The 82,497-nt window shown below is 73.7% G+C and carries 67 protein-coding genes and 1 pseudogene; 39 read left to right on the top strand and 29 right to left on the bottom strand.

All coding sequences use genetic code 11. The annotated features are described in order from the left end of the window. The first annotated feature begins 86 nt into the window (after positions 1–86). The 4 genes from K330_RS0117735 (at position 87) to pruA (ending at position 4,507) form a co-directional block, all read left to right on the top strand. The gene (locus K330_RS0117735) at positions 87–788 is read left to right on the top strand and encodes a CpaB family protein (RefSeq protein ID WP_022923157.1); all 702 of its coding nucleotides are present in this window, start codon (positions 87–89) and stop codon (positions 786–788) included. Continuing rightward, positions 785–2,254: a CpaE/TadZ family protein gene (locus tag K330_RS0117740; RefSeq protein WP_022923158.1), complete on the top strand. Its 1,470-nt coding sequence runs from the start codon at positions 785–787 to the stop codon at positions 2,252–2,254. Before K330_RS0117735 ends, K330_RS0117740 begins: the two co-directional genes overlap by 4 nt. Before the next feature lie 97 nt (positions 2,255–2,351). Then, positions 2,352–2,807: a DUF6912 family protein gene (locus tag K330_RS22220; RefSeq protein WP_156875872.1), complete on the top strand. Its 456-nt coding sequence runs from the start codon at positions 2,352–2,354 to the stop codon at positions 2,805–2,807. A 71-nt stretch (positions 2,808–2,878) separates the two neighbouring features. After that, entirely contained in the window at positions 2,879–4,507 is a 1,629-nt protein-coding gene (gene pruA, locus K330_RS0117750) for an L-glutamate gamma-semialdehyde dehydrogenase (RefSeq protein WP_029202843.1), read from the top strand. Positions 4,508–4,649: 142 nt separating this feature from the next. On the opposite strand, the gene K330_RS0117755 is transcribed toward pruA, so the two are convergent. Both K330_RS0117755 and K330_RS0117760 read right to left on the bottom strand, forming a co-directional pair. Continuing rightward, entirely contained in the window at positions 4,650–5,150 is a 501-nt protein-coding gene (locus K330_RS0117755) for a DUF2505 domain-containing protein (protein ID WP_022923161.1), read from the bottom strand. A gap of 5 nt (positions 5,151–5,155) precedes the next feature. Beyond that, positions 5,156–5,635 carry a hypothetical protein gene (locus K330_RS0117760; protein WP_022923162.1) on the bottom strand — a complete coding sequence of 160 codons (480 nt, stop codon included), beginning with the start codon at positions 5,633–5,635 and terminating at the stop codon, positions 5,156–5,158. 141 nt (positions 5,636–5,776) lie between these two features. Here K330_RS0117760 and K330_RS22225 point away from each other — a divergent pair, with 141 nt between their 5' ends. Next, a complete protein-coding gene (locus tag K330_RS22225) occupies positions 5,777–10,558 on the top strand; it encodes an NAD-glutamate dehydrogenase (protein WP_022923163.1) in 4,782 nt (1,593 codons plus the stop codon). Positions 10,559–10,659: 101 nt separating this feature from the next. Beyond that, positions 10,660–12,180, top strand: coding sequence for a sensor histidine kinase (locus K330_RS0117770; RefSeq protein WP_022923164.1), 1,521 nt, complete (start codon positions 10,660–10,662; stop codon positions 12,178–12,180). 15 nt (positions 12,181–12,195) lie between these two features. Here the strand turns inward: K330_RS0117770 and K330_RS0117775 are convergent, their stop codons facing one another. Then, positions 12,196–12,444: a WhiB family transcriptional regulator gene (locus K330_RS0117775; RefSeq protein ID WP_022923165.1), complete on the bottom strand. Its 249-nt coding sequence runs from the start codon at positions 12,442–12,444 to the stop codon at positions 12,196–12,198. Between the two features lie 336 nt (positions 12,445–12,780). Between K330_RS0117775 and K330_RS0117780 the strand changes: the two genes are divergently transcribed. From K330_RS0117780 to K330_RS0117795, 4 genes are all read left to right on the top strand, one after another. Then, complete coding sequence (locus K330_RS0117780; RefSeq protein ID WP_022923166.1) at positions 12,781–13,992, top strand: amidohydrolase; 1,212 nt, start codon at positions 12,781–12,783, stop codon at positions 13,990–13,992. A 79-nt stretch (positions 13,993–14,071) separates the two neighbouring features. Then, positions 14,072–16,021: a polysaccharide pyruvyl transferase family protein gene (locus K330_RS0117785; RefSeq protein ID WP_229665780.1), complete on the top strand. Its 1,950-nt coding sequence runs from the start codon at positions 14,072–14,074 to the stop codon at positions 16,019–16,021. A gap of 11 nt (positions 16,022–16,032) precedes the next feature. After that, positions 16,033–16,812 (top strand): hypothetical protein, encoded by a 780-nt coding sequence (locus tag K330_RS0117790; protein ID WP_022923168.1) that lies wholly within the window; start codon positions 16,033–16,035, stop codon positions 16,810–16,812. Further along, positions 16,809–17,645: a glycosyltransferase gene (locus K330_RS0117795; protein WP_022923169.1), complete on the top strand. Its 837-nt coding sequence runs from the start codon at positions 16,809–16,811 to the stop codon at positions 17,643–17,645. Before K330_RS0117790 ends, K330_RS0117795 begins: the two co-directional genes overlap by 4 nt. Positions 17,646–17,668: 23 nt before the next feature. Here the strand turns inward: K330_RS0117795 and K330_RS0117800 are convergent, their stop codons facing one another. The 5 genes from K330_RS0117800 to K330_RS0117820 all read right to left on the bottom strand — a co-directional run bounded on the left by K330_RS0117800 (position 17,669) and on the right by K330_RS0117820 (position 22,782). Continuing rightward, a complete protein-coding gene (locus K330_RS0117800; RefSeq protein ID WP_022923170.1) occupies positions 17,669–18,478 on the bottom strand; it encodes a (2Fe-2S)-binding protein in 810 nt (269 codons plus the stop codon). Beyond that, complete coding sequence (gene ppdK, locus K330_RS0117805) at positions 18,475–21,126, bottom strand: pyruvate, phosphate dikinase (protein WP_022923171.1); 2,652 nt, start codon at positions 21,124–21,126, stop codon at positions 18,475–18,477. Before ppdK ends, K330_RS0117800 begins: the two co-directional genes overlap by 4 nt. Positions 21,127–21,192: 66 nt before the next feature. Next, positions 21,193–22,032 (bottom strand): pyruvate, water dikinase regulatory protein, encoded by an 840-nt coding sequence (locus K330_RS0117810; protein WP_022923172.1) that lies wholly within the window; start codon positions 22,030–22,032, stop codon positions 21,193–21,195. Positions 22,033–22,075: 43 nt separating this feature from the next. After that, the gene (locus tag K330_RS0117815) at positions 22,076–22,372 is read right to left on the bottom strand and encodes a hypothetical protein (RefSeq protein ID WP_022923173.1); all 297 of its coding nucleotides are present in this window, start codon (positions 22,370–22,372) and stop codon (positions 22,076–22,078) included. Positions 22,373–22,419: 47 nt separating this feature from the next. After that, positions 22,420–22,782, bottom strand: a complete 363-nt coding sequence (locus K330_RS0117820; protein WP_022923174.1) for a DUF4282 domain-containing protein — start codon at positions 22,780–22,782, stop codon at positions 22,420–22,422. Between the two features lie 90 nt (positions 22,783–22,872). Between K330_RS0117820 and miaA the strand changes: the two genes are divergently transcribed. Further along, entirely contained in the window at positions 22,873–23,844 is a 972-nt protein-coding gene (gene miaA, locus K330_RS0117825) for a tRNA (adenosine(37)-N6)-dimethylallyltransferase MiaA (RefSeq protein ID WP_229665781.1), read from the top strand. A 173-nt stretch (positions 23,845–24,017) separates the two neighbouring features. Here the strand turns inward: miaA and K330_RS0117830 are convergent, their stop codons facing one another. Further along, positions 24,018–24,641: a class I SAM-dependent methyltransferase gene (locus K330_RS0117830; protein WP_022923176.1), complete on the bottom strand. Its 624-nt coding sequence runs from the start codon at positions 24,639–24,641 to the stop codon at positions 24,018–24,020. A gap of 130 nt (positions 24,642–24,771) precedes the next feature. Between K330_RS0117830 and hflX the strand changes: the two genes are divergently transcribed. The 4 genes and pseudogenes from hflX to K330_RS0117850 all read left to right on the top strand — a co-directional run bounded on the left by hflX (position 24,772) and on the right by K330_RS0117850 (position 30,945). Further along, entirely contained in the window at positions 24,772–26,304 is a 1,533-nt protein-coding gene (hflX, locus tag K330_RS0117835) for a GTPase HflX (protein WP_022923177.1), read from the top strand. Positions 26,305–26,354: 50 nt separating this feature from the next. After that, complete coding sequence (locus tag K330_RS0117840) at positions 26,355–29,003, top strand: MGH1-like glycoside hydrolase domain-containing protein (protein ID WP_022923178.1); 2,649 nt, start codon at positions 26,355–26,357, stop codon at positions 29,001–29,003. 84 nt (positions 29,004–29,087) lie between these two features. Then, positions 29,088–29,636, top strand: a pseudogene (locus K330_RS23455) (response regulator transcription factor); the annotation flags it as partial. 181 nt (positions 29,637–29,817) lie between these two features. Beyond that, positions 29,818–30,945, top strand: coding sequence for a sensor histidine kinase (locus K330_RS0117850; protein WP_022923180.1), 1,128 nt, complete (start codon positions 29,818–29,820; stop codon positions 30,943–30,945). 64 nt (positions 30,946–31,009) lie between these two features. Here K330_RS0117850 and K330_RS22230 read toward each other — a convergent pair whose 3' ends face one another. Next, positions 31,010–31,786: a ferritin-like domain-containing protein gene (locus tag K330_RS22230; protein ID WP_022923181.1), complete on the bottom strand. Its 777-nt coding sequence runs from the start codon at positions 31,784–31,786 to the stop codon at positions 31,010–31,012. Between the two features lie 117 nt (positions 31,787–31,903). Between K330_RS22230 and fdhD the strand changes: the two genes are divergently transcribed. The 6 genes from fdhD to K330_RS22240 all read left to right on the top strand — a co-directional run bounded on the left by fdhD (position 31,904) and on the right by K330_RS22240 (position 38,246). After that, positions 31,904–32,737: a formate dehydrogenase accessory sulfurtransferase FdhD gene (gene fdhD, locus K330_RS0117860; RefSeq protein ID WP_022923182.1), complete on the top strand. Its 834-nt coding sequence runs from the start codon at positions 31,904–31,906 to the stop codon at positions 32,735–32,737. Between the two features lie 83 nt (positions 32,738–32,820). Continuing rightward, on the top strand, positions 32,821–34,440 hold the full coding sequence (locus K330_RS0117865) for a molybdopterin-dependent oxidoreductase (RefSeq protein WP_022923183.1): 1,620 nt from the start codon (positions 32,821–32,823) through the stop codon (positions 34,438–34,440). Positions 34,441–34,484: 44 nt separating this feature from the next. Next, entirely contained in the window at positions 34,485–35,096 is a 612-nt protein-coding gene (locus tag K330_RS0117870) for a GNAT family N-acetyltransferase (protein ID WP_022923184.1), read from the top strand. Positions 35,097–35,124: 28 nt separating this feature from the next. Next, the gene (locus K330_RS22235) at positions 35,125–35,556 is read left to right on the top strand and encodes a DUF1801 domain-containing protein (RefSeq protein WP_022923185.1); all 432 of its coding nucleotides are present in this window, start codon (positions 35,125–35,127) and stop codon (positions 35,554–35,556) included. A gap of 51 nt (positions 35,557–35,607) precedes the next feature. Continuing rightward, positions 35,608–37,821, top strand: coding sequence for an ATP-dependent DNA helicase (locus K330_RS0117880; protein ID WP_022923186.1), 2,214 nt, complete (start codon positions 35,608–35,610; stop codon positions 37,819–37,821). Beyond that, positions 37,818–38,246, top strand: a complete 429-nt coding sequence (locus K330_RS22240) for a DUF952 domain-containing protein (RefSeq protein ID WP_022923187.1) — start codon at positions 37,818–37,820, stop codon at positions 38,244–38,246. Before K330_RS0117880 ends, K330_RS22240 begins: the two co-directional genes overlap by 4 nt. 15 nt (positions 38,247–38,261) lie before the next feature. Here K330_RS22240 and K330_RS0117890 read toward each other — a convergent pair whose 3' ends face one another. Next, the gene (locus K330_RS0117890; protein WP_156875873.1) at positions 38,262–38,621 is read right to left on the bottom strand and encodes a hypothetical protein; all 360 of its coding nucleotides are present in this window, start codon (positions 38,619–38,621) and stop codon (positions 38,262–38,264) included. A 159-nt stretch (positions 38,622–38,780) separates the two neighbouring features. Between K330_RS0117890 and holA the strand changes: the two genes are divergently transcribed. The 6 genes from holA to K330_RS22245 all read left to right on the top strand — a co-directional run bounded on the left by holA (position 38,781) and on the right by K330_RS22245 (position 48,098). Then, positions 38,781–39,755, top strand: coding sequence for a DNA polymerase III subunit delta (holA, locus tag K330_RS0117895; RefSeq protein ID WP_022923189.1), 975 nt, complete (start codon positions 38,781–38,783; stop codon positions 39,753–39,755). 219 nt (positions 39,756–39,974) lie between these two features. Then, complete coding sequence (rpsT, locus tag K330_RS0117900) at positions 39,975–40,241, top strand: 30S ribosomal protein S20 (protein ID WP_022923190.1); 267 nt, start codon at positions 39,975–39,977, stop codon at positions 40,239–40,241. 230 nt (positions 40,242–40,471) lie between these two features. Beyond that, entirely contained in the window at positions 40,472–43,414 is a 2,943-nt protein-coding gene (leuS, locus tag K330_RS0117905) for a leucine--tRNA ligase (protein WP_022923191.1), read from the top strand. 13 nt (positions 43,415–43,427) lie between these two features. Next, on the top strand, positions 43,428–44,297 hold the full coding sequence (locus K330_RS0117910; RefSeq protein ID WP_022923192.1) for a DegV family protein: 870 nt from the start codon (positions 43,428–43,430) through the stop codon (positions 44,295–44,297). A gap of 377 nt (positions 44,298–44,674) precedes the next feature. After that, the gene (locus K330_RS23460; protein WP_022923193.1) at positions 44,675–45,670 is read left to right on the top strand and encodes a helix-hairpin-helix domain-containing protein; all 996 of its coding nucleotides are present in this window, start codon (positions 44,675–44,677) and stop codon (positions 45,668–45,670) included. 1 nt (position 45,671) lies between these two features. Further along, positions 45,672–48,098 (top strand): ComEC/Rec2 family competence protein, encoded by a 2,427-nt coding sequence (locus K330_RS22245; RefSeq protein WP_022923194.1) that lies wholly within the window; start codon positions 45,672–45,674, stop codon positions 48,096–48,098. Between the two features lie 70 nt (positions 48,099–48,168). Here the strand turns inward: K330_RS22245 and K330_RS22250 are convergent, their stop codons facing one another. Continuing rightward, complete coding sequence (locus K330_RS22250; protein WP_040658362.1) at positions 48,169–49,104, bottom strand: LysR family transcriptional regulator; 936 nt, start codon at positions 49,102–49,104, stop codon at positions 48,169–48,171. A 166-nt stretch (positions 49,105–49,270) separates the two neighbouring features. Here K330_RS22250 and K330_RS22255 point away from each other — a divergent pair, with 166 nt between their 5' ends. From K330_RS22255 to K330_RS0117950, 5 genes are all read left to right on the top strand, one after another. Further along, positions 49,271–49,813, top strand: coding sequence for a hypothetical protein (locus K330_RS22255; protein ID WP_084617686.1), 543 nt, complete (start codon positions 49,271–49,273; stop codon positions 49,811–49,813). Positions 49,814–49,819: 6 nt separating this feature from the next. After that, positions 49,820–50,680 (top strand): universal stress protein, encoded by an 861-nt coding sequence (locus tag K330_RS0117935; RefSeq protein ID WP_022923197.1) that lies wholly within the window; start codon positions 49,820–49,822, stop codon positions 50,678–50,680. A 119-nt stretch (positions 50,681–50,799) separates the two neighbouring features. Further along, positions 50,800–51,750, top strand: a complete 951-nt coding sequence (locus K330_RS0117940; RefSeq protein ID WP_022923198.1) for a Sir2 family NAD-dependent protein deacetylase — start codon at positions 50,800–50,802, stop codon at positions 51,748–51,750. Positions 51,751–51,868: 118 nt separating this feature from the next. Next, positions 51,869–52,288, top strand: coding sequence for a PRC-barrel domain-containing protein (locus K330_RS22260; protein WP_022923199.1), 420 nt, complete (start codon positions 51,869–51,871; stop codon positions 52,286–52,288). 120 nt (positions 52,289–52,408) lie between these two features. Next, entirely contained in the window at positions 52,409–52,741 is a 333-nt protein-coding gene (locus K330_RS0117950; protein WP_022923200.1) for a PRC-barrel domain-containing protein, read from the top strand. Between the two features lie 136 nt (positions 52,742–52,877). Here K330_RS0117950 and lexA read toward each other — a convergent pair whose 3' ends face one another. Continuing rightward, positions 52,878–53,606, bottom strand: coding sequence for a transcriptional repressor LexA (gene lexA / locus K330_RS0117955; RefSeq protein WP_022923201.1), 729 nt, complete (start codon positions 53,604–53,606; stop codon positions 52,878–52,880). A 226-nt stretch (positions 53,607–53,832) separates the two neighbouring features. On the opposite strand from lexA, the gene K330_RS23975 reads away from it, so the two are divergent. After that, complete coding sequence (locus K330_RS23975) at positions 53,833–54,237, top strand: LysM peptidoglycan-binding domain-containing protein (RefSeq protein WP_022923202.1); 405 nt, start codon at positions 53,833–53,835, stop codon at positions 54,235–54,237. A 32-nt stretch (positions 54,238–54,269) separates the two neighbouring features. Here the strand turns inward: K330_RS23975 and K330_RS23030 are convergent, their stop codons facing one another. The 3 genes from K330_RS23030 to K330_RS0117975 are packed head-to-tail and all read right to left on the bottom strand — an operon-like array spanning position 54,270 to position 58,335. Beyond that, a complete protein-coding gene (locus K330_RS23030; RefSeq protein ID WP_156875876.1) occupies positions 54,270–54,845 on the bottom strand; it encodes a hypothetical protein in 576 nt (191 codons plus the stop codon). 57 nt (positions 54,846–54,902) lie between these two features. Beyond that, complete coding sequence (locus K330_RS22270) at positions 54,903–57,500, bottom strand: glycoside hydrolase family 65 protein (RefSeq protein ID WP_022923204.1); 2,598 nt, start codon at positions 57,498–57,500, stop codon at positions 54,903–54,905. Between the two features lie 55 nt (positions 57,501–57,555). Further along, positions 57,556–58,335, bottom strand: coding sequence for an HAD family hydrolase (locus K330_RS0117975; protein WP_022923205.1), 780 nt, complete (start codon positions 58,333–58,335; stop codon positions 57,556–57,558). Between the two features lie 95 nt (positions 58,336–58,430). Between K330_RS0117975 and K330_RS0117980 the strand changes: the two genes are divergently transcribed. After that, complete coding sequence (locus K330_RS0117980; protein WP_022923206.1) at positions 58,431–60,656, top strand: RecQ family ATP-dependent DNA helicase; 2,226 nt, start codon at positions 58,431–58,433, stop codon at positions 60,654–60,656. Positions 60,657–60,663: 7 nt separating this feature from the next. On the opposite strand, the gene K330_RS22275 is transcribed toward K330_RS0117980, so the two are convergent. Together K330_RS22275 and K330_RS0117990 are read right to left on the bottom strand one after the other, a co-directional pair. Next, positions 60,664–60,990, bottom strand: a complete 327-nt coding sequence (locus K330_RS22275; RefSeq protein WP_022923207.1) for a hypothetical protein — start codon at positions 60,988–60,990, stop codon at positions 60,664–60,666. Further along, a complete protein-coding gene (locus K330_RS0117990) occupies positions 60,987–61,523 on the bottom strand; it encodes a PadR family transcriptional regulator (RefSeq protein ID WP_022923208.1) in 537 nt (178 codons plus the stop codon). Before K330_RS0117990 ends, K330_RS22275 begins: the two co-directional genes overlap by 4 nt. Positions 61,524–61,588: 65 nt before the next feature. Here K330_RS0117990 and K330_RS0117995 point away from each other — a divergent pair, with 65 nt between their 5' ends. Then, positions 61,589–62,932 carry a glycosyltransferase gene (locus tag K330_RS0117995; RefSeq protein ID WP_022923209.1) on the top strand — a complete coding sequence of 448 codons (1,344 nt, stop codon included), beginning with the start codon at positions 61,589–61,591 and terminating at the stop codon, positions 62,930–62,932. On the opposite strand, the gene K330_RS0118000 is transcribed toward K330_RS0117995, so the two are convergent. Together K330_RS0118000 and K330_RS23035 are read right to left on the bottom strand one after the other, a co-directional pair. Next, entirely contained in the window at positions 62,895–64,346 is a 1,452-nt protein-coding gene (locus tag K330_RS0118000; RefSeq protein WP_029202852.1) for a glycosyltransferase, read from the bottom strand. The two genes, K330_RS0117995 and K330_RS0118000, sit on opposite strands and share 38 nt — an antisense overlap. After that, entirely contained in the window at positions 64,343–66,199 is a 1,857-nt protein-coding gene (locus tag K330_RS23035) for a glycosyltransferase family 4 protein (protein ID WP_022923211.1), read from the bottom strand. The genes K330_RS0118000 and K330_RS23035 overlap by 4 nt, the downstream gene beginning before the upstream one ends. Positions 66,200–66,303: 104 nt before the next feature. Here K330_RS23035 and K330_RS22285 point away from each other — a divergent pair, with 104 nt between their 5' ends. Continuing rightward, positions 66,304–67,677, top strand: a complete 1,374-nt coding sequence (locus K330_RS22285) for a glycosyltransferase (protein WP_022923212.1) — start codon at positions 66,304–66,306, stop codon at positions 67,675–67,677. Beyond that, positions 67,674–68,615 (top strand): hypothetical protein, encoded by a 942-nt coding sequence (locus tag K330_RS0118015; RefSeq protein ID WP_022923213.1) that lies wholly within the window; start codon positions 67,674–67,676, stop codon positions 68,613–68,615. The genes K330_RS22285 and K330_RS0118015 overlap by 4 nt, the downstream gene beginning before the upstream one ends. Here K330_RS0118015 and K330_RS0118020 read toward each other — a convergent pair. The 9 genes from K330_RS0118020 to K330_RS0118060 are packed head-to-tail and all read right to left on the bottom strand — an operon-like array spanning position 68,612 to position 79,958. After that, complete coding sequence (locus K330_RS0118020; RefSeq protein WP_022923214.1) at positions 68,612–71,215, bottom strand: glycosyltransferase family 4 protein; 2,604 nt, start codon at positions 71,213–71,215, stop codon at positions 68,612–68,614. The two genes, K330_RS0118015 and K330_RS0118020, sit on opposite strands and share 4 nt — an antisense overlap. 49 nt (positions 71,216–71,264) lie before the next feature. Next, positions 71,265–72,521, bottom strand: a complete 1,257-nt coding sequence (locus K330_RS22290; RefSeq protein WP_022923215.1) for a glycosyltransferase — start codon at positions 72,519–72,521, stop codon at positions 71,265–71,267. 6 nt (positions 72,522–72,527) lie between these two features. After that, positions 72,528–73,631: a glycosyltransferase gene (locus K330_RS0118030; RefSeq protein ID WP_229665782.1), complete on the bottom strand. Its 1,104-nt coding sequence runs from the start codon at positions 73,629–73,631 to the stop codon at positions 72,528–72,530. Positions 73,632–73,663: 32 nt separating this feature from the next. Then, entirely contained in the window at positions 73,664–74,575 is a 912-nt protein-coding gene (locus K330_RS0118035; RefSeq protein ID WP_029202855.1) for an ABC transporter ATP-binding protein, read from the bottom strand. Next, the gene (locus K330_RS0118040; RefSeq protein ID WP_022923218.1) at positions 74,553–75,476 is read right to left on the bottom strand and encodes an ABC transporter permease; all 924 of its coding nucleotides are present in this window, start codon (positions 75,474–75,476) and stop codon (positions 74,553–74,555) included. The genes K330_RS0118035 and K330_RS0118040 overlap by 23 nt, the downstream gene beginning before the upstream one ends. Beyond that, on the bottom strand, positions 75,473–76,705 hold the full coding sequence (locus K330_RS0118045; protein WP_229665783.1) for a glycosyltransferase: 1,233 nt from the start codon (positions 76,703–76,705) through the stop codon (positions 75,473–75,475). The genes K330_RS0118040 and K330_RS0118045 overlap by 4 nt, the downstream gene beginning before the upstream one ends. Beyond that, positions 76,705–77,538, bottom strand: a complete 834-nt coding sequence (locus K330_RS0118050; RefSeq protein ID WP_029202857.1) for a CPBP family intramembrane glutamic endopeptidase — start codon at positions 77,536–77,538, stop codon at positions 76,705–76,707. The genes K330_RS0118045 and K330_RS0118050 overlap by 1 nt, the downstream gene beginning before the upstream one ends. 26 nt (positions 77,539–77,564) lie before the next feature. After that, positions 77,565–78,872, bottom strand: a complete 1,308-nt coding sequence (locus K330_RS0118055) for a VOC family protein (RefSeq protein ID WP_040658363.1) — start codon at positions 78,870–78,872, stop codon at positions 77,565–77,567. A 60-nt stretch (positions 78,873–78,932) separates the two neighbouring features. Further along, the gene (locus K330_RS0118060) at positions 78,933–79,958 is read right to left on the bottom strand and encodes an LLM class flavin-dependent oxidoreductase (RefSeq protein WP_022923221.1); all 1,026 of its coding nucleotides are present in this window, start codon (positions 79,956–79,958) and stop codon (positions 78,933–78,935) included. Between the two features lie 72 nt (positions 79,959–80,030). Here K330_RS0118060 and K330_RS0118065 point away from each other — a divergent pair, with 72 nt between their 5' ends. Both K330_RS0118065 and K330_RS0118070 read left to right on the top strand, forming a co-directional pair. Beyond that, the gene (locus K330_RS0118065; protein ID WP_169448615.1) at positions 80,031–81,794 is read left to right on the top strand and encodes a hypothetical protein; all 1,764 of its coding nucleotides are present in this window, start codon (positions 80,031–80,033) and stop codon (positions 81,792–81,794) included. Positions 81,795–81,851: 57 nt separating this feature from the next. Further along, the gene (locus K330_RS0118070; protein WP_156875878.1) at positions 81,852–82,379 is read left to right on the top strand and encodes a hypothetical protein; all 528 of its coding nucleotides are present in this window, start codon (positions 81,852–81,854) and stop codon (positions 82,377–82,379) included. The last annotated feature ends 118 nt before the right edge of the window (positions 82,380–82,497 follow it).

Genomic DNA, 82,497 nt, shown 5'->3' on the forward strand with positions numbered 1-82,497 from the left:
GCCTGTGGACAAGATGGGGGCGCCGTGCGCTTTCTCGTTAGCGTTGCGGGCCAGACAGGGGTAGCACACCACACGAGGAGGGGTCCATGCCCGTCGCCACGTCGACCGTCCCCGGGACGTCGCCACCCTCGGTCGCGCCCCGGACGGCCCGCCGCCTGCAACGTCCGGGCTGGCGCGACCTGCGGCTCGTCGTCGGCGTCCTCCTCGTGCTCCTCTCGGTCGCCGGCGGCACCCGCCTGGTCTCCTCCCTCGACGACACCACCCCGGTCTACGCCGCCGCCCGCGACCTGCTGCCCGGGCAGCCCGTCGGCGAGGACGACCTGGTGACGGTGCCCGTGCGGATGGGGCAGCAGCTGGGTCACTACGTCGACGGCTCGGCGCCCATCCAGCCCGGGACCTACCTCGTGCGCCCGGTCGGCGAGGGCGAGCTCGTCCCGGCGACCGCGCTGGGCACCGCCCGCGAGGCGCTGGACAAGACGGTCGGGGTGCCGGTCGACTCCGTGGCCGCCCGGTCGCTGGCCACCGGGACGGTCGTCGACGTCTGGGTGAGCCGCCGTGACGGGGAGGCGGTGGGCGAGGCCTACCTCGAGCCCGAGCTGCTGCTGGCCGGGGCGGTCGTGGACACCGTGCCCGCAGAGACCACCGGGCTCGGCGCCGGGCTGGGGCGCACGGCGGTCCAGGTCGTGGTGCCGGCCGACGAGGTCGGCACGGTCATCGCGGCCGTCGACCAGGAGGCGCGGATCACCCTGGTGCCCTCGCCCCGCGACACCTCGGGGAGCGGCCGGTGACCCTGCCCCTGGTCACGGCCGTCGCCCCGCGCTGGGAGGGGGCGCTCGCGGGAGCGCTGTCGACCTCCCGCCGGGTGCATGTCGCCCGTCGGTGCGCCGACGTGGCCGAGCTCCTCGGTGTCGTCGCCGCCGGCGTCGGACGGCTGGCGGTGCTCTCCGCCGACCTGCGGGGTGTGGAGCGTTCGGTCATCGACGCCCTGCACGAGCAGGACGTCCTCGTGCTCGGGGTCCATCCGCCGGGTGACGAGGCCGCCGAGCGGACCCTGCGTCGGTGGGGGCTGGGGGTCGTGGTGCCCGCAGACACCGGGGCCGAAGGCCTCGACGAGGCCCTCGCGCGCCTGCTCGGGGAGGACCAGCCCGCGACGCGGCACCCCGACGCGACGCACGAGGAAGGACGGGCAGAGGTCCGGTCGACGCCTCGCCGCAGCACCGGTGAGGGAGCCGCCACCGACACCGCCGGCCACGGCGAGGACCACGCCGCCCCGCACCCGTCGGGGCCTGCTGGGGACGACGAGACCGCATACCGCGAAGGATCTGGTGCGCGCGACCCCGAGGGGTCGGGCGAGCACGACATCTCGAGCCTCGCCGAGGACGACCAGGGGCCGGGCTCGGTCGTCGTCGTGTGGGGACCGACCGGCAGCCCGGGACGCACGACCGTCGCGGTCAACCTGGCGGCCGAGCTCGCCGACCCGCTGCACCCCGTCGTTCTCGTCGACGCCGACACCTACGGCGCGAGCGCGGCGCAGACCCTCGCCGTGCTGGACGAGGTGCCCGGCGTCGCGGCGGCGGCGCGGGCGGCCGACCAGGGCTCGCTGGACCGCGAGACCCTCGCCGGGCTCGCCCCCGAGGTGCGGCCCGGACTGCGGATCCTCACGGGCCTCCCGCGGGCCGACCGGTGGCCAGAGCTGCGCGACGTCGCCCTCGCGGACGTGCTGGAGCGCTGCCGCGGCCTGGCCCGCACGACCGTGGTCGACGTGGCGGCCCCGCTCGAGCAGGACGAGGAGCTCTCTTTCGACACCCTGGCGCCGCGACGCAACGGGGCGGCGCTGACGGCGTTGGACGCCGCCGACAGGGTCGTCGTGGTCGGCACGGGTGACCCGGTCGGGCTGCAGCGCCTCGTGCGCGGGCTCGACCTGCTGTCGGCGTGCACCCGTGCCGAGCGCACCGTCGTGGTCACGCGCGTGCGCCCCGGGCCGGTGGGGCCGGACCCGGGCCGTCGGATCCAGGAGGCCCTGGACCGTTTCGCCTCGGTCGGCAGGGTGCATCTCGTGCCCGAGGACCAGGAGGCCCTGGACGCCGCCCTGCTGCACGGCCGGGCGCTGCTGGAGGTGCGTCCGCGCAGCGCCGCCCGCCTCGCTCTGGCCGGCCTCGCGGACGTCGTCGCCGACCGCGTCCCCGCGAGCCGGCGCGCCCGGGCCGCGGCCGGGCGCAGGTGGCTGCCCGGACGGCGCGTCGCGACGGCCTAGGGACGACCCGGGTCGCGGCGGGCACAGGTTCGTCCGTGTCCTGCATGTCTGACACCATGGGTGGACGCGTCGCCCGTGCGGCGAGGAAGGCAGAGCGATGACGACAGTGCGGTGCTACGTCCCGGTCACCCTGGAGCAGCTGACCCGGCTCCGCGACGAGCGCACCCTCCCGGGTCCGCTGGCTGCGTATGCCGTGACCGCGGCCGTGGAGGAGGACCACCCCTCGGGCGACACCGAGGAGTGGGAGTACGCCGCCCTGCAGGAGGCCGCCCGCGGTCTGGCCGGGCAGGGCAGCGCCGTGATCGTGGCCGCCGTGGACATCGAGCGCGACCGGGTCCACCCCGGTGAGGTCGCGGACGCCCGCGTGTCGGTCGGCGACGTCGACCTGCCCAGGGTCGCCGCCCTGCACCTGGGCGACGACGTCGTCACCGGTCGACCCGGAGCGCTGGCGGGCACGGCGGGCGAGGTGGAGCTGTCCTGGTACGACACCACCGAGCTGGCCCACGTGATCGAGCTGGCGCAGACGCTGGCCGCCACGCCGCAGGCCGACTGACCCTCCCGGCTTCGCAGGCCGACCAGAACACCATCCCCCGACGAAGAGGACGAGGAAGTGAGCCGATGACCATGGATGCCTTCGTGGACGTGCCGACACCGCAGAACGAGCCGGTCCTGACCTACGCGCCGGGGACACCCGAGCGCGCCGAGCTGGAGAAGACGCTGGCGCAGATGGCCGGCGAGGCGGTCGACCTGCCGCACGTGATCGGGGGCGAGGAGGTCGTCGGCTCGGGCGAGGAGATTCAGGTCGTCCAGCCGCACGCGCACGCCGAGGTGCTCGGCACCCTGCGCGACGGCACGACGCAGGATGCCGAGCGTGCTGTGCAGGCCTCCCTCGACGCCGGCGAGGCCTGGCGTCGCATGTCGTTCGAGGACCGTGCGTCGGTCTTCCTCAAGGCGGCCGACCTGCTCGCCGGTCCCTGGCGGGCACGGCTGAACGCCGCCACCATGCTCGGCCAGAGCAAGACCGCCCAGCAGGCCGAGATCGACTCCGCCTGCGAGCTGGCCGACTTCTGGCGGTTCAACGTGCACTACGCCCAGGAGGTGCTCGCCGAGCAGCCCGTCCGCAACGCGCCCGGCACCTGGAACCGCGCCGACCACCGGCCGCTGGAGGGCTTCGTCTACGCCGTCACGCCGTTCAACTTCACAGCCATCTCCGGCAACCTCCCGACCGCTCCGGCGCTGATGGGCAACACCGTGGTGTGGAAGCCCGCACCGACCCAGCAGCGGGCCGCGACAGAGGTCATGCGCCTGCTGCAGGCCGCCGGGCTGCCGGACGGTGTCATCAACATGGTCACCGGCACCGGCCCGGCGATCTCCGACGTCGTGATGACCCATCCCGACTTCGCCGGCCTGCACTTCACCGGCTCGACCGCCGTCTTCAACTCGTTGTGGGCGCAGACCGGTCAGAACCTGTCGACCTACCGCTCCTACCCGCGCATCGTGGGGGAGACCGGCGGCAAGGACTTCATCGTCGCCCACCCCAGCGCCGACGTCGACGTGCTGCGCACGGCGATGGTGCGCGGCGCGTTCGAGTACCAGGGTCAGAAGTGCTCGGCCGCCTCGCGCGCCTACGTGCCGGCCTCCCTGTGGGGGCGCCTGCGTGACGAGCTCGTCGCGGAGGTCGACGCCCTGACGATGGGGGACGTGCGTGACCTGTCCAACTTCATGGGGGCGGTCATCGACGCCAAGGCCTTCGCCAAGCACAAGAAGGTGCTCGACGACGCACGCTCCGACGACGGAGTGGAGATCGTCGCCGGCGGGACCTACGACGACTCCGAGGGCTGGTTCGTCCGCCCGACCGTCGCCGTCGTGGAGGACCCCTTCCACGAGATGGTCCGCACCGAGTACTTCGGGCCCATCCTCACCGTGCACGTCTACGAGGACGCGCAGTGGTCGGCCATGCTGGCGCAGATGGAGTCGGTGGCGCCCTACGCGCTCACCGGGGCCGTCGTCGCCCAGGACCGGGCAGCGGTCGCGGAGGCCGCCCAGACCCTGCGGTTCGCCGCCGGCAACTTCTACGTCAACGACAAGCCGACCGGGGCCGTCGTCGGTCAGCAGCCCTTCGGCGGCGCCCGGGGCTCGGGCACCAACGACAAGGCCGGCAGCCGGGCCAACCTGCAGCGGTGGACCAGCACGCGCATCATCAAGGAGACGTTCGTGCCGGCGACCGACTACCGCTACCCGCACATGGGCTGAGGTCACCCTCACGCGCCGACGCCCCCGACCGTCCCAGGTCGGGGGCGTCGCGCGTTGGTGCAGGTATGGCGTGCACGCCGCGTCGTCGGTGGGGGGTGTGGCGTGCGCGCCGCGTCGTCGGTGGGGGTGTGGCGTCGCGGGCTCAGTGCGAGGCGAGCCACTCCTGGGCCACCTGCTCCTCGACGCGCACGATCTCGCTGATGCGCGGGGCGACGGCCTCCTCGATGCGCCGGCCCAGGAAGGGGACGTTGGCCTCGAGGTCCCCGTCGACGACGTGGTCGGTCGTGCCCGGCTCGCCGCCGACCCGCAGGTGCACCCCGCCGGTGAAGCTCACCGGCAGCCCCGGCAGGTCGATCGACATCGCCCCCTCGCGCTCGCCGTCGGGGTCGGCGCCGCCCCACCGCACGGTCTCCACGAGCAGGATCTGCGGGCCCACGAAGGCCCGGGCGACGTCCGGGACCCCGTCGCTGGGGATGTGCCGCCGGGTGGTCACCACCGTCGCCTCGCCGTCCGCCTCCACCGTGACCGTCTGGTCCGTGGCGCCGGAGCGCTCGCAGCGCAGCTCCTGGTAGGCGGGGTCGCACAGCATCTCGAAGGTGCGACCCGGGGCTGCGGGGTGCACGACGGTCTCGGTGATCCTCATACGGCTCAACCTAGTGCCTGCAGGCGCCGCTGCAGGCCGTGCAGACGCCGCAGCACGACGCCCTTGTGACCGGGAGGCACCCGGCCGCTGCGCCCGTCGTCGGCCACCCTGTCGAACAGGTCCGCCAGCTCCAGGGCCACCCGGGCCGCCTCCGCCCCCCACGGCGGGCCGGCGTCGAGGACGGGCGCGACCCTGCGCAGCGCTGCGGCCGCAGCCCGGCACGAGGCGTGGTCCACCGGTCGGGCCGGCCCGCCGATCGCACCGACCACGAGGGGCTGCGGGGTCGGGGAGGACGACCCGTCGGCCAGGTCGACGAGAAGGTGGGAGAGGGCGTCGACCAGGCCGTCGGCCAGTCCCGTGGCCTCCGCCCAGCCCAGGTCGGCAGCGGCCCCCTGGAGGTCGTCGACCGCCCGCAGCACCTCGCCCCGGGGCGGGGCGGGGCGGGCCGGCGAGCGGGCGCCGGGCCCGGGGGCGGACCGGTCCATGCCACCACTCTAGGGAGGTCCCGGGCCGCCCGTTGCGGTCATCCCCAGGCGGGTAGTGTGTCCAGCAGCGCACGCCGAGGTGCGCCAGGCTGAGCGAGCACACGAGCACACGAGCAGACGAGCAAGGAGCGCTTGAGAGCGATGGCGGACACGCTGGTCGACAGGTTCTACCACCACGCCCCCGTCGAGGTGGGCCACGACCCGGACCAGCGAGAGGCGATGGCGCGCTCGATGGCCGAGCTCTCCTCCTCCCGCCCCGCCGACGAGGCCGCGGTGCGCGTGTTCAACCCGACGATGGCCCGGGACGGCTGGACCAGCCGGCACACCTTCGTGCAGGTCGTCACCGACGACATGCCCTTCCTCGTGGACTCGGTGACCCACGAGGTCCTGCGCCAGGGGTTGACCGTGCACCAGCTGCTGCACCCCCAGCTCGTGGTGGACGCCGGGTCCGGGGACATCGTCGACACCGACCCGCGCAAGGTCGGCGCCGGGCAGCGTGCCGAGTCGTGGATCGTGGTGGAGACCGACCGGCTCAGCGACGCCGACGACCTGGAGGTGCTGCGGGCGGACCTGGAGGGCGTGCTGGCCGACGTGCGCCGCGCGGTCGACGACTGGGGCGCGATGCGCCAGCGCGCGCGGGCGATCATCGCCGACCTCGAGCTCTCCCCGCCCTCCACCGTCGACCCGGCCACGGTGCGCCCGACCGTCGACTTCCTCAGCTGGGCCGACGACCACCACTTCACCTACCTGGGCTACCGCGCCTACGACCTCGTCGAGGAGGGGGAGGAGGCCTACCTGCGGTCGGTCCCCGGCAGCGGGCTGGGCATCCTGCGCGACTCCCAGGACTCGCCCAGCACCCTGTCGCCGCTGCGCCCCGAGGCCGCCGCCACCGCGCGGGAGCCACGCCTGCTGACGGTCACCAAGGCCAACACGCGCGCGACGGTCCACCGCTCGGTCCCCCTGGACTACATCGGCATCCGCCGCTTCGACAGCCAGGGCCAGGTCGTCGGCGAGCAGCGCTTCCTCGGCCTGTTCACCCAGAGCGCCTACAACGAGGCGGCCGTCCGGCTGCCGATCGTCGGGGCGAAGGTCAAGCAGGTGCTGGCCAGCAGCGGCTACGCGCCCGACAGCCACTCGGGCAAGGACCTCGTGAGCGTCCTGGAGGGCTACCCCCGCGACGAGCTCTTCCAGGCGCCCGTGGACTACCTGCAGCAGACGGCCCAGGAGGTGCTGCGCCTGCTCGAGCGTCCCGAGGCCCGGGTGTTCGTGCGCAAGGACGAGTTCGGCCGGTTCGTCAGCGCCCTGGTCTTCCTGCCGCGCGACCGCTACAACACGGCCAACCGGCTGCGCGTCCAGCGCCTGCTGGAGGACACCTACGGCGGGACGCTGTCCGACTACGCCACCCGGGTCGGGGACGAGCCGCTGGCCCAGCTGCACTTCATGATCCGGCTGCCCCGCGAGGGCGGGCCGGAGCACGTCGATACCGACGAGCTGCAGGAGCGGCTGCGCGCCGTCACCCGGACGTGGACCGAGGACCTCACCGACGCCGTCACCGAGCACGTCCAGGACGACGCCGAGGCGGGCGACCTGCTGCGGAAGTTCGGTGACGCCTTCCCCGAGGCCTACAAGGAGGACTTCGACGGGGCCGCTGCATACCTCGACATCCGTCGCCTGGTCGAGCTGCACGGCTGGGCCGCCTCCACCCGCCCGAGGCTCTACCGCGACGCCGAGGACGACCCCGGTGAGCGGCGGATGAAGGTCTACCGCGCCGAGGAGATCTCGCTGACCGACGTGCTGCCCGTCTTCGCCCACCTGGGGCTGGAGGTCACGGTGCAGCGCCCCTACGAGGTGGACCTGCCCGACGGCACCACCAGCTACGTCTACGACTTCGGCCTGCGCGCCGCGTCGGAGTCGGTGTGGACCGGTGACGAGGGGCGCTCCGAGGAGGACGTCGCCCAGGCCTTCGAGGACGCCTTCACCGCCGTCTGGGGCGGGGCCGCCGAGTCCGACCTGCTCAACGCCCTCGTGCTGACCGCCGGACTGGACTGGCGCGACGTCGTGATCCTGCGCACGCTGGCCCGCTACGTGCGGCAGGTCGGGGTGTTCAGCCTGGAGTACATCGAGGAGGCCCTGGTCGCCAACCCCGCGATCGCCCGGACGCTGGTGGAGCTGTTCACCACCCGCTTCGACCCCGAGCTCGACCTCGACGACGACGGGCGGGCCGAGCGTGCCGCCCGGCAGGAGGCCGACATCGAGGCCGCCCTGGACCAGGTGGCCAGCCTCGACCAGGACCGGATCCTGCGGACCCTCGTCGCGGTGGTGCGGGCGAGCCTGCGCACCAACTTCTTCCAGCGCGACAAGGACGGCGCCCCCAAGGCGCACGTCTCCGTCAAGCTGCTCCCGCGCGAGCTGCCGATGCTGCCCGAGCCGCGGCCCGCCTTCGAGATCTGGGTCTACGCGCCCCGGGTCGAGGGCTCCCACCTGCGCTTCGGGACCGTCGCCCGCGGCGGCCTGCGCTGGAGCGACCGGCGCGAGGACTTCCGCACCGAGGTGCTCGGGCTGGTCAAGGCCCAGATGGTCAAGAACGCCGTCATCGTGCCCACAGGGTCGAAGGGCGCCTTCGTGGCCAAGCAGCTGCCCGACCCTGCCGTCGACCGTGACGCGTGGCTCAAGGAGGGCAAGGCGGCCTACACCACCTTCATCAGCGGGATGCTCGACATCACCGACAACCGCGTCGAGGGCGAGGTCGTGCCGCCCCCGCAGGTGCTGCGGCGCGACGGTGACGACCCCTACCTGGTCGTCGCGGCCGACAAGGGCACCGCCACCTTCTCCGACCTCGCCAACGGCATCGCCCAGTCCTACGGCTTCTGGCTCGACGACGCCTTCGCCTCCGGCGGTTCGGCCGGCTACGACCACAAGGAGATGGGCATCACCGCCCGTGGCGCCTGGGAGTCGGTGAAGCGGCACTTCCGGGAGCTGGGGCTGGACACCCAGGAGGAGGACTTCACCGTCGTCGGCGTCGGCGACATGAGCGGTGACGTCTTCGGCAACGGGATGCTGCTCTCGGAGCACATCCGGCTCGTGGCCGCCTTCGACCACCGGCACATCTTCCTCGACCCCGACCCCGACGCCGCACGCTCCTACGCCGAGCGCAAGCGCCTCTTCGAGCTCGCGCGCTCGAGCTGGGAGGACTACGACACGAGCCTGCTGAGCGAGGGCGGCGGGGTCTTCCCCCGCAGCGCCAAGTCGGTGCCGGTCAGCCCGCAGGTCCGTGAGCGGCTCGGCATCGACGGGGACGCGTCCTCGATGGCGCCCAGCGAGCTGCTCAGGGCCATCCTCGGCGCGCCCGCGGACCTGCTGTGGAACGGTGGCATCGGCACCTACGTCAAGTCCTCCACCGAGACCCACGCCCAGATCGGTGACCGCGGCAACGACGCGATCCGCGTCGACGGCCGCGACCTGCGCGTGCGGGTCGTCGGCGAGGGCGGCAACCTCGGCCTGAGCCAGCTGGGCCGGATCGAGGCGGCGCTGCACGGGGTGCACGTCAACACCGACGCGATCGACAACTCCGCCGGCGTCGACAGCTCCGACCACGAGGTCAACATCAAGATCGCCCTGACGCCGCTGGTCCAGGACGGCACCATGACGCTGGAGCAGCGCAACGAGCTGCTCGAGTCCATGACCGACGAGGTGGCCGCCAAGGTGCTGCGCCACAACTACGACCAGAACGTCCTGCTCGGCAACGCCCGGCACCAGAAGGACGTGATGGCGGCGGTGCACCAGCGCCTGGTCCGCTACCTGGGCGAGACCGCCGGACTGGACCCGGAGCTGGAGTTCCTGCCGGACCGCGAGGAGTGGGAGCGGCGCGACCGTGAGGGCCTGGGTCTGACCAGCCCGGAGTTCTCGGTCCTGGTCGCCTACTCCAAGCTCGGCCTCAAGGACGCGCTGGCCGACAGCGAGCTGCCCGACGACCCGGCCATGGTCGACACGCTGCTGGGCTACTTCCCGGAGCCGCTGCAGGAGGTCGCCGGCCAGGCCCTGCGCGAGCACCCGCTGCGGCGTCAGATCGTCGTCAACGAGATCGCCAACGCCATGGTCAACCGCGGCGGGGTGAGCTTCGCCTACCGCGCCCAGGACGAGACCGGCGCCACGCTCGTGCAGATCGCGCGCGCCTTCCACGTGGTCCGGGCGGTGTTCGACCTGCGGTCCTTCACGGACGCGGTCGAGGCGCTGGACAACACCGTCGACACCGCGACACAGTCCGAGCTCTACCTGGAGTTCCGTCGCCTCGTCGACCGGGCGGTGCGCTGGTTCTTGTCCAACCGTTCGCTGAGCAGCGGCATGGAGGGCGAGATCGAGCGCTTCGCCGGTCCGGTGCAGTCCCTCTCCGGCCGCTTCCGCGACCTCCTGCAGGGCTCGGAGCTGGAGCGTTTCGAGGCCAACGCGCAGTGGGCCCGTGAGCGCGGGGTGCCCGACGACCTCGCCGACGCCTACGCCGGCGCGCTCGACCGGTTCTCGCTGCTGGACATCACCGAGCTGGCCATGGAGATGGGCCGCGACGTCGAGGAGGTCGCCGCCATCTACTTCGGCGTGTCCGAGGCGTTCAAGCTCGACGTCATGCTCACCCACGTCTCGCACCTGCCGCGCACCGACCGGTGGTCCTCGCTTGCCCGCGGGGCCATGCGCGACGACATCTACGGCGTCATGCGCGGGCTGACGCGCACGGTCGCCGAGCGCACGTCGCCAGGGTCGGCCTCGGTGGAGCGGGTGCGCGACTGGATGACCGAGCACCGCGAGGCGCTGACCCGGACCAGCCAGGTGCTGCGCACGGTGGGCCAGATGGACGAGCCGGGCCTGGCGCCGCTGTCCGTCGCGCTGCGCACCCTGCGCGGGCTCGTCCGCCAGGGAGCGGCCGGCGACTGACCCTCGCCCCGACAGACCGGTATGCCGTCGCGCCTTCGTCCCGGGGCGCGGCGGCATACCTGCGTCCGGGCGCGCCCCGTGCGTGCGGATAGAGTGCCGGGGTGCCGACCCTGCGTGACACCCTCTCGCGGACGACGCTGTCGCCCGCCGACGTCGACTGGCTGCACCGGCTCGTCGGCGACTGGCAGATGGTGGCCGACCTCTCCTTCGCCGACCTGACGCTGTGGATCCCCGTCGCGCTCGACGACGAGCAGGACCGGCACCTGTCGCCGTGGCTGCTGGCCGCGCACGCCCGCCCGACCACGGGTCCGAACTTCTACCACGACGACGTCATCGGGTCCCCGCCCACGCCCGACCGGGAGAAGTGGCTCATCGACGTCCTGCAGTCCGGCAGGCCCGTGACGCCCGAGGAGATGGGCTACGTCCGCGAGCAGTACGTGCCCGTGGTGCGGCGCGGCCGGACCATCGCGGTGCTCATCCGCCACACCGACCTGCAGAACATGCGGCAGCAGGGCGGGCTGGAGGTCAACTACCTGCAGATCAGCCAGCAGCTGTTCAGCATGATCGCCGAGGGGGGCTTCCCGATCGACGCGGCGGCCACCGGCGTCGGGCGGGGGACCCCCCGCGTCGGCGACGGGGTCGTGCGGCTCACCGCGGACGGGCTCATCGACTACGCCAGCCCCAACGCGGTCTCCGCGCTGCGCCGGCTGGGGCACACCGACCAGGTCAACGGCGCCGACCTCTCCGAGATCGTCACGACCCGCCTGCCGCAGGGCACGATGATCGACGAGACCGTCCCGCTGGTGCTGACCGGCCGGGCGCCGTGGGGCACCGAGATCGAGACCGGCACGATCAACCTGACCCTGCGCGCCGTCCCGCTCACGCGCGGGGGCCAGCGCATCGGCGCGCTGCTGCTGCTGCGCGACGTGAGCGAGATCCGCCGCCGCGAGCGTGAGCTGCTCAGCAAGGAGGCGACGATCCGGGAGATCCACCACCGGGTCAAGAACAACCTGCAGACGGTCGCGGCACTGCTGCGGCTGCAGTCGCGGCGGCTGGACGACCCGCGGGCCAAGGAGGCGCTCGCCGAGGCGGGCCGCCGGCTGTCGACCGTGGCGCTGGTGCACGACACGCTGAGCCAGGGCTTCTCGGAGCAGGTCGACTTCGACGAGGTCGCCACCCGCATCCTGCGGGCCACGGTCGAGGTCGCCTCGACCCGCACGGTCGTGGCCACCGAGCTGCGCGGCTCCTTCGGCAAGCTGCTGGCCGAGGACGCGACGCACCTGGCGATGGTCCTGGCCGAGCTCGTCCACAACGCCGTCGAGCACGGCTTCGAGGAGCACCGGGACGGTCAGGCGGTGCCCGAGGAGGTGCCGGCGCCGCGCGTGGTGGTCGAGGCGGTGCGCGGCCGGGTGGGCCGGCAGGACGTCGTCGACGTCGCGGTCTGCGACAACGGCCAGGGTCTGCCGCCGGGAGCGGAGGGACCCGACCGTTCGGGCCTGGGTATGCAGATCGTCGAGGCGCTCATCACCGACCTGCGCGGGCGGATCGCCTGGGAGACGCGAGAGCCGCACGGGACCGTCGTGCGGTTCACCGTGCGGCTGCGGTCGTCGTCGGGGGGATGAGCCGGGGTGGTGGCCTCAGCCTGCGCGCCGGGCGCGCGCCTTGCGACGCTTGAGGGCGCGGCGCTCGTCCTCGGAGAGCCCGCCCCAGACGCCGGCGTCCTGGCCGGTCTCGAGCGCCCACTTCAGGCAGGTGTCGATGACCGGACAGGTACGGCAGACGGCCTTGGCATCCTCGATCTGCTGCAGGGCGGGCCCCGTGTTGCCGATCGGGAAGAACAGCTCCGGGTCCTCGTCCAGGCAGGCTGCGCGGTCGCGCCAGTCCATCAGTCGTTGCTCCTTGGGTCTACGGTCACGCGCCGGGGTAGCGTGTGTCGTGCTCGTCGGCCCCGGTCCAGGGCGCAGGGGTCTCGCCTGGACGGAAGAGGGTCGACACGTCGGTGTATCCGTCGCAGCGAGCTCACGGTGGTAGGCAAGCCGCTCACGTCTGACCGTGCCAACGCCGGGCGCGAGCACAGTGTTCCCCATCCTCGCAGAGGGTCTGGCGCGGCACAAGGGTCATGACCTGTGGGTAGGCTGGGAACGGTGAGGCATGGGTCACACCGCCACGGAGCCTAGGGTGGGCGGAGCCACCGTCCCCGACCGCTCGAGGAGCACGCACCCATGACCCAGGCCACCACCCGCCCCACCGCTCTCGTCGGAGCCCGCGTCGTGCCCGTCGACGCCGCGCCGGTCGAGGACGGGGTCGTCATCCTGCGCGACGGCCGGATCGAGGCCGTCGGCACCCGGCAGGACGTGCCGGTGCCCGAGGACGCCGAGGTCGTCGACTGCTCCGGCGGCTGGCTCCTGCCCGGCCTCATCGACGCCCACGTCCACCTCGGCGTGTGGGAGGAGGGCGAGGGGTGGGCCGGCCAGGACACCAACGAGATGACCGACCCGGTCATGGCCGCCGCCCGCGCGATCGACGGCATCAACCCCCGGGAGCAGGGCTTCGACGACGCGCTCATGGGCGGCATCACCACCGTCAACGTCAACCCCGGCTCGGGCAACCCGATCGGCGGGCAGGCCGTGGCGCTGAAGACCTACGGCCGTGTCGTCGACGAGATGGTCCTGCGCAACCCCTCCGGCGTGAAGGCCGCCCTGGGCGAGAACCCCAAGCGCGTCTACGGCGACCAGAAGAAGACGCCCTCCACCCGGCTGGGGGTCGCCCTGGTCCTGCGCCGGGCCTTCGCCGCGGCCCGCTCCTACCAGGCGCGCGTCGCCGGGGCCGAGGGCAAGCCGGTCGACACCGACCTGGTCAGCGAGATCCTCGTCAAGGTGCTGGAGCGGGAGATCCCCTGGCGTCAGCACTGCCACCGCGCCGACGACATCGCGACCGCGCTGCGGCTGGCCGACGAGTTCGGCTACCGGCTGGTCCTGGACCACGGCACGGAGAGCTACCTGATGGCCGACCTGCTCGCCGAGAAGGGCGTCCCCGTCCTCTACGGGCCGATGATCGTCAGCCGCTCCAAGGTCGAGGTGCGCGACCGGTCGCTGCGCGCACCCGGCATCCTCGACCGCGCCGGCGTGCAGGTCTCGATCATCACCGACCACCCGGTCGTGCCGATCGAGTACCTCATCACCCAGGTCGCGCTGGCCGTGCGCGAGGGCATGGACCGCGACGCCGCGCTGCGCAGCGTGACCCTCAACCCCGCCGCCGTGCTGGGCGTGGAGGAGCGCGTGGGTTCCATCACCGTGGGCAAGGACGCCGACGTCGTGCTGTGGTCCGGCGACCCGCTCGACCTGCAGTCGCGGGTGCTGCGCACCTACCTCGACGGCGCCGAGGTCTACACCTGGGACCAGGAGGCGGGCGCCGGGCGCGTCGCGCCGCGCTGATCGGGCCGACAGACCCGGAGGCGGCACCCCCCGGACCGGGATTGGGAGGGTGCCCTGCCTGCCGCTACCCTGGTGAGGTTTGACGTGTCCCCGTCCGGCCCCCCGGGTCGGCGGGCACGTCGTCCCCGACCCCGACCCAGGACGGACCTCGATGAACCCTGTCTCGCCGGCTGACCCGACCACCGCCCCCGGAGTGGTGGTGGACGCACCCGTCGAGGCCGCGACGGTCCGCGACGACCTCGTGGTGTGCTCGTTCTACACCGACGACGACTACTACCGCGGGCACGCGGACCGCCTGCGAGCGGCGCTGGACCGGCTGGGGCTGGCGCACGAGATGGAGGAGATCCACAAGCCGGCCGGGGCCGACTGGGCCGACATGACGCGGCGCAAGATCGGCTTCCTGGCCGAGGTGTGCGAGCGCAACCCGGACAAGAAGGTCTTCTGGATCGACGTCGACTGCTCGCTGCTGTCCCTGCCCGGCTACGTCGCCGACTTCACGGCCGACATCGTCGGGTTCCAGCGCGGCTTCTCCACCCCGCTGTCGATCGGGTACGCCAACCGGACCCGGTTCTGGGAGCCGTGCTTCTTCGGCATCGGGACCACCCCGGCCGCCCGCCGCTTCGTCGAGGACGCCCGCCGGGCCGAGCGGGACATGAGCATCAAGGCGACCGACGACTACTTCTTCGAGGAGTCCTGGCGCAGCAACGCCGAGCGGTTGAGCTTCCAGGTGCTGCCCAGCGCCGCGGTGCTCAGCCGGGCCAACGTCGAGTCGGGTGTCGTGCCGTTCTTCTCCTTCGGCTCCAGCGGCAACGTCGAGGAGTTCAAGCACAAGGTGGTCCAGCACAAGAGCATCGGCGGCATGGTCGCGCCCCGGCCGCCGCGGCTCGTGCGGGGTCCGCTCCGGTCGGCGCTGAGGAGCGCCAAGCGGGTGGAGCGGGCACTGCCCGACAAGGTCCGTCGCCCGGCGCGCCGGATCGCCGACCAGGTCGGTGTGACCCACCTGCTCACCCGTTCGGGCGCCGTCGGTCAGACCCGCCCGAGCGCGTCGGCGCACCGTGGCCGTCTGGTCCGACAGATGATCGCCGCCTCGCAGCGCGGCGAGGTGGAGACGGTCGGTTCGACCTTCGCGCGGCTGGAGGCCAGCGGGGTGCTGACCACGGGGGAGAGGGTGGCCAAGGCTGCCGCCGACTCCTTCGCGCACTTCGCCGGGCTCGCGCCGGAGCTCGACCCCGTCGCACTGTCGTGGTGGGCCCGCCCGTTCCCGGGCAACTTCGGTGACTGGCTCAGCCCGCTGGTGGTCAGCGAGGTCAGCGGCCGGGGCGTGCGCTACGTCCCGCCGACCGCGCCCACGCAGACCCCCCACCTGGTCTCGATCGGCTCCATCGGCCGCTTCATCATGCCGCGGTCCATCGTCGTGGGCACCGGCATCAGCAGCGAGGACGTCGAGCTGGCGGCGAGGGCGACCTACCTGTCCGTCCGTGGCCCGGTCACCGCCCAGGTGCTGCGCGACAGCGGCGGTCCGGACGTCGAGTCCTTCGGCGACCCCGGTGCCCTGCTGTCGCGCATCCTGCCGGTCGAGCGCGGCGAGACCAACGGACGCATGCTGCTCGTGCGCCACTTCAAGCACGCCAACGTGCCGCTCGTGCTGCCGGAGGGCATGGACGAGCTCGCGGTGCAGATGTCCCACCCGGAGCACATCCGCACCTTCGTCGAGCAGCTCAACGCCTACGACGCCGTCGTCACCAGCGCGATGCACGTCATGATCGCCTGCCACAGCTACGGCATCCCGTGCGCGCTCGTCAGCTTCGAGGGGCTGGAGGCAGCGGTGCACGGCAGCGGCGTCAAGTACGGCGACTACAGCCGCGGCGCGGGCCTGTCGACCGTGCACGAGCCCACCGTGCTCGGCCTGGACCTGCGGCGCTACACCTTCGACGACCTGCTGTCCGTGGAGCGGATCGGCGAGGAGAAGCTGGACGAGATCGAGCAGGCCGTGCGCCTCGGCGTCACCGCCTTCCTCGAGGACGCCTGAGGGACCGGCCGGTGCTCGGGCACCTCATGACGGCGCTGCGGCGCCTCTTCCCCTCCCGCTGGGCGCGGCTCGAGGTCGTCGGGCTCGTCCTGGTGATGGCTGCCGTGCCGATCGTGGAGATGCTGGTCATCCGGCTCTTCTCCGACCTGGTCATCCACGGGCCGCAGCAGCTGCGCGACGGCGCCGACGTGACCACCGCGGTGGCGCTCTTCCTCGCCGCCCTCGCGGTGGCGCGGCTGATGCACCATCTGGTCCGGATCGCGCGTGTCGGCGTCTTCCGGCGCCGGTTCGAGCAGCTGGAGGCCACACGGACCGCCAGTCGGCAGAGCTGGGACTGGGCCTTGGCGCTCGAGCTGTCCGGAGTGCTGGTCAGCATCGTCCAGGTGGTCGCCTTCTGCGTGCTGTTCCTGGTGCTCGACCCCCTCGTGGCGCTGGCCAACGTGGTCGTGGTCGTGGTCGTCCTCGCGGTGGTCGGCCGGTTCTACTCCGGGGAGCTGCACCGGCAGCAGGACTACGTGACGATGGGCAGCCGCCCGGGGAGCACCCCGATCAACGACCGGGTCGGGGGGCGGATCAAGATCGCCGAGCTGGGAGCGCTCCTCGGCAGCGCCGGGATGGCGCTCGTCCTCGTCCTGGTGCTGGTGCGCACGCTGGGCGGCGAGATCGCCAGCAGCGACGCCGTGGTCTTCTTCCTCGGGCTGCGTCTGCTCTACGGGCAGGTCGGCACCTACTCCGCCGGCATCATGCGCTTTGCCCGCGCAGCGGCCCGCACCGACCTGGTGAGCGCGTGAGCACCTACGACCGCGACCTGACCATCGCCTACTCCAGCCTGGCCCACCGGGTCCCCGGCATCGTGGCGCCCACCGTCGACGGGGTGGAGATCCTGGTCTGCGTCCAGGGTCTGGGGGAGGCGGGCATGCCGGGGCTCCCGGTCGAGGTGGACCGGGTGGTGACCGTGGACGGCCGGGGCGTCGCGCGTAGCCGCAACGCCGCGATCGACGCGGCGAGCTGCCGCTACCTGCTCTTCTGCGACGACGACGTCGAGGTGCAGATCGACGACGTCCTCGCCGCGGTGGCCTACCTGCGCCGGACCGGGGGCGCGATCGCGCTGGGTCGAGGGATGGACCCGGAGGGGCGGTTGCGCAAGAACTACCCCTCCGACAGGCCCGTCCCGCTGACCCTGCTCAACTCCGCCAAGGCGGCGACCTACGAGATGCTTGTCGACGTGCACCAGGTGCGTGCTGCGGGGGTGCGCTTCGACGAGCGGTTCGGTGCAGGCGTCGACACCTACCTGGGCGACGAGTACCTCTTCATCGCCGACCTCCTGCGTGCCGGGCTGCGCGGCGACTCGCTGCCCTTCGTGTACGGCGTGCACCCCGAGACGAGCTCGGGGTCACGCTGGGGCGGCGAGGACCTGCACGTGCGTGCCGTCGTGCTCAACCACGTCTTCGGCAGGTTGGCTCCAGCGGCGCGGTTCGTCTTCGCCCTGCGCCGGCGCGAGGAGATCGGCGGGGTGACGTCGCTGGCCCGCTTCGTCGCCGACTCCACGACGCTGGCCCCGGACCGTGCGCGGCCGGGGTCGGTGCGCCAGGACGGCCCGGTCCGCCGCGACAGCGTCGCCTGACGCTGCCGGTCGTGCGCCCGCACCTAGTGGGCAGGGGTGACCTGCTCCGGGCGGCCGGGCGCCAGCACGCAGTCGGGGCACAGCCCGTGTCCGGGCAGCCGGTAGAAGACGCAGCAGCCGCTGCGCACGAACGCCTCGCCGGCATGCTCCATGGCGCCGCCGACACCCCTCGGCAGACCTGCGCTGTCGACCGCTCCGCCTCCGGCGGCGACCTCCGGCCGGGTGAGCAGCAGGCGGGCGAGCTCCCAGGCGGCGGCCGCGCGCTCCGGCCGGTGGGTCGACAGCACCCGCGCCGCACCGACCAGCGCCGAGGTGCTGTTGCTCACCAGGACCCGCTCAGGTGTCCTCCCGACGTCGGCGCACGCAGCGTCCAGCACCGCCAGGCTGCCCGCGGCCACGGTGCGCACGATGACGTCTGCGGCCTCGGCGGGGGAGGAGACGGCATACCCGCGTGCCGGGTCGACCACCCCGAGCGGCACCTCCCCGCGGTGCACCGGGCTCGCCACCAGCGCGTCAGCCCCGAGGTCGGGCACCCAGCCCTCGAGCACCGCCGACCCCAGCGCGACCGACCACAGCCGGGAGGCGAGGCCGACCTGGGTCGCCGAGACGGCGACCTTGGGGTCGACCTCCTCGACGGCCGTCCCCGTGCTCGAAGCCAGGGCCGCACGCACCGTGGCGAAGCGGGCGCTCAGCGCCTCCCGGTCCAGGACCTGCGACCAGGGGACCGCGTCCGACCCGGTGCGCGGGGGCGTGGCCAGGGCGAAGAACCCGCCGAGCCCGGCCAGCGTGGTGCCGGCGCGGGCACCGGCCGCGGCGTCCGTCCCGGCCGTCACCGGGACCCGTCGAGCACCGCCCGCGCCGCGGCGAACCGGGCGATCGGCACCCGGAAGGGCGAGCACGAGACGTAGGTGAGGCCGAGCTCCTCGAAGAGGGCGATGGAGGAGGGGTCGCCGCCGTGCTCGCCGCAGACCCCGAGCTTGAGGTCGGACTTGGCCGACCGCCCGCGCTCGGCGCCGATCTGGACCAGCCCGCCGACGCCGTCCTTGTCGATCGTCTCGAAGGGGTTGCTCGGGATGACGTCCTCGGCGACGTAGGCGGACAGGAACCCGCCCTCGGCGTCGTCGCGGCTGATGCCGATCCCGGTCTGGGTCAGGTCGTTGGTGCCGAAGGAGAAGAAGTCGGCGTGCTGGGCGATCTGGTCGGCCACGATCGCCGCGCGCGGCAGCTCGATCATGGTGCCGACGGTGACGTCGAGCTGCTCACCGGCCGCCTCCAGCTCGTCGGCGACCACCCGCTCGACGATCTCGCGCTGCACCTTCAGCTCGGAGGCGTAGGCGACCAGCGGGATCATGATCTCCACCCCGACCGTCTCGCCCTCGCGCTCGCGCACCGCCAGCGCGGCGCGGATGATCGCCCGGGTCTGCATCTCGGGGATCTCCGGGTAGAGCATCGCCAGCCGGCAGCCGCGGGTGCCCAGCATCGGGTTCTGCTCGTGCAGGCGCTTGACCTGGCCGAGCAGGGCACGGGCCGACGACAGCTCGTCGGGGTCGCCCCCGGTCAGCTCGAGGCGCTGGACGAGCAGCGACTGCTCGACCAGGTCCGGGAGGAACTCGTGCAGCGGCGGGTCGAGCAGCCGGACGGTCACCGGCAGGCCCTTCATCGCGGTGAAGATGCCCTCGAAGTCCTCCTGCTGCATCGGCAGGATCCGCTCCAGGGCCTCGGCCCGCTCCTCCTGCGACTCCGCCAGGATCATGTCGCGCACCGCGGGCAGCCGGTCGGCCGCCATGAACATGTGCTCCGTGCGGCACAGGCCGATGCCCTCGGCGCCCAGCTCGCGAGCCTTGGCGGCGTCCTCGGCGGTGTCGGCGTTGGCGCGCACCCCGAGCCGGCGGATCTCGTCGGACCAGCCCACGATCGCGCTGAAGTCCTCGTTGATCTGCGGGGGCACCAGCTCCAGGGCCTCTCCGTAGACGTCACCGGTCGAGCCGTCCAGGGTGATGACCTCACCCTCGGCGAAGGTCCGGTCGCCCACGGTCAGCGTCCGGTCCGCGGTGTTGATGCGGATGCCCTGGGCGCCGGCGACGCAGGGCTTGCCCATGCCGCGCGCGACCACGGCCGCGTGCGACGTCATACCCCCGTGCGCCGTGAGGACGCCCTGGGCGCCGATGACGCCGTGGATGTCGTCGGGCGTGGTCTCGTAGCGCACCAGCACGACCGCCTCCCCGGCGTGCCCCTTGGCCGCCGCGGTGTCGGCGTCGAAGACGAGCGCGCCGACGGCGGCGCCGGGGGAGGCGGGCAGGCCCTTGGTGATCGGCGAGCGCCCGTGGTCGGGGTCGATGGCCGGGTGGAGCAGCTGGTCGAGCTGGCCGGGCGCGACCCGGTGCAGCGCCTCCTCGCGGGTGAGCACGCCCTCGTCGACCATGTCGCGGGCCACGCGCAGGGCCGCGGCGGCGGTGCGCTTGCCGCTGCGGGTCTGCAGCAGGTAGAGCGTGCCCTCCTCGACGGTGAACTCGATGTCCTGCATGTCCTTGTAGTGCGACTCCAGGTCGCGCATGGTCTGCAGCAGCTGGGTGTAGGCCTCGGGCAGCACCTGCTCCATCTCCGCCAGCGGGCGCGGGGTGCGGATGCCGGCGACGACGTCCTCGCCCTGGGCGTTGACGAGGAACTCGCCGTAGAGCTCGTGGACGCCGGTGGAGGGGTTGCGGGTGAAGCAGACGCCGGTGGCGGAGGTGTCGCCGCGGTTGCCGAAGACCATCTGCATGACGTTGACCGCGGTGCCGAGGTCGTCGGGTATGTCGTTGGCGCGGCGGTAGACGCGGGCGCGGGGGGTGTCCCAGGAGCGGAAGACGGCGTCGATGGCGCCCCGCAGCTGCTCGCGCGGGTCGGCGGGCAGGTCACGGCCGAGCTCGCGGCGCGAGACGTCCTTGAAGGTGGCGACGAGCTCCTTGAGGTCGTCGGTGGACAGGTCGGTGTCCTGCTCGACGCCGCGCCGGGCCTTGAGCGAGGTCAGCTCGTCCTCGAACAGGTGCGGGGGCACGCCCTCGACGACCTCGCCGTACATCTGCAGGAAGCGGCGGTAGGAGTCCCAGGCGAAGCGGGGGTTGTCGGACTCGGCGCCCAGCGCCTCGACGGTCTCGTCGCCGATGCCCAGGTTGAGGATGGTGTCCATCATGCCGGGCATGGAGTGCACGGCTCCGGAGCGCACCGAGAGCAGCAACGGTGCCTGGGCGCCGCCGAGCGTGCGGCCGGTGCGCTCCTCGAGCCGCTCGAGGGAGGCCAGCACGTCGTCCCACAGGCGCTCGGGCCACTGCCCCTGCGCCTCCATGGTCGCGACGCAGGCGGCGGTGCTCACGGTGAAGCCGTCCGGGACGGGGATCCCCAGGCGCTTCATCTCGGCGAGGTTGGCGCCCTTGCCACCGAGGATGGTGCGCATCGACGCGTTCCCCTCGGACATGTCGTAGAGGTACTGGGTGTCGCTCATGTCGGCTCCGCTCTCCGTTGAAACGTCCGGGCCCCGCGGCCCGCTGCCGACTTTATCGCCAGGTGGTCAGCGGCCCTGCGCCGCCTCCCTCCTTCGCTGGACCATCTCGATGACCCGTCCGGCGGCCTCCTCCAGGGCCAGCGTGGTGGTGTCGATGACGGGGCAGCCCAGGCTGCGCTGGACCGCCGCCACCTCGTCGAGCTCGTCGAAGATCTTGACCAGCTCGGTGTAGCCGTCGCGCTGGACCGCGTGCGAGCCCATGGCCCGCACGCGCCGGGTCCGGATCTCGGCGAGGCGCTCGGGGTCGATGGTCAGCCCGACGATCTTCCAGCGCTGCACCTGGTGCAGCTCGGCGGGTGCCGGGATGCCCGGGACGAGCGGGATGTTGGCGGTCTTGTAGCCCAGGTAGCCCAGGTACATCGACAGCGGCGTCTTGCCCGAGCGGCTGACGCCGATGAGCACGATGTCGGCCTCGCGCAGGTGGTTCTGCAGGTGGCCGTCGTCGTTGGCGATGGAGAACTCCATGGCCTGCACCCGCTTGAAGTAGTCCTCGCTCACCCCGACCGGGCGGACCACCCGCTCGGGGTCCTGGCCGGTCGCGTCCCGCAGCGCGCCGACGGCCTGCTCGAGCAGGTCGGCGTGCGGCAGGCTGCGCTCGGCGCACAGCGAGCGCACCAGCTGGCGCAGGCCCTCGTCGACGACGGTGGAGAAGACCACGGTGCGGGCGCGCGCGGGGTGCATGCGCGCGAAGGCGTCGTGCAGCCCCTCGGCCGTGGACTGCCGGGGGTGGCGGATGATCCGCACGTCGTAGCCGACGTACTGCGCCGCCGCGGCCCGGGCGACGCGCGCGGCGGTGTCGCCGGTCGAGTCGGCGATGATGTGGACCTCGATCGGGGTGTCCACCATGGCGCTCAGGGTATGGGGTCGGCGCACCGACGGGGCGCGGCGCTCAGACCGGCTCGTTGCGCGAGCCGGGCGCCGGCTCGGTGCCGGTGCCCTCGACGTCGCTCGGCTCGGCCTGGTCCTGCGCGCGGCTGACGTCGTCCTGCACGGTCTCGGGGACGCTGTCGGCGCCGGCCAGGATGTCGGGCCCGGTGTCCTCGGCGTCCTCGACCGCCGCGAAGGCCGCCTCGGGGTCCTGCTCCGCGTCGCTCTCGAGCTCGCGGCTGGTCACGCCGAAGGAGCCGCCCACGAAGGAGGGCGTCCCGGAGGCGTCGGGCTGGCGGGGCAGGTCGCTGTCAGACATGCCGACAGCCTGCCGCCCGTGCGCGCGGGCGGCAACCGCGAGGAGACCTACAGCCGCCCCGAGCGGTTGTGGTGCACGTCCTCGCTCAGGCGGATCACGGCGTAGTAGAGCTCGAGGCTCATGCGGAAGAACGCCAGGTAGAAGATGCCGAGCAGGGGAGCGGCGAGCAGCTGGACGACCCCCAGCAGCGGGCTGGCGCCGAACCCGTCACCGAAGTGACGGAAGGCGCTGAAGAACACGACCAGGGTCAGCAGCCCGATGAGGACGAGGCCGACGACATAGACGACCTTGACGATCTTCGGGGTGACGAAGTGGTTGAAGCTCAGGTCGAACAGGGCCCTGAAGAAACCGACGTCACCGCGGTCGGTGGTGCGGGTGGGCTGCCCGGGGTCGGGCACGGATGCGGACACGGAGGACCTCCTGGGTCGGTCTGGTCGAGAGGGACGACCGACCGGGATCCCTGGACCCCGGTCGCAGCGCCCGGTGACAGGATGGCAAGCGTGACCAGCACAGACCCGCAGGCAGGAGGCGTGTCGCCGACCTCGACGACGGTCCGGTCACCGGTCGTCGCGGTCGTCGGCGCCACGGCGACCGGCAAGTCCGACCTCGGTGTCGCGCTGGCCGAGGCCCTCGGCGGCGAGGTCGTCAACGCCGACGCCTCCCAGCTCTACCGCGGGATGGACGTGGGCACGGCCAAGCTGCCCGAGGCGCAGCGGCACGGCATACCCCACCACCAGCTGGACGTGCTCGAGGTGACGCAGGAGGCCAGCGTCGCGACCTACCAGCAGGCGGCGCGCGACGACCTCGCGAGGGTGCGCTCCCGCGGGGCCGTGCCGGTGGTCGTCGGCGGGTCGGGTCTCTACGTGCGCGCCCTGCTGGACCGGCTCGAGATCCCACCGACCGACCCGACCGTCCGCGGCCGCTGGGAGCAGGAGCTGGAGCGCGTGGGGGTCGCGCGGCTGCACGAGCTGCTGGGCGAGCGCGACCCCGCCGCCGCTGCGGCCATCGAACCGCGCAACGGGCGCCGGGTCGTGCGGGCGCTGGAGGTCATCGAGCTCACCGGCCGGCCGTTCAGCGCCACCATGCCGACCCGCGAGCTCGTCGAGCCCACGGTGCTCCTGGGACTGCGCGCCGACCGGGAGGTCCTCGACGAGCGGATCGCCCACCGGGCCGGGCGGATGTGGCGCGAGGGGCTCGTCGAGGAGGTGCGCGGGCTGGTCGACCGGGGCCTGCGGGAGGGGCGCACGGCCTCCCGGGCCGTCGGCTACGCCCAGGCGCTGCGCCAGCTGGACGGGGAGCTGACCGAGGACGAGGCGGTCGCGGACACCGTGGTCGCGACCCGGCGGCTGGCGCGCCGCCAGGAGCGGTGGTTCGGCCCTGACCCCCGGGTCGTCTGGCTCGAGCACGACGCGCCGGACCTGCTCGAGCAGGCGCTCGCGGCGGTGGGGTCGGGGGAGCCGGCCGGCTCGTGACCAGCCTGCGTTCCGCGCGCTCCTGACCACTCGCGACGTCGAGCTGTCAGGGCCCGCGATGCTGACGGGGCGTTCCGCGGGTCACGACAGGCCCGGTCGCGACGACCTCAGGGGTTCACGTGCGCGCTGCAGGTCGGCAGGGTCGGGCGTGTCCCGGCACGGGGCGCGGCAGCTCAGTCCCGTCGCACGCGCAGGACGCGGAAGCCCTTGCTGCTCGCCTGACGGGTGACCTCGACCGGCCCCATGAGCCCGGGAAGGGTCTGCTGCAGCCAGGTCTGGAGGGAGTCGGCGCCCAGGTTCTTCTGCACCACGAGGTATGCCGCGCTGCCGCCGCCCGGCGCCAGGCGCGGCAGCCAGGTCCCGAGCATGTCGTGCAGCACGGCCTTGCCCACGCGGATCGGCGGGTTGGACCAGATGAGGTCGAACCGCGCGTCGGAAGGGACCGCGTCCGGAGTGCCGGCGACGACGCCGGTGCAGCCCAGCGCCACGGCGTTGCGGCGGCACAGGTCCAGCGCGCGCTCGTTGACGTCGACCGCGTGCACCGTCGCGGATGGGGAGGTCAGGGCCATCGTCAGCGCCAGGGGACCCCAGCCGCAGCCGAGGTCGAGGAAGGTGCCCTCCGACGGGGGCGGGGGCGCCTCCGCGAGCAGGACACGGGTGCCCTTGTCGACCCCGTCTGGGGAGAAGATGCCGCCCGCCGTCACGACCTCGACCTCCCGGCCCGCCAGGCGGACGGGGACGCGCCGCAGCTCGCCGTCGGAGGCGGGACGTGCGGTGAAGTAGTGGTCGGCGGTCACGCCCGCAGTCTAGGAGCGCTGCGGGCGGGCAGAAATCGGTGGCCCCGGGCGTTGACCGGTGAGACAGTGGAGGGACGGGCGAAGGACAGCCCGCCGAGAGCCTTCCGGCACATCCTTGGACAAGGAGACCATGACCCAACCGCACGAGCCCACCGAGATCCGTCGTTCGACCCTGCTGGAGCGCCGCGCCGAGGCCCTGGCCGACGACCGGTCCGGGTCGGGGAGCACGACCGAGGAGTGGGGCACCTGGGACGGCGAGGCTGCCGGATCCCACGACAGCGTCGACGGGGACCAGCTCGAGCGCGAGGAGCGCGCTGCGCTCCGTCGCGTCGCGGGGCTGTCCACCGAGCTCGAGGACATCACCGAGGTCGAGTACCGCCAGCTCCGGCTGGAGCGGGTCGTCCTCGCCTCGGTCTGGACCGACGACGGCCAGACCACCGTGGAGGACGCGGAGAACTCGCTGCGCGAGCTCGCCGCGCTCGCCGAGACCGCCGGGTCGGAGGTGCTCGACGGTGTCATCCAGCGCCGGCTCAAGCCCGACCCCGCGACCTACCTCGGCTCGGGCAAGGCCAAGGAGCTGCGCGACATCGTCGCCGCCGAGGGCGCGGACACCGTCATCTGCGACGGCGAGCTGAGCCCGTCCCAGCGGCGCGCGCTGGAGGACGTCGTCAAGGTCAAGGTCATCGACCGGACCGCGCTCATCCTCGACATCTTCGCCCAGCACGCGCAGAGCCGGGAGGGCCGGGCCCAGGTCGAGCTCGCCCAGCTGCAGTACCTGCTGCCGCGCCTGCGCGGCTGGGGTGACTCGATGTCCCGGCAGGCCGGTGGCCGGGTCGCCGGCGGTGAGGGCATCGGCTCCCGCGGTCCCGGTGAGACCAAGATCGAGCTGGACCGGCGCCGGATCAACACCCGCATCTCCAAGCTGCGCCGCGACATCGCCGCCATGAAGACGGTGCGTGACACCAAGCGCGGCTCCCGCCGCGCCAACAAGGTGCCCAGCGTGGCGATCGTCGGCTACACCAACGCCGGCAAGTCCTCGCTGCTCAACCGGCTGACCGGCGCCGGCGTGCTGGTGGAGAACCAGCTCTTCGCCACGCTGGACCCCACGGTGCGCCGGACCGAGTCCGAGGACGGTCGCGTCTACACCCTGGCCGACACCGTCGGCTTCGTGCGGCACCTGCCGCACCAGCTCGTCGAGGCGTTCCGCTCGACGCTGGAGGAGGCCGCCCTGGCCGACGTGCTCCTGCACGTCGTCGACGGGTCCCACCCCGACCCCGAGGGCCAGATCCAGGCGGTGCACACGGTCCTGGGCGAGGTGGAGGACGGCGCCGCGCTGCGGCTGCCCGAGATCATCGCGGTCAACAAGGCCGACGTGGCCGACCCGGAGGTGCTCGACCGCCTGCGCAGGATGTACGACCGTGTCGTGGTCGTCTCCGCCAGGACCGGGCAGGGCGTCGACGAGCTCGTCGAGGTGATCGAGTCCGTCCTGCCCCGCCCGCAGATCCAGGTCGACGTGCTCGTGCCCTACTCCCGCGGTGACCTGGTCGCCCGGGTCCACGACGAGGGCGAGATCCTCGAGGAGGAGCACACGGCCGACGGCACCCGGATGAGCGCCAAGGTGGACGAGGACCTGCACGGCCACCTCAGCGACTACGCGGTCTGACCCGCCGCGCCCGCGCGCCCACCCTCCCCGGTGTGTGGAAGGGTGGGCGCGTGACCGCCGAGCACCAGCGCCTGACCGGCTCCGACGATCCCCACGCCCCCTGGCGCCGCTGGGGGCCCTACGTCTCGGCACGGCAGTGGGGCACCGTGCGCGAGGACTACTCCGCCGACGGGGACGCCTGGTCCTACCTGCCCTTCGACCACGCCCACCTGCGGGCCTACCGCTGGGGCGAGGACGGGCTGGCGGGGCTGTGCGACGTCGACGGCCACCTCAACCTCGGCCTGGCCCTGTGGAACGGCCGCGACGACCGGCTCAAGGAGCGGCTCTTCGGGCTGACCAACCCGCAGGGCAACCACGGCGAGGACGTCAAGGAGTACTGGTGGGCGCTGGAGGGGACGCCGACCCACAGCTACGCCAGCTGGCTCTACCGCTACCCGCAGGCCGCCTACCCCTACGAGGAGCTGGTCCGGGTCAACGGCGAGCGGGGCATCGCCGACGACGAGTACGAGCTGACCGACACCGGCGTGCTGGACGGCGACCGCTTCTTCGACGTCACCGTCGTCCACGCCAAGGGTGCCCCCGGTGACGTCTGCGTCGAGATCACCGCGACCAACCACGGGCCGGAGGCGGCGCCGCTGCACCTGCTGCCGCAGGTGTGGTTCCGCAACACCTGGAGCTGGGGGCTGGACGACCGCCGTCCGCTGCTGTGGCGGGACGAGGAGCCCGGGACCGACGACGGGGTGACCGTCCTCGGCCGCCACGCCGAGCTCGGCCGGGTGCGGGTCAGGGCCGAGGGTTCGCCGCGGGTCCTGTTCTGCGAGAACGAGACCAACCTCGCGGCGCTCTACGGAGCCGAGGCCGTGCCCGAGGGCTGGACGGCATACCCGAAGGACTCGGTCGACCGGGCCGTCGTGCACGGCCAGGCGGACGCGTGCAACCCCGCGCAGCGCGGCACCAAGGTGGCCTTCTGGTGGCGGTTCGAGCAGGTCGCGCCGGGGGAGAGCGTCACCGTGAGGCTGCGGCTGAGCGAGCTGGACGGGCAGGCCGAGCCCGAGGCGCCCTTCGAGGAGGTGGTGCGCCGGCGTCGCGCCGAGTGCGACGAGTTCTACCTCTCGGTGCTGTCCGAGGGCACGGGCGACGAGGACGCGCTCGTCGCGCGCCGCGCCTTCGCCGGTCTGCAGTGGGGCAAGCAGCTCTACCTGTATGACGTGCCACGCTGGCTCGAGGGGGACCCGGGTCAGCCCCCGCCGCCCCCGGAGCGGCTGACCGGCCGCAACGCCCACTGGCAGCACGTCAACCTCGCCGAGGTCATCTCGATGCCCGACGAGTGGGAGTACCCCTGGTTCGCCACCTGGGACCTCGCCTTCCACTGCGTCGCGCTCGCGCACGTCGACCCGTGGTTCGCCAAGTGGCAGCTGCTGCTGATGTGCCGGGAGTGGGCCATGCACCCCAACGGCCAGCTGGCGGCCTACGAGTGGAACTTCTCCGACGTCAACCCGCCGGTCCACCCCTGGGCGGCGTGGCAGGTCTACGCGATCGACGGCAACCGCGACCGCGACTTCCTGCAGCGGGTCGTGCTCAAGCTGCTCCTCAACTTCCCCTGGTGGGTCAACCGCAAGGACGCCGAGGGCTCCAACATCTTCGAGGGCGGCTTCCTGGGGATGGACAACGTGGGCCTGTTCGACCGGTCCAAGCCGCTGCCGGACGGCCAGCGCCTGGAGCAGGCGGACGCCACGGCGTGGATGGGCATGTTCTGCCTGCGGATGCTGCGGATGGCCATGGAGCTGGCCCGCGAGGACCCCGCCTGGGACGAGGTGGCGACCAAGTTCCTCGTGCACTTCCTCTCGATCGCCCAGGCGATGGACGACATCGGCACCCACCACACCTCGCTGTGGGACGACGGGGACGAGTTCTTCCACGACGTGCTCGTCGACGAGGACGGCACCGCCTTCCGGATGCCGGTGCGCTCGATGGTCGGTCTGCTGCCGCTGGCGGGCGTGGCGCTGGTGCCCAACTGGGTGGCGCACGAGCTGCCCGACCTGACCGACTTCTTCGACGGGTGGACCCGTCGGCGGCCCGAGCTCGCGGACGAGCTGCTGCACACCAACCACCGTGGCTTCAGCCTGCGGACCTTGTCGATGGTGGACAGGCGGCAGTGGCGGGCGGTGGTGCGGAGGCTGCTCGACGAGGAGGAGTTCCTCGCCCCGCACGGCATCCGGTCGCTGTCGGCGGCGCACCGGGACGGGCTGCAGGTGCACCTGCACGGGGAGGACCTGTCGCTGCGCTACGTGCCCGGTGAGTCCGACTCCTCGATGTTCGGCGGCAACTCCAACTGGCGCGGTCCGATCTGGCTGCCGGTCAACGCGCTGCTCGTGGACGCCCTGCGCAGCTACGGCCGCGCCGCCGGGGCGGGGGAGACGGTCGAGATGCCCACGGGCTCGGGCCGTCACATCCCGGTCACCCAGGCCGCCGACGAGATCGAGGATCGGCTCGTCTCGCTCTTCCGTCGAGGGCCCGACGGTCGCCGCCCCTCGACACCGCGCCACCACCCCTCGGGGCCGCTGTGGGACGCCCACCCCACCTTCAGCGAGTACTTCCACGGCGACGACGGGTCCGGCCTGGGGGCCAGTCACCAGACGGGCTGGACGGCGCTGGTGGCCCACTTCATCTGCGCCCCGGACGGGATCCCCAACCGCTGACCGGCCCGGCCGGCAGCGGCGTGGGGCCGCATACCCCGGAGTAGCCTGGAGGCGGAGGTGAGCGGCGTGATCCGCACCGCGCTGGTGGTCGACGACGAGCCGCAGATCCGGGCGCTGCTGGCGGCCTACCTCGCCCGCGACGGCTTCCTCGTGCGAGAGGCGGGCACCGGCGCCGAGGCGCTGCGCCAGGCGGGGCTGGACCCGCCGCCGGACGTGGTGCTGCTCGACATCGGGCTGCCCGACCTCGACGGCGTGGAGGTGCTGCGCCGGCTCCGTCGGGACCGGGACCTGCCGGTGGTCATGGTCAGCGCCCGGGCCGAGGAGGGGGACGTCCTCGTCGGGCTGGCGGCCGGGGCCGACGACTACGTCACCAAGCCGTTCCGGCCGCGGGAGGTCGCCGCCCGGGTGGCGGCGGTGCTGCGGCGTGCGGGTGGCCTGCCCAGCACGGCGGCGCCGCCCGAGCACCAGGACGTGCTGCGCTTCCCGGGGCTGCGGATCGACCGGACGCGCCGGGAGGTGTGCCGCGACGGGACCCTGCGCGGGCTGTCGGCCCTGCAGTTCGACCTGCTGTGGGCGCTGGCCGAGCAGCCGGGCCGCGTCTTCACCCGCGCCCAGCTGCTGCAGCGGGTCTGGGGCTACGACCACGTCGGTGACGAGCGGGTGGTGGACGTGCACGTGCGCAGCCTGCGCCGGGGGCGTTGGACGACGACGCCTCGGCGCCCACGGTGGTGGGCACGGTGCGGGGCGTCGGCTACAAGTTCCTGCCGGTGCCTGTCGCCGCGGACGACGCGGCCGTCGTGCCCGGGGGTGGGGCGTGAGCTGGTGGCGGTCCCTCCAGGCCCGGCTGGTCCTCTCCCACGTGCTCGTCGCGCTGGCGGCCGGCGTGGTCACCGTGGTCGTCGTGCGCCTGGTGGCGCTGCAGCGCTGGGACCGCGCCACGATGCGGGGCAACGGTCCGCGCCACCACGGCGGCGGCACCGCGCCCGGCCAGCTGACCATGGAGGGGGTGCGGGCCGACTTCGTCGCGAGCGTCGACCGGGCGGTGCTCACCGGGGTGCTCGTGGGCCTGGTCGTGGCGCTGCTGCTGGGCGCGCTCGCGGCCCGGCGCACGGCCCGGCCGCTGGAGCAGCTGCGGGCAGCGACCCGGCAGCTGTCGCTGGGCCGCTACGACGTCGACGTGCCGCACCCCGGCACCACCGAGCTGGCCGACCTGGCGGACGACGTCCGTGAGCTGGGGGACCGGCTGGAGCGCACGGAGGCCCGCCGGGCGCGCCTCATCGGCGAGGTCGCCCACGAGCTGCGCACCCCGCTGACCGTCACCCGCGGGTATGCCGAGGCGATGCTCGACGGGGTGATGCCCGCCGACGAGGCCGGGCTGCGCACCGTGGTCGACCAGACCCGGCGTCTGGAGCGGCTGGCCGAGGACCTGAGCAGCCTGTCCCGGGCGGAGGAGGGAAGGCTGGAGGTGCGCCCGGTCGAGGCCGACCTCGCGGCCACGGTCGGTGACGCGGTCGCGGTCGTGGCGACACGGGCGGCCGGCCAGGGGGTGCGGCTGCGCCTGGACGCCCCGACGAGCCTGCTGGTGCCGCACGACCCCGACCGGATCGCCCAGGTGGTCACCAACCTGCTCGTCAACGCCGTGCGCGCCAGCAGCGAGGGCGACGAGGTCGCCGTGGTGGTCGCGGCCGACGGGTCTGCGACCGTGGAGGTGGCGGACCATGGCGTGGGCCTGCGGCCGGGTGAGGAGGAGGCGGTCTTCGAGCGCTTCTACCGCGGTCAGCAGGCCGCGGCGTCCGGTGCGGACGACGACGGTGACGGCGGGTCCGGGGTGGGGCTGACCATCGCCCGGGCCCTCGCCCGGGCGCACGGCGGCGACCTGGTGGCGACCAGCGAGGGGCCGAGGCGGGGTGCGCGCTTCGTGCTGAGGCTGCCGCTGCCCTGACCGCGGCCGGGGCGTGGACGACCACGACGGGCGGCACGTGTCCGCGCCGCCCGCCGGTGGGAGCTCAGGCGTCGTCGGTCGTCCTCATCGGGCAGCCGCCCGTGCCGTCACCGTGCCGGTGCCCGCCCTGGCCCTGGTGCAGCCCGGGACCACGCTGGCCCTCGGTGCCCTGCTGCATGCCCTGACCCGGTCCCACGCCGTGGCCCGGTCCCATGCCCTGACCCGGTCCCGTGCCCCGACCCGGTCCGCCACGGGGGCCGACGCCCGGGCCGGGCCCGTCCGGCAGCTCGCCGGCGGCTGCGGCCTCGAAGGCCGCGAGGTGGTGCTCGGAGGAGCGGAGCAGGTGGCCCAGCACGCGGTCGACGTCGGCGTCGTCGATCTCGTCGATGTCGGTCCGCAGGCCCTCGATGTCCGCGGTCTCCAGCTCGATGCCGACCTCGTAGGCCGCCTCCGGGCTGACGAGGCCGCGCTCGAGCCAGTCGTCGTACATCGCCTGGATGTCCTCGTGCGCGAACTCCCCGGGTGCCCCCTCCTCAGGCAGCGTGCCGCCCCTGCGGGTGAGGAGGTCGGCGACGGCGTCGTGGTGGCGCTGCTCGGAGACCTCGATGTGCGTGAACGGCACGAGGCCGTCGTGGGCCTCGCCGAGCGCGTCGTAGAGGTCGCGGGCCATCCGCTCCTCCTCGAGGGTGTAGCCGAGCGTGTCCAGCACGTCGGTCGTGGGAGCGTCGTCGTCCGTCTGCGCGATCGCCACGCCGGTCCCGACGGCGAGGGCGGCGCCGACCCCGGCCGCCAGCAGCGCGCTCGTGACCCGGGTCCTCGCGGTCCTGGTGGTCGTCCTCATGGTTCCTCGTCCCTTCTCCTCGGTCTGGTCCTACTCCTCCCAATCAAGGGGCCGCCGGTGAAGGAGCCGGGTGCGCGCGCGTGAAGATCGTGTGAAGCCGCCGCATACCCTGACCCCATGACCCGCGTCACCCAGCGTCGTCGCGTCACCCGGCTGTCCGCCGACGGGGCGGTGCGCGAGCGCGCCGACACCCTCGCGGGGGAGGAGCCGCTGGAGATCCGGGTCGGCGGACGCCCCCTGTCGGTGACGATGCGCACGCCGGGGCACGACTTCGACCTCGTCGTCGGCTTCCTGCACGGCGAGGGCCTGCTGCGGGGCTGGGACGACGTCGCGCAGATCGACTACCGCTCGGGCATCGGCGCCGACGGGCAGCGGGACTACAACGTCGTGGACCTCACGCTCGCCGACGGCGTGACCCCGCCGGACCCGTCGCTGGAGCGGCACGTCTACACCTCGAGCTCGTGCGGGGTGTGTGGCACCGCCTCGATCGAGGCCGTCCGCAGGGTGGGCGCCCACGACCTCGCGACGGACGTGACGGCATACCCTGTGGGGCTGCTGCTGGAGCTGCCGGACCGGCTGCGCGCGGAGCAGGCCGTGTTCGACCGCACCGGCGGGGTGCACGCGGCCGGGCTGTTCCTGCCCGACGGTGCCGGCCTGCGGCTGGCGTGCCTGCGCGAGGACGTCGGGCGGCACAACGCCGTCGACAAGGTGCTCGGCCTCGCGCTGCGCGAGCACGGTATGCCGTTGCGCGGGGCGGTCCTGCAGGTGTCCGGGCGGGCCTCCTTCGAGCTGGTGCAGAAGGCCGGGATGGCCGGCATCCCGGTGCTCTCGGCGGTCTCGGCGCCCTCCTCGCTGGCGGCCGAGCTGGCCGAGGACCTGGGGATGACGCTCGTCGGCTTCAACCGCGGCAGCTCGCTCAACGTCTACACCGGCCGGCACCGGGTGGTCTGAGACGACGGCAGCCCCGCCCGCGGGGGTGCCGGCCTGTCCGGATTTTCCGGCGTCCTCCCAGGCCGGGGGAGCATCATGGGCAGATGTCCGCCCTCAGCGCACCGCCCCGCCCGTCGACCGCGGCACGGACCGCTCCGGGTGCCGGGCCGGCCGCGGCACTCGTCGGCGTCGTGGCGACCGCGGTGACGCTCGGCGTCGCCGAGCTGCTGGCCGGGTTGCTCGCTCGTCTGAGCGGCGGGTCGGGGACGCCGTCACCCCTGCTGGCGGTCGGCGGCGCGTTCGTCGACCGGACCCCGGCGTGGCTCAAGGACTGGGCGGTCGCGACCTTCGGCACGGCGGACAAGGTCGTCCTGGGTGTGGGCATGGGGCTGACGCTGGTGGGTCTGGGCGCCCTGATCGGATGGCTGGGAGCCCGCAGGCGCACGGCCGGGCTCGTGGTCTTCGTGCTGGTCGGGGTCGTCGGCCTCGTCGCCGTCGCGTCCCGGCCCTCGTCCGGCCCGGTGGACCTGCTCCCCACCCTGCTCGGCCTGCTCGCCGGGCTGTGGGTGCTGCGGTCGCTGCTGGACCGGCTGACCGCGACCGCGTCGACGCCCCCGCCGACCGACCCGCGGGAGGGCGTCCCGGTGCCGGTGCCGGTCGCCACCCGGCGCGGCCTGCTGCTCGGGGCGACCGGTCTCGGGGTGCTCGGGGCGCTGGGCGTCGTCGCCGGGCAGGCGATCGCCCGCACCGGTCGCGCGGCCCAGGACCTGGTCGCCGCCCTGGGGCTGCCCACGCCGACGCGGACGGTCACCGTGCCGCCCGGGGCCGTCTCCGACATCGCCGGGCACACGCCGTTCGTCACCCCCAACCCCGACTTCTACCGCATCGACACCGCGCTGTTCGTGCCGCGCGTGGACGCGGTGGACTGGCGTCTGCGCGTCACCGGGCTCGTCGAGCAGGAGGTGGAGATCGACCTCGAGGAGCTCTTCGCCCAGGACCACGTCGAGGCCATGGTCACGCTCACCTGCGTCTCCAACACCGTCGGAGGTGGGCTCGTGGGCAACGCGGTCTGGACCGGCTGGCCGGTCCGCGAGCTCCTGGCTCGGGCGGGGGTGCTGCCCGAGGCCGACATGGTGCTCTCCCGCAGCGCCGACGGCTGGACCGCGGGGACACCGCTGGAGGTGCTCACCGACGACCGTGACGCGCTGGTCGCGGTGGCCATGAACGGGGAGCCGTTGCCGCCGGAGCACGGCTACCCGGTGCGGCTGGTCGTGCCCGGGCTGTACGGCTACGTCTCCGCCACCAAGTGGGTCACGGAGCTGAAGGTGACCCGCTTCGACGCGGACGAGGGCTACTGGACGCCGCGAGGCTGGGCCGAGCGCGGCCCGATCAAGACCGCCTCCCGCATCGACGTGCCGCGCGGTGACGCCCAGCTCGAGGGCGGGACGGTCACGGTCGCCGGCGTGGCGTGGGCGCAGCACCGCGGCGTCTCCCGGGTGGAGGTGCGCGTCGACGACGGGGAGTGGGCCGAGGCCGAGCTGCTGGCCGAGCCCACCGTGGACGCCTGGCGGCTGTGGCGGTGGGAGTGGCCCGCGCAGCCGGGGAGCCACACCCTCACGGTGCGCGCCACCGACGGGGACGGCGAGCTGCAGACCGACGAGGTCGCGGCCCCGGCGCCGGACGGCGCCAGCGGCTGGCACTCGGTGCGCGTCGACGTGGGGTGACGTTGCGGACCCGTCCTGTCCGGGTCGGGCGCTAGCGTCGGTCCATGGGCAGGACCCGGCGGGAGCGGCTCACCCGCGAGCAGGTGCTGGTGGTGCCGGCGACCGGCCGCTTCGACGACGTGGCCGCCATGGTCGGGCCGGCGCAGCCTGGCGGGCCCGCCTGCTGGTGCCTGTCGCACCGGTTGCTGACCGCCGAGCTGCGGGACGCCGACGGGCACGAGCGGCGCGAGGAGGTCATGCGCGAGCTGTGCGCCGGTCCGGTGCCGCCGGGCTACCTGGCCTACGTCGACGGCGAGGTGGCCGGGTGGGTCGGGGCGGCGCCGAGGTCGTCCATGAGCTACGTCGAGCGGTCGTCCCGGCTGGTGCGCGCCCACGACGACGACGCCTGGGTCGTCATCTGCCTGCGCGTCCGGCCACCCTTCCGGCGACGCGGCCTGACCACCTGGCTGGTGGAGGCGGTCGTCGAGGCGGCGGCCGAGGCGGGTGCCGACGCTGTCGAGGCCTACCCGGTGGACCCGGAGGGCGGCCGCGTCGACCAGTCGCTGGCCTACGTCGGGCTGGTCGGCTGGTTCGAGGACGCCGGCTTCGAGCGGGTGCTGCGGACCGGTGCGACCAGCGCCCGGCTGCCGCGGTGGCTGGTGCGCCGCGAGCTCTGACGTCGGCGGGTGGTGCCACGATGAGCTCATGGCTGGCAGAGCACCGAAGACCGCGCCCACCGGCGTCCGGCCCGGGGCGTTCCTGGAGACCGTGGACGGGCGACGGGCCGAGGAGGGGCGCGTCCTGCTCGACCTGATGACGGAGGCCACGGGCACGGAGGGGGTGATGTGGGGCCCGTCGATGGTCGGCTACGGGTCGTTGCACTATCGCTCCCCGGGGGGTGGCGCCGAGGGCACGTGGTTCCGGGTGGGCTTCTCCCCGCGCAAGGCCAAGCTGACCTTCTACGGGCTGCAGGGCCACCCGCGCAGCGAGGAGCTGCTGGCCAGGCTGGGGCCGCACACCCTCGGCGCGGGGTGCGTCTACGCCAACCGGCTGGAGCGCCTCGACCTCGACGTGCTGCGCGAGCTGGTCGCCCACGCCTTCCAGGACGTCACCGGCGTGGAGGTCGTCGACGGCTGAGGCCTGTGGACGACACCCGGGACCGGGGGTGGCACCGCTTAGGCTGAACCCATGCCGAGCACCCCTGACCTCGACGCGCTGCTCCACGCCGCGGTGACCGCGGTCGGCGGCACCGAGCGCCCGGGGCAGGTGCAGATGGCGCACGCCGTGGAGCGCGCGGTCGAGCGCGAGGAGCACCTGCTCGTGCAGGCCGGCACCGGCACCGGCAAGTCGTTGGCCTACCTGGTCCCGGCGATCGCCCACGCCGTGCGCACCGGCAAGCCGGCCGTGGTGGCGACTGCGACCCTGGCCCTGCAGGCCCAGATCGTCGACCGCGACCTGCCGCGCATCGCCGACGCGCTGGCGCCGCTGCTCGGTCGCCGCCCGACCTTCGCGCTGGTCAAGGGCCGGTCCAACTACCTGTGCGAGCACAAGCTCGTCGGCGGCTTCCCGGACGAGGACGAGGACGCGCTGCTGAGCGTGGGGACCTTCGACCGCGACCGCTCCCGGCTGGGGGAGGAGGTCGTGCGGCTGCGCGAGTGGGCCGAGATCACCGAGTCCGGCGACCGCGACGAGCTCGTCCCCGGGGTGAGCAACCGCGCCTGGCGGCAGGTGTCGGTCACCGCGCACGAGTGTCTGGGCAGCCGCTGCCCGGTCGTCGCCGAGTGCTTCGTCGAGCGCTCCCGCGAGGCGGCCAAGGAGGTCGACGTCATCGTCACCAACCACTCCTTCATGGCCATCGACGCCTTCGAGGGCAGGTTCATGCTGCCCGAGCACGACCTGCTGGTGGTCGACGAGGCGCACGAGCTCACCGACCGGATCACCTCCACGGTCACCGACGAGCTCACCTCGGGGTCGGTGTCGGTGGCGGCGCGGCGTGCGGGCAGGGGAGACGCAGCGGGGCGGCTGGCCGACACCGTCGACCTGCTCGCCGACGCGCTGGCCGACCTGCCCGAGGGCAAGCTCGCGCACCTGCCCGAGCGCCTGGTCACCACCCTCCAGCTCGTGCGTGACGCGGCCCGCGACACCCTCTCCGACCTCACGCCGGAGAAGGGCGCCGAGGTCGACGGGTCCACGCAGCTGGCGCTCGCGGCCGTCGAGGAGGTCCACGACACCGCGGGCCGGGTGCTCGAGGAGCGCGAGCTCGACGTCGCGTGGGTCACCCAGGACCAGCGCCGCGGCGCCGTGCTGCGGGTGGCGCCGATGAGCGTGGCGATGGCGGTGCGCGAGAAGATCTTCAGCGAGCGGACGGTGGTGCTCACCTCCGCCACGCTCGAGCTCGGAGGCACCTTCGACGCCGTGGCCGGCACCATCGGCCTGCGGGGCGCCGGTTCGCCGCCGTGGGAGGGGCTCGACGTGGGGTCGCCGTTCGACTACCCCCAGCAGGCCATCGCGTATGTCGCCGCGCACCTGCCCCCGCCCGGTCGCGACGGCGCGGCCCCGGTCGTCTTCGACGAGATCGAGGCGCTCGTGCGGGCCGCCGGGGGACGCACGCTGGGGCTGTTCAGCTCGCGCCGGGCCGCCGAGGCGGCGGCGGAGGAGATGCGCTCCCGGCTGGCCGACGACGGCATCACCGTCCTGTGCCAGGGCGAGGACCAGATGCCCACGCTGGTGCGGCAGTTCGCCTCCGACGCCCGGACCTGCCTGTTCGGGACGATGTCGCTGTGGCAGGGGGTCGACGTGCCGGGGGCGGCCTGCCAGCTGGTGATCATCGACCGCATCCCGTTCCCGCGCCCGGACGACCCGCTGTCCTCCGCACGGACCGAGGCGATCTCGCGGATGGGAGGCAACGGCTTCATGGCCGTCTCGGCCACCCACGCGGCGCTGCGTCTGGCGCAGGGGGCGGGCCGGCTCGTGCGGCGTGGCGACGACCGCGGCGTGGTCGCCTTCCTCGACTCCCGGATGATGCGGGCCCGCTACGCACCCTTCCTGCAGAAGTCGCTGCCGCCCTTCTGGCCGACCAGCGACCGGGCCCTGGTGCTCCAGGCCCTGGAGCGGCTCGACGCCACCGCGCCCGAGGTGGTGCCGGTGGCCGCCCCCGCCGCGCGCGGGCTGGGCGGTGCACCGCTCACCACGGCGACGGCCGCGGCGGGCGCGGTCCCGGTGGCCCGGTCACCGCGCACGGCGGTGACCGGCGGGCACGCCTGGACCGACGAGCAGGACGAGGAGCTGCGCGACGGCCTCGAGTCGGGCGTCACGGTGGAGGAGCTCGCCACCCACCTCGAGCTGGCCCCCGACCTGGTGACCGCCCGCATCAACCAGCTGGGCCTGGAGGTGCCGGCGTGAGCGAGGGCGGTCCCACCGACGCGCAGCAGGAGGAGAACGCCGAGGGGCGTCCGCTGTGGCACCTCGCCGAGCTCACCCACTGGCAGGACGCGCTGCGCACCGGCACCTACGACCGGTCCACCCGGGGTGCGACGCTCGCCGAGGTCGGGTTCGTCCACGCCTCCTGGCCCGAGCAGCTGCCGGGGGTCGCCAAGGTGCTCTACGCCCGGGTGGCCGAGCCGCTGGTGGTGCTGGAGATCGACCCGGGAGCGCTGGAGCAGGCCGGGGTCGAGGTGCGGGTGGAGCCGGGCGACCCGCAGGACCCTGCCTCGCCGCTCTTCCCGCACCTCTACGGGCCGCTGCCTGTCAGCGCGGTGACCCGCACCAGGCCGGCCGCCGTCGAGAAGGGCTGGCTGGACCTCGGGCCCTGGGAGGCCCGGGCCTGACCGGACCCGGGTCGGTCACTGACCCATCGGCACGGTGTTGAGCACCGTGAAGCCGACGGCCAGGGCGACGAGGATGCCCGCCGGTACCCAGCCGCGCCGGTCGCGGCGCCGCCGGCTCGCGCGCGCGGCGAACCACGAGGAGAGCACCGCGGGCAGCGCGAAGACCGCCAGGGCCGGGACGGTCGCGAGCACGCCTGCCCACAGCGGCGGCCGCGCGTCCCCGACCGGGTAGCCGAGCAGGCCGATGAGCCCCTCCCCGACGAGGAAGGCCCCGAAGAACACGACCGGCAGCAGCAGCATCGACAGCCAGGCGTTGCGCACGTCGTGGTCGCCCTGGTTCGTGGGGCGGCGGTGGTGGGTGGTCGTCGTCGACATCGTCCGCACCTCCTGCGGGTGGGGAGGGCGGGCGGTGCCCGTCGGCTCCTGCCCCATCTTCCTCCTACGAGACATAGTAGGCAAGTCGCGTCACCGGCGGTCCGGCCAGCCTGTGCAGAGGGCCGCGGGCCTGTCGCCCGGACGTGGCAGGCTGGAGCCGTGACGTCACCGCCGGAGCTCGCCCTCATCACCGGACCCGAGGAGATCCTCGCCGAGCGCGGGGTGGAGTCGGTGGTCCACGCGGTCCGGGCCGCCGAGCCCGAGGCCGAGGTCGTCAAGCTCTACGCCTCCTCCTACCAGCCGGGCGAGCTGCTGGTGCACGCCAGCCCGAGCCTCTTCGGCGGCTGGACGGTCATCGTCGTGCACGACCTGGACGAGGCCGACGACGCGCTGGTGGAGGACGTCCTGGGCTACCTGCAGCGACCGGCCGACGGCGTCACGCTCGTCGTGCGTCACAAGAGCGGCAACCGCGCCAAGAAGGTCCTCGACACCCTGCGCAAGGGCGGCGCCCGGGTCATCGAGGCCAAGGCCGTCAAGACCGAGGCCGACAAGCACGCCTTCGTCAAGCACGAGTTCCGCGAGGCGCGGCGACGGATCACCGAGGAGGCCGTCTCCGCCCTGGTGCTCGCGGTCGGCAAGGACCTGCGTGAGCTCGCCGGCGCCTGCGCCCAGCTGGTCCGCGACGTCGAGGGCATGGTCGAGGTCGAGGACGTCACCACCTACTACGGCGAGCGGGTCGAGACGACCGGCTTCAAGGTGGCCGAGGCGGCGCTCGCGGGCGACGAGGCCACCGCCGTCCGGCTGCTGCGGCACGCGATGCTCGGCGGGCTCGACCCGGTCCCGATCGTCGCGGTGCTGGCCATGCAGCTGCGCCAGGTGGGCAAGGTCGCGGCCGCCGGGCGGGGCAGCAGCGGGCAGATCGCTCGCGACCTGGGCATGGCCCCGTGGCAGGTCGACCAGGCGCGCCGGGTCGCGCAGGGCTGGGACGGCGTCCGCCTCGGCCGCGCCATCGAGGCGGTCGCGCGCGCGGACGTCGACGTCAAGGGCGGCCTGCGCACCGAGGCCTCGGTGCGGTCGCCGGAGTATGCCGTCGAGCGCGCGGTCCTGGAGGTGTGCCGGGCACGCACCGCGTGAGCGCGAGCGGCATACCCGTCGGTGCTGCCGTCGCCGACTTGGGTCCCGCGGCCCCGCGCTGGTAGATTGGTGGATCGCGTGCGCGCCCGGTCGTGCGCGCAGCGCATGCAGTACCCGCGCCCCCGGCCTCGCCCAGGGCACCCCCACGCCGCAACCGGCCGAGGCGCGGTCGTCGCCCTCTACGACACCCAGACCAACGACTGAGCAGGAAGACACCTCGTGGCAAACATCAAGTCCCAGATCAAGCGCGTCAAGACCAACGCCAAGCGCACCGAGCGCAACCGCGCCCACAAGTCCGAGCTGCGCACCTGGATCCGCAAGTTCCGCGAGGCCGCGGACTCCGGCGACCAGGCGAAGGCTCAGGACGCGCTGCAGCTGGCGTCCAAGAAGCTGGACAAGGCCGTCTCCAAGGGCGTCATCCACGCCAACCAGGCGGCCAACAAGAAGTCCGCGATGGCCAAGAAGCTCAACACCATCGGCGCCTGACGCGCCGGCGGCACAGCCTGGCACAGGGCGCTCACCCCGCAGGGGGTGGGCGCCCTGTGCGCTACCATCGTCAGAATCATGACGACCCGTTGCGTGCTCCTCCTTACGCAGCCGCGCTGACGACGCACACCCAGCGCGGCTGACCCCTCTGCCCGAGGGGCTTTTTTGTGCACCGAACCGGCCGGACGAAGCACGAACCACGAGCACGAGCAGACGAAGGACGAGGACTGATGAGCGAGCGGATCCCGGAGCACCGCTACACGGCCGCGCTGGCCAACGAGATCGAGGCGCGCTGGCAGGAGCGATGGGAGGCCGAGGACACCTTCGCCTCGGCCAACCCCGCCGGGCCCTGGGCGGACCCGGACGACCCGCGCCTGGGGCAGGGCCACCGCTTCATCATGGACATGTTCCCCTACCCCTCGGGGACCGGCCTGCACGTGGGGCACCCCCTGGGGTTCATCGCCACCGACGTCCACGCGCGCTTCGCCCGCACCACCGGCATGAACGTGCTGCACACCATGGGCTTCGACGCCTTCGGCCTGCCCGCCGAGCAGTACGCCGTGCAGACCGGTCAGCACCCGCGCGTCACCACCGAGCGCAACATGGAGATCTACCGGGCCCAGCTGCGTCGGCTGGGGATGGGCCACGAGCAGCGCCGCAGCTTCGCCACGATCGACCCCGGCTACTACCGGTGGACCCAGTGGATCTTCACCCAGATCTTCGAGTCCTGGTATGACGTGGACGCGCCGGCGCGCACCGGCGAGGGCACCGGCCGGGCCCGGCCGATCCGCGAGCTGGTCGCCCAGTTCGCCTCCGGCGAGCGCGACCTGGACCTGCACGACGACGAGGGGCGGCCGCGCACCTGGGCTGACCTGAGCCCGGTGGAGCAGGCCGACGTGCTCGACGGCTACCGCCTGGCCTACCTGTCCTCGGCGCCGGTCAACTGGTGCCCCGGCCTGGGCACGGTGCTGTCCAACGAGGAGGTCACCGCCGACGGACGCTCCGAGCGCGGCAACTTCCCGGTGTTCAAGCGCAACCTGAGTCAGTGGATGATGCGCATCACCGCCTACGCCGACCGGCTGACCGACGACCTGGACCGGCTGGACTGGCCGGAGAAGGTCAAGCTCATGCAGCGCAACTGGATCGGCCGCTCCGTGGGCGCGACCGTGCGCTTCGACGTGCCTTCGGCCAGCTCCGGCCACGACGGCACCCTTCCCCTGCACGTGTTCACCACCCGGCCCGACACCCTGTTCGGCGCGACCTTCATGGTGGTGGCCCCCGAGCACCCGTCGCTGGCCGAGATCGTCCCGGACGCCTGGCCCGAGGGCACCGACCCGCGGTGGACCGACGGCGCACCCGACCCGCGCACCGCGGTGACGGCATACCAGCGGATGGCCTCGACCAAGAGCGACGTGGAGCGGCAGGCCGACGCCAAGACCAAGACCGGTGTGTTCACCGGTGCCTTCGCCACCAACCCCGTCGACGGCCGCCAGGTCCCCGTGTTCGTCGCCGACTACGTGCTGATGGGCTACGGCACCGGTGCGATCATGGCCGTCCCGGGCCAGGACCAGCGCGACTGGGACTTCGCGGTCGCCTACGGGCTGCCGATCATCCGCACCGTGCAGCCGACCGAGGGGCACCCGGAGGACCAGGCCTTCACCGGCGAGGGGCCGGCCGTCAACTCCGCCAACGACGAGGTCAGCCTGGACGGGCTCGGCGTCGCCGAGGCCAAGGAGCGGATCATCGCCTGGCTGGTCGAGCGGGGCCTGGGACGCGAGACCGTCACCTACCGGCTGCGCGACTGGCTGTTCAGCCGCCAGCGCTACTGGGGCGAGCCCTTCCCGGTCGTCTGGGACGAGGACGGCGTCGCGCACACCGTGCCCGACGAGATGCTGCCGGTCGAGCTGCCGGACGTGCCGGACTACAGCCCCCGCACCTACGAGCCCGAGGACGCCGACAGCTCGCCGGAGGCGCCGCTGGCCCGCGCCACCGACTGGGTCGAGGTCGAGCTGGACCTGGGCGACGGCCGCGGCGTGCGGAGGTACCGCCGCGAGACCAACACCATGCCCAACTGGGCCGGGAGCTGCTGGTACCACCTGCGCTACCTGGACCCCGCCAACGAGGACGCGCTGGTCGACCCGACCGTCGAGCGCTACTGGATCGGCCCGCGCCCTGCCCCGGTCGCCGGTGCGCCCGCCGGGGCCACCGACCCCGGTGGCGTCGACCTCTACGTCGGCGGCGTGGAGCATGCCGTCCTGCACCTGCTCTACTCCCGGTTCTGGCACAAGGTCCTTTTCGACCTGGGCTACGTCTCCTCCGAGGAGCCGTTCCGCCGGCTGATCAACCAGGGGATGATCGAGGCCTACGTCTACCGCGACGCCCGCGGCTTCCCGGTGCCGGCCGCCGAGGTCGAGGAGGTCCCCGACCCCGAGGGCGGTGCGCCCACCTTCACCTGGCAGGGCGAGCCCGTCACCCAGGAGTACGGGAAGATGGGCAAGTCGCTGAAGAACGTCGTCACCCCCGACGAGATGTGCGAGCAGTACGGTGCCGACACCTTCCGCGTCTACGAGATGTCGATGGGCCCGCTGGAGCAGTACCGCCCGTGGGAGACCCGCGCGGTCGTCGGCTCGATGCGCTTCCTGCAGCGGCTGTGGCGCAACGTCGTCGACGAGGAGACCGGTGAGCTGACGGTCACCGACGACCCGATGGACGTCGAGACCGAGAAGGCGCTGCACCGCACGATCGCCGGCGTGCGGGCCGACTACGAGGCGCTGCGGACCAACACCGCGATCGCCAAGATGATCGAGCTCAACAACCACCTGACCAAGCTGCCGGCCGCGCCGCGTGCCGCGGTGGAGCCGCTGGTGCAGATGGTGGCGCCGGTCGCCCCGCACGTCGCGGAGGAGCTGTGGTCGCGGCTGGGGCACGAGGGGTCGCTGGCCTGGGCGCCCTTCCCCGAGGCCGACCCGCAGCTGCTGGTCGAGGACACCGTGACCTGCGTGGTGCAGGTCAGGGGCAAGGTCCGCGACCGGCTGGAGGTGGCCGCCGACGTCGACGAGGCGACGCTGCAGGAGCTGGCGCTGGCCAGCCCGAAGGTGCAGGCGATCATCGACGGCGCGCCGGTGCGCAAGGTCATCGTCCGGGCCCCCGGCCTGGTCAACATCGTCGTCTGAGGTCCGTGCCCCGATGGCTTCCCCGCAGCTGGTCACCGACACCACCGCCTGCCTGCCCGCCGGCACGGCGGAGCGGCTCGGGCTGACCGTCGTCCCGCTGCACGTCACCGTCAGCGGCCGCGGCACGGTCAAGGCGCGCGAGATCACCCCGGCGGAGGTCGCCGACATCCTGGGCAGCAGCCGGGCGCGGATGTCGACGTCGCGGCCCTCGCCGGGGGAGCTCGCCGCGGCCTACCGGGAGGTCACCGGGCGCACGGGCTGCCGCGAGATCGTCTCGGTGCACCTGTCCGGCGCGGTGAGCGGGACGGTCGAGGCCGCCGAGCTCGCCCGGGACGAGGTCGCCGGCGAGGTCGCGGTCGAGGTCGTGGACTCGCGGGTGCTCGGGCTCGCCCTCGGGTATGCCGTGTGCGCCGGCGCCGAGGCGGCCGCCCGGGGGGAGGACGCCGAGGCCGTCGCCGGGCTGGTGCGGCGGCACGCCGCGGCCAGCCGCACCTGGTTCTACGTCGACACCCTCGAGCACCTGCGCCGCGGCGGACGGATCGGCCGGGCGGCCGCCCTCCTGGGCTCGGCGCTGGCGATCAAGCCGTTGCTGACCCTCCGCGACGGCGAGGTGCACCCCGAGGAGAAGGTCCGGACCCGGGCCAAGGCGCTCGCACGGCTCGTCGACCGGGCGGCCGGTGCCGTGGAGGAGGCGCGCGAGCAGGGCCTGGAGGTGCGCCTCGCGGTGCACCAGCTGGCCGCGGCCGAGGCGGCCGCCGACCTGGCCGCGGTGCTGCGTGATCGCACCGGCGTCGACCCCGACGTCACCGAGCTCGACCCCGTCGTCGGCGTCCACACCGGTCCGGGCACCCTCGGCGTCGTCGTCGCACCCCAGCCCGGCTGACCCGCCCTCGGGCGAGCAGCCCGCACCCCCGGCCGAGGACGTCGCGCGCACGCCCCATCCGTGACCGAGGACGTCGCGCGCACGCCCCATCCGTGACCGAGGACGTCGCGCGCACGCCCCATCCGTGACCGAGGACGTCGCACGCACGCCTCATCCGTGACCGAGGACGTCGCGCGCACGCCTCATCCGTGACCGAGGACGTCGCACGCACGCCTCATCCGTGACCGAGGACGTCGCGCGCACGCTCTGGCACCAGCAGCACCCGAAAATGGCCGCGGACCGTCGCTCCATCCACATGGTCGCCCCGCACGGCGCACGGTCCACAGCCCCGCTGAGCGGTCTGTCGGACCGCGCCGGCGCTGCCTACCGTCGCCAGCATGAGGACCGCGACCACGTCGGCAGGGCGTCCGGGCGAGGACCGGCTCGAGCGGCTGCTCGCCGGCGACGACGGCGAGGACGTCGACCGTGGTCCCGCCGCGGACGACCCCGCGGCGCCCACCGCGGAGGGCCTCGACGCCTGGGACGAGCACCCGGACGATCGGCCCGGACGCGGCCGTCACCGCACGGTCGGCGTTCCTCTGCTCAGCGTGCCGCAGTCGCTGCGCAGCTCGGAGCTGACGGTCGGTGCGCGCGCGGTGCGCGGTCTCCTCGTCCTGATGGTGGCCGTGTGCCTGGTGCTCGGTGGCCGTTGGTTGTGGACCGAGCATGTCGCGGAGGCGACACCCCCGGAGCGGGTGCTGCCGGCGCCGTCCGACGAGCACGTCGCCGCGAACCAGGGTGGCGGGGCACCGGGTGCGGGGCCGGGCTCGGGTGACGGGGCCGTGGAGGGGGCTGAGGAGGGTCCGGGGGAAGCCACCGACGGTGCAGGCGGGGCAAGGGGTACAGCGCAGCCCGAGGGGACAGGCGTCCCCGAGGACCTCGTCGTCCACGTTACCGGTGCGGTGGCCGAACCGGGGGTGGTCACCGTGCCGGCGGGGTCCCGCGTGGTGGACGCCGTGCGTGCCGCGGGCGGGGTCACCGACGAGGCGGACCAGGCCGCGCTGAACCTCGCTCGCCCCCTCGTCGACGGCGAGCAGGTCTGGGTCGGACGCCCGGGTGAGACACCGCCCGTCACGCCCGGCCCGTTGCCCGGAGCGGGTGGCCCGGACGGAGGCAGGCAGGCGGAGGGGCAGGCCGCGCCTCTCGACCTCAACACCGCCACCCAGGCCGACCTGGAGGAGCTGCCGGGGGTCGGGCCGGTGACGGCCGGGCACATCCTGACGTGGCGCGACGAGCACGGCCGGTTCTCCGCGGTGGAGGAGCTGCTGGAGGTCAGCGGGATCGGGGAGCGCACCCTCGCCCAGCTGGAGCCGCTCGTCACCGTCGGCGGCTGAGGTGCCGGCCACCGGCTCGACGGCGGACGCCGTGGGCTCGCGGGACGCCGAGGACGCGCGCAAGGAGGCCCGGCTGGACCTGCGCCTGGTCCTGCCGGCCCTGGTGGCGTGGGCGGTCCTGACCGCGCTGGTCCCGGGGCCGGCGTGGGTTCTGGTGGCGGTCGGGAGCGTGGCCGCGCTGACGGCGACGGTGATGACCCGGGCGGCCGGGTGGGGTCCGCCGCACGTCGCGCGCGAGCCGCCCTCCCCGTGGCGGGTGGTGCGCGGTCAGGTGGCCCTGAGCCTCGCGGCGGTCGGCCTCGTGTGCCTGGCGGGCGCGGCTCACGTGGCCCGCGACCGTGCGGGGCCCGTGGCCGGGTGGGGCCAGGAAGGTGCGGTCGTGTCGGTGACCGGGACGGTGACGACCGAGCCCCGGGTCCTCACCCGGGGCGACGAGCGCGAACCCCTCGTGATCCTCGACCTGCGGCTGCAGCGGGCCACCGGGCGGGGGACGACCGTCGGCACCGCCGCACCGGTGGTGGTGATGACGTCAGCTGGTGAGGGGTGGGAGGAGCTGCGCTGGCGCAGCACGGTGCGGGCCGAGGGGCGGCTGCGGGTCACGGAGAGCGGTGACCGGTCGGTCGCGATGCTCGTGCCGCGCGGGCCACCGGTCACCCTCCGCCCGCCGGGAGGCGTGCTCAGCGCGACCGACCACGTGCGCGACCGCTTCCGGGAGGCCGTCGACCCCCTGCCGGCCGACGCGCGCGGGCTGGTGCCCGGCCTGGTCATCGGCGACACGTCGCTGACGCCGCCCGACCTCACCGAGGACATGCGGGCGACCGGGATGACCCACCTGTCGGCCGTCAGCGGCAGCAACGTCGCGCTGGTGACCGGCGCGCTCGCCCTGCTCGTCGCGGCGGCAGGGGTCCGGCTGCGCTGGCGCACGCCGCTCGTGCTGGTGGGACTGGTCGGCTTCGTGCTGCTCTGCCGGCCCGAGCCCTCCGTCCTGCGGGCTGCGGTCATGGGCTCGGTGGGGCTGGTCGCCCTGTCGTCGGCACGGCGCCGGGTCAGTCTCCCGGCCCTGGGGGCCGCGGTGCTCGGCCTGCTGTGCCTCGACCCCTGGCTGGCGCGGTCCTACGGCTTCGCCCTGTCCACGCTGGCCACCCTCGGGCTGGTCGTGTGGTCGCGCCCGTGGGGCGATGCCATCGCCGCCCGGCTGCCGCCGCGGGCCGCGCTGGTCGGCGACGCGCTCGCGGTGCCGCTCGCCGCCCAGGTCGCGTGCGCGCCCGTCATCGTGCTGCTGCAGGGCAGCATCACCACGGTCGCGGTCCTGGCCAACCTGCTGGCGGCCCCGCTGGTGGCACCGACGACGGTGCTCGGGGTCGTCGCGGCCGTGCTGTCCCCGCTCTCGCTGACGCTGGCCACCGTCGTGGCCTGGGGTGCCGCACTGCCGGCCTGGATGCTGGGTCGCATCGCCCGTGTCGGGGCCGACGTCCCCTACGGGACGCTCGACTGGGTCGACGGGCCGGCCGGGGCCCTGCTCCTCACCGCGCTGACCACCGGGGTCCTGCTGACCGGGCCGTGGTGGCGGGACAGGCTGCGCCGGCACCGGTGGTGGGGGTATGCCGCGCTCGGCACCGTCGCCGGTCTGCTGTGGCCGGCGCCGGGCTCGGGTGCCTGGCCACCGCCCGGTTGGGTCGTGGCCGGCTGCGACGTCGGCCAGGGGGACGCCTTCGTCGTCCGGTCCGGACCGGACTCGGTCCTCGTCGTGGACACCGGTCCCGACCCGGGCCCGGTCGCGGCGTGCCTGCGCGACCTTCGCGTGCGGCGCGTGGACGGCCTGTTCCTGTCCCACTTCCACAGCGACCACGTCGGCGGGCTCGGCGGGGTGCTGGCCGAGGCCGAGGTGGCCACCGCATACCTCAGCCCGGTCCGGGACCCGCCCGCCGTGGCCGCAGCAACGCTCGGTCTGCTGGGGGAGGCCGGGGTGCCGACCGTCGAGCTGCGTGCGGGCCGCAGCCTGGGGATCGGCGACGCGCTCGTCGAGGTCGTGTCACCGGGGCAGCGGCCGGTCGTCGGCGGGTCGGCCGCCAACAACGCCAGCCTGGTGCTGGACGTCGCGGTCGGCCCGACTCGGATGCTGATGACCGGGGACATCGAGCCGGAGGCCGCCCGCACGGTGCGCCGCGCGGTAGAGGGTCGCGACTACGACCTGCTTAAGGTGGCCCACCACGGCTCCGCCGCCCAGGACCCCGACCTCGTCACCGGGACGCGTGCCGAGGTGGCCCTCATCGGCGTGGGGGAGGACAACACCTTCGGGCACCCCGCTCCCAGCGCGCTGACCCTCCTGCGCGGCGCCGGGATGGTCGTGCTGCGCACCGACATCGACGGCGACGTCGCGGTCAGCCGCGACGGGGACGCGATCGTCGTGCACCGCCGGGAGGAGTGACCGGGGCCGGGCTGGGGCGGCCCCGGTCTGCGGCCCAGGACTCCGCCAGGCCGGTGCGCAGGCGTGGAGCTCAGGCCTGCGGCTGGAGCTGACGGGCCTCCAGGTCCGTCGCGCTCCTGCGCAGCGCCTCGACCGTGACGGCGACCGCGGGCACCCGCAGCAGGTCGGGGGTGGTCACGATCTGCACCACACGGCGCGAGGGCGGCGACACCGGCCGGACGGCCACGTCGGGGTGCGACACCGAGCGCAGGATGAGCTGCGGGGCGAGCGCCACGCCCAGGCCCGCGGCGACCAGGCCGAGGACGGCGACGTAGTCCTCGGTCTCGAAGGTCACGTCGGGGGCGAAGCCCGCGTCGTGCGCCAGGGACAGCAGGTGCCCGCGGCAGCGGGCGCACCCGGCGATCCACCGGTCGCCGGCGAGGTCGGCGATGTCGACCTCGCTGCGCTCGGCGAGCGGATGGGTGCGCGGCAGCACCAGCATGACCGGGTCGGTGAGCACGTCGATGACCTCCAGCCCGGCCAGGTCGTCCTCGCCGCGACCCGGGTCGGTCCCCTCGTAGGAGAAGGCCACCGCCAGGTCGACCGAGCCCGCCCGCAGCGCGGCCAGCGACTCCGGCGGCTCCGCCTCGGTGAACTTCACGGTGATCGCCGGGTGGCTCTCGCGGAGCTCGGCCAGGGCCCGGGGGACCAGGGTGGCCGAGGATGAGGGGAAGGCCATGAGCCGCACGTCTCCGCGGCGCAGGCCGGCGATGGCCGAGATGTCGGCCTCGGCCCGGTCGAGGGCGTCGAGGATCTCGTGGGCGTGCCGGGCCAGCACGCGACCCGCCTCGGTCAGGCGGACCGACCGGCCGGCACGCTCGACGAGCACGGTGCCGGTGCGCTCCTCCAGACGGCGCACCATCTGGCTCACGGCGGGCTGGGTGTAGCCCAGCGAGTGGGCGGCCGCCGTGAACGTCCCCTCGTCGGCGATCGCCTTCATCACCCGCAACCCTGCAGCGTCAAGCATGCGTGGATCATAACCGGCGCTAATAGCGCAGGGGAAGGATCCACGGCTCCGGCGCCGTCGGGACGAAGGTCCCCCGCACCACCGGACCTCAGGCTCTACTATGCGGCGTCGGAGATTGGGACGCTGGAGTCAGCCACAAAGATCTCAACCGAAGGAGCTGGCCGACATGACAACGCGAACCCAGTACCACGTGGACCCCCACCTCGACGTCGTGGGTGAGGGCAAGCACTTCCTGCCCACCGCCGGGGGGTACGCGCTGGCCGTCATGCGCATCGCCTTCGGCTTCTACTTCCTGTGGGCGTTCGTGGACAAGATGTTCGGCCTCGGTTTCGCCACCCCGGCGGAGCGCGCGGTCGTCAACGGCGGATCCCCGACCACCGGCTACCTGTCCGGCGTCGAGGGCCCCCTGGCCGGCTTCTACAACGGCATGGCCGGCAGCACGTTGATCGACATCCTGTTCATGGCCGGCCTGCTGGGCATCGGCGTCACCCTGATGCTGGGTGCGGGAGCCCGCGTGGGCGCCCTGGCCGGTGCGCTGATGTACCTGTTCATGTACGGCGCCGCGATCCCCACGGTGACCAACCCGTTCCTGGACGACCACCTCACCGGCGCCATCGTCATGGTCGTCATCGCGACGATCCCGGCGGCGTGGAGCTACCTGGGCCTCGGCGCCTGGTGGGCCCGGATCGCCCCGTCCTGGCTGCGCTGACCGGCGATGAGCGCCACGGTGCAGGCCCCCGGGCCGGTGCTGGTCGGCGTCGACGGATCGACACGCAACGCCTCCGCGGTCGCCTGGGCCGCCGCGGAGGCGGCGTCATCCTCAGCGCCGCTGGTCCTGGTGCATGACGACGGGGGATCGGGCGAGGCCGCCGGCCGGGCGACGCTGGAACGCGCCGCCGCAGAGGTGGCCAGGATCGAGCGGCAGCTCCGCCCGACCATCCAGGTCCTGACCGCGCACGGCGCGGCGGTGGGCCTGGTCGAGACGGCCCACGAGCTGGAACGGGCCGGACGACAACAGCACAGCGGACAGTCAGCGGCAGGCACGGCGACCGTGGTCGTCGGCCGGCGCGGCGCGGGCGGCTTCCGGGCCATGAACCTGGGCTCGACGGCCCGTCGGCTCGTCCACCAGGACGGGCCGCCCACGGTAGTCGTGCCCACCGGATGGGACCCCGCCACGGTCGAGCCCAGCGCCCCGGTCGTCGTGGACGCCCGGTGCGTGGACGGCGAGCCGGACACCCCGGCCCTGGCGGCAGCGATGGCCCGGGCGCACCGCGAGCAGCGACCCGTGGTGGCGGTCTCGGTGTGGTCGGTCCCGCCCGAGCAGGCCCGTGCAGGGCGCTCCATCGCCCAGGTCTGGGCGGAGTACGCCGACCGGGCCGAGCGTGAGCTGGACGAGCGGCTGCAGCCCTGGCGCACGGCATACCCCTCGGTGAAGGTGGTCGCGGTCGCGACCGACCGGCACCCGGTGGCGGCCCTGCTCGACCAGGCCAGCGGCGCCGAGCTGCTCGTGGTGCCGCGCGGCGTCACCGGCTGCGCGGTCGTGGAGTACGCCGACTGTCCCGTCATCGTCGTGTAGGAGGTGCGCACGACTCACAGGCACGGCGCCCGGTCCTCCCAGGACCCGGGCGCCGTGCCACGTCGCGCCCCGTGCCCCGCGCGGCGGCGACCGGCCCGGGCTGCGGGCACAATGGGCGCGTGGACCGGACCCTGCCCCTGCGCTCCCTGGGTGAGCCCGTCGCGGCCGTCGGCACCACGCCGCCGGTCCTGGACGGTCCGGTCAGCACGGCGCTGACGCTGCCGCCCGCCACGCCCCTGGACGAGCCGGGGTATGCGGTGCTGCGCGACCTCGTGGCCGCCGGGCGGGTGCTGGTGCTCACCGGGGCGGGGATGTCGACCGCGTCGGGGATCCCGGACTACCGCGGGCCGGACGGGCAGCGCCGGGTGCAGCCGATGCAGCACGCCGAGTTCGTCGGGTCGGGCCAGGCCCGGCAGCGCTACTGGGCCCGGGCCTTCAGCGGGTGGGAACGCTTCGCCGCGGCCCGCCCCAACGTCGCGCACGAGGCCGTCGCCGCCCTGCAGCGGGCCGGCCTGGTCGACGGGGTCATCACCCAGAACGTCGACGGGCTGCACCAGCGCGCCGGCGCCCGTGACGTGCTGGAGCTGCACGGCAGCCTGGGCCGGGTGGTCTGTCTGGACTGCGGCGAGCCGTACACCCGTGAGCAGGTCCACGACTGGCTCGTGGAGGCCAACCCGGGGTTCGTGGCGCGGGCCGGCGGCGGGGAGGTCAGGCCAGACGGCGACGTCGTCCTCGCCGAGGAGCTCGTGCGCCGCTTCCGCGCACCTCGCTGCCTGGTGTGCGGTGGCGACGCCCTCAAGCCGGACGTGGTGTTCTTCGGCGGCTCGGTGCCCAGGCCGGTGGTGGAGCAGGCCTTCGCGATGCTGGGCCGGTCGGGGCTGCTGCTCGTGCTCGGGTCCTCGCTGCGGGTCATGAGCGGATACCGGTTCGTGCGCCGGGCGGCGCGCGACGGCATACCCGTGGCCGTGGTCACCCGCGGGGAGACTCGGGGCGCCGGGGAGCCGACCGTGCAGCTGGACTGCCTGCTCGACGACGTGCTGCCGCGGCTGGTGGCCGACCTCGCGGCCTGACCCCCGGAGTCGGCGGCACCGCCCGGCGTGCTCGGCGCCCGCAGGGATGGTGTGATCGGGGGGTGGACGTGACCGCCGGCGGCGCCGCCGCGCGGACCAACCGGAGGAGGACGACGACGTGGACGTGACCCAGGAGCAGATCAACGCCCTCTACGACGCGGAGGTGAAGAGCGTCGACGGTGACCGGCTCGGCCCGGTGCGCCAGGTCTACCTCGACGACGAGACGGGGGCGCCGACGTGGATCACCGTGCGTACCGGGTGGTTCGCCGGGCGCGAGCACCCGGTGCCGCTGGAGGGCAGCGAGCAGACCGAGGACGGCATCCGGGTGTCCGCCTCGGGCCCGGAGATCCGGGAGGCGCCGACCGTGGAGGAGGACGAGCACCTCGGACAGGACCAGCTGGCCGAGCTCGTCCGCTACTACGGCCTGGCGGCACCCACCGCTTCGGAGGGTGCCGCCGAGCACGGGGCGAGCGCCGTCCACCAGGAGGCCGGCCCGTCGGGGCGGGTGCGCCGGCACGCCCGGGACGCCGGGCGGTAGCCGCGCGTGACGGTGCGGGCAGGGCGCCGCGCCGGGCCGGAATTGGCGTCGTGGCCCCGGGTGTGATGTGCTCGTCTGTGGCCGTCGTGCGGGTGACGGTCCGCGAACCAGGAGGACGACGTGATCTCGCAGGAGCAGCTCAACGCTCTGTATGACGCCGAGGTGGTGGACCAGGGCGGTGAGAGGGTCGGCGCGATGGGCCAGGTCTACCTGGACAACAAGACCGGCGAGCCCGCCTGGGTGACGGTCCGCACCGGCTGGATCGGCAGCCGTAAGGTCTTCGTGCCGCTGTCCACCGCCGAGATCGTGGACGAGCAGATCCGCGTCCCCTACAGCACCGCGATGATCAAGGCCGCTCCCGACATCCCCTGCGACCGGCACCTGTCCGAGGACGAGGAGCAGGACCTCTTCGAGTACTACTCCGTCGACGACGGGCCCGCGCCCTCGGCCTGAGCCGCGCGGACGCCGCGCATCTACCCGGACAGCACAACGCCGCCCCGGTCGAGGTGGGGCGGCGTTGCAGGGAGCGGGACGGCTCGCACCCGCCGGTGGCAGCCAGGCGTGCGGTGGGGCGTCCCGAGCCCTCGGGTCAGACGCGGCGCAGCACCGCGGTGACCTTGCCCAGGACGACGGCGTGGTCGCCGTCGATCGGCTCGTAGGCCGGGTTGTGCGGCATCAGCCAGACCTTGTCGTCACGCTTCTTGTAGGTCTTGACCGTCGCCTCGTTGTCGAGCATCGCGGCGACGATGTCGCCGTTGACCGCGGTGGGCTGACGGCGCACCACGACCCAGTCGCCGTCGCAGATGGCGGCGTCGACCATCGAGTCGCCCACGACCTTGAGCAGGAACAGCTCGCCGTCGCCGACGATCTGGCGCGGGAGGGGGAAGACGTCCTCGACGGCCTCCTCGGCCAGGATCGGGCCGCCCGCCGCGATGCGCCCCACGACCGGGACGTAGGACGCCTCCGGGCGGGCGTCGCCGATGCCGGTCTCGTCATAGACCCCGGACGGGGCCTCGGGGCCGGCAGTGGTGGGCGATGTGCGGCGGTAGCCGGCACCCTCCGCCGCGCCGGGCAGGACGACCTCGATCGCGCGCGGCCGGTTGGGGTCGCGGCGCAGGTAGCCCTTGCGCTCGAGCATCTTGAGCTGGTGGGCGACCGAGCTGGGTGAGGTGAGGCCGACCGCCTCGCCGATCTCCCGCAGGCTGGGCGGGTAGCCCCGTGCGTCGACCGAGTCGCGGATGACCGCGAGCACGCGGCGCTGCCGGTTGGTCAGCTCGGCGCCGCCGTCGCGGTCGGGCATCTCGTGGATGGTTGCCATGGTCCGTCCCTGTCTCCTCTGGCTGCCAGGTCCTGGCCGTCAGGCCAGGTCAGAGGGTCTGTCAGTGGTCGGTGGTTGTGTTCCTGACATGCCCACAGCGTACGAGGTCGAGGCCCGCCGGACAAACATCTGTTCGACCGGCGTGTCGACAAAGTCGTACAACCGTGCTAGGAATGGCACAGACGTGCTATCGCACACGCGTCCGAACAACCTCAGGAGGACCACCATGAGCACAGCCGTCGTCGACCTGTTCCCCGTCGCCGCGGGTGCGCGGGAGCGCGCCACGGACGTCCCGGCCGGACGCCCCGGCGGTCACCTGCGCCTCGTCGCCGCCGACGAGCGCCGGGTGCAGCCCGCGCCGCTGCACATCACCCGGCGGGGCCGGCTGACGCTGACCGCCACGGTGGCCCTGGTGCTCGTGCTGGCCCTCGCCTCGCTGGTGAGCGCGCTGAGCCCGGCGGGGGCGACGAGCGCGGTGGTGGTCGAGCCGGGCATGACCCTGTCCCAGATCGCGGCCGAGCAGCTGCCCGAGCTGCCGCTCGACCGCGCGGTGGTCGACATCCAGCGCGCCAACCGGCTCAGCACCACCGACATCGCGGTGGGCCAGGAGCTGGTGATCCCCGGGCGCTGAGCGCTGGGACGCTGAGCGGCGGGCGGGACCCCTCAGCCCTGCGGCTCGGTGTCGTCGTCGGAGGTGACGGCCTCCCAGACGACGGGCAGCTGCTCGGAGGGGATGAAGTAACCGGTCAGGTGCGGGTCGAACATCAGGCCCGCGATGGAGGAGCGGCGGTAGGCGTCTGCGGAGTCGACGACCTCGCCGGGTGGGAGGGCTATCGCGCGCAGGTCGTCGGCGGCCCCGATCATGCCGTTCTGCACGGCGAAGTGGCGCGCGCGCTCGGCGTTGGTGAACGTCAGCAGCATGAGCTGCCCGTCGATCTCGGCGGCGGCGGGCGACTCCATACCCTCCTCGCCCACGGCGATGAACCACCAGTGCGGCAGGCCCATCGTGGCCCGCCACAGGTCGGTCATGCCGGCGTGGTCGTCGGGGCCCTCGACCCGGGCGGCCAGCAGGTCGGTCTCGGTCTCGGTGGGCGGCAGGGCGTCGGCGGGGACGGCGTCCTGGGCGTCGGTGCCCCCCGCGGCGGTCTCCGGCCCCGGGGCGGGCCGACGGCCCTCGTAGAGCGAGTCGCCGTCACGGGGCTCCTGCCCCTGGAACGGCATCGACGTCGGGTCAGTCATGGACCTATCCGACCACACGCGTGCTGCCAGACCCAACCAGGACGACGACCACGCAGGTCAGCTCACCGGGTCGGACTGCGTCAACGGACCCGCCCCAGGGGCCCGGACCGGGATCGGGCTCGTGGGGTCGTCCAGCTCGTGCGACCAGCTGTGCGGCACGACGCCTCCGCCGGCCAGGTGCGGTTCGTGCTCGCGCGGACCGCGGGCGGAGGGCGTCGTGCCCACCAGCCGCAGCTCGGGCTCCCGGTCGCGCCGGGGGCCCTGGCCGTCCAGCGGCACCCGCACCTCCTGGCTGCCGACCTGCACCTCCTGCCCGCGGACCGTCAGCGTCACCGGCTCGCCGACCTCGACCACGAAGCTGATCGCCTCGGCCTCGAGCCGCACGCGCAGCCGCGACAGCTGCCAGCGCATCCGCCACGTCAGCGACGGCCAGCAGTCCGGCAGCCGAGGGTCGAGGCTCAGCTGGCCGTCGTGGTCCCGCATGCCGCCGAACCCGCCGACCAGGGCGCTCCATACCCCGCCGGTCGAGGCCACGTGGACCCCGTCCACGGTGTTGCCGTGGCGGTCGGCGAGGTCGACGAACAGGCCGGCGTAGAAGTAGCGCAGCGCCAGCTCGTGGTAGCCGACCTCCGCCGCCACGATCGACTGCACGACCGCGGAGAGGGAGGAGTCGCCGGTGGTGATGGGGTCGTAGTAGTCGAAGTCGGCGAGCTTGTCCTCGGCGGTGAAGTGGTCGCCGCACAGGTAGAGCGCCAGCACCACGTCCGCCTGCTTGATCACCTGGTAGCGGTAGATGACCAGCGGGTGGTAGTGCAGCAGCAGCGGCCGCCGGTCGGCGGGCGTCGCGTCCAGGTCCCACACCTCCCGGTCGAGGAAGTGGCTGTCCTGGGGGTGGATGCCCGTGCGCTCGTCGAAGGGGATGTGCATGTGGTCGGCGCAGCGCTGCCAGTCCTCGACCTCGCGCTCGTGCAGCCCCAGGCGCGCCCGCGCCCGGGCCATCTGCTCGGGGTCGGACTCCTCCAGCGCGCGCACCGTCTCCACCGCGGCTCGCAGGTTGTGCGCGGCCATGATGTTGGTGAAGAAGTTGTCGTTGACGACGGTGTTGTACTCGTCGGGCCCGGTCACCCCGTGGATGTGGAACGACTGGTCGCCGTTGACCTGCCAGAAGCCGAGGTCGGCCCACAGTCGCGCGGTCTCCACCAGCATGTCGACACCCTGGTTGAGCAGGAACTGCCGGTCCCCGGTGGCCCGGGCGTACTTCATCAGGGCGTAGCTGATGTCGGCGTTGATGTGGTACTGCGCGGTGCCGGCCTGGAAGTAGGCCGACGCCTCGGCGCCGTTGATCGTGCGCCACGGGTAGAGCGCCCCGAACTGTGACATCTCCGCCGCCCGGCGGCGGGCGTCGTCGAGCATGCCGTGCCGGAAGCGCAGCGCGTTGCGGGCCGCCTGGGGGTGGGTGTAGGTGAGGAAGGGCACGACGTAGCACTCGGTGTCCCAGAAGTAGTGCCCGCCGTAGCCGGTGCCGGTCAGCCCCTTGGCCGGGATCCCGTGGTTGCCGGCGCGGACCGTGGCCTGCCCCAGCTGGAAGAGGTTCCAGCGCACCGCCTGCTGCAGCTCGGGCTGCCCCTCGATCTCCACGTCGGACTCGGCCCAGAAGCGGGCCCACAGCTCGGCGTGCTCGCGCTGCAGCTGCGGGACGCCCGCGGAGACCGCCCGGTCCATCGTGCGCCCGCAGCGGTCGGCCAGCTCGCGCGGCGGCACGCCACGGGAGGTGTGGACGGTGACGAGCTTGTCGATGCGGACCACCCGGCCCTGCTCGGCGGCGATCTCGTAGACGTGCTGGGCGAGGTCCTCCTCGACCGTGAGCCGCTCGGTCCAGGGGTTGTCGGTCTCGATGCGGTGCTGGGCCAGGGTGGCGATGGTCATCCCCGAGTTGGTGCAGCGGTAGCCCAGCAGCAGCCGGCCGTCGCGGACCTCGTGCAGCGTGGGCTGGAGCACCCGGTGGCCGAAGGAGTGGGCCTGCCGGGGGTCGACTCCCTCACCCATCGCCGCCGAGCGCACGTCGTACTCGTCCGAGCCGTCCTGGCGGTTGAGCACGGGGCTGGAGACGACCAGCGAGGCGTGCCCGTCGAGCATCTCGACCTCGAAGGTCATCACCGCCAGGTGCCGCTCGACGACGCTGGTCATCCGGGTGCTGGAGATGCGCACACGCTTGCCCGAGGTCGTGCGCCACACGACCTCGCGCCGCAGCACCCCCTCCCGCAGGTCGAGGCTGCGCTCGTAGCCCTCCAGGTCGGCGTCGGAGAGCAGCAGGGGCTCGTCGTCGACGTAGAGCTTGATCGTCTTGGGGTCGGGCACGTTGACGATCGTCTGGCCCACGCGGGCCAGCCCGAAGGCATCCTCGGCGTGCCGGATCGTCCAGGTCTCGTGGAAACCGTTGACGTAGGTGCCGTGGGTGTGGGTGTCGCGGCCCTCCTCGACGTTGCCGCGCAGGCCCAGGTAGCCGTTGGCGACGGAGAAGAGGGTCTCGGTCAGCCCGAGGTCGCGGCCGTCGTAGCCCCGTTCGACGAGGCGCCAGGGGTCGACGGGGAAGCGGCTGCGGTCCAGCGGGTCGACGGGCTGCGGCGGGCGGTGCGAGGGGATCGCGTCGTGCACGGGCTCTCCAGGGGGTGCGGTCACGGGGCGGGGCCGGGGCAGGCCTCGGGCGGGGTCAGGGGCGGGCGGGTATGCGGTCGCGCCAGGCGTCCTGCTGCTCGCGGGGGAGGAGCTCGGCGAGGTCGGTGACGACGACGTCGGCGCCGGCCGAGCGCAGGGCGTCCGCGCCGACACCGCGGTCCACGCCGACCACGACGCCGAAGCTGCCGGCCGCGCCGGACTGGACGCCGGAGACCGCGTCCTCGACGACGGCGCACCGGGAGGGGTCGGTGCCGAGCCGCTCGGCGGCATACCGGTAGGTGTCCGGCTCTGGCTTGCCGGCCAGACCCTGCTCGGCGGCGACCGTGCCGTCGACGACGACCTCGAAGCGTTCGGCCAGGCCCGAGGTGTCCAGCACGTGCGGGCCGTTGCGCGAGGAGGTGACCACCGCGACGGCCGTGCCGCGGTCCTGGAGGTGGTCGAGCAGGGCGACCGACCCGGGGTAGGGCTCGATGCCCTCGGCGTCCAGCAGCTCGTTGAACAGGACGTTCTTGCGGTTGCCCAGCCCGCAGACGGTCGCGGCGTCCGGGGCGTCGTCGGGGGTGCCGTGGGGCAGCTCGATGCCGCGGGAGCCCAGGAAGGCGGCCACCCCCTCGTAGCGGGGACGGCCGTCGACGTGCTCGAAGTAGTCCTCGTCCGTGTAGGGCGAGGTGTCGACGTCGTCGCCGTCGCCCTCGGGCAGGTCCTCGAGCACGCCGGTGAACAGCGTGGCCCAGGCCCGCATGTGGACCTCGGCGGTCGGCGTCAGCACGCCGTCGAGGTCGAGCAGCACGGCGTCGACGTTCTCCCACTCCATCCGGCCAACGGTAGGGCAGTCGGGCCGTCGTCTCGACCTGACGCCTGTGGACGGCGCGTGGGGGGTTGTCGGGATGTGCCGTTACCGTCAGGGGCATGTCGTCGAACGAGCAGCAGCCGGTCAGCAGCACCGCGGTGGTCGACCGGGAGGGGGCCGACCTCACGGCCGTGGACCCGGGGCTGGTCACCGCCGCCGAGGAGGCGCTGCGCCGGCTGGTGGGGCGGCCCGATGCGCAGTTCCGCGACGGGCAGCTGGAGGCGGTGCTGGCGCTGGTCCAGGACCGGGCGCGGGTGCTGGTGGTGCAGCGGACCGGGTGGGGCAAGTCGGCCGTCTACTTCGTGGCGACCGCCCTGCGCCGCGCGCAGGGCGCCGGCCCGACGATCATCGTCTCGCCGCTGCTGGCCCTCATGCGCGACCAGATCGCGGCGGCGGCCCGGGCGGGCGTGCGGGCCGTGACGATGAACTCCGCCAACGCCACCGAGTGGGACGACGTGCGCGCCGCCCTGGCCGCCGACCAGGTGGACGTCCTGCTGGTGAGCCCGGAGCGGCTCAACAACCCCCGTTTCCGCGAGGAGCAGCTGCCCGACCTCGCCGCCCGGTGCGGCCTGCTCGTCGTCGACGAGGCGCACTGCATCAGCGACTGGGGGCACGACTTCCGCCCGGACTACCGCCGGATCCGCACGCTGCTCGACGGGCTGCCTTCCGACACCCCGGTGCTGGCGACCACGGCGACCGCCAACGAGCGGGTGGTCGAGGACGTCGTGGAGCAGCTGGGCGCCGGTGGTGCCCACGTCAGCACGATCCGGGGTCAGCTGGCCCGGGCGTCCCTGCGCCTGGGTGTGCTGCCGCGCCTGACGCCGGAGCAGCGCCTCGGCTGGATCGTGGCCCACCTCGGTAGCCTGCCCGGCAGCGGCATCGTCTACTGCCTGACGGTGTCGGCGGCCGAGGACGTCGCCGAGGCGCTGCGCCAGGCCGGGCACGAGGTCGCCGCCTACACCGGGCGGACCGACCCCGAGGAGCGCGAGCGCCTGGAGGCGGCGCTGCGCGACAACCAGGTCAAGGCGCTGGTCGCGACCAGCGCGCTGGGGATGGGCTTCGACAAGCCCGACCTCGGCTTCGTCGTGCACCTGGGCGCCCCGAGCTCGCCGGTCGCCTACTACCAGCAGGTGGGCCGCGCCGGACGTGCCACCGAGCGGGCCGACGTGCTGCTGCTGCCGGGGTCGGAGGACCGTGACATCTGGTCCTACTTCGCCACGGTCTCGATGCCGCGCCAGGACCAGGCCGACGCCGTCCTCACCGCGCTGGCCGAGGCGCAGCGGCCCCTGTCCACCCCCGCCCTGGAGACGATGGTCGACGTGCGTCGCACCCGTCTGGAGCTGCTGCTCAAGGTGCTCGACGTCGACGGCGCCGTCGACAAGGTGCAGGGCGGCTGGGTCGGCACGGGCCAGCCCTGGGTCTACGACCGGGAGCGCTACCAGCGGGTGGCCGACGCGCGCGTGCGCGAGGCCGAGCTGATGATCGCCTACCAGCAGACCGACGGCTGCCGGATGGCCTTCCTGCAGGAGTGCCTCGACGACCCGACCGCCAGCCCGTGCGGGCGCTGCGACTCCTGTGCCGGCGCGTGGTACCCCACGGAGGTCCCGGAGGCCGCCCTCGGCACGGCGCGCGAGCAGCTCGGCGGGGTGGGCGTGCCCGTCGAGGCCCGCGCCCAGTGGCCCACGGGTATGCCGCGCCTGGGCGTCGAGGTGAAGGGCAAGATCTCCCCCGAGGAGCAGGCGCAGCCGGGTCGGGCGCTCGCGCGGCTCTCCGACCTGGGCTGGGGGCAGCGGCTGCGCACCGTGCTCGCCGAGGGCACCTCGCGCGTCGTCGACCCCGAGGACCCCGAGGCCGGCGTCGAGGCCGGTCAGCCGGTGCCGCCGGAGGTGGTGCGGGCGGTCGTGCAGGTGCTGGCCGGCTGGGACTGGGCGGCACGACCGGTCGGGGTCGTCGCGATGCCCTCGCGGCGCCGGCCGGCGGTGGTGGGGTCGCTGGCCGCGCAGATCAGCGAGATCGGCCGGCTGCCGCTGCTGGGCACGCTCGACTACGCCCACGGGGGACCGGTGGGTGAGCCTGGCGGCAACAGCGCCTTCCGGCTCGCCAACGTCTGGGACCGGATCGCGGTCGGGCCGGAGCTGTCGGCCGCGCTGACGGCCAACCCGGGGCCGGTGCTGCTCGTCGACGACCTGGTCGACTCACGGTGGACCGTCACCGTGGCGGCGCGAGAGCTGCGTCGGGCCGGGGCGGAGGCGGTGCTGCCGTTGGTGCTGGCGGTCGAGGGCTGACGCCGGCTCAGAGCACGAGCGCGACGAGGAACACCGCGTAGCAGCCCAGGGCCGCCCAGGCCAGGACGTCGCGCCACCGCCTCGGGGCGCCCGTGGCCACCGTCAGCCCGACGCCGGTGAGGCAGGCCCACGACGCCGGGTGGCCCCAGCGGAGCGCCCAGGACTGCAGGCCGCCGGTCACCGCGGCCCTCTCGGGCACGACCACCAGCCACAGCGCCGTCATGCCCGCGGCCGCGGCGGCGCCCGCGATCCCCAGCGCCCGCGCGTGCCGCTCGTGCCAGCGGGGCGGGTGGGGGAGGGCGGGGCCGGCCCCGGCGTCCGTCGGGGTGGTCATGGCATCTCCTCGTCCAGCAGGGCGACGGCCTCGGCGTGCCAGCCCAGGCCCGCCTCGACGTGCGCGAGCCCGTGGCGCACCGTGACGAGCCAGTAGGTGCGGTCGGGGGAGTCCTGCGCCGCGACGAGACGCTCGAGGTCGCGGTAGGAGTCGCGGGCCGCCTCCAGGCGCGCCCGGTGCCGGTCGAGGTGGCCGCGCAGGACGCCCGGCGGGGCGTGCCGGCCGAAGAATACCTGCAGCAGCAGCTCGTTGCGGCCGGGGGAGAGCGACTCCGGCTCAGCGGCGAGCCAGGCGCGCAACGCCTCCCGGCCGGCGTCGGTGAGCTCGAAGGGCGACGAGCGTCCCTCGCCCTCCGCACGACGGACGAGCCCCTCATCCTCGAGGCGGGACAGCGTCGGGTAGAGCTGGCCGAAGCTCTCCTGCCAGAAGTGGCCGACCGAGCTGCCGATCTCCTCGCGCAGGCGGTAGCCCGTCATCGGGCCGTGCGTGAGCATGCCGAGGACGGCATAGCGGGTGCGGGACGACCTGCTCACCCGCTCACGATATATCTGGCAGAGACAACAAGGCAAGGGTCCGACGGTGCCGTAGCCTCGCGTCCGTGCCGTCGTCCGTCCCCGCCCACGTGCTCTTCGTCGCCTGGGGCTTCCCGCCGGCGCGGGGCGGCGGCGTCTACCGGGCGCTCGCGATCTCCCGGGCGTTCGCCGAGGCCGGGGCCGAGGTCACCGTGCTGACGGCGCAGCGGGAGGCCTTCGAGCGCTACACCGCCGTCGACGAGGCGCTGGAGTCGCACGTGCACCCCGACGTGCGGGTGCACCGCATACCCTTCACCTGGCCGGCGCGGGAGCCGGACCCCGCGCAGTGGCCCCTGGCGCGACGCCTGGCACCCCCGGTGTGGTGGCGGGCGCGCAAGCAGCTGGACCGCGTCCCCTTTCCCGAGCCCGGGTACGGGCCGTGGCGGCGTCCGCTGCAGGAGGAGGCGCTGGAGGTCCACACCGAGCGACCCGTCGACCTGGTCGTGGCGACGGCCAACCCCTACGTCGACCTCGCGGCCGCCGACGTGCTGCACCGTCGGCACGGCGTCCCCTACGTCGTCGACTACCGGGACGCCTGGCAGCTCGACGTCTTCACGGGCCGCCGGACGCACCGGCGGGGAAGCCGCGTGGACCGGCTCGAGGGCCGGCTCATGAGGGCGGCGCGGGAGGTGTGGTTCGTCAACGAGCCGATCCGCGCCTGGCACGCCGAGCAGCACCCGGCCGCGGCGGGAAGCATGTGCGTCGTCGCGAACGGCTTCGACCCCCACTTCGCGCCGACGCCCCGGCTCGAGCCGCCGGACCCGGCCGTCCCGCTGCGTTTCGGCTACATCGGCACGATGTCGCGGCAGGTCCCCCTGGCGCAGTTCCGTGCCGGCTGGTCGCGGGCCCGTGAGACGGCCCCGGTCATGGCGGGGGCGACGGCCCACCTGTGGGGCCACAGCAGCCACTACGCGGTCGAGCACCCCGGTCGCACGGGCGCGGGACCTGCTGCCCGGGAGCCCGGAGCCACGGACGAGGACGGGGTCGTCCTGCACGGCGCGGTCTCCAAGACGGCGGTCGCGGACGTCTACGCCGACCTCGACGTGCTGCTGCTGATCCTGGGCACGGGCCGCTACGTCACGAGCGGCAAGGTCTACGAGTACCTGGCGAGCGGACTGCCCATCGTCTCGGTGCACGACCCCGGCAACGCCGCGACGGACGTGCTGCGCGGCTACCCGCTGTGGTTCCCCGTGCGCGACCTGTCGCCGGAGGCCGTCGCAGCAGCGTTGGTCGAGGCGGCGACGGCCGCCCGGTCGGCGGACCGCGCGACGCGCGAGGCCTGCCTGGAGTTCGCCCGGCCGTTCTCCCGCGAGGCCCAGCTCGCGCCGCGGGTCAGGACGCTGCTCGCCGAGGTGACCGGCGGGAGGTGACGATCTCGCGCATCCGCCGCTCCAGCGGTGCCAGCTGGCGGGTGCGCTCGAAGCGGGTGGCGTAGGCGCGCGCGGACTCACGCTGTTCCGCGGTGACCGTGCCCGCCAGCGCCACCACCTCGACGAAGGCGTCGGCGATGTCGTCGGGGTCCAGCGACGCGGCCCGTACGAGCAGCGGGTAGTCGCCGAGGACGTCGGCGACCGCGCAGTCCGGCTCGTAGAGGCCGAGGACGGGCTTGCCGGTGGACATGTACTCGAACACCTTGCCGCTGGTGACGTAGGGGGAGTCCGCGACGATCATGATCAGCACGTCCAGCGAGGCGTAGGCGTTGGCGATGTCCGCCTTCTCCACGGCACCGTGCCAGACGACCTGCTGGGAGGGGTCGTGCAGGGGCAGGCGGTCGCGCACGGCGGCGCTCACGCCGAAGAAGCCGAGATGACCGTAGAGGTCGACGACGGCATGCGGCAGCCGCCCGTCGGACCTGGCCCGCCGCCACCCCTCCCACACCAGGTCGTGCGGCTGGTTGGCGGTGAGGGTGCCGACGTAGCCGAGCCGGGTGGGTAGCCCGTCCGTGGCCTCCTGGGGGTCAGCCTCGTCAGCCGCCTCGTCGGCCGTGAACGGCTCGGGTGAGCCTGACACGTCGACGTCCGGGTCGGCAGGGTCGCTGGCGACACCCGGCACCAGCTCGGAGGTGCCGTGCTCGTCATACCCGTTGGCCACGACCATCATCTTGTGGGCGTCCTGGGGGTACTCACGGCGGTGCCAGTCGAGGAGGGGCGAGTTCACGAAGCTGATGAGCTCGGCGTCGGCGAAGGTGCGGCGCTCCCAGGTGTGGGCGGCGTGGTCGGGGCGGAAGGCCTTCTCACCGGTGAAGAGGTTCAGCGTCCAGGAGTCACGGCTGTCGAGGACGTAGGGGACTCCGGTCGCCTTCCTCATCGCCCACACGGCCTGGTAGGAGCTGTACGGGTTGCCGGTCGCCAGCGTGAGGTCGACGGGTCGGCGGCGGTGCACCGTGAGCAGGCGGGCCAGCACCCCGGGCACCCACGGGCCGTACTGGTCGCACCACAGCCGGACGGTCAGCTTGCGGATGACCCGTCGGTGCAGCTCGGGGTAGTTGCCCCGGAACCAGCCGAAGCGGCGCAGCTCGGGCTCGAGGTGCTTCATCGGAAGGGGCACGCGCTCCACGGTGACCCGCGGGTCGACCGCGTCGAGCAGCGAGGGGTCGGAGGACTGGGTGATGCGCTCGAAGAAGTCGGTGGTGACCGTGACGACCGTGACGTCCCAGCCCTGCCTGGCCAGGTAGTTGGCCAGCGCGAGCATGCGGTAGACCCCGCTGGCCCGGGACGGCGGGAAGTAGAAGGCGACGATCGCGACGTGCGGACGGTATGCGCAGCCCGGCGGGTCGGGCGTCACCGCGCCGGCCCCTCGGCGCCGGCGCGGGTCGTGGCGCGTGTGCCGCCGGGGCCGTGCACGCGGACCCACCAGCGCGCCAGGTCGCTGCCGGTGAAGCCGCCCTGGTGGACGAGGGCGTCGGGGTGCCGCGCGGCCAGCCGGTACGGCAGCTCGGTCGAGCGGCCCTGGTGGACGATGACGTCGGGGTGCCCGAGCCGGGAGAGCTCGGGGGTCGCCTCCACGCGGCGCGCGACGGCCTGGCCGCGCACCAGGGGCCACACCTTGCCGTAGAGGCGACGATGGGAGGCTCGGGAGACCTTGCGGTGCAGACGCTCCGCGGCGGTGACGCCACGCAGCCCCGGCCGCGCGACCCGCTCGGGCAGCCGCGGCAGGGCGCGGGCCACCTGACCGAGCGCCGTCCGGGGGAGGCGGTCCACGAGAGCCCGCTCGACCCGGCGCAGGAGGTTGTCGGTATCGGGGTCGCCAGGGGTGAGCAGGTCGACACCGGCCGGCACCGACGCCAACTGCGACTGCACGTCGGCCGCCACCACCCGGACCCCGAGGTCGGCGCACCGCGCCACGCCGTGCTGCAGCTGGCCCCAGCCGCCGAGGCCCTGGAACACCGCCACGACCTGGAGGTCCAGGGGTGCGGCGGCCGGATCCGCGGGTGGCCGCCCGAGGACGTACCGGGCCTGGAGGTCTGCCGCGCGCTCACGGCCGTAGAGGCTGCGGAGCACGTGGCGCACCGCCGCGACGTCCTCGGCCGTGGTGTCGTCGCGCAGGGCACCGACGGCGTCGCGCACCTGACGCGCGGTCGGGTGCTGCGGGACGAAGGCGCACAGGCCGAACCCCTCGGGCACGACCATGGTCTCCTCCGGCCCTCCGGAGCGGGCGACGACCACCGGCAGCCCGGTGGCCGCGGCCTCGACCACCGTCAGCCCGAAGGTCTCGTGCGCCGAGAGGTGCACGAGGACGTCGTGGTCCCGGTAGACGGCGGCGACCATCTCGGGCGCCGCACGCCCGGTGAAGGTCACCCGGCCCGGCGCGGACCGGGCGGCCTGGGCCTCGAGCTCCGTCCGCAACGGTCCGTCGCCGACGAGGGTGAGATGCAGGTCGGGGCGGGTGTCCCCGGTCTCGGCCACCTCCTCGGCGAACGCGGCGAGCAGCGTGCGCACCCCCTTGCGCTCCACGAGGTTGCCCACGAAGAGCCAGCGGTCCCGGCGGTGCGAGGGTGTGTCACGGGGCGGGAGCGCGTCGACGTCGACAGGGTTGGGGACGGTGTGGACCCGGTCGGCGTGCTCAGGGCAGAGCGACCGCAGCACGTGCGCCGTCGCGTCGCTCACCGCCAGCACGGCTGCCGCCCGGGCCACCGCCTCGCGGTACATCACCGCGGCCGCGGTGTCCTTGAAGAGGCCCCGGACGTAGGTGGCGTGCTCGGTGACGGTCAGGCGGGCAGCCCGGGGCAGCAGCGGCGCGACCGCCGCCGCCGTCGGGCCACCCACGTGGGCGGAGACCACGGACGCGCGGGACAGCAGGTCGGCGGCGTGCTCCGCCAGGGCCGCGCGGTGCCGCTCGATGGCCTGCGCCCGGGACGTGTCCGGGGGGAAGGGGGCGCGGACCACCCGGACGACAGCCTCCGGACGCTCGTCCTCGGTGCTCCAGGTGTCGTCGGGGCCACGGCCCTCGGCCACCTCGGTGTCCGTGAGCGGGTCGCCGTCGACGTGCACGACGCGCAGCGGCCCCCGGTGGTGGTGCCCCAGGGCCACGACCGCGTCCCGCACGAACGTCCCCCAGACGGGGTTGTCCACGGTGGGGTACCACGGGGTGAGGACCACGACGAGATCGTCACCGCTGTCGACGGAGGTGCTCGGCATGGGGGCCACCCTACGTCCGGCACGGGCGGGTCCTCCGAGGCACTCGCGCCCGGCGTTGTCATACTGGCTCGGGCCCGGGGCCGTCCTGGGCGGAAGGAGCTGTCGTGAGCGTGTCGACGACCGATATCGCGGAGCGGGAGACCCGGCCGCACGTCCTCTACGTGGCCTGGGGCTTCCCCCCGTCCCGCGGCGGCGGGGTCTTCCGGGCTCTGGCGACCCCCAACGCCTTTGCCGAGGCCGGCTATGACGTGACGGTGCTGACGGCTGAGCGGGAGACCTTCGAGCGCTACACCGGAGCCGACGCCTCGCTCGAGGCCGAGGTGCACCCGGAGGTCGAGGTGGTGAGGATCCCCTTCGCCTGGCCCGCACTGGAGACCGACCTGCGCAAGTGGTCCGCGCTGCGGATGTTCGCGCCGGACCGGTGGCGCGACAGGCAGCTGAAGATCGACGTCAGCACGTTCCCCGAGGCCGGGTACGGGCCCTGGAGCAAGCAGCTGGAGGCAGCCGCCCTCGCGATCCACGCCCGCAAGCCCGTGGACCTGGTGGTGGGCACCGCCAACCCCAACGTCGACTTCGTCCCCGGTGACGTCCTGAACAGGCGGTTCGGGGTGCCCTACGTCATGGACTACCGCGACTCGTGGATGCTCAACACCTTCGACGGGGGGTTCCTGCACCCGGAGGGTGGGCGGGTCGACCGGCTCGAGCGCGAGCTGCTGTCCCGGGCGCACGAGGTGTGGTTCGTCAACTCCCCCATCCGTGACTGGCACGCCGAGCGCCACCCCGAGGTGGCCGACCGGATGCTCGTGGTCGCCAACGGCTACGACCCGCAGTACGCCCCCGACCCGCGGCTGGAGGCTCCGGACCCGTCGCGCCCCCTGACCTTCGGCTACATCGGCACGATCAGCCGCATGGTTCCCCTGGAGGAGTTCGGGCAGGGCTGGGCCAGAGCCGTGGCCGAGCATCCCGCCCTCGCCGGTGCGCAGGCCGAGCTGTGGGGGCATCTGGGCTACTTCTCCATCCCGAGCGCCGCGATGCTGCGGCAGGTGGAGCACCATGCCAAGGACGGGATGAGCTACCACGGACCGGTGCCCAAGACCGATATCGCGAAGGTCTACGACAGGTTCGACGGGCTTCTGCTGCTGATGGGTGGTGGTCGCTACATCACCAGCGGGAAGGTCTTCGAGTACTGCGCGAGCGGTCTGCCGGTGGTCAGCGTCCACGACCCCGAGAACGGCGCGAGCGAGGTCCTGCGCGACTACCCGCTGTGGTTCCCCGTCACCGACCTGAGCCCGGAGGCCATCTCCGCGGCGCTGCGGTCCGCGGCCGAGGCCGCCCGGCACGCCGACTCCCGGACCCGGGAGGCCTGCGTGGCGTTCGCCGAGCGGTACCGCCGCGACCGGCAGCTGCAGCCGCGCATCGAGGCCCTGACGGGCTTCCTGGGGACATCACGTGAGGACACGACGGAGGTGGGCGCATGAAGGTCCTGGTGATGGACACGGGCCGCGGCATCAACGCCGAGAAGGTGGGGATGTGGCGGGCGCACCTGGGGTTGGACGAGGCCGACCAGCTGATCCTGGTGTCCTGGTTCCTGCCCCAGGGCAAGGTGCCCCTCCCGGTGACGGCGCACCTGCTGTGCGGGCCGGTCCTCAACCTCGGGCAGGAGGCGGTCCTCCTGCCGGTGCAGGCCGCCCGGGCCGAGGATCCGGAGGATGAGGCCGCGCCGTTGCCGTCCGGCGGGACAGCAGCGTGGACCGGAGCCGACGAGGCGGTGACGGACACCTCCGGCGGGCTGAGCCCGTCGGAGCTGGACGAGCAGCTCACCGAGCAGGAGGCCGACCCCGCACAGGCGGCTGCCGCCGACCAGGATCCCGCAGATCAGACCGAGGCCGAGGCGCCCGATCAGGACGGGGCACCCGACGTCCTCGCGGACGGGGCGCCCGCGGCACAGGACCCGGCGTCCGGCGTGGCGGCGCCGGGCACCCGCCCGACGGACCTGTCCCACCTGCCCGTTCATGACCTCCGGCGCGTCCGTCAGGCGGTCCGCTGGCGCCGAAAGTGGGCCCAGCGCCGGGCCAGCAGGTTCGCCAGTCGTCAGGTCCGCCGGGCCCGGTCCTTCGCGGACGGCTCGCAGCACCTGCCCAGCACTCTCGTCAGCAGTGCCCTGCGGGCGCGCAAGGACGCGATCTCGTGGGAGTACACGCTCGCGACGACCCGGTCCCGGACCGTGAACGCCGCGTTCGCGACCGCCGACGTCGTGGTGCCGGTCGACCAGCGTTCCCAGAAGGCGGCCTGGCTGCTCGCACGCCGGCATGCGGGGCCGGACGTCATCGTCACCCTCCCGGCGGCAGCCCGCGCGGTCGCGGCACGGCGCCCGGCCGGTCCTTCGGGCCCGGCCGCGGCACCGGCGGTCGACTAGTCGCCGCGCAGGCCCATGTGCTCCACGAGCACCTGGGCCGACAAGGCCCCGTCGTGGACGGCCTCGACGAAGGCCGGGCCGGCGAGGGCGGAGGCGCACGCACGGTCGCGCTCGGTCACCAGCCCCTCGATCACCTCGGCCAGGGTGTCGGGGGTGGTCTCGACGATCGGGAGCGGCATACCCGCCGCCTCGCCCGCAGCGTCCCGCACGTCGCCGAGCACGTGGCCCAGGACCACCCTGCCGGCAGCCATCGCCTGGCAGGCCATGGCACCGTAGGACCCCAGCGCGAACTGGTCCAGGACGATGTCAGCGTCACGGATGGCCGCCGGCATCTGGGCGGGCGGGACGCCTTCGACGCGGCGGTACTCCACGAGCCCCCGGTCGTCCAGCATCGTGAGCACCTCATCGGCGGAGGCGCTGCCCTTGAGCGAGGCCCGGCTCGGCGCGTGCAGCACGACCGGCACGTCCTTGTCCATCGCGGGCGAACCGCCCGTCCAGGTCGCAGGGTCCACCACGACCGGCAGCCACAGCGACCCGGGGGCGTCGGCGAGCAGGTCCGGGGTGCTCACGAAGACGGGTCCGTGGTCCTCCTCGAGGAAGGTGTCGATCCGGGCCCACAGAGCATCACGCTGGGTCTGCAGCTGGGCGGTCAGCTGCTCCTCCGGGTCGACGAAGGGCGACCACGGGGTCAGCGCGGCATGCCGACGCGGGTCGCGGACCTCCGAGCCGTGCAGGATGAGCCCCACCCTGATGCCGACCGCCCGCAGGACCCGGGCGTCGCCGGCGAAGTTGCGACCGTTGCGCAACCCGAAGAGCGGGCGACCCGCCTCGAGCAGGGCGTGGGTCCACTCCTGCTGGGCGGTCGCCTGGAACTTCTGCGCCCACGCCTTGTCCCGCGCGTAGACGTGGCTGGGGACTGTCTCGTCCCCGGGGAACAGGAGCGGCAGGTTGCGGTCGACCACCGTCACGTGGGTGCGCAGACCGGGCACGTGGGTCTCCAGCGCCTGGGCCCACGCGGTGGCCTGGCCGGCCATGTTCGCCGGGCCGATGCCCACGACGGAGGGGCGGTCGTCTCGCGGTGCGGCGCCCTCCACCAGCCCGGTCAGCACGGTCGTGCGCGCGGGCTCCGCCAACGCATCCGCACCCAGGAGCCCGCGGTAGAGGTCGCGCAGGGCGCGTGCCTGGTGCTCCCAGTGGTAGGGCTCCAGGAGGGCTTCCTCCTCGGCGATGTGCCGCCGCACCTCGGTGCGTCGCCCGAGCAGCGACCGCAGCTCGGTGGCGAAGGAGGCCTGGTCGTCGGCCACGTGCACCCCGCCCACGTGGTGGTCCCGCACGAAGTCCGCCTGCGCGCGGCAGTCACTGACCAGGACGGGAAGACCGGCGAAGAGGTACTCGAAGAGCTTGTTGGCCAGGGCGAACTCGTGGCTGCCGAAGTGGCGCAGCGGGATGATCCCCACGTCGGCCGAGGCGACGAACTCGGTGACGGCGTCCGGTGCCACCGGCTCGACCAGGTGCAGCCGGTCCTGCACGCCGAGCTCCGCGGCCCGGGCGGTCAGCTGCCGGGCCGGTGCGACGTTGGTGTGCGGCACGCAGACCACCGCGAGGTGCACGTCGGGCAGGTCGGGCAGCGCGTCGACCGCCGTGTGGATGCCCCGCGCGGCCGTCACCGCGCCGCTGTAGACCATCAGGGGGACGTCGGGCTCGAGCTCGCAGACCTCGCGGATGCCGATGACGCCCTCGGGCGTGGGCGTGTCGTGGGGTGGCGCGTTCATCACCACCGTCGGCCGGGTCGGCAGGTCGTAGCGGCGCTGCAGCTCCTCGGCCAACGGTGTCGTGACGGTGACGACGGCACGGGCCTGCCGGACGTACTCCTGCTCGGCGTCGAGGTAGCCGGCGATCCGCCGCCCCGTCCTCCCGGCATACTGCGACAGCCCGGCCACGAACTCGTGGGCGTCGTACACCCACTCTGCGGACCGGCCCGTCGCGCGGCGTCGAGCGACAGCCCGGCTCGCCGTGCCCATCAGATGGACGTCGTGCGCGTGGATCACGTCCCACTCGAGCTCGTCGATGACGGGGGCGAAGGCCAGCTCGTAGTCGAAGAGCTCGGGCACCTCACGGCGCCAGGTGGCTCCCACGGCGTGCGCGTCCCACCACTCCCACCACGACTCGCGGAGCACGTCCTCGCGCCTGCCCAGCCGGGTCACGACGCGGTCGGATCCCGTGCGCACCTTGCGCTCGACCTTCCCGGCCACGCTGCGGGCCTGCTTGGACCAGCCCCCCAGGTCGTGCGCCTCCTTCGCGAGGAGCGTGGAGCGCAGCCCCCACGTGTTGCGCGTGCGAAGGTCGGCCGGCGGCGGGACGAGGCGGGCCCTGCGTCGCGCGACCTTACGGGCCTGCTGGGTGCTGCGGAACCGGAAGGCCACCGGCACGCGCAGGATGCGGACATCACCCAGCCGGGCGTCCTCCCGGAAGCCGGACGAGGCGTGCCCCAGGATCGTCACCGCTGCGCCACCGTCCGCCAGCGCGAGCGCCGTCTTGAGCACACGCGTGTCGTGACGGATGTCGTTGCCGACCATCATGAGGATCGCGGGCTGCGGCATCAAGCATTCTCCTGATCGAGGTGGGACCGAGGTCGAGGGTCGAGGCTACTCATGCCTCGGACGGCAGCGGGGAGGTGGCCAGCCACGCGCCCAGGACGGCCGCCGAGCGCCTGCCGTCGTGCACCTCACGCACGAAGGCGGGACCGAGCGTGGCTCGGGACCGGGCGGTGTCACGGTCGTCGAGGGTGCTCCCCAGGACGTCGGCCAGCGTCTCGGGGGTGATCTCGACGATGGGCACGTCGAGGCCGGTCAGGTCCCGGACGCGTTCCCGGACCCGGTCGCCGACGAAGCCCAGCACGAGGCGCCCGGCGGCCAGCCCCTCGAGCGCCGAGACGCCGTAGAGGCCCATGACCGCCTGGTCGATGACGACGTCAGCGGCGCGCACCTCCCGCTGCACCGTGGTGTGCGGCACGCCCTCCAGGCGGACGTAGTCCACACCGCCGCGCTCGTGCAGGTCGGTCAGCACAGCGTCGATGTGCGCAGAGCCCTTCAGCCGGCCGCGGCTGGGCACGTGGACCACCCTCGGGCGAGGGCGCTCCAGGACGGGGGTGTCGCTCGCCCATCGGTCGGGGTCGACGACGGTCGGGCACCAGGTGGCCCGCGGGGCGTCGTCCAGCAGGTCGGGCGTCGAGACGAACGTCGGCCCGTCGAAGGTCTCGAACAGCTGCACCTGTGCGAGGGCGTTGCGCTCCAGCCGGGCGGTCAGGGGGTCGTCGGAGCCCCGGAACGGTGAGTGCTGGAAACGCTCGGCGTGCCGGCTGGGTACCCGTAGGTCCGAGCCGTGAGAGATCAGGCCGACGACGCCTCCCGCCTGCCGCAGTCTCGGGAGCTCACCGGCGCACGTGCGTCCGTAGAGGGTGCCGAGGACCGGCCGCCCCGCCTCCACGAGCACATGCGTGTAGGACGCGAGCACGTAGCGTTCCTGCGCCTTCTGCCAGGCGATGTCGCGGTATGCCGCGGCGGGCACCACCTGGTCGGCGGCGAAGCCGTGCGGACCCTCCACCGCCATGCACCGTGCTCCGGCGCCTGGGACGTGCTCGTCCACGGCGCGGGCCCAGGCGTGGCCCTGTCCCGCGAAGTTGGCCGGCGCGATCCACAGGCGCACCGGCGTGCGGGGTGGCTCGGGCCGGGCCGCCGCGCGCGCCAGCTCCTCGGGGGTCGGCAGCACGGGCGTGGCACCCAGCCGCCGGTCGACCTGTCGCACGAGCGGGACCGGCAGCCGGCGACGCAGGCCGCGCACGCGGTCACGGACGACCTCCGGCAGCAGACGGCCGCGCAGGGGCTGGGGCGTGGTGGAGGAGCTCATCGCGTGTCAGGCCAGGCGGGCGATCGCGTCCGCGAACCGCACGTAGTGCCCCTCGAGGTCGCCGTCGCGCGCTCCGGCCGCACGGGCGCGCTCTCTCAGGTTGCGCAGACGGGCCGGGTCGGCGGCGAGGTCCTCGAGGAGCTTGGCGACGGCCGAGCCCACGGTGACGTCGTCTCCGAGCGGGACGATCGCGCCGGCGCCGGACTCGCGCAGGACTCCCGCCTGGCGGGGCAGGTCGGTGGAGACGACCGGAAGTCCGCACGCCAGGTATTCGTGCAGCTTGCTGGGGACCGCACGCTGGAAGGCGGGGGTGTCGGCCAGGAGCAGCAGCCCGCACCACGCGCCGGGTGCCAGCGTCCACGCCTTGGCGGGCGGGCGGCGACCGTGGAAACGGACCCGCTGGGTCAGCTCGGGATGCTCGGCGAGGCGACGTCGCAGCTCGTTCTGATCGGCCAGCGCGACCGGCCCGACGACGTCGCAGGTCCAGGAGGGAGCCCGGCGCATCGTCTCGAGCATGGCGAACAGTCCGCGGCTGCCGCGGACGTCGCCGATGTAGAGGGCGCGCGGATGCGGGTCGGGGTCGGCGGGAGGTGGCAGCATGCCCGGGTAGGGGACGTTGGGGAGCACCAGGCGCTGGCGGGCACGCAAGGGCGGCACCTGGTCGTCGGCCACCACCGTGAGAGAGGCGTGGGCCGCAACACGCAGGTAGGCACGCACCAGCGCTCGCGCCACCCCTCCCGGCAGACCGCCGGCTCGGGCGGCCCACGGACGGTCGCTGAGCAGGGCGGTGTAGTCCTCGTGCGCGTCGACGACGAGGCGGCGGCGGTCGTTGCCGTAGGGCGGTCCGGCCCAGACCCGTCCGGCCCCTGCCAGGGCCGTGTCGGGATCGAGTGTCAGCAGCACCCGGCCCCGCGCCGACGCCGCCATCTCCAGGGCCAGCGGCGCCCGTCGCGCGGGAGAACGCCGTCGCCAGGTGCGCACCTGCACGGCGCCCGGGGGCGCGTCCACCCCGTGCCCCAGCGCCAGCACCTCGACCGACAGCCCGCGTGAGGCCAGCGCGGTCACCTGCCGGTGCAGGCGTGCGTCCGCGATGTCATGGCCCGACGTCACGATCGAGACGTCCACCCCCCGGCGTCCCACCCTCAGATCTCCTCCATCGTCGAGGGTGTCTTGCCGACCTGCACGAACTCCGTGTATGCGTCGATGCACTCGTCGGGGGACCCGTGCATCATGACCCGCCCCTTGTGCAGCCAGATGCAGTCGTTGCAGACGTCCTTGATGCTGCCGAGCCCGTGGCTCACCAGGAACATGGCGCGGGCGCTCTGACGCAGCTCGGCCATCTTGGCGTCGGCCTTCGCCCGGAACTTCGCGTCTCCGGCGGACAGGGCCTCGTCGACCATGAGGATGTCAGGGCGCATGTGCACGGCGACCGAGAACGCCAGACGGCTGAACATGCCGGAGGAGTAGGTCCGCAACGGGGCGTCGATGAACTCCCCGAGCTCGGCCCAGTCGGCGATCTCGTCGGCGCGCTCCTCGACCTCGCGCTTGGACATGCCGGCCGCGAGCCCGCCCAGCCGCACGTTCTCCCGGCCGGAGAGGTTGACGTTGAAGCCGACCCCGAGCGCGAGCAGCGTGCTGGCGCGACCCCATACCTCGACCCGTCCGTCGGTGGGGGGCAGGATCCCGGCCAGCGTGCGCAGCAGGGTGGACTTCCCGGCGCCGTTCGAGCCGATGATGCCCATGGCGGTCCCCGTCGGGACGTCGAAGGTCACCTCGCGAAGGGCCTGGATCTCCATGATCGCCCGCTGCCGTCGGGTGATGGCCTTCTTGAAGGTGGGGACCCGCTCGAACCGGGTCCGGTAGGTCACCGACAGGTTCTGCACGCTCACGGCGAGGTCGCTGCGTCCCGTGTTGTCCCGGTAGGTGTAGCCCGACCGTTGCGCGGACCGCTGCCGACGGCCGGCCACGGAGAAGATGCCACCGACGGAGGAGGCGTCCTCCCCGGCCGCCCCGGGGCGCTGGGGGACTGCGTCAGATGCGGACAGCGAAATCACGCTCCCTTGACATGAAGAACCACGATCCGGCCACCCAGGCACCGGCCGCCCAGGCCGCTGCGAGAAGCCAGATGTGCAGGTCGGGGACCTGGCCGCGCTGCAGTGCCATGTTGTAGCCGCCGATGAGCGAGAACAGGGGGTTGAAGGGCGCCAGGGCCTCGGCCGTGCGATGGCCGTCGATCATCTCGACCGTCCACAGCACGGGTGAGGAGTAGAGCCAGATGCGCATGATGTAGGGCAGGAAGCTGGTCATGTCGCGGAAGTAGACCTGCAGCGCCGCGAAGAGGGCCGCCAGGCCCGCGGCGAAGACGGCCAGCAGCACCAGGAACACGGGCGCCACGAAGAAGGTCGCCAGGTTCCAGGGGTTTCCCGCCAGGATGTGGAAGACGAAGTAGACCGGCAGGGTGGGCAGGAACCGCAGGAGGCCGGTGCGCACGGCCGCGAGCGGGAGCAGCAGGCGGGGGAAGGAGGTGTTGAGCACGAGCCCGCCGGCGTTGACCACGGACCCCGCCGCGTTGTTCACCGAGCCCTGGAAGAAGAAGAACACGAAGAGGCCGCCGGTGAGGTGCGCGAAGTACTCCCAGCCGCGCGTCTGGTCCGCCCTCGAGATGACGGTGACAAGGAGGTAGTAGACGAGCGAGAGCAGAAGCGGGTTGATGACCAGCCACGCCTGCCCGAAGAAGGTGTTGGTGTTGGCGCCGCGCATGTTGGCCTTCGAGGTCTCGAAGGCGAACTCCCGGCGCCGCCACAGCTCGCGGAAGTAGGTCGGCAGGTGCGGCAGGCCGGTCTTGTGCGGGACGTAGCGGTGGTAGACCGGCTCGAACGTCCGGACCGTTCCGGCCTCGGCACCGTCAGGGCCGGTCCCGTCCACGGTGTCGTTCTCAGGGGTGTTCTCGCTCATCGCGGACGATCTTCCCATGCGACAGGCTCCAGACCGCGGTAGACGCCCAGCAGCACCTGCTCGTCGCGCTCCCAGCCCAGCTCCGGCGCGGCGGCCACGACGGCGGCACGCAGCTCGTCGTAGCGCTCCACCGCCTCCCGCACCGCGCGGGCGAGGTCGGCCGCGTCACCGGGCCGGTAGAGGGTGCCGACGCCGTGCGCGCGCACGACCCGCGCCAGCTCGCCCACGTCGGTGGCCACGACGGGGACCCCGGCCCGGACGGCGTGGAAGAGCTTGTTGGGCATCGCGAGCCGGTGGTTCTCCCAGCGGTCGGAGTGGGTCACGAGCACCAGGCCGGCGTCGACGAGCCGCTGCGTCACCTCCTCGGGGGTCACCGGCGGCAGGACCCGGGCCGCCCCGGCGTCGAAGGCGGCCAGCCAGGTCTCGTCGGCCGGGCCGATGAGGGTCACCGGCAGGGGCAGGCCGGGTGCGCGCGTCGCCTCGGCGATCGTCTCGAGCTCACGGTATGCGGCGAGCCGGCCGGCGTAGACGAGCTCGCGCGGGGAGGGGGTGGGTTGCGCGGCGGCACCCGCTGGTCCGGCCGACGGGAAGGTGTTGCGCACGACCGAGACGTGGTCCCACCCGTAGCGCTCGCGGAGGGCGTCGGCGACGCCGTCGCCGACGGTGATCACGGCGGCTGCCTGCCGGCCGAGCCGGCCCTCGACCGCGCGCTCGTGCAGGTCGGCCAGCGGTGTCGGCCGGTGCTCGCGGGGCCGGCCCGACCACAGCTCGTGCGTGTCGTAGACCAGCGGGACCCCGCGCTCGCGGGCCACCCGGGCCCCGACCTCCAGGGCGGTGAAGTCGTGGGCATGCACCACGTCGACGTGGCCGATGCCGTCGACCACGCCGCGGACCCCCGCGGCCCAGCGGCCGAACGCAGAGCGGCGGTGCTCCGGCAGCAGCGCCCACCGGGCGAGCCGGACGTGCGGCGGCAGCCGTCGGGGGTGGCGGTCCTTGAGGGACACCCCGCCCTCGCCGCGGAAGGCCGAGGAGGTGCCCACGGAGCTGACGGTCACCCCCTCGGGCGGCACGAAGTCCACGGGCACGCTGCGCCCCACGACGTGGACCCGGTGCCCGGCGGTCACGAGCGAGCGCGCCTCGCGCAGCACGCGGGTGTCCGTCGCGACCGGCGTGGCCACGAGCATCAGGACGTGCACGGCATACCTGCCTTCCTGCTTCGTCGCGGGCATCAGTAGAGGAAGAACGGGAAGACGGTGCGGTCGTGGGCGTGGACGATCGCCAGGAAGACGACCGCGTCGAAGAGCAGGTGGATGATCACGACATACGTCAGCGACTTGGTCCTGGTGAAGATGTAGCCCTGCAGCAGCGCGAACGGGATCGTCAGCAGCGGCCCCCACTCGCGGTAGCCCAGCTCCCACAGGAAGGAGACGAAGATCGTGGCCTGCAGCAGGTTGGCCTGCCACAGCGGGAAGTGGCGGCGCAGCAGGGCGAAGCAGATGCAGATGAAGAACAGCTCGTCCCACAGGCCCACGGAGTTGACGCCGACGAAGAAGCGGCCGTACTCGCTGGCGGTCTGGATCGGCGGCCAGTTCTGGTAGGCGCCGGAGCGGATGAAGTAGAACGGCAGGATCAGCCAGCCCAGGAGCGGCACCGCGACGACGTAGGCCCACTGCATCCGCGTCCACCGCCGGCCGGTGAGCCAGGGGAAGCGGATCGCGCTGCGTCGGTAGACCAGCCGGTCGATCGCCACCGGCACCGCGACCGCGGCCGCCAGCACGAACCCGAGGCGGAAGAACATCGGCCAGCTGATGTCGGCCTCGACCGAGGTGGTCGAGACGATCGCCAGGCCCACGCCGATGAGCAGCAGGTCGCGGAAGAGCTCCCGGTCCACCAGGTATGCCGTGACCAGGCTCGCCACGAGCACCACGTGACCCGGCCATCCGACCATGAGGCCGAAGAGCAGGAAGGCCGACAGCGCGACGCCGGTGGCGGGCACGAGCTTCAACTGGGCGGTCCGGGCCTCGACGGGCGCGGGCTCGGTCGAGGCGGCGGAGGACGGCACGTGGTGAGGATAGTTGGCGGCGGTCCTCAGCCGTCGCCCCACGCCTCCTCACGGCCGACGACCACCGACAGGTCGACCTCGTTGCCCTCCGGGTCGGCGACCGTCCACCAGAAGGGGTCGTGGTCGTGGACGACCCGCCCGCCCGCCTCCACCGCGGCGGCCACGCGCTCAAGGGCGACGTCGTGCGGCAGGTAGACGTCGACGTGGATGCGGTTGCGCTGGGCGCGCCGGGCCTCGTCGTCCTCGTCCAGGTCCTGGAGGAAGAAGACCGGATTGAGCCGGCGGGGGTCGACGAGGTCGGTCACCTCCTCGCGCGGGTCCTCGACGTAGCCCAGCGCCACCTTCCAGAAGCGGCGCACGGCCGGGATGTCGACCGCGTCGATGCCGACCTGGACGAAGCGGGGCAGGTCGACGTCGGCCTCGAGGCCCATCTCCCGGGCCCGCGCCTGCACCCGGGCGGCGAGCGCCTCATACCCCTCGCGCATCTCCCACAGGTCCTTGCCGCTGTCGAGGACCACGAGGCCGGGGCGCAGGTCGACCGACAGCGGCAGCTCCGCCTCGTCGGGGAAGCGGGCGGCCTCCTCGGCGAGCTCGAGCGCGTGCTGGGTCGTGGGGGTCGGGTAGCAGGCCATGGCCGAGAAGACGAGCCGCCAGTCCTCGGTCCCGGTGCCGGGCCACCGGTCCGCGCCCTCGGGCAGCGGCAGCAGGTCGACCTCGTTGCCCTCGGGGTCGGCGACGGTGGCGTAGTAGCCGTGCTCGGCGACCGAGCTGGCGCCGAGCCCACGCACGGCCTCGAGGGCGGCGGTCGCGACGGGCTGCGGGGCCACCGAGTCGAGGTGTATGCGGTTGCGCAGGGGGCGCGGGACGTCCATGTCCTGCCACCAGATCGGAGGGTGGCGCCGCCAGGGGTCGACGGTGTCCTCCTCGCCCTCCGGCTCGTAGCCCAGGGCGGCGACCCAGAACGGCATCACGGCCGCCGCGTCGGTCGCGTCGAAGGTCAGCTGCACGTCCTGGACGACCCGCGGGTCGGCGCGGAAGCCCAGGGCTCGTGCCGCGGCGGACACCGCGCGGGCCAGGTCGAGCGTCCCCGGCTCGAAGCCGCGCTCCTGGCGGGCGAGGCGCACCTGCAGGCCGGTGGCGCGCAGGTCGAGGTCGGGCACCGGCCGGCCGGTCGCCTCGGCGGCCTCGGCGACCTTGCGGGCCAGCATCGCGCTGGCGGAGGTGGAGTCGGTGACGAACCACGCGGCGGCCGTGCGTCCGAGGGCGCGCCAGTCGTCGGTCCCGTCGGACTCGGTGAACTCCCTGGACGTCAGGAACGGCTGCTCCGGGCTCATGCCGCTCACCCTGCCACCGGCGCACGCCGCTGACCAGGGTCTTGCGGACGGCGACCGTCCTCAGTCGGCGCGCGGCTGCATACCCCAGGCCTCGGCGAGGAGGCGGAACGAGCGGCGGCGCAGCTGCGGGTCGTAGGTGTAGGTGGTGACGATCAGCTCGTCGAGCTCGTGCTGGGCGGCGAACTCCTCGAGCCGCTCGACGACCAGGTCCGGTGTGCCGACGGCGCGCACGGCCTGGTGCGCCTGCGCGAGGGGGAGCAGCTGGGTCGGCACGACGTCGGCCAGGTCCTCGACCGGCGGGTCCAGCGGTGCGGGCTGGCCGCTGCGGATGCGGATCGCCATGAGCTGGGCACTGGTGAAGAGGTGGTCGGCCTCCTCCTGCGTCGGCGCGACGAGGACGTTGACGCCGGCCATCGTCGTGGGCCGGGCGACCTGCGCGGTCTCGGCGTCGGCGCGGAAGCGGTCGCGGTAGACCAGGAGCGCCTCGCGCAGCTGGTCGGGGGCGAAGTGGGACGCGAAGGAGAACGGCAGCCCGAGGGCCGCAGCCACCTGCGCGCCGCCGGTCGAGGAGCCGAGCATCCACAGCGGCACGTGGGTGCCCTCGCCAGGGATCGCGCGGACCCGCGCACCGGGCTGCGGGTCGCCGAGGTAGGCGCGCAGCTGGCCGACCTCGGAGGCGAAGTCGGGCAGGTGCCCGCTGCTGCGGGCCAGCGCCGCGGCGGTCATGGGGTCGGTCCCCGGTGCGCGACCGAGCCCCAGGTCGAAGCGGTCGCCGTAGAGGGTGGCCAGCGTGCCGTAGTACTCCGCGACCATGAGCGGGGAGTGGTTCGGCAGCATCACGCCGCCGGAGCCGAGCCGGATGTCGCGGGTGTGCTGGGCCAGGTGCCCGAGCAGGAGCGCGGTCGCCGACGACATGAAGGTCTCCGAGCCGTGGTGCTCGGCCATCCAGTAGCGGTGGTAGCCCAGCCTGTCCGCCTCCTGCGCCAGCCGGGTCGTCTCCTCCAGGGCCTCTCTGGGGGTCATCCCCTGCGAACGGGGGGCCAGGTCGAGGACGGACAGGGGGACACGACGAGAGGTGGGGGACATGTCACCGGCAACGCACGAGAAGGAGCGGGTATGCCGTCGCGCACCGGGCAGGGGGATGGCACGATCTGGCCCATGCCGCAGACGGACGCGCGCGTGCCACGGCCGGCCCCGTGGCACCCGGCCCACCTGGCGCTCGCCGTCGTGGCCGCCCTCGTCGGGATGGTGACCGTCGTGGTCACCCTGCGGCACGGTCTGGACTGGAGCGACGAGGCGTTCGTCTGGACCATGGTCGCCAGCGACCGGGTGGCCGTCGGGGAGGCGTGGGGCTTCCAGCACCTGGTGCACCCGGTCTTCGTGCTCACGGGTGAGAGCGTGCTGGTGATGCGGGTGCTCCGGCTGGCGGGGTATGTCGTCGCGTCCGTCGTGCTGGTCGCGGCGGCCACGAGGGTAATGCGTGCGGCGGGGGTCCACCTGCGCAGGAGGGAGCGGGCCCTGGTGCTCCTCGTGGCCCAGGTGGGCACGCTCCTGGCCTGGAGCTACCCGCCGCGCTACCTGGGCTACAACGAGCTGTCGTCCTGGCTGGGGGCCCTGCTCTGCGCGGCCCTGTCGGTGGGGCTCGTGCCGGTCGCCGAGGAGTCTCGCGGCCGGCGCGCGCTTCCGTGGGTCGCGGTCGGCGTCCTTCTTGCACCCCTGGTCATCGCGAAGTTCACCGCTGCGGTGGTCTGGGCGGCGGTCGTCCTGGTCGTGCTCCTGGTGCCGGTGCCGGGGACTGCGGGGTGGCTCCGGCCGGCGGCCGTCGTGGGTGGTGCCGTCGCGACCACGGCCGTGATGGCGGCCTCGGGGGTGCCCGTCCTCACGGTCGTCGACAACTCCGTCGGCCTGCTCCTGGACAGCTCGGCGCAGGAGGCCAGCGACCACTCGGTCTCCGAGGTGCTCCGGACCTACCTGACCTCCACGCGGGAGACGGCCCGGGCAGCGGTCGTCCCGGTCGTGGCTCTCGTCACCCTCGCCGTCCTGTGCCTGCGGGTCAGGCGGCGGACTCGCGTGGGCGCCGCCGTGGGGCTGCTGCTGGCTGCGGGTCTGGTCGCGCTGCTCGTCGGGCCGTCGGTGGAGGGGACCTGGTCGGGGCTGGGCTCTGTGTCCGCCGTCGTCGGGGTGGGTGGTGTGCTCGCCCTCGTGCTGGCGGCTCGGGCCACGCTGCCTGCCGCGTGGCTCACGCCGCGGGCGGGGGTGGCGCTGCTCGTGGCGCTCGGTGCCCCGCTCGTGGCGGCGGTCGGCACCAACAACCTCATCTGGGGGCACACCGTCTTCTCCGCGACGCCGTGGGCGGTGGTGTGCGGGCTCGCGCTGTGCCTGCTGGCGCGGGCGGCCCCACCTCTCGTGCGCGCCGCTCCGCTGCTGCTGGGCGGGCTGCTGGTGTGCCTGGCCGGCACGGCCGTGGTCTTCGACGTGTCGGTCCACCCCTACCGCTCGGAGCCGCTGCTGAGGCAGACGACCCCGACGTCGGTGCCTGCCCTGGCCGGCATGCGCCTGACCGAGGACCAGGCGGCGACGGCCGACTGGCTGCACCGCGTCGCTGTCGAGCAGGAGGCCGCCGGCGTGCCCGCCGTCGCGCTGCACTCGCCGGGTCATCTCTTCGCCTTCAACCGGAGCGGCTGGGCCAGCCCGTGGAGGGGAGGCATCTGGCAGGACTCGGTCGCCACGAACTGCGAGTCGGGCGCGCCCGAGGACCTGTTCGTCCTGCAGCCGGCCGCACCCGCCGACCTGGTCGAAGCCGAGCGGGGGCGCCTGCAGGAAGCCCTGACGGGGTGCACTCTGCGGTTCCCGGAGGACTTCACCGCGGTCTCGGGACACGACGGCTCGGTGGTGTGGCGGCTCCAGGGCGGCGCCGGCTGACGACCGGGTGCCTGTCACACCCCGGCGCTTCCCGTCCGTCTCTGCCACACTCGCTGCATGAGGCGGAGGAGCGGGGGCCGGGGGACGATGGTGGTTGTCCTGGCGGCGACGGCGGGGACGGCGTTGACCGGCTGCATCGCCCCCGACGTGGAGGTGATCGGCGCGATCGGGGTGATGGTCGACGAGGAGTCTCGGCCCGTGCTCGTGGTGGAGCCCTGCGACGGTGCCGCAGTGCACGTCGACCTGCACCACGACCGCCAGGGGCTGGCCGACGACGAGGAGAACGAGCAGGTCGGGTCGTGGGACGCGACCGCGCCGGTGGAGGGGACCAGCGAGCTGGTGCTCCACGCCCCGTCGGACCCCTGGGACGGTGAGGGGGTCGAGATCTCGCCCGACCGGGGCTACATCGCCACCGGCCAGGGACAGGGGGAGACCGACGTCCTGTCCCAGGTGGCCTTCCGAGGGTCGGACCTGGCCGCGATGGAGGCGGGCACCGTCTACCGCAACGACATGGACCCTGACGTCACGACGCTCGTCGCCCGCTCGCCCGAGGAGTTCAGCGCGGAGACCTGCAGCCGGGGCTGACGAGAGCCGTCCGGAGCGGTGCCGGGCATGGTTGTGGGCCCGGTCGTGGTGGCCGGGCTGGGGGGCGGGGTCATCGCAGGTGCCAGGTGACGCCGGTGGCGTCGATGCTGGCTCGTAG

Origin of the sequence: Ornithinimicrobium pekingense DSM 21552, from assembly GCF_000421185.1 — a bacterium.
GTDB classification, from domain to species: domain Bacteria; phylum Actinomycetota; class Actinomycetes; order Actinomycetales; family Dermatophilaceae; genus Ornithinicoccus; species Ornithinicoccus pekingensis.

Excerpts from the sequence above, each read along its gene's own strand:
- K330_RS0117735 (WP_022923157.1), top strand. The coding sequence starts at position 87 with ATGCCCGTCGCCACGTCGACCGTCCCCGGGACGTCGCCACCCTCGGTC.
- K330_RS22220 (WP_156875872.1), top strand. The coding sequence starts at position 2,352 with ATGACGACAGTGCGGTGCTACGTCCCGGTCACCCTGGAGCAGCTGACC.
- pruA (WP_029202843.1), top strand. The coding sequence starts at position 2,879 with ATGGATGCCTTCGTGGACGTGCCGACACCGCAGAACGAGCCGGTCCTG.
- K330_RS0117755 (WP_022923161.1), bottom strand. The coding sequence starts at position 5,150 with ATGAGGATCACCGAGACCGTCGTGCACCCCGCAGCCCCGGGTCGCACC.
- K330_RS0117760 (WP_022923162.1), bottom strand. The coding sequence starts at position 5,635 with ATGGACCGGTCCGCCCCCGGGCCCGGCGCCCGCTCGCCGGCCCGCCCC.
- K330_RS22225 (WP_022923163.1), top strand. The coding sequence starts at position 5,777 with ATGGCGGACACGCTGGTCGACAGGTTCTACCACCACGCCCCCGTCGAG.
- K330_RS0117775 (WP_022923165.1), bottom strand. The coding sequence starts at position 12,444 with ATGGACTGGCGCGACCGCGCAGCCTGCCTGGACGAGGACCCGGAGCTG.
- K330_RS0117780 (WP_022923166.1), top strand. The coding sequence starts at position 12,781 with ATGACCCAGGCCACCACCCGCCCCACCGCTCTCGTCGGAGCCCGCGTC.
- ppdK (WP_022923171.1), bottom strand. The coding sequence starts at position 21,126 with ATGAGCGACACCCAGTACCTCTACGACATGTCCGAGGGGAACGCGTCG.
- K330_RS0117810 (WP_022923172.1), bottom strand. The coding sequence starts at position 22,032 with ATGGTGGACACCCCGATCGAGGTCCACATCATCGCCGACTCGACCGGC.
- K330_RS0117815 (WP_022923173.1), bottom strand. The coding sequence starts at position 22,372 with ATGTCTGACAGCGACCTGCCCCGCCAGCCCGACGCCTCCGGGACGCCC.
- hflX (WP_022923177.1), top strand. The coding sequence starts at position 24,772 with ATGACCCAACCGCACGAGCCCACCGAGATCCGTCGTTCGACCCTGCTG.
- K330_RS22230 (WP_022923181.1), bottom strand. The coding sequence starts at position 31,786 with ATGAGGACGACCACCAGGACCGCGAGGACCCGGGTCACGAGCGCGCTG.
- fdhD (WP_022923182.1), top strand. The coding sequence starts at position 31,904 with ATGACCCGCGTCACCCAGCGTCGTCGCGTCACCCGGCTGTCCGCCGAC.
- K330_RS0117865 (WP_022923183.1), top strand. The coding sequence starts at position 32,821 with ATGTCCGCCCTCAGCGCACCGCCCCGCCCGTCGACCGCGGCACGGACC.
- K330_RS0117870 (WP_022923184.1), top strand. The coding sequence starts at position 34,485 with ATGGGCAGGACCCGGCGGGAGCGGCTCACCCGCGAGCAGGTGCTGGTG.
- K330_RS22235 (WP_022923185.1), top strand. The coding sequence starts at position 35,125 with ATGGCTGGCAGAGCACCGAAGACCGCGCCCACCGGCGTCCGGCCCGGG.
- K330_RS0117880 (WP_022923186.1), top strand. The coding sequence starts at position 35,608 with ATGCCGAGCACCCCTGACCTCGACGCGCTGCTCCACGCCGCGGTGACC.
- K330_RS0117890 (WP_156875873.1), bottom strand. The coding sequence starts at position 38,621 with ATGTCGACGACGACCACCCACCACCGCCGCCCCACGAACCAGGGCGAC.
- leuS (WP_022923191.1), top strand. The coding sequence starts at position 40,472 with ATGAGCGAGCGGATCCCGGAGCACCGCTACACGGCCGCGCTGGCCAAC.
- K330_RS0117910 (WP_022923192.1), top strand. The coding sequence starts at position 43,428 with ATGGCTTCCCCGCAGCTGGTCACCGACACCACCGCCTGCCTGCCCGCC.
- K330_RS23460 (WP_022923193.1), top strand. The coding sequence starts at position 44,675 with ATGAGGACCGCGACCACGTCGGCAGGGCGTCCGGGCGAGGACCGGCTC.
- K330_RS22250 (WP_040658362.1), bottom strand. The coding sequence starts at position 49,104 with ATGCTTGACGCTGCAGGGTTGCGGGTGATGAAGGCGATCGCCGACGAG.
- K330_RS22255 (WP_084617686.1), top strand. The coding sequence starts at position 49,271 with ATGACAACGCGAACCCAGTACCACGTGGACCCCCACCTCGACGTCGTG.
- K330_RS0117935 (WP_022923197.1), top strand. The coding sequence starts at position 49,820 with ATGAGCGCCACGGTGCAGGCCCCCGGGCCGGTGCTGGTCGGCGTCGAC.
- lexA (WP_022923201.1), bottom strand. The coding sequence starts at position 53,606 with ATGGCAACCATCCACGAGATGCCCGACCGCGACGGCGGCGCCGAGCTG.
- K330_RS23975 (WP_022923202.1), top strand. The coding sequence starts at position 53,833 with ATGAGCACAGCCGTCGTCGACCTGTTCCCCGTCGCCGCGGGTGCGCGG.
- K330_RS23030 (WP_156875876.1), bottom strand. The coding sequence starts at position 54,845 with ATGACTGACCCGACGTCGATGCCGTTCCAGGGGCAGGAGCCCCGTGAC.
- K330_RS0117975 (WP_022923205.1), bottom strand. The coding sequence starts at position 58,335 with ATGGAGTGGGAGAACGTCGACGCCGTGCTGCTCGACCTCGACGGCGTG.
- K330_RS0117980 (WP_022923206.1), top strand. The coding sequence starts at position 58,431 with ATGTCGTCGAACGAGCAGCAGCCGGTCAGCAGCACCGCGGTGGTCGAC.
- K330_RS22275 (WP_022923207.1), bottom strand. The coding sequence starts at position 60,990 with ATGACCACCCCGACGGACGCCGGGGCCGGCCCCGCCCTCCCCCACCCG.
- K330_RS23035 (WP_022923211.1), bottom strand. The coding sequence starts at position 66,199 with ATGCCGAGCACCTCCGTCGACAGCGGTGACGATCTCGTCGTGGTCCTC.
- K330_RS0118015 (WP_022923213.1), top strand. The coding sequence starts at position 67,674 with ATGAAGGTCCTGGTGATGGACACGGGCCGCGGCATCAACGCCGAGAAG.
- K330_RS0118020 (WP_022923214.1), bottom strand. The coding sequence starts at position 71,215 with ATGCCGCAGCCCGCGATCCTCATGATGGTCGGCAACGACATCCGTCAC.
- K330_RS22290 (WP_022923215.1), bottom strand. The coding sequence starts at position 72,521 with ATGAGCTCCTCCACCACGCCCCAGCCCCTGCGCGGCCGTCTGCTGCCG.
- K330_RS0118040 (WP_022923218.1), bottom strand. The coding sequence starts at position 75,476 with ATGAGCGAGAACACCCCTGAGAACGACACCGTGGACGGGACCGGCCCT.
- K330_RS0118045 (WP_229665783.1), bottom strand. The coding sequence starts at position 76,705 with ATGCCCGCGACGAAGCAGGAAGGCAGGTATGCCGTGCACGTCCTGATG.
- K330_RS0118055 (WP_040658363.1), bottom strand. The coding sequence starts at position 78,872 with ATGAGCCCGGAGCAGCCGTTCCTGACGTCCAGGGAGTTCACCGAGTCC.
- K330_RS0118060 (WP_022923221.1), bottom strand. The coding sequence starts at position 79,958 with ATGTCCCCCACCTCTCGTCGTGTCCCCCTGTCCGTCCTCGACCTGGCC.
- K330_RS0118065 (WP_169448615.1), top strand. The coding sequence starts at position 80,031 with ATGCCGCAGACGGACGCGCGCGTGCCACGGCCGGCCCCGTGGCACCCG.
- K330_RS0118070 (WP_156875878.1), top strand. The coding sequence starts at position 81,852 with ATGAGGCGGAGGAGCGGGGGCCGGGGGACGATGGTGGTTGTCCTGGCG.